This window comes from Maribacter stanieri (assembly GCF_900112245.1).
In the GTDB taxonomy this organism is placed as follows: domain Bacteria; phylum Bacteroidota; class Bacteroidia; order Flavobacteriales; family Flavobacteriaceae; genus Maribacter; species Maribacter stanieri.
Map to the genome: position 1 here is coordinate 648213 of NZ_FOYX01000001.1, position 115343 is coordinate 763555.

The 115343-nt window shown below is 35.0% G+C and carries 120 protein-coding genes and 1 tRNA gene (2 of these 121 cut by a window edge); 42 read left to right on the forward strand and 79 right to left on the reverse strand.

Annotated features, from left to right (window positions below; translation table 11 throughout):
• Together BM296_RS02830 and BM296_RS02835 are read left to right on the forward strand one after the other, a co-directional pair.
• Positions 1–439, forward strand: partial view of an OmpA family protein gene (locus BM296_RS02830; protein WP_091901298.1) — the 3' portion only. The gene continues 905 nt to the left of window position 1, outside the view; only the last 439 of its 1344 coding nucleotides appear in the window; its start codon lies off the left edge, out of view; the stop codon is at positions 437–439.
• Between the two features lie 73 nt (positions 440–512).
• The gene (locus BM296_RS02835) at positions 513–3254 is read left to right on the forward strand and encodes a PD-(D/E)XK nuclease family protein (protein ID WP_091901300.1); all 2742 of its coding nucleotides are present in this window, start codon (positions 513–515) and stop codon (positions 3252–3254) included.
• A gap of 2 nt (positions 3255–3256) precedes the next feature.
• Here the strand turns inward: BM296_RS02835 and BM296_RS02840 are convergent, their stop codons facing one another.
• Positions 3257–3967 carry an SDR family oxidoreductase gene (locus BM296_RS02840; protein WP_091901302.1) on the reverse strand — a complete coding sequence of 237 codons (711 nt, stop codon included), beginning with the start codon at positions 3965–3967 and terminating at the stop codon, positions 3257–3259.
• Positions 3968–4082: 115 nt separating this feature from the next.
• Between BM296_RS02840 and BM296_RS02845 the strand changes: the two genes are divergently transcribed.
• Positions 4083–5423, forward strand: a complete 1341-nt coding sequence (locus tag BM296_RS02845) for a sugar porter family MFS transporter (protein WP_091901304.1) — start codon at positions 4083–4085, stop codon at positions 5421–5423.
• A 97-nt stretch (positions 5424–5520) separates the two neighbouring features.
• Here BM296_RS02845 and BM296_RS02850 read toward each other — a convergent pair whose 3' ends face one another.
• From BM296_RS02850 to BM296_RS02935, 17 genes are all read right to left on the reverse strand, one after another.
• Positions 5521–5820, reverse strand: a complete 300-nt coding sequence (locus tag BM296_RS02850) for an antibiotic biosynthesis monooxygenase family protein (RefSeq protein WP_091901306.1) — start codon at positions 5818–5820, stop codon at positions 5521–5523.
• Positions 5817–6152, reverse strand: coding sequence for an avidin-fold protein (locus tag BM296_RS02855; RefSeq protein ID WP_091901308.1), 336 nt, complete (start codon positions 6150–6152; stop codon positions 5817–5819). The genes BM296_RS02850 and BM296_RS02855 overlap by 4 nt, the downstream gene beginning before the upstream one ends.
• A gap of 34 nt (positions 6153–6186) precedes the next feature.
• Positions 6187–7098: a helix-turn-helix domain-containing protein gene (locus BM296_RS02860; protein WP_091901310.1), complete on the reverse strand. Its 912-nt coding sequence runs from the start codon at positions 7096–7098 to the stop codon at positions 6187–6189.
• A 1-nt stretch (position 7099) separates the two neighbouring features.
• Positions 7100–7612: a hypothetical protein gene (locus tag BM296_RS02865; protein ID WP_091901312.1), complete on the reverse strand. Its 513-nt coding sequence runs from the start codon at positions 7610–7612 to the stop codon at positions 7100–7102.
• Positions 7613–7638: 26 nt separating this feature from the next.
• Positions 7639–8589 (reverse strand): SDR family oxidoreductase, encoded by a 951-nt coding sequence (locus BM296_RS02870; RefSeq protein ID WP_073241152.1) that lies wholly within the window; start codon positions 8587–8589, stop codon positions 7639–7641.
• Between the two features lie 158 nt (positions 8590–8747).
• Positions 8748–9149 carry a biotin/lipoyl-containing protein gene (locus tag BM296_RS02875; protein WP_091901314.1) on the reverse strand — a complete coding sequence of 134 codons (402 nt, stop codon included), beginning with the start codon at positions 9147–9149 and terminating at the stop codon, positions 8748–8750.
• Positions 9150–9182: 33 nt separating this feature from the next.
• Positions 9183–10904 (reverse strand): leucine-rich repeat domain-containing protein, encoded by a 1722-nt coding sequence (locus BM296_RS02880; protein WP_091901316.1) that lies wholly within the window; start codon positions 10902–10904, stop codon positions 9183–9185.
• Between the two features lie 91 nt (positions 10905–10995).
• On the reverse strand, positions 10996–11613 hold the full coding sequence (locus tag BM296_RS02885) for a hypothetical protein (protein ID WP_091901318.1): 618 nt from the start codon (positions 11611–11613) through the stop codon (positions 10996–10998).
• On the reverse strand, positions 11613–12185 hold the full coding sequence (locus BM296_RS19365) for a hypothetical protein (protein WP_177214910.1): 573 nt from the start codon (positions 12183–12185) through the stop codon (positions 11613–11615). The genes BM296_RS02885 and BM296_RS19365 overlap by 1 nt, the downstream gene beginning before the upstream one ends.
• A 166-nt stretch (positions 12186–12351) precedes the next feature.
• Positions 12352–13200, reverse strand: coding sequence for an RES family NAD+ phosphorylase (locus tag BM296_RS02895; RefSeq protein ID WP_091901320.1), 849 nt, complete (start codon positions 13198–13200; stop codon positions 12352–12354).
• A gap of 25 nt (positions 13201–13225) precedes the next feature.
• Positions 13226–14479, reverse strand: a complete 1254-nt coding sequence (locus BM296_RS02900; protein WP_091901322.1) for an HNH endonuclease — start codon at positions 14477–14479, stop codon at positions 13226–13228.
• 213 nt (positions 14480–14692) lie between these two features.
• Positions 14693–15373 carry a DUF4386 domain-containing protein gene (locus BM296_RS02905; RefSeq protein WP_091902934.1) on the reverse strand — a complete coding sequence of 227 codons (681 nt, stop codon included), beginning with the start codon at positions 15371–15373 and terminating at the stop codon, positions 14693–14695.
• 128 nt (positions 15374–15501) lie between these two features.
• The gene (locus BM296_RS02910; protein ID WP_027065658.1) at positions 15502–15867 is read right to left on the reverse strand and encodes a hypothetical protein; all 366 of its coding nucleotides are present in this window, start codon (positions 15865–15867) and stop codon (positions 15502–15504) included.
• 241 nt (positions 15868–16108) lie between these two features.
• Positions 16109–16639: a nuclear transport factor 2 family protein gene (locus BM296_RS02920; protein ID WP_027065657.1), complete on the reverse strand. Its 531-nt coding sequence runs from the start codon at positions 16637–16639 to the stop codon at positions 16109–16111.
• Positions 16640–16918: 279 nt separating this feature from the next.
• Complete coding sequence (locus BM296_RS02925; protein WP_091901327.1) at positions 16919–17797, reverse strand: PhzF family protein; 879 nt, start codon at positions 17795–17797, stop codon at positions 16919–16921.
• A 56-nt stretch (positions 17798–17853) separates the two neighbouring features.
• Entirely contained in the window at positions 17854–18390 is a 537-nt protein-coding gene (locus BM296_RS02930) for a sigma-70 family RNA polymerase sigma factor (RefSeq protein ID WP_027065655.1), read from the reverse strand.
• 14 nt (positions 18391–18404) lie between these two features.
• The gene (locus BM296_RS02935) at positions 18405–19610 is read right to left on the reverse strand and encodes a serine hydrolase domain-containing protein (protein WP_091901329.1); all 1206 of its coding nucleotides are present in this window, start codon (positions 19608–19610) and stop codon (positions 18405–18407) included.
• Between the two features lie 176 nt (positions 19611–19786).
• Between BM296_RS02935 and BM296_RS02940 the strand changes: the two genes are divergently transcribed.
• Positions 19787–20827 carry a succinylglutamate desuccinylase/aspartoacylase family protein gene (locus tag BM296_RS02940; protein ID WP_091902935.1) on the forward strand — a complete coding sequence of 347 codons (1041 nt, stop codon included), beginning with the start codon at positions 19787–19789 and terminating at the stop codon, positions 20825–20827.
• Between the two features lie 175 nt (positions 20828–21002).
• Here BM296_RS02940 and BM296_RS02945 read toward each other — a convergent pair whose 3' ends face one another.
• From BM296_RS02945 to BM296_RS02960, 4 genes are all read right to left on the reverse strand, one after another.
• The gene (locus BM296_RS02945; RefSeq protein WP_091901332.1) at positions 21003–21263 is read right to left on the reverse strand and encodes a GIY-YIG nuclease family protein; all 261 of its coding nucleotides are present in this window, start codon (positions 21261–21263) and stop codon (positions 21003–21005) included.
• Between the two features lie 286 nt (positions 21264–21549).
• Positions 21550–21623: transfer RNA gene (locus tag BM296_RS02950), tRNA-Ala, on the reverse strand.
• A gap of 243 nt (positions 21624–21866) precedes the next feature.
• A complete protein-coding gene (locus tag BM296_RS02955) occupies positions 21867–22034 on the reverse strand; it encodes a GIY-YIG nuclease family protein (protein WP_091901334.1) in 168 nt (55 codons plus the stop codon).
• Positions 22035–22162: 128 nt separating this feature from the next.
• Positions 22163–22960, reverse strand: a complete 798-nt coding sequence (locus BM296_RS02960) for a universal stress protein (protein WP_027065651.1) — start codon at positions 22958–22960, stop codon at positions 22163–22165.
• A 53-nt stretch (positions 22961–23013) separates the two neighbouring features.
• On the opposite strand from BM296_RS02960, the gene BM296_RS02965 reads away from it, so the two are divergent.
• The 7 genes from BM296_RS02965 to BM296_RS02995 all read left to right on the forward strand — a co-directional run bounded on the left by BM296_RS02965 (position 23014) and on the right by BM296_RS02995 (position 28762).
• On the forward strand, positions 23014–23514 hold the full coding sequence (locus BM296_RS02965; RefSeq protein ID WP_091901336.1) for a GNAT family N-acetyltransferase: 501 nt from the start codon (positions 23014–23016) through the stop codon (positions 23512–23514).
• A gap of 12 nt (positions 23515–23526) precedes the next feature.
• Entirely contained in the window at positions 23527–24861 is a 1335-nt protein-coding gene (locus BM296_RS02970) for an MATE family efflux transporter (RefSeq protein WP_091901338.1), read from the forward strand.
• A 69-nt stretch (positions 24862–24930) separates the two neighbouring features.
• A complete protein-coding gene (locus BM296_RS02975) occupies positions 24931–25698 on the forward strand; it encodes an enoyl-CoA hydratase/isomerase family protein (RefSeq protein ID WP_027065648.1) in 768 nt (255 codons plus the stop codon).
• A gap of 214 nt (positions 25699–25912) precedes the next feature.
• Positions 25913–26338 (forward strand): hypothetical protein, encoded by a 426-nt coding sequence (locus BM296_RS02980; RefSeq protein ID WP_091901340.1) that lies wholly within the window; start codon positions 25913–25915, stop codon positions 26336–26338.
• A 56-nt stretch (positions 26339–26394) separates the two neighbouring features.
• A complete protein-coding gene (locus BM296_RS02985; RefSeq protein ID WP_027065646.1) occupies positions 26395–26844 on the forward strand; it encodes a 6-pyruvoyl trahydropterin synthase family protein in 450 nt (149 codons plus the stop codon).
• 83 nt (positions 26845–26927) lie between these two features.
• The gene (locus BM296_RS02990) at positions 26928–27914 is read left to right on the forward strand and encodes an endonuclease/exonuclease/phosphatase family protein (RefSeq protein WP_091901342.1); all 987 of its coding nucleotides are present in this window, start codon (positions 26928–26930) and stop codon (positions 27912–27914) included.
• Positions 27915–27997: 83 nt separating this feature from the next.
• Complete coding sequence (locus BM296_RS02995) at positions 27998–28762, forward strand: UDP-2,3-diacylglucosamine diphosphatase (RefSeq protein WP_091901344.1); 765 nt, start codon at positions 27998–28000, stop codon at positions 28760–28762.
• 630 nt (positions 28763–29392) lie between these two features.
• Here the strand turns inward: BM296_RS02995 and BM296_RS03000 are convergent.
• From BM296_RS03000 to BM296_RS03020, 5 genes are all read right to left on the reverse strand, one after another.
• On the reverse strand, positions 29393–30655 hold the full coding sequence (locus BM296_RS03000) for an MFS transporter (protein WP_091901346.1): 1263 nt from the start codon (positions 30653–30655) through the stop codon (positions 29393–29395).
• Between the two features lie 104 nt (positions 30656–30759).
• Positions 30760–31122 (reverse strand): hypothetical protein, encoded by a 363-nt coding sequence (locus tag BM296_RS03005; RefSeq protein WP_027065642.1) that lies wholly within the window; start codon positions 31120–31122, stop codon positions 30760–30762.
• Positions 31123–31184: 62 nt separating this feature from the next.
• Positions 31185–31571, reverse strand: a complete 387-nt coding sequence (locus BM296_RS03010) for a VOC family protein (protein ID WP_091901348.1) — start codon at positions 31569–31571, stop codon at positions 31185–31187.
• Positions 31568–33256 carry a single-stranded-DNA-specific exonuclease RecJ gene (recJ, locus tag BM296_RS03015; protein ID WP_091901351.1) on the reverse strand — a complete coding sequence of 563 codons (1689 nt, stop codon included), beginning with the start codon at positions 33254–33256 and terminating at the stop codon, positions 31568–31570. The genes BM296_RS03010 and recJ overlap by 4 nt, the downstream gene beginning before the upstream one ends.
• A gap of 146 nt (positions 33257–33402) precedes the next feature.
• The gene (locus BM296_RS03020; RefSeq protein ID WP_091901353.1) at positions 33403–33831 is read right to left on the reverse strand and encodes an OsmC family protein; all 429 of its coding nucleotides are present in this window, start codon (positions 33829–33831) and stop codon (positions 33403–33405) included.
• Between the two features lie 122 nt (positions 33832–33953).
• On the opposite strand from BM296_RS03020, the gene BM296_RS03025 reads away from it, so the two are divergent.
• Positions 33954–34556, forward strand: a complete 603-nt coding sequence (locus BM296_RS03025) for a carboxymuconolactone decarboxylase family protein (protein ID WP_091901357.1) — start codon at positions 33954–33956, stop codon at positions 34554–34556.
• A gap of 607 nt (positions 34557–35163) precedes the next feature.
• Positions 35164–35361: a helix-turn-helix transcriptional regulator gene (locus BM296_RS03035; RefSeq protein WP_091901361.1), complete on the forward strand. Its 198-nt coding sequence runs from the start codon at positions 35164–35166 to the stop codon at positions 35359–35361.
• A gap of 21 nt (positions 35362–35382) precedes the next feature.
• Here BM296_RS03035 and BM296_RS03040 read toward each other — a convergent pair whose 3' ends face one another.
• The 6 genes from BM296_RS03040 to BM296_RS03065 all read right to left on the reverse strand — a co-directional run bounded on the left by BM296_RS03040 (position 35383) and on the right by BM296_RS03065 (position 39864).
• Complete coding sequence (locus tag BM296_RS03040) at positions 35383–35955, reverse strand: uracil-DNA glycosylase family protein (RefSeq protein WP_091901362.1); 573 nt, start codon at positions 35953–35955, stop codon at positions 35383–35385.
• 83 nt (positions 35956–36038) lie between these two features.
• Complete coding sequence (locus tag BM296_RS03045) at positions 36039–36383, reverse strand: HopJ type III effector protein (RefSeq protein WP_091901364.1); 345 nt, start codon at positions 36381–36383, stop codon at positions 36039–36041.
• A 34-nt stretch (positions 36384–36417) separates the two neighbouring features.
• Positions 36418–37389, reverse strand: coding sequence for a transporter family protein (locus BM296_RS03050; RefSeq protein WP_143099035.1), 972 nt, complete (start codon positions 37387–37389; stop codon positions 36418–36420).
• A gap of 3 nt (positions 37390–37392) precedes the next feature.
• Entirely contained in the window at positions 37393–38430 is a 1038-nt protein-coding gene (locus BM296_RS03055; RefSeq protein WP_091901367.1) for a cytochrome-c peroxidase, read from the reverse strand.
• A 51-nt stretch (positions 38431–38481) separates the two neighbouring features.
• Complete coding sequence (locus BM296_RS03060) at positions 38482–39285, reverse strand: MbnP family protein (protein ID WP_091901369.1); 804 nt, start codon at positions 39283–39285, stop codon at positions 38482–38484.
• A gap of 207 nt (positions 39286–39492) precedes the next feature.
• Positions 39493–39864: a hypothetical protein gene (locus BM296_RS03065; protein WP_074670646.1), complete on the reverse strand. Its 372-nt coding sequence runs from the start codon at positions 39862–39864 to the stop codon at positions 39493–39495.
• Positions 39865–40036: 172 nt separating this feature from the next.
• Between BM296_RS03065 and BM296_RS03070 the strand changes: the two genes are divergently transcribed.
• On the forward strand, positions 40037–41578 hold the full coding sequence (locus BM296_RS03070) for a hypothetical protein (protein ID WP_143099036.1): 1542 nt from the start codon (positions 40037–40039) through the stop codon (positions 41576–41578).
• A gap of 16 nt (positions 41579–41594) precedes the next feature.
• Here the strand turns inward: BM296_RS03070 and rsmI are convergent, their stop codons facing one another.
• Positions 41595–42266: a 16S rRNA (cytidine(1402)-2'-O)-methyltransferase gene (gene rsmI, locus BM296_RS03075; protein ID WP_091901372.1), complete on the reverse strand. Its 672-nt coding sequence runs from the start codon at positions 42264–42266 to the stop codon at positions 41595–41597.
• A 62-nt stretch (positions 42267–42328) separates the two neighbouring features.
• On the reverse strand, positions 42329–43021 hold the full coding sequence (locus BM296_RS03080) for a DUF8457 domain-containing protein (RefSeq protein ID WP_091901373.1): 693 nt from the start codon (positions 43019–43021) through the stop codon (positions 42329–42331).
• 104 nt (positions 43022–43125) lie between these two features.
• Between BM296_RS03080 and BM296_RS03085 the strand changes: the two genes are divergently transcribed.
• The 7 genes from BM296_RS03085 (at position 43126) to arfB (ending at position 50399) form a co-directional block, all read left to right on the forward strand.
• Complete coding sequence (locus BM296_RS03085) at positions 43126–43770, forward strand: thymidine kinase (RefSeq protein WP_027065633.1); 645 nt, start codon at positions 43126–43128, stop codon at positions 43768–43770.
• Entirely contained in the window at positions 43763–44869 is a 1107-nt protein-coding gene (alr, locus tag BM296_RS03090; RefSeq protein WP_091901376.1) for an alanine racemase, read from the forward strand. The genes BM296_RS03085 and alr overlap by 8 nt, the downstream gene beginning before the upstream one ends.
• 85 nt (positions 44870–44954) lie before the next feature.
• Positions 44955–45362 (forward strand): large conductance mechanosensitive channel protein MscL, encoded by a 408-nt coding sequence (mscL, locus tag BM296_RS03095; RefSeq protein ID WP_091901378.1) that lies wholly within the window; start codon positions 44955–44957, stop codon positions 45360–45362.
• A gap of 229 nt (positions 45363–45591) precedes the next feature.
• Complete coding sequence (locus tag BM296_RS03100; RefSeq protein ID WP_091901380.1) at positions 45592–46581, forward strand: aspartate-semialdehyde dehydrogenase; 990 nt, start codon at positions 45592–45594, stop codon at positions 46579–46581.
• A gap of 86 nt (positions 46582–46667) precedes the next feature.
• A complete protein-coding gene (locus tag BM296_RS03105) occupies positions 46668–48824 on the forward strand; it encodes a prolyl oligopeptidase family serine peptidase (RefSeq protein ID WP_091901382.1) in 2157 nt (718 codons plus the stop codon).
• An 85-nt stretch (positions 48825–48909) separates the two neighbouring features.
• Positions 48910–49899, forward strand: a complete 990-nt coding sequence (locus tag BM296_RS03110; RefSeq protein WP_091901383.1) for an ABC transporter ATP-binding protein — start codon at positions 48910–48912, stop codon at positions 49897–49899.
• A gap of 98 nt (positions 49900–49997) precedes the next feature.
• The gene (arfB, locus tag BM296_RS03115) at positions 49998–50399 is read left to right on the forward strand and encodes an alternative ribosome rescue aminoacyl-tRNA hydrolase ArfB (RefSeq protein WP_091901384.1); all 402 of its coding nucleotides are present in this window, start codon (positions 49998–50000) and stop codon (positions 50397–50399) included.
• Positions 50400–50412: 13 nt separating this feature from the next.
• Here the strand turns inward: arfB and BM296_RS03120 are convergent, their stop codons facing one another.
• The 11 genes from BM296_RS03120 to pdxA form a co-directional block, all read right to left on the reverse strand.
• Positions 50413–51741, reverse strand: coding sequence for a GntP family permease (locus BM296_RS03120; protein WP_091901385.1), 1329 nt, complete (start codon positions 51739–51741; stop codon positions 50413–50415).
• Between the two features lie 148 nt (positions 51742–51889).
• On the reverse strand, positions 51890–52360 hold the full coding sequence (locus tag BM296_RS03125) for a 3-oxoacyl-ACP synthase (protein ID WP_245786958.1): 471 nt from the start codon (positions 52358–52360) through the stop codon (positions 51890–51892).
• Positions 52347–52958: a hypothetical protein gene (locus BM296_RS03130; protein WP_091901386.1), complete on the reverse strand. Its 612-nt coding sequence runs from the start codon at positions 52956–52958 to the stop codon at positions 52347–52349. Before BM296_RS03130 ends, BM296_RS03125 begins: the two co-directional genes overlap by 14 nt.
• A 169-nt stretch (positions 52959–53127) precedes the next feature.
• On the reverse strand, positions 53128–54243 hold the full coding sequence (locus BM296_RS03135) for an NAD(P)/FAD-dependent oxidoreductase (RefSeq protein WP_091901387.1): 1116 nt from the start codon (positions 54241–54243) through the stop codon (positions 53128–53130).
• A gap of 21 nt (positions 54244–54264) precedes the next feature.
• Entirely contained in the window at positions 54265–55239 is a 975-nt protein-coding gene (locus BM296_RS03140; protein WP_091901388.1) for a polysaccharide deacetylase family protein, read from the reverse strand.
• A 119-nt stretch (positions 55240–55358) separates the two neighbouring features.
• Positions 55359–56711 carry an acetyl-CoA carboxylase biotin carboxylase subunit gene (gene accC, locus BM296_RS03145; protein ID WP_027065621.1) on the reverse strand — a complete coding sequence of 451 codons (1353 nt, stop codon included), beginning with the start codon at positions 56709–56711 and terminating at the stop codon, positions 55359–55361.
• A gap of 85 nt (positions 56712–56796) precedes the next feature.
• Positions 56797–57285: an acetyl-CoA carboxylase biotin carboxyl carrier protein gene (accB, locus tag BM296_RS03150; RefSeq protein WP_027065620.1), complete on the reverse strand. Its 489-nt coding sequence runs from the start codon at positions 57283–57285 to the stop codon at positions 56797–56799.
• Between the two features lie 33 nt (positions 57286–57318).
• Positions 57319–58314, reverse strand: coding sequence for a beta-ketoacyl-ACP synthase III (locus BM296_RS03155; protein ID WP_027065619.1), 996 nt, complete (start codon positions 58312–58314; stop codon positions 57319–57321).
• 233 nt (positions 58315–58547) lie between these two features.
• Entirely contained in the window at positions 58548–58745 is a 198-nt protein-coding gene (gene rpmF, locus BM296_RS03160) for a 50S ribosomal protein L32 (RefSeq protein WP_027065618.1), read from the reverse strand.
• Between the two features lie 7 nt (positions 58746–58752).
• Positions 58753–59283, reverse strand: coding sequence for a YceD family protein (locus BM296_RS03165; protein WP_027065617.1), 531 nt, complete (start codon positions 59281–59283; stop codon positions 58753–58755).
• 122 nt (positions 59284–59405) lie between these two features.
• A complete protein-coding gene (pdxA, locus tag BM296_RS03170) occupies positions 59406–60458 on the reverse strand; it encodes a 4-hydroxythreonine-4-phosphate dehydrogenase PdxA (RefSeq protein ID WP_091901389.1) in 1053 nt (350 codons plus the stop codon).
• A 60-nt stretch (positions 60459–60518) separates the two neighbouring features.
• On the opposite strand from pdxA, the gene BM296_RS03175 reads away from it, so the two are divergent.
• Complete coding sequence (locus BM296_RS03175) at positions 60519–61103, forward strand: riboflavin synthase (protein ID WP_091901390.1); 585 nt, start codon at positions 60519–60521, stop codon at positions 61101–61103.
• A gap of 4 nt (positions 61104–61107) precedes the next feature.
• Here the strand turns inward: BM296_RS03175 and BM296_RS03180 are convergent, their stop codons facing one another.
• Together BM296_RS03180 and BM296_RS03185 are read right to left on the reverse strand one after the other, a co-directional pair.
• Entirely contained in the window at positions 61108–62196 is a 1089-nt protein-coding gene (locus BM296_RS03180; RefSeq protein WP_091901391.1) for an acyltransferase family protein, read from the reverse strand.
• A gap of 7 nt (positions 62197–62203) precedes the next feature.
• Positions 62204–64015, reverse strand: a complete 1812-nt coding sequence (locus BM296_RS03185) for a sodium:solute symporter family protein (protein WP_091901392.1) — start codon at positions 64013–64015, stop codon at positions 62204–62206.
• A gap of 75 nt (positions 64016–64090) precedes the next feature.
• Between BM296_RS03185 and BM296_RS03190 the strand changes: the two genes are divergently transcribed.
• Entirely contained in the window at positions 64091–64846 is a 756-nt protein-coding gene (locus BM296_RS03190) for a sulfite exporter TauE/SafE family protein (protein WP_091901393.1), read from the forward strand.
• 124 nt (positions 64847–64970) lie between these two features.
• On the forward strand, positions 64971–66500 hold the full coding sequence (locus tag BM296_RS03195; protein ID WP_091901395.1) for a GH3 family acyl-acid amido synthetase: 1530 nt from the start codon (positions 64971–64973) through the stop codon (positions 66498–66500).
• A 5-nt stretch (positions 66501–66505) separates the two neighbouring features.
• Here BM296_RS03195 and BM296_RS03200 read toward each other — a convergent pair whose 3' ends face one another.
• Both BM296_RS03200 and cls read right to left on the reverse strand, forming a co-directional pair.
• Positions 66506–67108: a hypothetical protein gene (locus tag BM296_RS03200; RefSeq protein ID WP_317041472.1), complete on the reverse strand. Its 603-nt coding sequence runs from the start codon at positions 67106–67108 to the stop codon at positions 66506–66508.
• Between the two features lie 14 nt (positions 67109–67122).
• Positions 67123–68550 (reverse strand): cardiolipin synthase, encoded by a 1428-nt coding sequence (cls, locus tag BM296_RS03205; RefSeq protein ID WP_231500516.1) that lies wholly within the window; start codon positions 68548–68550, stop codon positions 67123–67125.
• A gap of 130 nt (positions 68551–68680) precedes the next feature.
• On the opposite strand from cls, the gene BM296_RS03210 reads away from it, so the two are divergent.
• On the forward strand, positions 68681–69091 hold the full coding sequence (locus BM296_RS03210) for an arsenate reductase family protein (protein ID WP_027065608.1): 411 nt from the start codon (positions 68681–68683) through the stop codon (positions 69089–69091).
• Positions 69092–69155: 64 nt separating this feature from the next.
• Complete coding sequence (locus tag BM296_RS03215; RefSeq protein WP_091901396.1) at positions 69156–70712, forward strand: hypothetical protein; 1557 nt, start codon at positions 69156–69158, stop codon at positions 70710–70712.
• A 71-nt stretch (positions 70713–70783) separates the two neighbouring features.
• On the opposite strand, the gene BM296_RS03220 is transcribed toward BM296_RS03215, so the two are convergent.
• Positions 70784–70966 (reverse strand): hypothetical protein, encoded by a 183-nt coding sequence (locus tag BM296_RS03220; RefSeq protein ID WP_027065606.1) that lies wholly within the window; start codon positions 70964–70966, stop codon positions 70784–70786.
• Positions 70967–71237: 271 nt separating this feature from the next.
• Between BM296_RS03220 and BM296_RS03225 the strand changes: the two genes are divergently transcribed.
• Together BM296_RS03225 and BM296_RS03230 are read left to right on the forward strand one after the other, a co-directional pair.
• Complete coding sequence (locus BM296_RS03225) at positions 71238–72284, forward strand: helix-turn-helix domain-containing protein (protein ID WP_091901398.1); 1047 nt, start codon at positions 71238–71240, stop codon at positions 72282–72284.
• 171 nt (positions 72285–72455) lie between these two features.
• On the forward strand, positions 72456–73493 hold the full coding sequence (locus tag BM296_RS03230) for a helix-turn-helix domain-containing protein (protein ID WP_091901399.1): 1038 nt from the start codon (positions 72456–72458) through the stop codon (positions 73491–73493).
• Here BM296_RS03230 and BM296_RS03235 read toward each other — a convergent pair.
• The 3 genes from BM296_RS03235 to BM296_RS03245 all read right to left on the reverse strand — a co-directional run bounded on the left by BM296_RS03235 (position 73490) and on the right by BM296_RS03245 (position 75106).
• Positions 73490–74152, reverse strand: a complete 663-nt coding sequence (locus BM296_RS03235; RefSeq protein ID WP_177214911.1) for an SOS response-associated peptidase family protein — start codon at positions 74150–74152, stop codon at positions 73490–73492. The two genes, BM296_RS03230 and BM296_RS03235, sit on opposite strands and share 4 nt — an antisense overlap.
• Before the next feature lie 212 nt (positions 74153–74364).
• Positions 74365–74814: a ferritin-like domain-containing protein gene (locus BM296_RS03240; protein ID WP_091901403.1), complete on the reverse strand. Its 450-nt coding sequence runs from the start codon at positions 74812–74814 to the stop codon at positions 74365–74367.
• A gap of 49 nt (positions 74815–74863) precedes the next feature.
• Positions 74864–75106 (reverse strand): hypothetical protein, encoded by a 243-nt coding sequence (locus BM296_RS03245; protein ID WP_091901405.1) that lies wholly within the window; start codon positions 75104–75106, stop codon positions 74864–74866.
• 267 nt (positions 75107–75373) lie between these two features.
• Between BM296_RS03245 and BM296_RS03250 the strand changes: the two genes are divergently transcribed.
• Entirely contained in the window at positions 75374–75586 is a 213-nt protein-coding gene (locus tag BM296_RS03250; RefSeq protein WP_091901406.1) for a hypervirulence associated TUDOR domain-containing protein, read from the forward strand.
• 7 nt (positions 75587–75593) lie between these two features.
• On the opposite strand, the gene BM296_RS03255 is transcribed toward BM296_RS03250, so the two are convergent.
• Positions 75594–76670, reverse strand: a complete 1077-nt coding sequence (locus BM296_RS03255; protein WP_091901408.1) for a DNA topoisomerase IB — start codon at positions 76668–76670, stop codon at positions 75594–75596.
• 259 nt (positions 76671–76929) lie between these two features.
• Here BM296_RS03255 and BM296_RS03260 point away from each other — a divergent pair, with 259 nt between their 5' ends.
• Together BM296_RS03260 and BM296_RS03265 are read left to right on the forward strand one after the other, a co-directional pair.
• The gene (locus BM296_RS03260; protein ID WP_027065598.1) at positions 76930–77535 is read left to right on the forward strand and encodes a DUF2652 domain-containing protein; all 606 of its coding nucleotides are present in this window, start codon (positions 76930–76932) and stop codon (positions 77533–77535) included.
• 107 nt (positions 77536–77642) lie between these two features.
• Positions 77643–78110, forward strand: a complete 468-nt coding sequence (locus BM296_RS03265) for a Dps family protein (protein WP_027065597.1) — start codon at positions 77643–77645, stop codon at positions 78108–78110.
• A 94-nt stretch (positions 78111–78204) separates the two neighbouring features.
• On the opposite strand, the gene BM296_RS03270 is transcribed toward BM296_RS03265, so the two are convergent.
• The 3 genes from BM296_RS03270 to BM296_RS03280 are packed head-to-tail and all read right to left on the reverse strand — an operon-like array spanning position 78205 to position 79087.
• Complete coding sequence (locus tag BM296_RS03270) at positions 78205–78399, reverse strand: hypothetical protein (RefSeq protein WP_036145848.1); 195 nt, start codon at positions 78397–78399, stop codon at positions 78205–78207.
• A gap of 7 nt (positions 78400–78406) precedes the next feature.
• Entirely contained in the window at positions 78407–78754 is a 348-nt protein-coding gene (locus BM296_RS03275) for a phage holin family protein (protein ID WP_091901410.1), read from the reverse strand.
• Positions 78755–79087, reverse strand: a complete 333-nt coding sequence (locus BM296_RS03280) for a YtxH domain-containing protein (RefSeq protein WP_027065594.1) — start codon at positions 79085–79087, stop codon at positions 78755–78757.
• 196 nt (positions 79088–79283) lie between these two features.
• Here BM296_RS03280 and BM296_RS03285 point away from each other — a divergent pair, with 196 nt between their 5' ends.
• Genes BM296_RS03285 through BM296_RS03295 form a run of 4 tightly spaced genes read left to right on the forward strand, consistent with a single transcriptional unit; the run spans position 79284 to position 85850 of the window.
• Positions 79284–80645, forward strand: coding sequence for an NAD-dependent succinate-semialdehyde dehydrogenase (locus BM296_RS03285; protein ID WP_091901411.1), 1362 nt, complete (start codon positions 79284–79286; stop codon positions 80643–80645).
• Positions 80646–80650: 5 nt separating this feature from the next.
• Entirely contained in the window at positions 80651–80821 is a 171-nt protein-coding gene (locus BM296_RS19370) for a hypothetical protein (RefSeq protein WP_155941595.1), read from the forward strand.
• Positions 80822–80847: 26 nt separating this feature from the next.
• Complete coding sequence (locus BM296_RS03290; protein WP_091901413.1) at positions 80848–84588, forward strand: BamA/TamA family outer membrane protein; 3741 nt, start codon at positions 80848–80850, stop codon at positions 84586–84588.
• 50 nt (positions 84589–84638) lie between these two features.
• Positions 84639–85850, forward strand: coding sequence for a Pycsar system effector family protein (locus BM296_RS03295; protein WP_091901415.1), 1212 nt, complete (start codon positions 84639–84641; stop codon positions 85848–85850).
• A gap of 8 nt (positions 85851–85858) precedes the next feature.
• Here the strand turns inward: BM296_RS03295 and BM296_RS19680 are convergent, their stop codons facing one another.
• From BM296_RS19680 to cobA, 13 genes are all read right to left on the reverse strand, one after another.
• On the reverse strand, positions 85859–85984 hold the full coding sequence (locus BM296_RS19680; RefSeq protein WP_262493888.1) for a hypothetical protein: 126 nt from the start codon (positions 85982–85984) through the stop codon (positions 85859–85861).
• A 144-nt stretch (positions 85985–86128) separates the two neighbouring features.
• Positions 86129–87565 (reverse strand): rubredoxin, encoded by a 1437-nt coding sequence (locus BM296_RS03300; RefSeq protein WP_091901417.1) that lies wholly within the window; start codon positions 87563–87565, stop codon positions 86129–86131.
• 11 nt (positions 87566–87576) lie between these two features.
• Positions 87577–91107 carry a nitrate reductase gene (locus tag BM296_RS03305; protein ID WP_091901419.1) on the reverse strand — a complete coding sequence of 1177 codons (3531 nt, stop codon included), beginning with the start codon at positions 91105–91107 and terminating at the stop codon, positions 87577–87579.
• A gap of 308 nt (positions 91108–91415) precedes the next feature.
• Entirely contained in the window at positions 91416–92057 is a 642-nt protein-coding gene (locus BM296_RS03310) for a hypothetical protein (protein WP_143099037.1), read from the reverse strand.
• Positions 92058–92168: 111 nt separating this feature from the next.
• Positions 92169–92840, reverse strand: coding sequence for a response regulator transcription factor (locus tag BM296_RS03315; protein ID WP_027065587.1), 672 nt, complete (start codon positions 92838–92840; stop codon positions 92169–92171).
• Positions 92841–92951: 111 nt separating this feature from the next.
• Entirely contained in the window at positions 92952–94235 is a 1284-nt protein-coding gene (locus BM296_RS03320; protein ID WP_091901423.1) for an alginate export family protein, read from the reverse strand.
• A 34-nt stretch (positions 94236–94269) separates the two neighbouring features.
• Complete coding sequence (locus tag BM296_RS03325) at positions 94270–95094, reverse strand: ABC transporter ATP-binding protein (protein WP_091901425.1); 825 nt, start codon at positions 95092–95094, stop codon at positions 94270–94272.
• A gap of 11 nt (positions 95095–95105) precedes the next feature.
• Positions 95106–95945, reverse strand: a complete 840-nt coding sequence (locus BM296_RS03330) for an ABC transporter ATP-binding protein (RefSeq protein ID WP_091901427.1) — start codon at positions 95943–95945, stop codon at positions 95106–95108.
• A gap of 19 nt (positions 95946–95964) precedes the next feature.
• On the reverse strand, positions 95965–97065 hold the full coding sequence (locus tag BM296_RS03335; protein ID WP_091901429.1) for an ABC transporter permease: 1101 nt from the start codon (positions 97063–97065) through the stop codon (positions 95965–95967).
• Between the two features lie 33 nt (positions 97066–97098).
• A complete protein-coding gene (locus tag BM296_RS03340; protein WP_091901431.1) occupies positions 97099–98487 on the reverse strand; it encodes a CmpA/NrtA family ABC transporter substrate-binding protein in 1389 nt (462 codons plus the stop codon).
• 249 nt (positions 98488–98736) lie between these two features.
• A complete protein-coding gene (locus tag BM296_RS03345) occupies positions 98737–99495 on the reverse strand; it encodes a Crp/Fnr family transcriptional regulator (protein WP_091901433.1) in 759 nt (252 codons plus the stop codon).
• 12 nt (positions 99496–99507) lie between these two features.
• Positions 99508–100935 (reverse strand): NarK family nitrate/nitrite MFS transporter, encoded by a 1428-nt coding sequence (locus tag BM296_RS03350; protein WP_091901435.1) that lies wholly within the window; start codon positions 100933–100935, stop codon positions 99508–99510.
• A 247-nt stretch (positions 100936–101182) separates the two neighbouring features.
• Positions 101183–101956, reverse strand: coding sequence for a uroporphyrinogen-III C-methyltransferase (gene cobA, locus BM296_RS03355; RefSeq protein ID WP_245786959.1), 774 nt, complete (start codon positions 101954–101956; stop codon positions 101183–101185).
• A gap of 124 nt (positions 101957–102080) precedes the next feature.
• On the opposite strand from cobA, the gene nirB reads away from it, so the two are divergent.
• Genes nirB through BM296_RS03380 form a run of 5 tightly spaced genes read left to right on the forward strand, consistent with a single transcriptional unit; the run spans position 102081 to position 108070 of the window.
• The gene (gene nirB, locus BM296_RS03360; protein ID WP_091901439.1) at positions 102081–104600 is read left to right on the forward strand and encodes a nitrite reductase large subunit NirB; all 2520 of its coding nucleotides are present in this window, start codon (positions 102081–102083) and stop codon (positions 104598–104600) included.
• Positions 104601–104636: 36 nt separating this feature from the next.
• Entirely contained in the window at positions 104637–105014 is a 378-nt protein-coding gene (gene nirD / locus BM296_RS03365; protein WP_027065578.1) for a nitrite reductase small subunit NirD, read from the forward strand.
• Positions 105015–105035: 21 nt separating this feature from the next.
• Positions 105036–105626: a DUF4202 domain-containing protein gene (locus BM296_RS03370; RefSeq protein ID WP_091901441.1), complete on the forward strand. Its 591-nt coding sequence runs from the start codon at positions 105036–105038 to the stop codon at positions 105624–105626.
• Between the two features lie 22 nt (positions 105627–105648).
• Positions 105649–107499, forward strand: coding sequence for an ATP-binding protein (locus BM296_RS03375; RefSeq protein ID WP_091901443.1), 1851 nt, complete (start codon positions 105649–105651; stop codon positions 107497–107499).
• Positions 107486–108070 (forward strand): precorrin-2 dehydrogenase/sirohydrochlorin ferrochelatase family protein, encoded by a 585-nt coding sequence (locus BM296_RS03380; protein ID WP_091901445.1) that lies wholly within the window; start codon positions 107486–107488, stop codon positions 108068–108070. Before BM296_RS03375 ends, BM296_RS03380 begins: the two co-directional genes overlap by 14 nt.
• A 1-nt stretch (position 108071) precedes the next feature.
• On the opposite strand, the gene BM296_RS03385 is transcribed toward BM296_RS03380, so the two are convergent.
• Positions 108072–108629 carry a hypothetical protein gene (locus tag BM296_RS03385; RefSeq protein WP_027065574.1) on the reverse strand — a complete coding sequence of 186 codons (558 nt, stop codon included), beginning with the start codon at positions 108627–108629 and terminating at the stop codon, positions 108072–108074.
• 198 nt (positions 108630–108827) lie between these two features.
• On the opposite strand from BM296_RS03385, the gene BM296_RS03390 reads away from it, so the two are divergent.
• Positions 108828–109886: a phosphotransferase enzyme family protein gene (locus tag BM296_RS03390; protein WP_091901446.1), complete on the forward strand. Its 1059-nt coding sequence runs from the start codon at positions 108828–108830 to the stop codon at positions 109884–109886.
• A 2-nt stretch (positions 109887–109888) separates the two neighbouring features.
• Here BM296_RS03390 and BM296_RS03395 read toward each other — a convergent pair whose 3' ends face one another.
• The 4 genes from BM296_RS03395 to BM296_RS03410 all read right to left on the reverse strand — a co-directional run bounded on the left by BM296_RS03395 (position 109889) and on the right by BM296_RS03410 (position 113558).
• Positions 109889–110593, reverse strand: coding sequence for a TVP38/TMEM64 family protein (locus tag BM296_RS03395; RefSeq protein WP_091901448.1), 705 nt, complete (start codon positions 110591–110593; stop codon positions 109889–109891).
• A 4-nt stretch (positions 110594–110597) separates the two neighbouring features.
• Positions 110598–111482 carry an SdiA-regulated domain-containing protein gene (locus BM296_RS03400; RefSeq protein WP_091901450.1) on the reverse strand — a complete coding sequence of 295 codons (885 nt, stop codon included), beginning with the start codon at positions 111480–111482 and terminating at the stop codon, positions 110598–110600.
• A 102-nt stretch (positions 111483–111584) separates the two neighbouring features.
• A complete protein-coding gene (locus BM296_RS03405; RefSeq protein WP_091901452.1) occupies positions 111585–112850 on the reverse strand; it encodes a sensor histidine kinase in 1266 nt (421 codons plus the stop codon).
• Between the two features lie 30 nt (positions 112851–112880).
• Positions 112881–113558, reverse strand: a complete 678-nt coding sequence (locus BM296_RS03410; protein WP_091901454.1) for a response regulator transcription factor — start codon at positions 113556–113558, stop codon at positions 112881–112883.
• Positions 113559–113709: 151 nt separating this feature from the next.
• On the opposite strand from BM296_RS03410, the gene BM296_RS03415 reads away from it, so the two are divergent.
• Entirely contained in the window at positions 113710–114156 is a 447-nt protein-coding gene (locus BM296_RS03415) for a PepSY-like domain-containing protein (RefSeq protein WP_091901456.1), read from the forward strand.
• A gap of 83 nt (positions 114157–114239) precedes the next feature.
• Here the strand turns inward: BM296_RS03415 and BM296_RS03420 are convergent, their stop codons facing one another.
• The 3 genes from BM296_RS03420 to BM296_RS03430 all read right to left on the reverse strand — a co-directional run.
• Entirely contained in the window at positions 114240–114818 is a 579-nt protein-coding gene (locus BM296_RS03420; RefSeq protein WP_091901458.1) for a TlpA family protein disulfide reductase, read from the reverse strand.
• Positions 114819–114926: 108 nt separating this feature from the next.
• Positions 114927–115115: a hypothetical protein gene (locus BM296_RS03425; protein WP_027065567.1), complete on the reverse strand. Its 189-nt coding sequence runs from the start codon at positions 115113–115115 to the stop codon at positions 114927–114929.
• A 40-nt stretch (positions 115116–115155) separates the two neighbouring features.
• Positions 115156–115343, reverse strand: the 3' portion of a protein-coding gene (locus BM296_RS03430; RefSeq protein WP_091901460.1) for a hypothetical protein. The gene runs 55 nt beyond the window's last position; 188 of the gene's 243 nt are visible here — the last part of the coding sequence; the start codon falls outside the window, past its right edge; the stop codon is at positions 115156–115158.

Genomic DNA, 115343 nt, shown 5'->3' on the forward strand with positions numbered 1-115343 from the left:
CGGTGACGGAGTATTAGACAAAGATGATCAATGTCCTGATGTTGCTGGTACAGTAGCTAACGCTGGTTGTCCTGAAGTAACTGAAGAAGTTCAAAAGCAATTGAATGATTACGCTAGAACTATCTTGTTTGATACTGGTAAATCTTCTATCAAAGCTGAGTCTACTTCTGTAATGGTTGACATTATCACAATCCTTAAAGAATACCCTAACGCTAAGTTTACTGTTGAAGGTCATACTGACAGCGTAGGTAGCGAAAAATTAAACCAAAGCCTTTCTGAGTCAAGAGCTCTTTCTGTAAAAGAATTCTTAGTTGATAAAGGAATTGAAGAGTTTAGATTATCAGCAGTTGGTTACGGTGAGGCTAAGCCTATCGCAACAAACAACACTAGAACTGGTAGAACTCAAAACAGAAGGGTAGAAATTAACTTAGTAAAATAAGTTTAAAACAAACCTTAAGTGTTTTAATAAATAAAAGCTCCGCATTATTGCGGAGCTTTTTTATTTTTACACTATGCAGAGCTTTATAAAAGATGTAGTACAAGACGTATTAAGAAATAACCAAGACACAGGTAACGTAATTTTTATATTACCCAGTAAACGTGCAGGTGTATTTCTAAAAAAAATACTGTCCAAATCACATACTAAAACAGTACTTGCCCCAGAAATCTATAGTATAGAAGATTTCATTGAGAAGGTATCTAACCTAGTAACGGCAAATACAACCACCCAATTATTTGAACTTTATAATGCCTATCTAAAAGTGGGCGATTATGAAAAGGAGTCTTTTGATTCTTTTTTAAAGTGGGGACAAATACTTCTTCAAGATTTTAACGAAGTAGATCGCTATCTCGTAGACGCATCTACCCTATACCAAAATGTTGCCGCCATACAAGAGGTGAACCACTGGTCTTTGAATCCTGATAATTCTGAGATGATAGAGAATTATCTTCATTTCTGGAGATATTTAGAAGACATTTACAATCAATTCAATAACCGATTATTGGAACAAGGTCTTGGTCACCAAGGACTTATTTATAAAACATCGGTATCTGAATTACCTAACTACCTTAAAACAACCAGTAAAAAACATATTTTCTTAGGCTTTAATGCCTTGAATACTGCAGAAAGTATTCTCATACAAACCATTCTAGAAAAGACAGAGGCTTCTATCTATTGGGATATCGACCCTTACTTCTTAAAAGACAATATACATGATGCCGGTTATTTTATAAGAAATTATCAAAATACCTGGAACATCCTAGAAGGAAAACCCCTTGCCGGATTAACCAATTACTACAATACTGAAAAGAATATTGAAATCATTGGGGTACCTAAAAACATATCTCAAGTAAACTATGTGGGCGAATTACTGTACAACATACAGAATGAATCTCCAGATGCTTTACGTAATGCCGCAATTGTTTTAGGTAATGAAGAGTTATTAAATCCTTTACTAAACTCTATTCCTGATAATATACCGGCTACGAATATTACTATGGGTCAAAAGCTAGAGTCCACTACTCTTGCCAGCTTTTTTACCAATCTCATAGAGTTTCATGAACAAAAAACAGATAAAGGCTGGTTCTATAAGCATTTATTAAACTTATTAACACATTCATATGCAGTATTACTATTTGATGCTAATAAGGTTTCTGCAGATATACTAATATCAAAGATTAAGACCAACAATTGGTCGTATATCACCAATGAACAAATCAGTGCATTATTACCTGAGAATGCAGCCATACAGTTATTGTTTGAAGACGTTAAAAACAATCCAAATAGATTAATAGACAACTTCTTATCGCTTATTCAATCTATTAGGGTTATAGAGGTTGTAAAACAGAATTCTCTGCTCTTAGAACAGCTATACAAGTTTTTCACCCTATTCAATCAACTGAAAGATTTATGCAACAGTTTTACCTATATCAATAATCTAAAAAGTCTGAAACATCTGTTTAAACAACTCCTCAGTTCAGAAACTTTAGATTTTCAGGGGAATCCTATAGAAGGTATTCAGATTATGGGTATGCTAGAAAGTAGGTTGTTAGATTTTGAAACCATCATTATCACTTCGGTGAACGAAGGCGTACTACCTTCTGGGAAATCTAATAATTCATTTATTCCGTTCGATTTAAAAATTAAAAACGGATTACCTACTTACAAAGAGAAAGATGCCGTTTACACCTATCACTTTTATCGTTTATTACAACGTGCTAAAAATGTATACATACTATACAATACAGAACCAGATGCATTAGAAGGCGGAGAAAGAAGCCGATTGATTACGCAATTGCTTACCGACGATAATAGAACTGACATCAAATCCTTTATTGCAACACCAACTATACAGCCTGTTACCAAAGAAATTGAACAGGTAGAAAAAACAAAATCGTTAGTTGATCTTATTCAAGATAAAGCTAGAAAAGGATTTTCACCTAGCTCACTCAGCAATTACATTAGAAACCCTATAGATTTCTACAAACAGAATCTATTGAACATAAACGAAGTACTGCAGGTAGAAGAGACTTTAGCACCAAATACTTTTGGAACTATTGTACACGATAGTTTAGAAGAATTGTACACCCCATTAATCAATAAGGAACTAACGCCCGATTTACTAAACGGAATCCGAAAGCACATATCTAATATCGTTGCCAAAAATTTTGATAAAACATACAAGGAAGGGAATATCAGCTCTGGCAAAAACTATATTTCTTTTCATGTCATTTTAAAATACATACAAACCTTTATTGATGCTGAAGTAACGGCATTGGCAGACCATACAATAAAAATTATAGCCTTAGAGCAATCTTTATCTGTACCACTAACGGTTAACGGATTAGATTTTCCTATCATTCTAAAGGGTAAATTAGACCGTGTAGATGAGTATGATGGTATCACCCGTATTATAGATTACAAAACAGGGAAAGTAGAACGCCGTAATGTAGAAATTATAGATTGGGATATTCTAACGGATGAATATCAGTACAGTAAAGCTTTTCAATTGCTTTGCTACGGATTAATGTATTTTAAAACCAACCCGAAAGAGAACTTATCTATACAAGCAGGTATTATTTCTTTGAAGAATTTTGCGGAAGGTACGTTGTTATTTGCACAAAAAGAATCTGCCCGAGGAGCCAAAAACCACATCATAAATAATGAAGTGATTTCTGATTTCGAGCAGATACTTGGTCAGCTTATTACAGAAATCTGTAATGCTGACATTCCGTTTACAGAAAAAGAAGTGTAAGCTTACTTCTTATCTGGTCTTGTAGGCCTTACCTCTATTTTACTAGGTAAGGTTCTTTCGTTCATTTGTAAAAGATCCAATACCAATTCACCAATATCTTCTGGTTGAATTTTCCATGCATCTTTTTCATCTGGTTCATTATGGTTAAAGTGTGTTGCCACAGAACCTGGCATAATGGTAGAAACCTTGATACCGTACTGTCTTAAATCTAACATTGCCGCTTGTGTAAAACCAACTACACCAAATTTAGAAGCATTGTACCCTGCACCTTGTGCAAAGAAATTAGTACCTGCCAAACTAGCCAATGTAATATAATAGCCTTCCGTTTTCTTTAGACTTTCTACAGATGCCTTTAGGGTATGAAACACTCCACTTAGGTTAATATCTATCATCTGGTGCCACTCTTCTTCTGTCATCTGATCAACTGGCGCAAAATTACCTACACCGGCATTGGCCAAAACAACATCTAACTGACCCCATTTGTCCATGATTTTAGAAACGGCATTTTTCTCATCTACCATTTTCGAGACATCAGAAACAATTCCTAAAACTGCATCAGTATTAAAATCTTTAAGTGCCTTGTCTACACTTTCTTGAGATCGACCACTAATTGCAACTCTCATACCTTGGTTTAGCAATGTTTGTGCAACTGCAAAACCAATACCTTTAGTGCCTCCCGTAATGTAGGCTACTTTATTTTTCAAATCTTTCATCGTTCAATTTTATAATTATCACAAGTTACCAATTCTTTGATTTTTTTGTTAACCCAAAAGGTTACGATTTTGTGGTTTTCATTCATTATATTTAACAACAACTTAACACTCAACAATGAACAGAATTATCGTATGGTCCATTACCGTGGCCCTCGCAGGATTTTTATTCGGATTTGATACCGTAGTTATCAGCGGGGCAAACGAACCTATAAAACAATTATGGAACACTTCTCCGCTTTTTCATGGAACTTTTATCATGAGTATGGCCCTTTGGGGTACCGTTGCGGGATCACTTTTTGGTGGTATCCCAACAAAAAATCTTGGTCGTAAAAAGACCTTATTATGGGTGGGAATATTATTTTTCGTTTCTGCTTTAGGTTCCGCATTGGCACAAGATCCTTACTCTTTTTCAGTATTTCGTTTTATTGGCGGTGTCGGTGTAGGTATTTCTTCTGTTGCAGCACCTATCTACATTTCTGAAATTACATCTAAAGAGAATCGTGGAAAATTAGGCGGACTTTATCAGTTTTGGTTGGTGTTCGGTATTTTACTTGCCTTTGTATCTAACTGGTTGCTAAAAGGTTTTGATGGTGCAAATGATTGGCGTTGGATGCTAGGTGTTGAAGCCATACCTGCATTCATATATACCATAATGGTATTTACAGTTCCAGAAAGCCCAAGATGGTTGGCATTACACAAAAAAGACGATGCAGGTGCCTTAAAGATATTAGAGATCATACACTCTAAAGAAAAAGCCGCTCTGCAATTGACCGAGATAAAGACCGATTTACAACACTCCACCAAAAGTGAAAGCCTTTTTCAAAAGAAATACTCAAAAGTACTTTGGCTCGCTTTCTTTATAGCATTTTTCAATCAGTTGTCGGGTATCAACTTTGTACTGTATTATGCGCCCGAAATTTTGGAGCAAGCAGGTCTTGGTGGTAAAGAATCACTTTTCAATTCTATTGCCATTGGTATCGTAAACCTCGTATTTACATTTATAGGTATTCGTTTACTGGATAAATTGGGTAGGCGCCAACTGATTATCATTGGATCTATTGGCTATATTATTAGTTTAATCATGGTAGGTCTATGTTTTCAAATGAATTTAGGATCTACACTTACCATTATCTTCATTTGTACTTTTGTTGCCTCTCACGCCATTGGGCAAGGTGCGGTAATTTGGGTATTTATCTCAGAGATATTCCCTAACAGCGTACGTGCATACGGGCAATCTTGGGGTGTTAGTGTTCACTGGGTATTTGCTGCGATTATAACTTTGATTACTCCGTTTTTCTTAGATGCTACCCAAGGTGTTCTTAAAGACCATGTTTGGTATATCTACTACTTCTTCTGTGCTATGATGGTATTGCAACTCATTTGGGCAATTACCAAAATGCCTGAAACTAAAGGGGTTTCATTAGAAGAACTGAGTAAGGAGTTGGTGAAAGAATAAAGAATTATAACCCATTATTACATTAAAAAGACAGGCAAACTATTGTTATAGTTTGCCTGTCTTTTTCTTAATACTTTTTCAATAAAAAATATAATAATTATTTGTTTTCAAAAACCGTTTCATAATGGTTTACCGATGGAAAAGAATCATAATAATCATGTAACAGTTCTTTCCACTTCAAATAACCTTTAGATTTTCGAAAGCCTATTTCATGACTTTCAACATCTATCCAATCTACTAATAATATATATTGCCCATCAATCTCAATACATTTACGCAAGGTATGTGAACAATATCCATCAATTGCCTGAATGTATTCACTAGCGAGTGCAAAATCTGCTTCAAACTTACCTTGTAAATTTGGCTTAACATGTAATATGGCGACTTCAAGTATCATATTTCTTCTATTATCGAGTTGCCTTTAGATTGGTCGCCAGAAGTCCATTGCCAGCTTTCATGAAGTCTTATTTTTCCGTTTTCCATAATTTCGGGAACAGAGACACACCTACCTGTCATTAACGCTCCTTTTATATTCACCTGATGATAACGCATGTCAATAGTACCATCTAAAGCCACCAACCCTATTAAGTGCCCTTCGAGTATTTCTCCGCCACAATAACTAGCGGTAAGTATATTTTCTTTTTGTGTATACTTAAAAAGGGTTTCATGGCTAGTTTCACCATTCTTAGTATTGGCTACCGGTCTAAATGTTTTATTATTATAATTCATGCTGTATCGGATTAGCTTTTTATATACCAATACTTTAATTCACACTAAACTTCTCACGATATGCCGTTGGGCTGATACCTTCTTTTTTTTTGAACAACCTTGAGAAATAGTGCGGATATTCAAAACCCAATTCATATGCTACCTCAGCAATACTTTTACTGGGATGCAACAACATATTCTTGGCTTCATCTATTAACAACAATTGCAAATGCTCAGTGGTTGTTTTTCCGGTTTCTTTCTTTAAGGTATCGCTCAAATAACGCTGGGAAATTCCCATTTTATAAGCAATCTGTTCTATACTCGGTATACCGTTCTCCTGTAGCTGACCCGATTCTACATATTGGGATAATTGCTCATTAAACTGTTCTAACAAACTCGTAGAAAGTTCTTTTCTGTTCAAAAATTGTCGCTCATAAAAGCGATTAGCATATTTAAGCAAGGTGCTTAATTGAGAAATAATGATGTCTTTACTGAACTCATCTTGGTTGTTTTGGTATTCTATTTCAATATTTGCTACAATAGATGCTATCTGCTTTTCTTCTTTTGGAGATAGGTGCAACGCTTCATTGACGGAATATGAAAAGAATCCGTATTTTTTGATCTGATGCGCCAACTCGGTTCTTTTTAAAAAATCTTTGTGAAAGTTGATGGAAAAGCCTTTTTGCTCAAATACAGCACTATTATCCCATTGTAAGACCTGCCTAGGTGCTATAAAAAATAGCACACCATTGGTAAAGTCATAGGTTGTTCTACCGTAGTTTAAATCTCCTTTTATGATTTTTTTAAAACTGATGGAATAACAATCATTTGTTATAGGTGGCGAACTTTCTTTATGGCATGGCAAAAAACCTTCTCCTATTGCAGAAAATACACTTAACATAGGGTGTTCCGGACTAGGAAGTTCTAGATATTCCAAATAAGCGGATAATGTTTTAAAGTGCTGCATATTATTTCTTCATTTCTTTAGCTGCCAACTGTAATTCCTTATTATAACTGTCAATTCTTGCTTGGGCCGTACCATCTACCAACAGAATAACAACTAACATAGCTATAGTGGTGATCATGCTTGCCCTCCAAATAGGTGTACTTACAAATAATAAAACCAGAGCACAAACCACTATAATTATCGGTATGGCTTTAAAAACAACAGTATCATATTCCTTTAAGGTAGCTTCTGCACGTTCTAATTCTGATGCCACGAATGCCGGTGCATCTACTTGGTAGGCTTTTTCAAATTGGGGAATTCTTGATTTGTTGGTAAAAAATAATCCCAATCCTATAATTAAAAGTAAGCTACCTGCTACCAAGGTGGGTAAGATGTAAGCTCTAGCCATATCGGTCTTGCCTAATTGCCAAAAACCGAAGCTTGCCACTAAAAATGCCAAACCGAAGAGCATGAAAAACGGTGTTGAAAAAAGTTCGGCCTTTGCCCAGTCTGTTGCTGCTTTCAATATATCCATTACTATAATTTTTGTCGTTTACTAATTTACAAATTCCAAGTTACACCGGTTTCTTTTTCAGAAAGCTCCCAAAGCCTTTTCATTACCGATTTATCTTTCGCGTGCGGTTCTAGTTTACACTCACCTACGGCCCCTGTCCAATAATTTTTTCCTGTTGGCCCGTAAAATCCTTCTTGATCCAAATCTGGTTCGGTGGCACACATCAATTCTGGGTACGCCCCTTTCTCTGCAGATTGTACCATGGGCGTTAATTTCATGATCTGCCAAATAAATCTTGTCAACAAGCTACCGCTGGTCTTGATCAATGATGTTGAAGATGCACCAGGGTGGCATGCGTATGATTTCACACCTGTTTTGCCCGCCGCCTTAAGTCTATCTTGCAATTCATAAACGGTCATGATCTGTGCCAATTTACTTTGACTATACACGCCGTTCGGGCTGTAGTTCTTGTCCCAGTTCATATCATCGAATTGTATGGTCTTAATGCCTAAATTGTAGCCCATACTGCCCACGGTTACTATTCGCCCGTTTGACTCTTCTATACGTGGGTATAGCAATGCTTGCAATAAGAAATTACCGTAATGGTTTACCCCTAACTGACTTTCAAAACCATCTTCGGTAAAGGTTTGTTTGGGTACTTGGGCAATGGCTGCATTGCACATTAAGGCATCTATTTGCGGTACAGTTTTAAGTATTTCATCTGCAGCTTTTTTAACGGATGCTAATGATGCCAAGTCCATCTCTATATTGCTTACCGGTATGGCATTACCTAGCTCTTGCTTTAAGGCTGCTATAGTATCGGCAGATTTTTGTGGGTTACGGTTAAGCATCACCACTTTTGCCCCTTTTTTCAAAAGTATTTTTGCAGCTTCAAAACCAGTGCCACTGGTTGTACCAGTAATAATGAATGTTTTGCCTTCAAGGCTGTTTATTCTATTTGGTGTCCACCCATTGTTACCAAATTGTGTTGTACTCATATCGCCTATTATTTAAGTGTCTAAAAGAATAGGACAAAGGTATATGCGAAGATGCCGAGAGCACTTACACGCATTTTCGAATCTTGTGTACTTTTTGGTGGGAATTAGTTTGATAGTAGAATAGTGGGATAGTGGGATAGTGGGTTTAGGAATTACTGCTATATACCTTCAATTTTATATAGCTCATCTCCTGGGACTAAGTCTTTTTTATGTTCACAAATCCAGATTACTTTACCATTATAGAAACTTTCAAATTCCATGGTAACGGCTTCGTTCCCAATTGCACATAATACATCACCCGATTTTACCCTATCACCAACTTTAACATACCACTTTTCTAAAACCAGAGGCATCTGATTTCCCAAATCTGGAGATATACACACACTTATTTCTCCTTTCTTGAGCTCTGGAGCGACAAAAGCATTAGATTTTAGGTCTTCTTTGTTCATTTCTTCAGTAGACCTAAAATGAGGATTAGCTTTAAGATCTTCACTATACTGGGCGCTTTTCTTATTATATTCAAAAAGCTTAGCTAAATATGCTTCTATTATTTTTATCAAATTATTGATGGTTTACTGTTCATCTTAAATGCACTAATAGTTGCTTACCTTGATCTTTCTTTTTCTTAGTTCTTTCACCAAATCTTTATTGAATAATAGATTATTGGTTCGTTTTAAGCGTGGTAGATATTCAATATCTGCTATGCTTTTCACATCAAAACAGTCATCTTCCCCGTCCCAAAAAGGATACAGCTGACTGTAAATTTCACTGCCTCCGTCCGGATATAATTCTTCAATATCTATTAACAGGCTAGACGGTATTTTGATGTTCTTAAAGTACTCTACCGCTTCTGGAAGTATGTTATAGCCCCTTTCCTCAATATCGATATCATGTGTTTTGGCAAAATCATAAATATTAAACTTTGGCAGCAGCACCTCATCCTCATACATTAATTTCTGAATGACCAATAGCTTAAAATTAAGGTCAGATTCAAATAAGAAGTCTCCTTCTGGGTATTCAGAAAGCTTTTGTTTTGCCTTGGCATCAAACAAAGCCCTGTTTCTTAGTTCCAAATCTAAAACGCGTTTTGGAATCTTGCCCATAATTTTTGGCAATGTTTCAAACGGATTCTTCTTCAGCCCCAATACTTTTAATTGGGTCAATTGACCAATACTTTCTGGTAGTGTTGTTAACTGTGTCTGCTCTAAATGAAGCTCTTCAAGCTGGGTAAGTTCTCCCAACCAACTCGGTATTTCTTGCAAAGGGTTTTTGCTAAGAATTAGTACCTTTAACTGACTCAGTTCTTTTAAGGCTATCGGTAATTCTGTTATAGCATTGTTTGCCAAATTCAACTCTGTTATCTGCTGCAGACCCGCTATACCTTCCAAATTAGTAAACTGGTTATTGTATACACTCAAGGTTTTTAAATGCGACAATCTACTTATCTCTGCAAAATCGGTAAGTTGATTGCCATCTAAATTCAGGTATTTTAGATTTTGTAACGCAACTAAATTCTCAGGTAAAGTTTTGAGCTGATATTGGTGATCTAATGCGTTCGATGAATGTCTGCCCAATGTAAGGCTTACCAAGTTTGGCAACGTATGTAAATTATTTAAAAATGCATCTGGAATGCTATGCATATTATACACGCTTACATTACTCAGCTGCTGTAATTTAGAAATTTGCTCGTTTAAAAAATCGCCAAATTCATTCCAGACCGATAAATCTTGAAGGTTTATGCACTCGTACAATTTCTCTTTTACAGCGCTATCTTCCCTGCCGTAACCCCAATATAACTTTTGAATATAAAAAGGCGGCTTATCACCTATATTGTCTATTTCAGTAAGGTCAGTAAGTGTATCTTCATTAAAAGTACACTCTTGCAATAGCTTTTCGTAAAAAGCGTCACTAGGCAAGGTGTAAAAAGCCTCTATATTATCTAGATTACTTAGGTAGGTATTGGCTATATAAACTTCGTTCGGTTTTTTTGATAGTTTTTTATCTAGAGTTTCAAGCAGCCCCTCACGCAACATTAGCGTCTTGTGTAATTCTTTTTGTTCTGCCGTTCTAAACAAACCCTTACCGCTTAAAAATTGCTTGTATTGTTTTGCGCTATTGCCCAGTAGGTGTTGCCTAAAGTAAAATGCATACTGCCTGTTTGTATTGTTATTGTTTATATAAATCTGCAATAAAGCATAACAATCGCCTTGGGTATTTGTTGTTTTAAAGAGAATATCACCGAAGGAACTCATAGCTAGTATTTCTCTTGATTTCTGGTCTTGAAATACAGCTTGTAGCAGTTTTTGTTGGCTCATACTTTAAAGAATTTGCTTAGGGATATATTATAATTTAAAGCGTTGCTATTGAAGTTTTATTGCTTTAAAAGACATTTAGAATACGTTTTATTTAAGCTAGTTCTTCGGATACTACCTCAACAATCTCACCGTTGGTATTAGTCGCCCAAATTTGTAATGTGTCATAGCCATTTCGTTTTACACTTTCAAAATCCATTTTGGTACCATCAATAAGTTCTAGCAAACCATTGGTATCAACCTCTTCTCTAAACTCATCTTCATAATCAATACCATAATATGTGCTTATGGTTATTTCAAAAACTTCGTTTCCTTTACTATCCTTATATTGGTTTGCTAATGGTCTATTTGTAATTTGTTCAGGTGTAAAAGTATCGCAAAACATAGCATTATACCCGTGTTTACAACCGTCAAACAAGAGAATTTCTTCACCAGTAACTATATCAACTGCATATACTAAAGCAGGTGCAAAATCTGTCTCAACAATAAGATTGCTATAATCCTCATGAAGCGCTCCGTAGAATTTAATTTTGAATTTTCTGTTCGCTGAGGCAGTCCTTAGTTTTCTGCGCCATTCATGTGAATGCAAGTCTTTGGGTTTTTCAATATGTTCAGTAAAGCCTTTAAGAAATGTTGGTCCTGAAATTCCGTTTTCTGTATTTAAGATACCGGACTTATTATCCTCTTTTTTAAACAGGTCGAAAATTCCCATTATTTTATTTTTATTTGTTTTATCACAGATGTAAGAGGTATTGCAAAAACACCGTCATCATTTAATAAGAAAACAATATCCTTTGTCTTGCCAATTAGCTTACCCTTTTTTATTTCGTTATCTACCATAGTAATGGTAATATCTCTTTGATTGGTTATTTTTTTCTTCGTGTATTTACCGTAAAAACCAGCAGATAAAAACAAGTATATAACAAAACTTATCGCTATTACTGTAATTCTGTATTGTTTAAACCACTTCTTTTTATCGCGCCCAAAATTCATTTTTGAATATGATTTAGGCCATCTCTTTAACCAAACATAATCAAGGTAAAACAGCATGGAAATAAACAACGTGGATGCCGCTGCAAAAAGGATGATGTAAAAATCTGAAAAGGGTGCAATTAAAAAATCGAAAACATCTCCGTAATCAAAAATATTTATACCAAACTCAGCATACTTTTTATAATTAAAAATCATACCTATACCAACAGCCAAAAGATAACAAACCGTAATCACGGTTTGTATTTCCTTTATAATTAATTCATAGGTATCTTTTATTAAGCCTTCTTTCATTTTTTAAAAATAAGGATTAAGGTTGATCGAAGTACTTTGTCTTGATACATATAATAAAAAAGCTCAAAGAATCTAATTTTAGAATCTATGAGCCTAGAATAATATTGTCTCAGATTAAAGAAGAATTTGTTTGTTTTTTACCTCAGTTCTTTGTTAGGCAATGTTTTTAATTTATTTCATTTAATTCAAAAGTATCAGAACCATCTTCAACTAAACAATTTCTTATGTTATTTAAAAGAGCTTCGTCTCCAGTTTTAGTTAATTTGCATTGCAAAACCTTAGTCAGCTTAAGTCTATCCATAACTCTTGGATGAAGAGCAAGGCATAGACCATTTCCATCACTTTGAACACTAGGGTATAAAACTCCATCGGCTCCATTATTTACAACAAACTCTGTGAAAATTGAACTAATCATATAATTGTGATTTTCACCATTCACAACTTTTTTAGAAAACTCGGCTGCTAAGAACTTAAGTAATTCATCTCTTTTTTCTGTATCATCTTTAGAGAGTATTTGTTCATTATATTTATCTCGGACATCATTAATATATTGAATGTTGTAATCTTTATTAGGATCAAAAATTGTAATGACGGAAATCAAATCTTGAACTTGCCATTTTCCAAATGTCACCAACCTTTCTCCGTCAGTATTTTCTCTTAATAAATCTATTACTTCTGACGCACCAACAATTCTTGCGTTAGTGATTTCATCTGCACTAATTTGTACTTCGGGAATTACTGAAGCATAAAACATTGTGTTGTCGGGTGTACTAGCTCTTAAATATGTTTTATTATATTCTTGTGGTTTATAAGAAACTCTAGCTTTAGTGTTAAATAAGGGTTCTTCTTCTGTATTATTTACGGCTCTATCTATTTCTTTTGGGTGATTATAATCTGTTGTCATTATTGGCACACCACCTTGAAACATTTCTGCTAAAATTCTTTTAATATCTTCAACTGGTTCTTGTGACAAGTCAAGAGATTTTAACTCTTCGAGTAATTCGGGATTATACATTTATTCTATTTTTTATATACATTTGTTAGGCAATGCTATTTATTCGTTCTTTTATTAGCATTCTTAATATTTTTCTGTCCTTTTCAGAATAGTAGTCAGAACTAATGTTGAATGAATCAAATAAATTTATCATACATTCTAAAGCTGACGTTTCAAGAACCATTAGAAAGCCTAAATTTTCAGGAAATGGCTCATTAATTTCGAAATAAGTTAAGCTATCCGAGTTTTGAGTAAATTCTGCGACATCTTCTTTCTCAACTCCATTTGCATTTAACACTATTAACGATTCTTTTAAAACTGATTTTCTAAAATCTTTACTGTTGAATTTTGGAAATGCTTTTCCAAAATATTCTAATACTTGAATTTTATCTTCACTTTCTCCAACCGTTACATTAGCATACGTTTCCAAAGTTTCTAATTCAAATTCTTTAGGTTTTACAGGTTCAGCATCTTGCTTAGGCTCATTACTCCAATTAATAACGTCATCAGTCCATTTTTCTAATAATTCTCTCCATTGAGTCCAATTTTTAAACTCTTTGGATTTAGGCATTACTTCTTTTTCCAGGTCTTCTGTTATTTTTTCGTCAGACCAACCAGCTCCTTTTAAAGCACTAACGTAGTTATTTAGAATTATTGACCCTTTTCTATTGTCCCAATATGAAAATCGATTCCTACAAATTCCTTTGATGTATGCCATTTTTTGTTTTAATTCTGGCATATTTTTTAAAGCACAAATTCCTCCAACTTTATCAAAAGCCTCCTCAACACTTTCTTTGGTTATTTTACCTTCATCATCAAAAGTTAGATATTTTTTATTAGCAATATCAATTGATTCTAAAATGTCCTCAATTGGGAATTTTTTGATTAATTTTTCCAAAGATTTTAAACCGCTTTCATTTAGTGAATACGGGTTCATCATTGAAGCCCAGTAATCACTAACCATTGTAACTTTCTCGTCTTCAAATTCAGTTAGAGATTTTTTCCAGTCAAGCATTAATTCAAGTTGCTCTCGTCTTTCTTGAATTAATTCCATTTGTTTTCTCTGTTTTTTTACAACAGTATCGTCATTAAGCAATCGAGCTTTTTTTCCTTGATTACAATCAAAACAACTTGTAATAAGATTTATTAACTCGTTTGTACCACCATTCGCAACTGGGTCAATATGGTCAACATTTAAAACAACTTCAGGTGCTGTATTTCCACAATATTGGCATTGAAATTTATCTCTTTTAAACACTTCAAAACGTGTCTTTTTAGTAAGTGATTTTCTTTTTGCCATTTGGTTTTCAGGATGTTTGTTTTAATATTGCCTAACAACGGTATAAAGCAACAAGTTACTTTACACCTAAATATTAAATAATATAGTAACATTCTAAAACGGCAGGGGAAGTAGTGTTTTAGAAACGACTAGAAAGGTAGTATTTTTCTTCAATGCAGCATTACGGGAAAGCGTAATTTGTAAAAACGGTTACACTTTATTCTTTTAAACTTGCTAGGCTAAAGTAGTTTCTAGCCATTTTGTATTCAATCCCTTTACCAATAACCACAGCGGTAAAATCAATTGAATTAAACCCATTGGTAACAACATATTCATGCTAATGCCTTCGCCTAAAATGGAAGCCAGTATTTCAATAAACATTAATAATACGGCTATCATACCAAAGCCAGAAAGTACTCTAGGTATCAATTTTGTTTTGTAGAATGCGAAATATAGAACAAATACAGAAAAGCAAGATGTCAATAAACTCAAATAATGTGTCCACCAATGTTTTTGGGAATATATAGGTGCAATAGCCTCTAGCATGCTAGTATTTACCTCAGCATTAGTCACATATTCTTTGCTTAGTTCTAGCATCGCCAAAACACTGGTATTATCTATACTTATGGCGACAAAATCTAGAATACTAAATGCTAAGTATAGAACAGCTAGTGTAATGCTATATTTTTTAAAAACAGGAAACAGCATTGCCGCAATACAAATAGAGAATAGTCCACTTAAACTTCCAAGTAAGACAGAGGTAATTAATTTTGGTGCATTTGGCGTAGCGTTAATTAAAAAGTCATCTGAAAATAAAATGGGTCCCTGTAGAAATTGATACACAAAAATACCCATGACAAAAATGAGTAGAAATAGTAATCCTATTATCCTACCTACAGTATTGGTCGATTTCATGATTGTGATTTTTGATTGATTGATTGATTGATTGATTGACAATAGGACGTTTACGCCATGCAATTGTTACAAAAACAGAGAGGAAATAGTTATAAGTCTTAAGTACGGAGTATTGAGTATACGCAGTTCTATCTATCTACCGGGAAGCTGCATTGTGAGTTTTCTGGTAACCATAGCATTTGATCATTGGTGAATTGCCCTCTAAAATCTCCGGTAAAGCCTATGACTTTCCCTTGGCAATCATATAAAATAGAGACATAGTTTACCAAAGGATTACAGTTGATATTATAGAAAACATCATCGCCCAAATAACGCGCACTTCGTATATACTCAAATTCTGAAAGTGTGGCAACCCATTCATTTAACCATGCTAATTCTTCTACAGGGTCTTCAACAGAACAAATTAGGTTACTATCATCATCACTGCTACAAGAATATAAAACCATTACCAAAATCATACAACCAATGACCCTAAATAACATACCAGTGTTCATAGTTTTAATATTAGAATATACTAGATAGATGCGTTACAGATAATTGGTTGCTTCTGCTGTTTATATCTCTATGTTCAATTCATTGGCTACAACTTCTTTTCCACCAGCCATGAGTCCGGCAATTTTTTCATTTTCAATTTGTAACTGCACGGTAATGGCGCTAGGTGATGGCGGTAAAAAGATAAAAAATAAAACCCAGAAAAAGCTTCTGGGTTTTACAATAATACTACCGGTTTATTTATTATTCAGTAGGTGGTTGTAGCGTGTATCCCATAGACGTCATTACGTTTAATTGATCGTAATAATGCGCCATCATTTTAATTTTACCATCTTCAACAACACAAGTAACCTGTGCAGGTATAGCAATTTCTTGACCGGTTTTCTTACTTGAAATAGTGTCTGTAGTCCAAACCATAACCCACTCGCCCTCGTTTATGCCACCAGTTACCTTTATGGGTGCATAAGACGTGTTTGGGTCAATTGAATGTTTAGAAGTTGCAAAACTAGCTTTATAATATTCAGACAATTGAGAAGGATTCATTGCGTCTGTAAATACTTCGTTTAGACCATAAATTTTGGCATCACCTGCTAATTGCGCTACCATAGTTTCCACATCTCCGTTTTGCACTGCATTTACGTAATTCGACACAACAGCTACATTGGCTTCTGCATTCTCAAAATCCATGGTAGCCGAAATTTCTTGTGCGTTATTGACAAGTGGCATGAAAAGTACAATTAGCGTTAAAAGCATAGTCATTTTAATAGTTCTCATAATATATAATTTTTGGTTATTATTCTTGTCATTAGGTGTTTTACCACAAAGGGGGAATAATGCTACCGGCAATACATACTAGGGAAACTTATTTGCTTCAATAATGCTTTTACAAAAAACATTGTTTAGACACAATATCTTAATCCTTAGAAAGTTAGTGAAAATTTATATATCTTAAAATATAATTTATATGGTATTTCTTTTGTAAAATCAAATCGCTTGAAAAATTCTCTTGGAGTACAAAGTGTTAGGCACTACGTAAATGGTTGCTTCTGCTGTTTATATCTCTATGTTCAATTCATTAGCTACAACTCCTTTTCCGCCAGCCATGAGTCCGGTTATTGTTTCATTTTCTACACGTAACTGTACTTCAAGCGCACTTGATGATGGCGGACTCATGTATTTGCCTTGCTGAATTTTAAAATTGGTTTGCTTTTGCTGCAAGACATCAAACAAATAACTAGCTAAAGGACCTGCAGCCATTCCCGTTGCTGCTTCTTCTAAAATACCATAGCGTGGCGCGAACATTCTTGTTGTCGCATCTATTTCTGCTACTGCATCAATTGTAAACACATAATATCCTATCAAATTAAATTCCTCGCTAATGTTTTCTATGGCATCAAAATATGGTGTAATATCTTCTAGCGTTTTTACATCTTTCACAGGAATCAATAGAAAAGAATTACCGGTATTGACTACTTGAATTGGTGCGTTTGACAGCAAATCTGCTTTTGTTAATCCTAATGAATTTAAAATGTCATTTTCTCGTTCAACTGGGTCTACATATGTTGGTGCCAATTGCTCCATAAATGCCAAATCGCCCTGTATTTCTATTTTTCTATTTCCATCTATGGTCTCTTTTGAAGAAGTTTTGCCTTTTAACAATCCCAATTGTTTCAAATATGAAAAAGTGGCAATGGTGGCATGGCCGCAATGTGCTATTTGCTTTGTTGGCGTATAGAAATCTAATTTATAATCTGCCGTATTGGAACTGTATACAAATGCGGTTTCCGACAGTCCTACTTTTTGGGCAATGGCTAATTTATTTTCATGCGATAAGGCATCGGCATGTAGAACAACACCTGCAGGATTGCCGCCTTGATCATTCTCGGTAAAGGCATTTAATATTTGTACGGTTACTTTTTTTTGATCATCCATCATAACTTATTTAAGGTTTATAACAGATAGACGTGGTATATTAGAAAAAGACGTAGCTATTCTTCATTATTTTCAAAATCGAGCAATTTTCCTGTTTGGTCAGACGCCACATTTGGGCAACTAAGTAACTGTATTTTTAATATGTCCCTAGCTTTTTGAACTCTAGATTTTGTACCCGAATATGATATGTTCAAATGCTTTGCCAACTCTTTTTGAGAATATTCTTGAAACGTAGTTAATACAATAGCTTCTTTATGCTGTGCAGATAACTGTTCTATTTTCTGGTTGATGCAATTGGTCAATTTTGAATAGTCAAAATCGCCCGACTGTTCTTCTGGCATATCAAAATCGGTAATAGCAACGGTGTTAGAACTTGGCTTACGAAAATGGTCGATTATGGTGTTTCTTGTAATCTGATATACCCAAGAGGTTAACTTAGAAGTATGTTGCAGCTGGTGGATCTTGGTCTGTATTTTCAAGAATACTTCTTGGTGAATATCTTTTGCTACCTGCTCGTCTTTTATCTTCCCTAAAATAAAATGATACAATTCTTCATTGAGGTCTAACCAAATGGTATGTATTTCATTTTTCATAACTCCTTTTTTGGTTAGAACTCATTTTCATGAGCAATTAATGCCCGCCAAATAGCTATGAAATCTTGTACACTTTCTTTATCTAATTCTGTGTTGACCAATAACAGCTTTCCGACCTTGGTTTTTTCATTGAAAAACATATGTGTAACTACGCTTGGATCACCTCCCGTATGCCCAATTTGCCCTTTTGAAGATATGCCCATAAAAACCCCCATATTGTATTCGTCATTATACTCCTTGTCACTTCGGTCTTTATGATTTTCGTCTGTCAATTGTGGTATAAATAGTTCTTTATAGCCTTCTGCGGATAAAATAACACCATTACCTGCATAGCCTTTTATAATTTCAGATAGGTATTTTGCCAAATCGTGGGAGGAAGTAATCAGTCCGCCATCTGGGTAATTCACCAATTTGTAAAATGCCAGTTCGGTATCTTGATCAGCATATAATTTTGAATGCATAGAGAAATCTATGGTATCAAAAGACCATCCAGAACTTGTCATTTCTAAGGGGTCAAAAATATGTTTTTGGGTAAATTCTGGAAATGATTCTCCCGTTGCCTGCTCTAAAACATATGCCGCCAATCCTGCTCCAATATTAGAGTAGTTGAACATGCCACCTGGAGAATATTTTGAAAATGTTTTCTTTTTATACCACTGACCATCTTCACTCAAAATAGCTTTAAGATAATCGCCCAAGGACATCATTTCACTTGGAGGCAAGAAATTGCCATTTACCTTGGCAGTACCATTTTCGACTTCTTTCAATATATAGCCTTTGCTCTCATATTCTGCAGGATCTTTTATACTTGACGTATGACTTGCCAATTGCCGAATAGTAATAGGTGTATTTTTAAATTTAGGATGCACTACTTTAAAAGGCAAGTAGTCGTTTATGTCATCATCTAAATGTAGTTTGCCCAGTTCTTGCGCTTTCAACAATGCTACCCCAATAAAGGTTTTTGATATAGATCCTATATTTTGAAGGGCCTTTTCGGTGTATTTTATGTTTGCTTTTTTATCTGCAAATCCAAATCCGTTTTCATACAAGGTGCCTTCTTCATTAACGATAGCTACCGAAAAACCAACTAAAGAGCCATCTGTAGCAATTTTGTTTAACTCATTGGTGAGTTTGTTAGAAATGGAATCATTGGTTTGTGCGTAGGTTGTAACCACAACTAATGTAAACAGAATTAGTTGACTGATTTTTTTTACTATCATGATTGTAAACGATTTGATTGATTGATGAATGAACTGCAAGTTAGGAATTTATGGGGAAGGAGGTAGGAGTTTTATCTGTTTGCATGCCGTGGTTGTCGTGAGTGGAAAGTTTTACTACCTACTACGTTTTTAATACCTTAGTCTTACCAAACAAATTAGAACCAAAACACCTTACAATGTCAAAGCTTCTTTTTACCCTTTTCTTGTTTTTATCGCTTTCTTCAGGGATAGCTCAAAACAGTTTTCAAGAAGTATTTTCAAGTACTAAAAGACCTCTCAAAGAAAACATACGTATAGAATTTCAAGATTCTAGAAATAATAAAGCCTTTTTACCTATATCTATATTAAAAGGAAAGAGCGAAGGACCTGTTTTTACAATTGTTGCCGGAGTTCATGGATTTGAATATCCGCCTATTGTAGGTGTTCAAGAGCTTTTAAGAGAATTTAATATCGATGACTTAAAAGGTACTTTGATCATTATACCCATTGCAAATACAAGTTCATTCTTTTCAAGAACCTCAATTGTTAATCCGTATGACCAAGTGAATCTTAACGGTGCTTTTCCTGGAAAATCCTCTGGTAGCGTTACCCAGAAAATAGCAGATTTCATTACTACGACAATAATACCCGAGAGCGATGTTTTTTTGGATATTCATGGCGGTGGAGTAAATGAAGACCTGATTCCGTTTGCACTTTTCTACGATAACCCAAATTATCCGGAACAAACAAAAAAAGCTAGGGAACTTACAGAGATCAGCGGATATGAATACATTGTTTCATATCCTTTTACGTTAAAGGATAATGAACCTGCAAAATATGTTTTTAAACAAGCCTCGCAAGATGGAAAAATAGCCTTAAGCTTTGAAAGCGGTAAATTAGGAAATGTACAGAAAGATGCTATAAGCTTCATAAAAAACGGAGTGTATAATATATTGAGCAACATGGATATGTACAATAAAGGAACCGCTCCGCATGCCAACCTTATTCAGCTAAACAATCCTACCTATATCAGTGCCACCGAAACAGGACTTTTTTACAGTGATCTTAAAGCAGGTGATACTGTTACAAAAGGTGATATTGTAGGATATATTACGAACGAATTTGGCGAGAAACTCAAAGAATATATAGCTGATGCTACAGGTATTATTCTGTACAAAATCTCTACTCCACCGGTTAATGTAGATGATACGCTGTTTTGTATTAGCTCTAGTTTGTAAGTTATTTTTTTGTAGTGGTTTGCAAAAACATTCCTATTTGTTTAATTACACATAGCATCTTTGAATGTTAGTATAAAAAGAAGAGCCTTCACTTTTGTTAAGGCTTAACCAAATGTGAAGAATATCGAATTCGAACCTATGAACCGGTGACCTTCCCGAATGCTTTCGGGACGCTCTATTCTTTCTTAACTGTAGAAATTAAATACTCAATATATTTTCGACTTTTCTTCTTTTTAATTAAAAGCTCAAAAGCCATTGCCTCTGGTCGCGTTTCAAAATTGCGCTGCCATTTTAAAACCCAATCATTTGTCTTTTTAGTATACTTAGAGCCATTTCCTTTATTATGTCGTGAAACTCTCTCTTCAATATCTTCACAATGACCAACATAAAAATGATTTATAGAATTACTGTAAAGTATATATGTTGAAAACGGCATCCTTAAAAATAGTCAAATAAAAAAGGCTTCCAAAACCGAGAACCTTCATGTGTGGAGAATACCGGATTCGAACCGGTGACCTTCCCGAATGCTTTCGGGACGCTCTAAACCAAATTATCACTCTCAGATCAAAACCAAAAAAAAAGCTCCCAAAAATGGGAGCTCTAAGTGGAGAATACCGGATTCGAACCGGTGACCTTTCCCGAATGCTTTCGGGACGCTCTAAACCAAATTATCACCCTCAAATCAAAACCAAAAAAAAGCTCCCAAAAATGGGAGCTCTAAGTGGAGAATACCGGATTCGAACCGGTGACCTCTTGCCTGCCAGGCAAGCGCTCTAGCCAACTGAGCTAATCCCCCAAAATATTTAATATAAAATAAGCGAAAAAACGATTTTCCGAATGTTCCGTTTTAAAGCTTGTAAATATAATTCATTTTTACAGAGATCCTACTCATCTCAAAAGTATCTTTTTCAGCTTAATAGTTCAACCAACAGAGTCCATTTTAAAAAAGTCGGGCTGGCTAATACTCCAAAATAATATTTGTCTTTCTCCATCTTCTTCCCGCAGCCGATTTTAAATACTTTTCTCTTACTCTAGCCTCTTATTTATTATTGTACTCTTCCGTATGAACAATTCTCCAAGGTACATAAGGCTTTGTACTTTTTACTTTACTAGAATTATGTATTACTAAACGATTCTCTAAATCGTCAGTCATACCAACATAGAACCTTTTAAAAATATCGCTGTAAAGAACATATATATAACTCATTATCTGAAAAATTGCGCTCCCTGCCCGAACATGCCTTTTTCGGCATGGGCGGGTAGCCAACTGAGCCCGCCTAAAAAGTCGGGCAGGCTAATCCCAAAAAATCTTTTAACAAGCCATCAAAGTACTACTTAATCTTTCTTTACACTTAATACCAATACTGGTACCGGGGCATAAAACTCAGATTTTGCGATGGTACTTTTCTCCCATAATTTCTTGAAAAAACCACGTTTTCTTCTAAAAACACACAATAAATCGGGGTGTTTTGCTTGAAAATGCTCTAATACACCATGGTATGTAGTTGAATTATCAGTAAACGTTAATTGCGAACTGATATCCATTAAAGCAGTATTTATCTTTAGATCGTCATCTGAATATCCTGGTGTTTTCACCATCAATAAATTCACACTTGAATTATGCTTATTCTTAATTTCAATTAACGGATCTAAAATTCTTTTTCTTTTTAGAATACCAGATTTAAAAGCAACTAAAATGCTCTTAAATTCTTTATAAGACGTTCCTTTTGGCACTATCAATGTAGGAATGTTGGTTCTTTTTATAATGGCACCAGAGGTTTGCCCTAAGTAGTTCTCTTCTTTAATATCATTACTTCTAGGAGCCAAAATTATAAGGTCTATACCTATACCCTTATTAATCTCTTTTAGTCCGTCTTTTAGCTCACCGTTAAAGCTTGCTATTTTAATAGAAACATTTTTGGTCTCTACTCTTCCAATAACTTCCTTTAATCGCTCTTTAGAATTTTCGGCAACTTTTTGTGTAACGTTTGTTAGTGTTCCTGTTTTTCCGGTTACGTTGAAAACGTCCATTACATATATTGCTGCCCCAAAGGCTTCTGCAAAATCTACTGCATATTGTAAAGTTTCGTTAGCATTTGTAGAGGTCCCAATAGGAACAAGAATATTCATCATGATAAAAAGTGTTGATTATAACTCTAAATTTACAATTTAATTAAATTGCTTCAATGATAGAACCTGCAAAGATCTCGCAAATACCCGAAATTTTATCCATGACCGATGCTTGTAGAATTGCAATGGAAGAAAATGGTATTTATCAATGGACAACAGCATACCCATCTAAACAAGCATTTGAAAAGGATATAGAACGCAATGAACTTTATGTTCTTTTACAGGATGATGAAATAGTAGGTTGCGTTGTTATTTCATTATTTATGGATGAAGAATACCGTTCAGTAATCTGGTTGACCGAAAATGGTACTAATTATTACATTCATCGTTTGGCGGTACATCCTAAATATCAAGGCAAAGGTTTGGCCCAGCAGTTAATGGCTTTTGCAGAAAACTTTGCTAGAGAACATAATGCCCACTCCGTTAGGTTAGATACCTTTAGCCAAAATAAAAGAAATCAGAAATTTTACGAGCAACGTGGCTATACCAAATTAGGAGATATCTTTTTTCCGAATCAAAGCCAACATCCTTTTCATTGCTACGAACTCGTATTATAGAAACCATATTTTTTGAAAACGTCCGTTAACTTTAAATCTATAAATGCTTTAGCTATTCCCGCTACTATTGCCGGTATTGCCGAACCTTTATTGTCCATTACAGATACAGCCATTGTAGGGAACATTCCTGTTGACGGATTAGAGTCTTTAGCCGCCGCTGGTATTGTTGGGTCTTTTCTTTCTATGCTCATCTGGATTCTTGGGCAAACCCGTAGTGCCATTTCAGCAATTATTTCTCAGTATTTAGGTGCAGGCAGATTAGAAGAAGTTAAAACATTGCCCGCACAGTCCATATACCTCAACATTGCTTTAAGCATACTTGTTTTGCTCTCTACCATATTTGTAATTCAAGAAATATTCGAGCTTTTAAACGCTAAAGGAAAAATACTGCAATACTGTATTAGTTACTATTCTATTCGCGTTTGGGGATTTCCATTAACCTTATTCGTTTTTGCCGTAATGGGTATTTTTAGGGGACTGCAGAACACATACTGGCCTATGGTCATTGCCATAACCGGAGCCGTTTTGAATGTCATTTTTGATTTTGCTTTTGTATACGGTATTGAAGGTTTTATACCCGCCATGTACTTAGATGGTGCTGCTTATGCAAGTTTATTGGCACAAGCAATAATGGCGATTATGGCCTTCTATTTACTTTGGACAAAGACAGATATTAGCTTGAAACTAAAATTACCGATGCACCCAGAATTAGGTAGATTGATTATCATGAGCCTAAATCTATTCGTACGTGCCATTGCCCTTAATACCGCTCTTATACTTGCTGTACGAGAGGCAACCGCTCTTGGCGACAAATACATTGGCGCGCATACCATTGCCATAAACCTATGGCTATTCTCGGCATTTTTTATAGATGGTTACGGTGCGGCAGGTAATATTATGGGCGGCAGGTTATTGGGAGAAAAGAACTATGATGAGCTCTGGTTACTCGTGAAAAAAATAACCAAATATGGACTTTTGGTAAGTGTAGTTATTATGGCACTGGCGACTATTTTCTACAAACCCTTAGGAAGCTTGTTTTCTAATGAAAGTTTAGTGCTATCTGCCTTTTACGGCATTTTTTATATTATTATTCTAGGGCTTCCTGTAAATACAATTGCCTTCGTTCTTGACGGAGTTTTTAAAGGTCTTGGTGAAATGAAATATTTACGAAACACCTTACTCGTAGCTACATTCTTAGGTTTTGTACCCATGCTGTTTTTAGGGAAATATCTTAACTGGGGATTAACAGGAATTTGGTTATCCTTCACCGTTTGGATGTTTATAAGAGGCGCCGCTTTGGTGTGGAAGTTTAGAAACAAGTTTAAACCTTTATTGCAAAATCCGTAGTTTTGTATTAGCTGCTTCTAGATAAATTTCGAAGTATGTAATCTCGATTATCGAGTCAAATATAATGCTATGGTCACTACAAGAAAAAATGGAAGTTTATATACACGAATAGATGGTAAAGTTGCTCACGTAGAGTTTGGACACCCTGCCAGTAATTCATTCGTTTACGAACTACTAGAACGCTTAACAGACACTATTAATGAGCTATCTGATAACGAAGCTATTTCTGTTATCCTATTAAAATCTGAGGGTGAAAAAGCATTTTGTGCCGGCGCATCTTTTGATGAACTTTTAGAGGTATCTAATTTAGAAGAAGGTAAAGCATTCTTTAGTGGTTTTGCTCATGTGATCAATGCCATGAGAAAATGTAAAAAAGTAATTGTAGGTCGTGTACATGGTAAAACCGTTGGTGGTGGTGTTGGTCTTGCTGCTGCCTGTGATTATGTGTACTCAAATGTAAACGCATCCATAAAACTATCAGAACTTAGTATAGGTATCGCACCTTTGGTTATTGCACCCGCAGTAGCGCGTAAAATAGGAACTGCTGCCTTAGGCGAAATGTCATTAGCACCTACCGAATGGAAGAGTGCTTATTGGGCTCAAGAGAAAGGACTGTTTAATAAAGTATACGACTCTGCACAAGAAATGGACAAAGAATTAGACTTCTTTATTCACAAATTGGCAAGCTATAATCCTGATGCTTTAACAGAGTGGAAGAAAGTTTTGTGGGAAGGTACCGACCATTGGGATACCTTATTGACAGACCGCGCATCTATTACAGGAAAATTAGCCCTTTCCGATTTTACCAGAAATGCACTGTCAAAATTTAAAAAATAAACAATAACTGAAACAGCGGTACGTTCTGTTTCTAAATAATAATTATGGAATTCTTTCAATTTTTAAACGGAAACCTTGTTTTTCCAGTGCTTGCACTGTCTGTATTGATCATCTATTTTGTAAATAAAGTACGCGCAAAAAGAAAATACAAAAGGTAATCTAATACCCTACGCAACTATTTTGCACTTGTACATCTCTTAATAAAGCATTCTTTATGTACGCAAAAATCTTTCTAGTATTTATTTCCCTATTTCTGGTTACTTGTAGTAATAAAAATGAACCAGAGCTACAAGATTGTAGCATGGTAGCTTGTACCCTTAATTTTGTAACGATTTCGGTTAGCGTAAAAGATGCATCTGGCACAGCTGTTGCATTAGACAGCTATGAGATTATAGATACTGAAACGGGTGAAAACCTGGCAACAAATTTTAACGGCGAAGAATATCAGTATTCCAAAGAACAAGGTATCTATCCTATTCTTAGTGATGCCAATCGTGTTCAATATCAAAATAAGTCAGCAACTCTTACCTTCAAAGGTTATATTGACAATGAAGAGGTCATCAACGAAGTTTATGAAGTTGGTGCAGACTGCTGTCACGTAAGCTTAATAACAGGAAATACGGAGATTGTTTTAGAATGATTTCTAAACTATAAATCCTATCAAAGTTCCCTACCTTTGCCATATAATTATAGGCTATGAGCAACATTCGTATTACCAAACAATTCAATTTTGAGACCGGTCATGCACTTTACGGTTATGACGGTAAATGTAGAAATGTACACGGTCATAGCTATAAACTATCTGTAACCGTTATTGGTCGTCCTATTACCGATACTAGTCATGTAAAATTAGGAATGGTAATAGACTTTGGCGATTTAAAAAAAATTGTAAAAGAAGATATCGTAGATATTTTTGACCATGCCACTGTTTTCAATAAGAACACACCGCACGTAGAGCTTGCAAAAGAGTTAACAGATAGAGGGCACAATGTAATTCTTGCCGATTACCAACCTACTAGCGAGAATATGGTGATAGATTTTGCGGCAAAAATACAGTCTAGACTTCCTAAGAACATTTCATTATTCTCTCTTAAGCTTCAAGAAACCGACACCTCTTTTGCAGAGTGGTATGCCAGCGATAATTAAGTTGAACTAAACTTAATCGTTAACTTTCTTTACATCGTTTAAAATTGTTTTATTTTAAGGGTAATCTCTTAATATGACACAACATGGTAAAGCATCACATTTATTGGTGGAATCTTGAAAACCTATTTGATATTGAAAATTCCCCTAGAAGAAGTGAGTTTTTAAATAAACACTTAGGCAAAGAACTTGACGGATGGAATGCTACCGTTCTCAATCAAAAAATTACCAACCTTACCTCAATAATATCAAAATTCAACAACAACCAAGGACCTGATATCTTGGGTGTATGCGAGGTTGAAAATGAATTTGTTATTGAATTGCTCATTGCTTCCATGAGCGCTGCGCTTAATAAAAACTACGCATTTGTAATTTCTGAAGGTGACGACAAACGAGGCATTGACACCGCACTAATATATGACAAGGACAAATACGGTCCAGAACAGTCCACCTTTAGTTTACGTATCATAAAAAGAAATACTACTAGAGATTTATTTCAAGTTCATATAAATACTGAAAATGGCAATAAGCTTGTTTGCATACTTAACCATTGGCCTTCAAGATCAGGCGGAGAATTAGAAAGTGAACCATTTAGAATTATGGTAGCCGAGAACTTATCGTATTGGATCGAAAGAATTTATGAAGAGCAGGGTAAAGATGCCAATATTTTACTGATGGGCGATTTTAACGATAATCCGTATAACAAAAGTATTACGTCGTATTTAATGGCCATCAATAATAAGGCTTTGGTAAAAAGTAATAGAGTACGGTTAAAGTATTTCTATAATGTAATGCATAAGTTTCTGGATGCTCAAATTGGTACGTTTGTCTTTGGCAACGAGTATAATTTGTTAGACCAGTTTATGATTTCTAAAAGCATTTTATCTGAAAAATCTGAATTGCCATTTAAATTGAGTACTGCAGAAATTATTGCTTACCCTGAGCTCACTTCTGGTTCCTATCAAAAACCTGTGAAATTTGGCAGACCTAATTCATCCACATTTAATACAAAGGGATACAGTGATCACTTACCAATAAAAATAGTTCTGAACGAAAAAGATACATCCGTATAAATTGTAGGGGTTATTAAAACCATGTCTTATTTTGACCTTGGTATTCCCTTGGTCAGCAAAACAGTTATTATCTTTACATTCTGATGACGAACATTGAACTTCCTGCAGGGAAAAAAGTATATTTTGCTAGCGATAATCACCTAGGCGCACCTACTATGAAAGAAAGTAGGCAGAGAGAACTCAAATTTGTTCGCTGGTTAGATACGATTAAGTCAGATGCAGGAGTCATTTTCTTGATGGGCGACCTGTTCGATTTTTGGTTTGAATACAAAACCGTAATTCCAAAAGGATTTACTAGAACTTTAGGGAAACTTGCAGAACTGTCTGATGCCGGTATAGAAATACACTATTTCGTAGGCAACCATGATCTATGGATGAACGGTTATTTTGAAGAAGAATTAAATATACCTGTATACCACAAACCTCAGCAATACTCCATTAACGGAGCTTCATTTTTTATAGGTCATGGAGACGGATTAGGACCAGATGATAAGGGTTTTAAAAGAATGAAGAAGGTGTTTACGAACCCCCTGGCTAAATGGTTCTTTAAATGGCTACACCCAGATATAGGTGTTCGGTTGGCCAAACATTTATCTGTAAGTAATAAGTTGATCAGCGGTGACGACGATGCTAAATTTTTAGGTAATGATAAAGAATGGCTTGTGCTATATGCACATAGAAAATTAGAACAACAGCATTATGACCATTTCATATTTGGACACAGACATTTACCGTTGGAGATAAAACTGAATGAAAATTCAAAATACACCAATCTTGGTGATTGGATCAATTACTACACCTATGGCGAATTTGACGGCAAGGAACTTTCCTTGAAGAAATTCAACTAAATAGTAGCAAAAATATCGACGAACTACACATTTTTATTTGTAATCCTTTTCTTACAACAAGAATTGAGGTGTTCACAACAATAGTTTTCTAAAACTAGTAATTGATTATATCTTTACAGTGTTATTAAGTTTAAGTGTTGATCCCAAATCTTCACATTACCTACAAGTTCACCCCCTTAATGACCCATGTCTTAAGAATACCTACTTTAAAGAACAGCCCCTATTTTAGGGGCTTTTTCGGTATTTAACTTTTTAAATACAGAATCTAATTTTTTATATTCTCTGAGATATAGATACCTCCACGAAATCTACTTTTAAAAATATATTATAAAATAACCTGCAATTTTTTAATTCTCATCTGCATCCTATTTACACTAATAAATGTCAATAAATAAACATTAAACCACATGTAATCCTTTTCCTACAACTTAAATTTAGCAATTGACAACAAAAGTTAGTACAAACTACACATTGGTGATATCTTTACAGTGTTGTTTAGATTAAGTGTTGATTCCCAAATCTTCAATTTACCTACAAGTTCCCCCACTTAAGACCCAAATCTTAAGTACCACCTACAATAAAAAAAGCCCCTAAACTAGGGGCTTTTTTTATGCTCTATTTTTAAAGCAATTAGCTTTCATGCTCTTCAACATCTTTCTGTAAATCTAACCTACGGAAACCAGGAGAAACAATTGCCGTAAGTCCAACTGTTAATAACGTCATAGTACCACCAAAAACAACTGCTGTTACCGTCCCCATTAGTTTTGCGGTTACGCCACTTTCAAAAGCACCCAGCTCATTAGACGAACCTACAAACATAGAATTTACCGAAGCTACACGACCACGCATATTGTCTGGAGTTTTTAATTGTAATATAGTTTGTCTAATAATCATTGAAACCCCATCTACAGCCCCACTTAAGAACAGAGCTATAACAGAAAGCCAGAAATAGGTAGATAGACCAAATACAATCATACATACTCCAAAACCAAACACTGCAATCAATAATTTCTTACCTGCATTTTTATGTAGCGGAAACCTTGTTGACCCTAGCATAGTTATTGCCGCACCAACTGCCGGTGCAGCTCTTAAAACACCAAAACCTTCTGAGCCTACATGTAAAATATCTTGTGCAAAAATGGGCAATAATGCCACTGCACCACCAAATAAGACCGCAATCATATCTAAAGTTAAGGCACCTAATATCGCTCGAGTCTTAAATACAAAATTCAATCCTTCTTTTAAACTTTGAAAAACCGGTTCTCCGATTTTAGGGTTAAGTATTGGCTTCTTAGAAATATTAAATAGTGCCGTCAACGCAAGTAATGAAAACCCGAAAATGACACACATAGACCAATGTACGCCAATTAAGCTTATGGAAAACCCAGCTAATGCCGGACCAAGTACAGATGCCATTTGCCATGTAGTACTGCTCCAAGTTGCTGCATTTGGATATATTTTTTTGGGAACGATCAAAGCGATAAGAGAAAAAATAGTTGGTCCTAAAAACGCTCTCACTAGTCCACCAAAAAATACAAGGGTATAGATGCCGTATAGAATTGCTTTGGTGTCATAAGTTTCTAAAACCGAAGGTAGGCTCAACATAAATAACCCGAAACTTATAACGGAAAACCCAAAAATACACTTGATTAACAAATTTCGCTTTTCTTTCTGATCCACGATATGACCAGCAAAAAGTGCCATACTTACTGCAGGTATTACTTCCATTAACCCAATTATACCTAATGATAATGGGTCTTTTGTCATGGAGTAGACTTGCCACTCTATTACAATAAATTGCATAGACCAGGCAAAAACCATAGCAAAGCGAACTAAAAGAAAAATATTGAATTCCTTAAATCTTAAGGCAGCATAGGGATCATTTACGCTCATATGGCAATCACTAAATAGGGTCCAAAGATATTTAATATATCATTGGAGATATGAAGATTTATCAATTAATTATAGCACAAATCTGAGCAGTTCTGTAACATTAACTATTCTATACCCAGCTCTCCAAAAAAGGAATCTAACTCTAACTTAAACAACGTACCACTAATTAAATCTCTGATTTCTATAGCCTCTTGATAGCTTACTGCAAAAGTTATTTGGTGGGCAGGACTATTCAATAAAAGAGACCTACACGATTCTTTTGTTTTACAATCACCACACAGATTACCTTTTCCATTCTCTATGGTGTTCGTAATACATTTAGAAAAATAGCGTAATTCACTTTGCGTAAGCAGTAGGCCAATATCCCTGAAAATTACCTGAACTTTGTTTGATTGACTGGGTTTATCTTTTTTCCACTGAAAGGCTATTCCAAAATCATTTTGGTATATAGGTTTGATATCGTTCATAAGAATCTACATATTTAGTATAAATATATGAATCTTATTTAGAATAATTATAAATAGTAATGTTAAATGGTGATTTCTATCTGATTACCTTCTGGATCTAAGACCACGCTTTCGTAATAACCATCTCCTGTAGTTCTGGGTTCGCCGGTAATTGTATACCCATCTGCACGTAATTCATCGGTCAGGGAATTAACTTTCTCTTTTGACCCCACCGACATTGCAAAATGTATAAATCCCGTACGTGTCGTATCAATATTAGACGACTTACCAATACTTGGTTTATACATGATTTCTAATCTTGCACCATCGGTAAATCTTAAAAAGTAAGATGAAAATTCTTTGGTAGGGTTATAATATTTCTCTCCAGATACAGCATTAAAATATCGTTCATAAAATGTTCGCATCATTTCTAAGTCTGTAACCCAAATAGCAATGTGCTCTATTCTCATTTTATATCCTTTAGCTTCAATTGAATACTAATATTGCCTTGCCATTCATTTTCATCCAACGAAAAAACAGCATCAAAAGGTTTTCTGCCGGTAACTAACGATAATTTATCTCCCATATTAAAACCAATACCGTCAATTCTATGGCTGTCTTCTTGTACTACCGCAATTTTTAAATGTGCCTCTTCTTTACCTACACCTTTAGCATAGCCGGTATCGTGTACATTTTCTGCCATAAAAGTTGGAGACATATTACCTGGTCCAAATGGAGCAAACTGTTTTAAAATTCGCATTAATTTCGGATTAATATCCTTCAACTCTATAACCGCATCAATCGTAATTTCAGGAATCAACATCTGTGGATCAATGGTTTCCTTAACCACTTTCTCAAACTGATGTTTAAAGTTGTTGTATTGATCTTCTAACAAGGTTAACCCAGCTGCATATTTATGACCGCCAAATTGTTCTATATAATCTGCACATCCTTCTAGAGCATTGTATACATCAAAACCTTTTACCGATCGTGCCGAAGCAGCCAATTTATCTCCACTTTTAGTAAAAACCAATGTAGGTCTATAATAGGTTTCCGTCAATCTAGAGGCTACTATACCAATAACCCCTTTATGCCAAGAATCTTTATAGACTACAGAAGTGAAACCTTCTTCCTCTTCATTGTCTTGAATTTGTACTAAAGCTTCTTGGGTAATTTCTTGATCCAGCCCTCTTCTATCTGTGTTAAACGTTTCAATTTCAGAAGCGAATTTTATAGCTACATCCATATTCGTTTCCGTCAATAGATTTACGGCATGTTGGCCATGTTTCATTCTACCAGCAGCATTTATTCTGGGGGCAATTATAAACACTACGTCTGTAATGGTGAGAACGCTTTTGTTGATTTGATCAATAATAGCCTTGAAACCAATTCTAGGTTGCTGATTGATAACCTGTAAGCCATAAAAAGCTAATATTCGATTCTCCCCAGTTATTGGTACAATGTCTGCTCCTATTGCAGTTGCCACTAAATCAAGGTAATAAATAACATCATCAATAGTATCTCCTCTTCGAGAACCTAATGCTTGAATTAATTTAAATCCGACACCGCACCCACATAATTCATCGTACGGATAGTTACAATCATCCCTTTTTGGGTCTAGAATTGCAACGGCATCAGGTAAGTCTTTACCTGGTCTGTGGTGATCACAGATTATAAAATCAATGTCTTTTTCTTTTGCATAAGCCACCTTATCAATAGCCTTTACTCCGCAATCTAAAGCAATGATTAATGTAAATCCGTTATCCTCAGCAAAATCAATTCCCTTAAAAGACACGCCATAACCCTCTGCATAGCGATCCGGAATATAGGTTGCTACATTGGGGTAATAGCTTAACAAATAAGATGACATTAAAGCAACGGCAGTTGTACCATCTACATCATAATCTCCGTAAACCAAAATGTTTTCACCATCTGCAATTGCCTTTTCAATTCTGGCAACGGCAATATCCATGTCTTTCATTAAAAAAGGGTCATGAAGGTCACTTAGTTGTGGGCGGAAAAAATTCTTTGCTTCTTCGAAGGTAGAAATACCTCGTTGTAATAACAGTTGCGCCACCAATTTATCTACCTGAAGCGCATTTGCCAAGGCATCAATGTCTTCTTGTTTCGGTTTCGGTTTTATGGTCCAGCGCATTTTAGAAGTTAAAGTGTTCAGTAATCAGTAACAGGTGGCAGTTACAGTTCTCATAATATAATCTACGTCGTCTTTGCGAGGTACGAAGCAATCTCTCACTTAAGAAGACAAAACAAACAGATTGCTTCGTACCTCGCAATGACGTATTATTTCTTATGAAAAATAGTCTTGATATCCAGCTCAGCAAATTGTCTGAACATTTCCATTACACCACAATATTTTTCAATAGATAGATCTACCGCTCTTTGCAGTTTTTTTTCATTCAAGTTTTCACCATGAAAATGATATTCTATAACTACTTTATCATAAAACTTAGGATGCTCATCTGTAAGATTGGCAATTGTTTCAATATGAAACTCATCTACTTCAAGCTTCATCTTTTTAATCAATGCAGCTACATCTAAACCAGAACAACCTGCTAACGAAGAAAGCATTAAAGCCTTTGGTCTAAAACCACTACCATCACCGCCATCTTCCTTGGCAATATCTATTCTTAATGAATGTCCTGAAGGATTGTTACTTTCGAAGGACATGTTGCCCAACCATTTTGTGCTAATATGATTTGTTGTGCTCATAATTTTTTGTTTCTTGTAGAATACAAAAATACAACAATATAGGCTGTTATATGATCCAACAAATAGATCAAAGCAGCCAATACTTGGTTAACTCATCTTAAATAAATACTTAAAAAACACGTATGGCATTAGTAACACCGCTTGACCCAAACCATGACCCAGAAACTAAAGAATTAGCAGCGTTTTTCAATGAAACTCTTGGTTTTTGTCCAAATTCTGTTTTGACAATGCAGCACAGACCTGCCATATCTAAAGCATTTATAAACCTCAATAAAGCCGTGATGGCCAATGAAGGTCGCGTAACTTCTGCCCTTAAAAGAATGATTGCATGGGTAAGCAGTAATGCTACGGGTTGTAGGTATTGCCAAGCTCATGCTATTAGAGCTGCAGAACGTTATGGAGCAGAGCAAGAGCAATTAGATAACATTTGGGAATATAGAACTCATTCAGCATTTTCAGATGCAGAACGTGCCGCTTTAGATTTTTCTCTACAGGCTTCTCAAGTGCCTAACGGAGTTGATGCCGAAATAAAAGAGCGACTTTACCAACACTGGAACGAAGGTGAAATTGTTGAAATGCTAGGCGTGATTTCTCTCTTTGGATATCTTAACCGTTGGAACGATTCTATGGGAACATCTATTGAAACCGGAGCCGTAGACAGTGCAGACCAATACTTAGGAAAACATGGTTGGGAAAAAGGAAAGCATGATGGATCGGTTTATTAGAAAATAGCAGTTAGTTAAATTAAAAGTATGTCGTTGGGTGGTACCAATGAGATACTTTTTTTTTAAAAATCATTTAATGATACAATTAAAATTATTTTCCATTTGAATTTTAGGTTATAGATTTATAACAATAAAACTATTATATTTGTCATAATGTAAAGTATTGTTTACTTTTAGTATAAAATACTGGAGTTATGAATTTTCAAATTTTGCCAAATAGATTTAAGACCATTGGATTATTTCTCTTTATAATTGGTTTTGTAATACCTTTAATATTTGCATTTACCAGCGGTTTCTCTGAACCCTATACCTCTAATGAAACATCACGTCTAACAGAAAAAGTAATTGATTCTTCTTTATCGAAATTGTTAGATATTCTTTCTATCGTGGGAATGTTAATTTACATGTTATCAAAAGAAAAAGTTGAGGATGACTATATCATTAAACTTAGATTAGAGTCTTATCAATTAGCTACAATACTATGCCTAATTATAATATTTATACTTCATATCGTCAACAATGAAATGATATTTAATGTCTCTGATATTATTTATGCATTCATAATATTATATTTAATTACATTTTATCTTAAAAAGAAGATTATTGTATGAAAAATCTAGTCAAAGTAGAAAGAGCAAGACTAGATTGGACACAAGCACAACTAGCAGAAGAATTAGGAGTTTCAAGACAAACTATTCATGCAATTGAGAAAAATAAGTTTAATCCTTCAGTAATTCTAGCAATTAAAATGGCAAAATTGTTCAACGTAACAGTAGAAGAATTATTTAGCATCGAACAAGAATAAAACCTGTTAATTATTAAACAACTAGTCCAAAATCTTAGCAACCAATTCCTGCAACTCACCAACAACATCTTCCTCGAACCAAGGATTTTTACTACGCCAAAAGCGATTTACAGGTGATGGATGTGGTAGAAGAAAATATTTAGGCAAGTATTCTTTGTAATGCAATACATTTTCGGTCAAGTTTTTTTTGGACTGCTTCCCTAAATATTGATCTTGAGAATATTTACCGATTAAAAGAATCAATTTTACATTAGAAAACTGTTCCCAAACACGTGAATGCCATAAGGGAGCACATTCCTTTCTTGGTGGTAAATCGCCCGTTTTTCCTTTACCAGGATAACAGAAACCCATGGGCAATACAGCAAAATTATCGGGATTATAGAATACCTCTTCGCTTACACCAAGCCATTCCCTTAATTTTCTTCCGCTTGGGTCGTCCCAAGCTTTATTTTCTACATGTGCCTTTCTACCTGGTGCCTGACTTACTAATATAATTTTAGAATTAATAGTACCTGCAACAATAGGTCTTGGTTCTAAAGGCAAATGTGCCTTACAAACCTCGCATCCTCTTATTTCAGATAATAAACCTTCCATCTTATTTTATTTATGGTCATAACCTTCCCAATTATTGTAGACGGAAATAATTCGTACTAATTTGACAGACCTAAGTACGCCCCTTAAATCAATTTTAATGCCTCACCATCAAAGCTTAAACCATCAAACCCCGTATTCATAAAACTTCTAATATTTTGATGCGAACTTCCTTTTAAATCAAGAAGCACTTCATCAAAATAATATGCTCCAAAACAAGCCAAGGTTTCCTCTTTTGTAAGTCCTTCTTTTACTGCAAAAGAAAATAATTTACAAGAACCCGAATTTTGACCAGCATCATTACTTACTGTTCCGTTTGTGTATGCCGTAGGTGTAAAAATGTATTTAGAATCTATAGCAACCATTGTTTCTGAAAAGGAAATATCCTTTGGACTAGCAGCTAATTTTTTCTTAAAATCATCTAATGTCATCGTTAATACTTTAAGCCTTAAATAGGGTTAATATTTAAATATTGATATTCAAATATAACGAAACCCTATTTTTAACCTCTACTTTTCCTTCGTTCAAATTCTGAGAGATAGGAATCATACTTGAAATGCCCAGCGCATACCTGTTATAGTTAGTTTCTAAACCAAATCTCGCGAAATATACATCACCTCTGGTATCAGGAACTGTTAGATTGAATTCTCTATTTTCCTCAAAAAATTCAGCCCCTAATCCAAACTGTGGAGTAAGGGAAACTGACGGAGAAACATAAAATGTTTTATAGGTGTTTACTGCAACATTCCATTGGTTACCGAATAAATAATTTTTACTGTTCTCTGTTTTAATAGTGTAATTTAACAATGCAGATAACCCCCAATTTCTGTGGGTAACTCCATAATTGGCCGCTAAAATATAATCCCAACTACCTGTGCCCAACTGAAAACTTGGATTAACACTGCCTTCAATATTAGCAGCATCAAAACTACCGGTAGGTAATTTTACACCAACACCAATTTGAAAAACATGTTCCGGTTTTATGGAAATAATACTATCTGGAGTTTGCCGTAGTACATTGTAATATGCCAAAACAGTAGCATCACCTACGCCCGTTATGGTCTGCTCAGTATTATCTGCAAAGGTTCTGTTATGAAAATGATACGGCAACAGGGCATTGATCAATACCCTTTTCCCAACCGGGAATTTTCCCCAGGCCTGTACCGTATTGAAGTTTTCGTTGATCCAAGGGGAATTATCAAAAATACCATCTCTTGAACGATACTTCTGACCTATATATCTCAACCCTACGAAATTATTGTTCAGCCCTGTTCCAAAACCCATGCTACCACCGTTACCCCCGCAACCACAGGTGTCGCAGAAATATTCAAATTCGGTATTTTTCCAAATACAATAAGATCCTACTTCTGGCAAATCATTTGCTTTGGCACTTAATAGTCCGCCAAGCAACAACATATATATTATAATCTTGTTCATTTTTTAATATTCTGAAAATCGTTCGTCATTTATAAAAGTCTCATCTGTCAGTAGTTCAAAGAAGGCCAATAGTCCTTCTTTTTCCCTATCACTTAATGCTATTCCAAGTCCGTCATCTTTTCTTAAAGAATCATCCAATGTTTCTGAATCTACCACGCCATTGGTATAAAAATTTAGTACGGATTCTAGGCTACCGAACCTACCATCGTGCATGTAAGGAGCCGTTAGCGCTACATTACGTAAACTGGGCACTTTAAACTTATAATTATCATTAACACTACCGCTGACCTCAGCCCTACCAACATCGTTCAATTGAGGATTGGGAGGCAATCCATTGTTTCTAAAACTACCATCGGTAAATAAATCAGTAGCATGGCAAGTGGCACACTTTTGTTGAAAAACCGTTAAACCATATGCTTCAACTTCGGTTAATTCCCCGCCCTCTTCATTTCGTACAAACTTGTCATACTTAGAATTTGAGGAAATCATCATGACCATAAACTGGGATAAGGCTTTTAAAAAATTCTCGGCGTTTACACCACCTTCTTCAAAAGCATTTTCAAACTGTTGCTGATATTCACTGTCCGCTATGAGTTTATTGATGACTCCTGTCATGGTCTCCCCCATTTCTACCTCATTGGTTATAGGTATAATTGGAAAAAGGTCTAAATGAGATGTAGCACCATCCCAAGCAAATTCATTAAAAAATGCCATGTTAGAAATGGTAGGCGTATTTCTTGTGCCTTCCAAATCATCTACACCGTGACTAAATTGATGACCGTGGTGGGTGAATGCAAAATTTTGCTCATGGCAGAACCCACAAGAGATAAACCCGTTGGAAGAGAGTTTACCATCATAGAACAATTTTTTGCCCAACTCAAAACCTAATTGTGTTGGCGGATTGGCTTCTATGTCATACACCAAGTCAGGAAAATTCTCAGGAACTTCTACCGTCAACAAGGTATTCTCCAATGGTAGATATTCCTCATTATTGCAGGACACCAAACACACTAACAGCAATACCCAAAATAGATATTTCATCTGTTTTAAATTTAAAACAGGGCCGCTAAAACTAAGCGACCCCATATGTGATTAATGTGAGTGTTCTGATCCGTTATGTACGTGATCTACCGTAAACATACTTGCCGTATTTAAGGCCACCAATGGTGACTTTTCTTCGCTTACCATAATTACCGACTGTTCAGAAAGTGATAATTTATGCGCTCCGTCTAAAATAGCATTGGCATCTGCCACTAGGTGAACAATGGGAGACATTTCATCACTTACCAAAGCATCTGTACCCAGGCTTAGGGTAACTTCCTTATAATTATCCAAGCTTGAACCATGACTACCCATATGCACTTTAAAATCTGTTGTTTCGGTCACGGTTTCCGAAGTAAACGTTCCTTCGAAATTTAAAAACTTATAGCCTGCCTGCCATGACCACATCATATTGGTCTCTTCGGCTACGGTTAAAAAATCGCCCTGACCTTCAGCACCTTGAAGGTACTTTTCTTGATCTACACCCACACCAAAAGTGATAGACACATAGGTTCCCGCAGGTATATTCTCTAACACTACCTCTGTATTACCGGTTTCTTCACTGGTAACAAAGTAGCTGTCATCTTTTTCATAAGTAAAGGTTTCACCTTGATCATTGGTTAAACGAAAATTACTGACAATATAATTGAGCCTTGTAATTGTCAATGTTTCATTTTGGGAATTGGTATAGCTAGATGTTGCCAGTAAAAGATCATCTGATCCCACACTGTTATCAAACTCAATCGTTACACTGTTCTCGCCAGTTAACTCCGTAGCAGTATCATCATCGCTGCTACAACTAACGAATACGGTTAATACTAAGGTTATTGCTAATATTTTATATATAAATTTCATCTTTTGATATTTTATTATGAATGCAGAAGCCATGTAAAGCTGGCTTGTTACATTCTTGTCATTGTAATGGTTTCACCTTATGCACAGGCATAAGATATTTTTAAATAAAATAATTGATCAGTTACCCCCGACTTCAGGATTTGAGTCGTGGTAATAACACATAGCTGGGCACCACTTTAAATAAGCTTGCCTAATCTATAATGCTATTTAGGAGATGAAATTTGGTGGACGAAAAACAGTAGATATAAACTGTTGTTCGTTCAAGTTAGGATGCATTGAAACCAAAGCTGTTTTGATCAATACACTTTCAAAATCAACATCAAGAATATTTACAAAGCCAATAGGATATTCGCGAAGATCGGCAGAAGGTATATCTTGATGATCTTTTTCTTGTTGCTCTTTGATCATTTGTGCCAAGTAACATTTACCATCACAATTAAGCATGGGCTTGTCTTTATTGATACACAGTACTTCAGCAATATAATCTTGATTTATCACATATTCTAACACAGGCAATACTGGCTTTACCATTGCAGTGAGATAAAGAAGAATAAAGGTATATGTGAGAATTTTTTTCATGCTAAACTGGAGTAAAGGTAATTCTCATTTTGAAAATTTCTTAATTATTTCTCCAAATTAACACTTAGGGCTATTGATTTTGAATGATTTGGGTGAACAGCGTTTTATGAGTATCAGATAATCAGAAAAGAAACGTTATATTTCAATATACAAACCCTTTTGCATTTATAATATGAGCAATAGACTCCTAAGGTTATCTTCGATTAAATTCACATTTTCATTCTTGTTTATCTTTATTATAGCCTGCTCTTCAAATGAGGACATCGTTATTGATAATGATGATGATCAAATAACCGAGGAGGTCGAAGAACCGGAAGAAGAAATTGTAGAACCTTTACCAGAAGGACCATCAGAGCAAGAAATATTGCAATCAAAGAATGATTTACTTCAGCTTTTAATTGAGAATACATTAAACAATGGAGTAAAAAAGACTTGGCACATTTCAAGCGCTTCATTAGTTAATGCTACGGGGACATTAGATATTACCGCTAATAGCAGCATTTTGGATGATGAATTTATTTTTACATCTTCTAATTCTTCCGATGAAGTATCAGGTATTTTAACCTGGAAAAAGAGAAAAGGTATAAACCATATTGCCGATGCAAATTCATCAGTCGCGAATGATAATTATTCGTCACCTGTTGAGCTTGACTTTATAATTAATGATAATATAGAAATAGTACATCCAGATTTTACACTGATCAAGGACACTGAAAATACAATTACCGGTGAAATTATAATTGATGAAGCCACTAATTCCAAGTTAATGGTTTCATTGGTCCAAAAAACTAGTGACGATTATAAAATAGCTCCGACTAACATTAACTTTAAAACATTTGCAAATTTCAACAATATTACCAGCTATAATAAAACTACTGGATTTGTAGGGAGCAATAACACCAACAGTTTATATCTATCTTACCGTGATGATAGCAGTTACCCAAGAGTTAGAAGGGTCTACAAATATGATATTAATTCGCAGGTTTTGGATTCTACCGAAATTACGTATAATGGTTCTGAATTTACTTCAAGCAGATTACATTTAATTGATGATCAATTAGTGGTTGTGGGTTCAGGACGAGTATCAACAATGAAAAATACATTAGATTCTGAAATTAGTACCTACCCATATTCTTCTAATTTATCAAGAGCTGGTTCTACAGCGGTCGATTCTCAAGTGTATTTACTTGGAGGAGATTTAACTGTTCTAGACAATCCAAAAGTTCCTTTCAAAATTCGAAGTTTAAACAACAGCACTTATGATTTACAAGATGTTTTTACAATAGAGGAATCAAGGACTATTGCAGAAGGAGAAATAGTTGATTCTGATTTATATGTTTTTGGCGGATTAGTTGAGAACTCAAATCCATATGAATTAATTAAAACCGGTTATAAATACAACCTGGATAATGGCTCTTTAGATTATTTTGATTTACCTAAAGGAATATTTGAAACTACAGCTTGCAGATATGAGAATCTAATCTTTGTTTCAGGTAAATTACCTTTTGTGGAGAATGAGCCAAACTTCTTTTTTGGTGTCTTAAATGTAGAAACAAATTCTTTTATAGAAACCTCTATCAATTTTGAAAGTATAGATCCGAGTTTAGTGGATATTGAAGGCTTAACTATTGTTAACGATACTTTATATATTGCTGTAGAAAATATTTCAAACTCTAAAATTGTTGTAGAATATGTAGATCTAAATTCACTTTAATTTAAGTGTAAAACTATTATTTATTCCCCCCAACCACAATTACTATTTCTCCTTTTGGTGGTTTCTCAGTAAAGTGTTTCAGAACTTCTTCGGCAGTACCTCTAATTGTTTCTTCATAAAGTTTTGTCAACTCCCTTGATACGGAAACAGGTCTTTCAGCTCCGAAGTATTCTACAAAATGAGCCAAGGTCTTCAATAATTTATGCGGAGATTCATAAAATATAATGGTACGTGGTTCTTCTGCCAATAGCTTTAAACGGGTTTGTCGCCCTTTCTTAACCGGTAAAAACCCTTCAAAGACAAATTTATCGTTAGGCAGTCCACTATTAACCAAAGCAGGAACAAAAGCTGTTGCACCTGGTAAACATTCTACCTCAACACCTGCTTCAACACAGGCACGTGTCAATAAAAAACCAGGGTCAGAAATTGCGGGCGTGCCAGCATCTGATATCAAAGCAATGTTCTCACCTCCCTTTAATTTGCCAACTAAATAGTCTACCATATTATGCTCATTGTGCATATGATGACTTTTCATTTGAGTACCAATCTCAAAATGATGTAATAACTTACCACTTGTACGGGTATCTTCAGCAAGAATAAGATCCACTTCTTTAAGAATTCTAATTGCTCTTAAAGTCATATCCTCCAAATTGCCTATTGGTGTTGGCACTAAATAAAGCTTTCCCATTTATTTTTAAAGTAAAAAACCCAACACAAGTGCTGGGTTTGTGATACACAAAATTATCATTATTAAGAGAATCTTCGAGATACTAACTCAATAAATCGTTCTTCAAACGGTTCTTTTCCAGCCCAGTTATTGTAATCTGGTTTTACCATATTCTTTATAAAAGATATAGAACGTTCTTCTGAATCTATCGTATTCAATTGAGATAATACACGGTTATAATCTTCCATACTATTATTAAACAAATGCTTTACAAATGCCAAACGGTCATTTAAGTCAACCTTTACATTGCTTTTTGCCAAACGATCATTCAATGATTTTGGTGCTGCACTAGTTTGTTTTAAATCTTCTTTTGATGGCATAAAGAGTTCCTTGTCATTTTTCATCAAATCTGGCTTTGACATAAACTCAGCCAAAACATCCTCTAAATCATCATTACTAGGCATTTCAGATATGAAACCTTTTATGGTTTCCATACCAGGGTGCTTAACTATATCCTCATCATGCGGATTATTCTCCGGTACTCCTGTGTTTCCCTTTAATACCGCGGTTGCCATTTCTTCAAATTTTGCCGCAATAGCATTTTTGGAAACATCAACTTCCATATCATTTAGTTCAACCTCAATAAACTTAAGCACAGCAAGTTTCTCATATAGGTTTTTAGAAACCTCATACAAATTTGTTACATCATCTAAATTATCAGCAGTCAAAATTTCTGTAGATAACTTTCTCAATTCCAGTTTCAACTTATTTTTCATCTCACAATTTTTACGGTAAAGACCTAAATAGCGGGTTTTTTAAATACCTTTATCATTCTTAAATAATAAACGAAAAACCCATTATTTTCGTCTAAAATTACAAAATGTTTCTTGAAAACACAGTTAATCCTAAAGAACAATTCGGCTGGATAGAAGTCATTGCCGGGTCAATGTTTTCTGGAAAGACAGAAGAATTGATTCGTAGACTTAAAAGAGCACAGTTTGCCAAATTAAAGGTTGAAATCTTTAAGCCAATGGTAGATACACGCTATGATGATGAAATGGTGGTATCTCATGATGCCAACGAAATTCGTTCTACGCCCGTACCCGCCGCTGCCAACATTAGAATATTGGGAGACACATGCGATGTTATCGGTATTGATGAAGCCCAATTTTTTGATGACGAAATAGTTACTGTTTGCAATGACCTAGCTAATAAAGGTGTTAGAGTTATTGTAGCTGGTTTGGATATGGACTTTAAAGGCAAGCCTTTTGGACCTATGCCCGCTCTTATGGCTACGGCAGAATATGTTACTAAAGTACACGCCATTTGTACCCGTACTGGTAATTTGGCCAATTACAGTTTTAGAAAATCTAATAACGACAAATTGGTAATGCTAGGTGAGGTAAATGAATATGAGCCTTTAAGCCGTGGTGCATATTATAAAGCTATGCTTAAAGAGAAAGTGAAAACGATGGATGTAAAATCTGAGGAGATTGATACAGTCAAAAAGAATGCTAATGGCTAAGGCAGAAGAGACCGTTTTAGAGATTGACCTAAAGGCACTTGGTCATAACTACAGATATTTACGCTCTAAAATAAAGCCTGAAACTAAATTTATGGCAGTCGTTAAGGCATATGCTTATGGCAGCGATTCTGTTTCTATTGCTAAACATTTGCAAGATTTAGGTGTTGATTATTTCGCTGTAGCTTATGTAAATGAAGGCATTACTTTAAGAGAAGGTGGTATTACCGCACCTATTTTAGTACTTCACCCACAAAAAATTCATTTTAAGACTTTAATTGAACATCGTTTAGAGCCAAGCATATACTCTAAAGCTATATTGGCAGATTTTATAGCGACAGCCCAGAAATTGAATACTTTAGATTATCCAATTCATTTAAAATTTAATACGGGACTAAATAGGTTAGGTTTCTCTGCGGATGAACTCCCAGAAATTTCAGTCCTTATACAGCAACAACAAGCGGTAAAAATTATTGCTATATTATCGCATTTAGCTGCCACCGAGGATAGTAAAGAAACGAAATTCACCAACCTTCAATTACACCGTTTCGATGCTATTTGCCAGCAGGCAGATGCTTTATTTAAAACCAAAACTTTAAAGCATGTATTAAATACTTCTGGTATTATCAACTACGCACATGCCCAGTATGATATGGTGAGAAGTGGCATAGGACTTTATGGTTACGGCAATGAACCTCATGTTGATGAAGCATTACAACCTGTAATGACTTTAAAGACTATCATCGCCCAAAAGCATAGTATTCCTTCAGGGGAATCTGTAGGTTATAATCGTAAATACAAATCGAGCTCGGAAACCGTTACCGCTACTTTACCCTTGGGTCATGCAGACGGTATTGGTAGACAATATGGACAAGGTAAAACCTTTGTAAGCATAAATGGTCATATGGCTCCTATAATAGGAAATGTTTGTATGGATATGATAATGGTAGACGTATCAAATATAGAGTGTAGTGAAGGTGATGAAGTTATTATCTTTGGCAAAGAATTACCGGCAAATACATTTTCCCAAACTGCAGAAACAATATCATACGAACTTCTTACTGGACTCTCTCAACGTATTAAGCGGGTTTTAACAAACTGATTTATTAACATTTCATTAAGGTTTGAGCTTTTTTTAGTAAATTGCGGTACTTATTTATATAACCATTAATAATAAACACAAGAACATGTTAAAAGAATTTAAGGATTTCATCATGACAGGTAATGTCATAGATTTAGCCGTAGCCGTATTACTTGCCGGTGCTATGGGATTAGTAGTTAGCGGTTTTGTTGGCGACATTATGATGCCAATAGTAGGACACTTTGCAGGAGGTGTAGATTTCGCTGATTTGAAAGTTGTATTAGACGAAGCTGTTGTTGCCGCTGATGGTGCAGTAACTAAGCCAGAAAATGCAATTCTATATGGTAAATGGATCAATGCTATTATCAATTTAATTATCGTTGGTTTTGTATTGTTCATGATCGTTAAAGCTTATAACAAAACAAAAACTCCACCAGCTCCAGTTGAAGAAGCTCCAAAAGGACCTACTGCTGAAGAATTATTGGTAGAAATTAGAGATGCTTTAAGAAAGTAATTTATAATACTCCCTAATAAATAGGGAACCGTTGCACTGCAACTAACAATAACTAAAACCGTCAACTTTGTTTCGCTAACATTGTTGACGGTTCCTTTTTTGTTCAATATTCTAAATAGTACAATGTTATAAATAAAACATTTTGTTATATTTTGATTATTCTTTTCTTTTTTACTTGTGTAAGTACCAGTATTACCTATTTTTGCCGCTTAATATAATTGTTTAACAAATGAAAGTAGCTGTAATTGGTGCCACAGGCATGGTTGGCGATGTAATGTTGAAAGTATTGGCTGAACGTAATTTTCCATTAACGGAATTATTATTAGTTGCCTCTGAACGTTCTGTAGGTAAGAAAATGACCTTTAAAGGAAAAGAGCATACGGTGATAGGCTTAGCAGATGCTGTAGCCGCTAGACCAAATATTGCTATATTTTCAGCAGGTGGTGACACCTCTCTAGAATGGGCTCCAAAATTTGCGGAAGTTGGTACGACTGTAGTAGATAATTCTTCTGCTTGGAGAATGGATCCTACTAAAAAATTAGTGGTTCCTGAAATTAATGCTCATGAGCTTACCGCTGAAGACAAAATCATTGCAAATCCTAATTGCTCTACAATTCAGCTAGTAATGGCATTATACCCATTACATAAAAAATATAAAATGAAACGCGTTGTAGTTTCTACATACCAATCCGTTTCAGGTACTGGTGTAAAAGCTGTTAAACAACTTGAAAATGAAATTGCAGGTGTACAAGGTGAAATGGCATATCCTTACCCAATTGGTAGAAATGCATTGCCTCATTGCGATGTTTTTATGGAAAACGGTTACACTAAAGAAGAGATGAAACTGGCTCGCGAACCTCAAAAAATATTAGATGATCGCACATTTTCAATAAGCGCTACAGCAGTTAGAATACCTACTGCTGGTGGTCATTCAGAATCTGTAAACGTTGAATTTGAAAATGATTTTGAGTTAAACGAGGTTCGAAGATTGTTAAATGAAATGCCCGGTGTAACAGTTCAAGATAATCCTGATACCAACACCTACCCAATGCCAATTTATGCACACGATAAAGATGAGGTTTTTGTAGGGCGTTTACGTAGAGATGAAACTCAAAGAAACACTTTAAATATGTGGATTGTTGCCGATAACCTTAGAAAAGGTGCTGCAACAAACGCTGTACAAATTTCAGAATATCTAGTTGAAAAAGGCTTAGTATAAATTATACCTTTTTCAACGTTAAAACCTTCAAAACATAGCTGTTTTGAAGGTTTTTTTATGGTATTTTAGTGCAAACTCAACTACTAATGAAAAATATAATCTCTGCGCTACTTATCTTGGCGCTGATTTCTTCCTGTAAAAATGAATCTAAACCTGAACCCATTACCGTGAAATACCCCGTTACCGCAAAAGGTGATACTGTAGATACTTATTTTGGCACCGAAGTTAAAGACCCTTATCGTTGGTTAGAAGATGATCGAAGCCCAGAAACAGAAGCTTGGGTAAAAGAACAGAATAAGACAACTTTCGGGTATTTAGAACATATTCCCTTTAGAAATGATCTAAAAAACCGTCTTGAAAAACTATGGAATTATGAGAAATTAGGATCGCCTTTTAAAAATGGTGATTACACCTATTTCATGAAAAACGACGGACTCCAAAATCAATATGTCGTTTATAGAGCTAAAGGTGATGAGAAACCCGAGGTTTTTTTAGATCCGAATACATTTTCTGAAGATGGCACTACATCTTTGGCGGGTTTGAGTTTTACTAAAGATGGTTCATTAGCAGCCTATCAAATTTCTGAAGGAGGTAGCGATTGGCGAAAAGCAATTATTTTAAATGCCGAAACCAAAGAGATCGTTGAAGACACGTTGATTGATATTAAATTCAGCGGACTCTCTTGGAAAGGTAAAGAAGGTTTTTACTATTCTAGTTATGACAAACCAAAAGGCAGTGAGCTATCGGCTAAAACCGATCAACACAAAGTATACTATCATAAATTAGGCACACCTCAAAAAGACGACGAACTTATTTTTGGAGGAACTTCTCTAGAAAAGCATCGCTACATAGGAGCTAATGTTACCGAAGATAATAAGTACTTATTAATAAGTGCATCTGTTTCTACCTCTGGCAACAAATTATTTATTCAAAATTTAGAAGACCCAAACGGATTACTTATTCCTATGGTCGAAGACACTGATTCTGATAATTACGTTATTGACAACGTCGGTTCTAAGCTCTATATCGTTACCAATAGAAATGCACCTAACAAGAAAATAGTTACTGTTGACGCTGCTAACCCAGAAGCAAAGAACTGGGTAGATTTTATCCCGGAAACGGAGAATGTATTAAGTCCGAATACTGGTGGCGGTTATTTCTTTACCGAATATATGGTAGACGCTATTTCTAAGGTAAATCAATATGATTATGACGGTAAACTGATTCGTGAAGTAAAATTACCAGGTATAGGTTCTGTTGGCGGATTTGGTGGAGAGAAAGATGATAAAGAACTATATTTCTCTTTTACCAATTACAACACTCCCGGTTCTACCTATAAATTTGACCCTACAACCGGCGAATATGAACTGTACTGGAAACCAGAAATAGATTTTAATCCTGCTGATTATACTTCTGAACAGGTTTTCTATGCTTCTAAAGATGGTACCAAAGTACCTATGATTATCACCTATAAAAAGGGAACAGAATTAAACGGTAAAAACCCGACAATTCTATATGCCTATGGCGGATTTAATGTAAGCTTAACTCCGTCTTTCAGCATCGGTAATGCCGTTTGGATGGAACAAGGCGGAATTTATGCTGTTCCTAATCTACGAGGTGGTGGTGAATATGGTAAAAAATGGCACGATGCGGGCATCAAAACTAAAAAGCAAAATGTGTTCGATGACTTTATTGCTGCTGCAGAATATTTAGTGGCTAACAACTATACTTCAAAAGAATATTTAGCAATTCGCGGAGGTTCTAACGGAGGATTACTAGTTGGCGCAACAATGACGCAAAGACCAGATTTAATGCAAGTAGCGTTGCCTGCAGTTGGCGTTATGGACATGTTACGTTATCATACGTTTACGGCTGGCGCCGGATGGGCATACGATTACGGTACCTCAGAAGATGATGAGGAAATGTTCAAATATTTAAAAGGCTATTCGCCTGTACATAATATAAAAGCAGGTACAGCTTACCCAGCTACTTTGGTTACAACAGGTGACCATGATGATAGAGTGGTGCCAGCCCATAGTTTTAAGTTTGCCGCAGAGCTTCAAGAAAAGCAAAAAGGTAACAACCCAACATTAATAAGAATTGAAACAAATGCCGGACATGGTGCTGGAACTCCTGTAAGTAAAACCATAGAGCAATATGCAGATATTTTTGGCTTTACACTCTACAATATGGGCTACACCGAGCTACCTAATAAAAGTGTTTTAAAAGAATTTAAGAAGTAATTCCTTTTTAAAATCAATAATTTATTGAAAAATCCGTTTCATATTGGAACGGATTTTTCAATTTTGCATTCCTAAGTACAAAAGCATGTTACGAGTAGAAAACCTATCATTTTCTTATGATAAACTTCCAGTATTAGAATCCATTAATTTACGTATTCAGCGTGGAGAACATGTGGCTATCATTGGTGAAAGCGGGTGTGGCAAAAGCACCTTGTTGAAACTTATGTACGGACTAATGGATTTAGATCAAGGTGAGATCTTTTGGGAGGACGAACAAATTTTAGGTCCGGCTTATAACTTGGTACCTGGTCCTGCATTTATGAAATATCTATCGCAAGATTTTGATTTAATGCCTTTCACTTCCGTATCCGAAAACATTAGCCAATACCTTTCTGTCTTTTATCCAGAAGAACTTAAAGAAAGAACACAAGAGCTATTAGAAATGATAGAGCTTACCGAATTTGCCAATACAAAAGTAAAAACACTTAGTGGAGGGCAACAACAACGCGTTGCATTAGCTAGAGTATTAGCACAAAAACCAGATATTTTACTACTAGACGAGCCTTTTAGCCACATAGATAATTTTCTTAAAAACAGTTTACGCCGTAATATTTTCAATTATCTGAAAGAGAATAGAATTACAACCATTGTCGCAACACACGATGTAAACGATGTGTTGCCTTTTGCCGATCGTGCAGTTGTTTTACGGGACAGAGGCATTATAGCTAGGGCAAGACCTATGGAGCTTTATAAAAATCCAAAAAATCTGTATGTCGCTTCACTTTTCGGTGAATCAAGTATGATTTCTATAGATGTACTTAAAACATATGCGAATACAAAAAGGAAAATTATCGTTTATGCTCACGAGTTTCGAGTTTCGCCTTCATCAGGATTTCATGTTACTGTAGAAAAAGCTTACCCAATGGGTGCCTATTACTTAACCGAAAGTAAAAGTGATGATGATGAAACCATCTTTTTCAATGCAGATAAATTACTGCCAAAAGGAAAAGAGGTTTTTTTAAATGTCGCCATTGAAACTATAAATCAACGAATACAAGAGGCTGCTACGAGCTAACTTTTCAATTTACAGAAAGTACTCTTGACCAAAAAATGTTCCAATTTTACATAAAAAATAGGGCAATTCTTTTTTTATACATTTGCTAAAAGCATGTTGTGAACCAAGAACAAATACTAAACGAGTTACAGTTTAAAGCTATTAGAAGTAGTGGTCCCGGTGGGCAGCACGCAAATAAAGTATCCTCTAAAGTAGAATTATCATTTCATATTGAGTCCTCAGCGGGACTTACAGAACGTCAGAAAAAAAGAGCACTTCTAAAACTGGGAAATAAAATTAGTAAAGAAGGAAATTTAATTTTACAGTGTGATGAATCTCGTAGCCAGCACAAAAACAAAGAATTGATTACTAAAAGATTCTTGAAACTTCTAGAAAAATCTTTGATAGTACCTAAGGCACGAAAGAAAAGTAGACCCACGAGATCGTCTATTGAAAAAAGATTAAAAGGCAAAAAAATTGCCTCACTCAAAAAGACGAATCGCGGTAAGCCAGACTACTAATAGCTATATCATTTTATGCAAAGATGGAATAGAATACAAACACGGTTATTGCACCTGTAAGACCAAGAACTCCCGTACCTAAGCCGAAAAGTCGATACCCTGTTTTTACGTTCATGCCGCTCATTTGTGTTACCACCCAGAAAAAACTATCGTTTGCATGAGAGATTACTGCAGAACCAGCCCCGATAACAACAACTACCAAAGCTTTCTGTATTTCGGTATCAAAACCAAGTGATGACATCATAGGCATGATTATCGATGCTGTTGTTACCAATGCCACCGTCGAAGAACCTTGCGCGGTTTTCAACGCTGCAGCAAGAACAAAAGGCAAGAAAATACCCATATTATAATCGGTCAATGTTTGCCCTAAAATATCGGCAATACCAGAGTTCTGTAATATTTTACCAAAAATTCCGCCGGCACCTGTTATCAATAATATAGAAGCTGCATCTTTAATTGCCTTACCTACCCAACCAGAAGAAGAAAGCATATCATAATTTAATTTCTTTGGTAATAATAGACATAAGAACACACCAATTAATAAAGAAATTACAGGTTCACCTACAAAATTTATTAAGGCAATTAATTCACCGTCTTGAGCAAAATTGACCGAGTTCAATACTGATTTGAGAACAATAAGAAAAATAGGAACTAAAATAGGAATTGATGCTTTTAGAGCACTAGGTGAATCTTTTATCTCCCGTTCTGCTTCCATCGCATCTTCAACATTAGGCTCAATAAGTGTTTTAGAAGCATATTTCTTGGCGAATATAATTCCCACAATCAAAGCCACTATACTTGTTGGAAATCCAAAAGCGATAACGAGCCCTAAATCTGCGCCTAAAATACCTGCGGCGGCAATTGGTCCTGGTGTTGGCGGAACCATAGTATGTGAGGCCATTAGGCCCAACCCTAAAGCTATTGCTGGTCCTGCAATTGATATCTTGGCTTTTTTAGAGAGACTTTTGTTTAAAGGGTGCAACAGCATAAAACCGCTATCGGCAAAAACAGGTATAGAAACAATGTACCCAATGATACCCATGGCTGTTGGTACTCGTTTTTTGCCGATGATACTTAGTACTTTTTCGGCTATTGCGAAAGCACCACCGGTATGTTCTAGAAATGCCCCTATAATGACACCTAAAACAATGATTAATCCAATTTTACCTAGCGTACCACCAAACCCGTCATTGATTGAAATAATAATTTCGGCATAAGGCATACCTGCAAAAATTCCGTATAAAATGGAAATTATAAATAGCGCTAAAAAAGCATGAATCTTAAGCTTTGTAGTCAATATAATTATGGCAATGACAGCGATAAGCAAATAGAAAATCTCCATAACTAAAAATCAATCTATATTTTATTCAATGCCTAATTTGACCCTTTTAAGGCTGACTTTAGAAATTCTAATTACCAATTTTGATGGTAACCGAGTGAAATTTCAAATACGACAGCTTTAAGATAGCTAAATAAAATTCAACATTTAACTAATGTATACTTACAATAGTTAATGAGTTACCATTGAAACTAAAAACATCGCTAACAGCTTTACCAAAGACGAGTTTACCAATAGGCGTTGCAGCAGATATACAGTATACCGACTTAGGCTTACTTTTGAATTCTCCTGCTGATATAGCTATATAATAAATGAAAGTATCTGTGATGACCAAACTCCCTAAACCTACTGTTTGAGCTTTTCTTTCTTTTGGAACTTTTGAAAGTAATTGTTGCGTTTTTTCTAGTTCTGCTAATTGCTGACCTAGTTTTTCTCGCTCCAACTGTATCATGGCGCGACCGGTTTCGTGCTTATCGCCAGCACTACTTTTTGTTTCTGACGAGAGCGCAGCTTCAAGCTCTTTAATTTGTTTCTGTATTCTAGTCAACCTATCGTTAACAAAACGCTCGCAAAAGTGATAAGCGTCTTTTTTTAAAATATTAAATGATTCAGTTTCCTTCAATGTGATACAGATCTGCCAGTTTATAGATCAAGTAATTTACGATTTGATTATCACTTTCACCATCACTTAGCATTTTTTGAATCTCTATTTTATTTTCTGCTTTAAAATATTCTAAATCACCAGATCGATCTTCACTAAAAATATTCCAAGATTTTAATCCGCTCAACATTGCTTTATGCGCTTCATACCTTTTTGTTATCGTTTGTACCCTTCTTTTATCAACCTTACCCATTGCTTCATCATCATGCAATAATTTGTAGTCTGCCGTAATTTTTGCATCTGCTTTTTCCGCTTCGGTTATAATTTTGAAGTACGCCTTTGAAACTAATGATTCATATGTGGCATTAAAGCCCGTTGCTACAATTTCATCTTCTGCTAAAGGAACATCACTATCTGAACTTGCATATAAATCAACATTAGTATATGAATTTTTGGCTATAAGTGATTCTTTCCAAGCCTGACTTTTAATATGCTCTTTCCAAACTTTAGCGTATTCTCGTTGATAATGGGTTTTAGATAAACCACAACTGTTAAAGCATATTATTACTGCAATAGCTGTAAGGGCAGCCATTGAAATTCTTTTTATCAATGTTCTCATATAGTTTAAATTCTATTACAAACCATCTTAGCAGTCTACTGTTCTAAGTAAACGGATAAGTGCATTTAGGGTAATAGATAAAATGAGGGGACGTACAATTTATAAATAAAAACCAGAGTACAAGGCGCTTTTAGATAAGAATTAAAAAAACGGGTTAAACGGTGGTATATTAATTATAAATATTGGCTAATTTCTTACCTATGGTACTGCCAATTGCAATACCCATACCACCCAAACGTACGCCACATGCGACATTTTTAGACAATTGCTTTATAATTGGTTTTTTCTGTTGACCAACACCCATAATACCACTCCAGCTATAATCAACTTCAATAGTTTTCTCCGGTAATATGACCGTTTTCAAAAGGTCTTTCAACTTATTCCCAACCAACATTGTAGTACCAAATTCAGTCGTTTCTTCAGATTTAAAATCTAAATTTCTGCCGCCACCCAATAAAATTCGATTATCGATATTTCTAAAATAATAATAGCCTTCTTCGAGATGAAACGTTCCCTTAATTTGTAAGTCCTTAATTGGTTTCGTAATGAATACCTGAGCTCTTGCCGGTTTTACGTCCTCAGATAAGAGCTGTGCGGCAAATCCATTTGTAGCTATCAATAATTTCTTGGTCGTAAACTCTAAATCTTTTGTTTTAATACTCACTTGGGTACCAGAATCTTCAAACCCTTTTACATATGTAGCGTTTAAAATTGTTACTCCCTTTTGTAACGCTAATTGAACTAAAGACTTCATCATCTTACCAGTATCAATCTGTCCTTCAAAAACTTGAGTAATATAGTGCTTGTTAATGCCCTTAAAATTAAATCGGTTCGTAGTTCTTCTAAAAGCATCATCCTTAAAAACTGGATGAAGCATTTCATTTACCATCTTAATTTTATGATGACAATGTTCGAATAGTTCTTGGTCACTCTCAAAAAACAACTCATGCCCTCCATTATTTTCATAAGCAATTGCATCATCTCCTAATAGCCCACGTAAATTTTGTATGCCGTCATGTCTATCTTGCACAAGTTTAACAACGTCTTCTTCTGAATGTGTTTTAAGGTCAGATAAAACTTCAGAAATACTGCCAAAACAGGCAAAGCCAGCATTTTTCGTACTTGCGCCTTGAGGAAGCATACCCTTTTCCAAAATTAGTATACGTGCCTGAGGGTGCTTATTTTTTAATTCTAAGGCACAATTTAAGCCCACAATGCCACTACCAACAATTGTATAATCTATGTTCGCAAACCATGATGTACGTTCCCAATAGCTTAAGTTCATTGTATAATTAAGTTTAAAGAATTATAACCCTCTTGAGTCCATTTCATCTTTTTCATACCTACTATCTTCTGCCGGGTATCTAAGACTGTCTTCATATTTTCCCGATTGTTTTGCCAAAGACCAAATAAGACTTTCGCCAGCAAATTCTGAATTAGGTTGATGTTCAAAAACTTCATCATCATATGCTTTATCGGCATCAATAATCGTCCATCCCTTATTTATAAATTCTTGTATCAAGTCCCCTAAAAACAAGGCTGAAGTTAAATTATGATGTAATAATATAGTGTGGTTAATATGTCGGTCGTTCAACTCATACGATAGCTTTTCATAATAATTTGCCCTATCTATTAAATGCTGTAAATAATACTTCTTAAACTTAGCAACTTCTGCATTTTCAAACCCCACTTCTTTTATTTGCTTTAAAAGGCGTTGATTTATATACCAATCAGATGCATCAATAGTGACATACCCATTTTTATATTCATGAGCTTTAAGAACATTTCTTATACTATCAACCTTTAGTTTATTTGCTCCTTCTTTCAAATATGGAAACCTAAAATAGTTGACCGAATTACTAAACTTAGAGATGATGGAATCTGTTTTATTCAATTCATTTTCAAATATTTCAGTATCATTTTTAACTGAATTAAAATTAGGATGTGTAAAAGAATGGTTAGCTATACTATGCCCTTCTTGATTCCAGCTATTCAATAAATATTGCCCTTTTTTATCCAATTTGTTTTTACCGGTTACAAAGAAAACAGCCTTTATCTTATTCGTTTCTAAGTGATTTAACAACATTTGGTTCCAATCTTCAAATGCAAAGCCGGCCAAATCTGATGTTATACCATCATCAAATGTAAAACTGATAGTTTTGTTTGAAGATTGTATTTCTTTTGTTTCTGCTATAGCTCCTTTAGATTTCTCACTAGGAATTTCTTTACATTCAAAAAAAGAAACTAATAATAGTGCAGTTATAGGTATTATTTTGGTCATTAAAATAATTGGAATTTACAATGAGTTTTTCTTCCATAAATATACTTAAACGATGTAAAACCTGATTTCTAAAAAAGTTTTAAAATAAAAAACTCCAACATTGCTGTTGGAGTTCGTTATTAACTTTCGGGTTGAGGATTCATTTTCCAATCGTTCATAAAGGCTGTTGTGTAATTTCCAGCCAAATAATCTGGATGGTCCATTAATTGCCTATGGAATGGAATGGTCGTTTTAATTCCCTCAATTACAAATTCGTCTAATGCACGCTTCATTTTGTTAATTGCTTCTTCCCTTGTTTGGGCCGTTGTAATTAGCTTAGCGATCATTGAATCATAATTTGGAGGAATACTATACCCACTATAAACATGTGTATCCATTCTTACTCCGTGACCACCTGGTGTATGTAAGGTTGTAATCTTACCCGGTGATGGTCTAAAATTGTTATAAGGATCTTCTGCATTAATTCTACACTCTATAGAATGTAATTTTGGAAGATAATTTTTACCTGAAATTGGTACACCTGCAGCTACAAGTATTTGCTCACGTATTAAGTCATAATCAATAACCTGCTCTGTAATTGGGTGCTCTACCTGAATACGGGTATTCATTTCCATAAAATAGAATTTACGGTGCTTATCTACCAAAAATTCTATGGTACCGGCACCTTCATATTTTATGTATTCCGCAGCTTTAACAGCAGCTTCACCCATTTGTTCCCTTAACTTATCTGTCATGAAAGGTGACGGAGTTTCCTCTGTCAACTTTTGGTGACGTCTTTGTATAGAACAATCTCTTTCAGATAGGTGACATGCTTTACCATATTGATCACCAACAATTTGAATTTCAATATGTCTTGGCTCTTCAATTAGCTTTTCCATGTACATACCGCCATTACCAAAAGCAGCGGTTGCTTCGTTTACGGCGCTATCAAAAAGTTCTTCCATTTTGTCTTCAGACATTACGGCGCGCATACCCTTACCACCACCACCGGCAGTAGCTTTAATCATTACAGGGTAGCCCATTTTCTTGGCTATCTTCTTAGCATCTGCAACATCTTTCAAAAGACCCTCTGAACCAGGTACACAAGGTACACCAGCTTCTTTCATGGTTTCTTTGGCCGTAGCCTTATCTCCCATTTTGTCTATTTGATCACCAGAGGCACCAATGAACTTGATTTCATGCTCAGCACATATACGAGAGAACTTAGAGTTTTCTGAAAGAAAACCATAGCCCGGGTGAATGGCATCTGCATTTGTAATTTCTGCAGCAGCAATTATATTTGGTATCTTTAAATAGGACTCGCTACTAGCAGCAGGGCCGATACATACCGCTTCATCTGCAAAGCGTACATGCAAACTCTCTTCATCTGCCTTACTATATACAGCTACCGTTTTAATACCCATTTCTTTACAGGTACGAATAACGCGCAAAGCGATTTCTCCCCTATTGGCAATCAGTATTTTTTTAAACATCTTTTAAATTTTAAGTTCTAGGTTCGACAAGATTCTTACATACCGTGATTATAACAGTATCTAACAACTACTACTCAAAATTTAGTTAAGAAGGATCTACCAAAAATAATGGTTGATCAAACTCTACTGGTGAAGAATCATCTACTAATATCTTAACGATAGTACCAGAAACTTCAGATTCTATGTCGTTGAACAATTTCATTGCTTCAATTACACAAAGTACATCTCCTGTACCAATTGTATCTCCTACCTCAACAAAAACAGGCTTGTCTGGAGATGGCTTTCTGTAGAAAGTACCAATAATAGGAGACTTAATAGTGATGTATTTATCATCCTCGGCTTTTTTCTGCTCAGCCTCTGTAGGTGCAGCAGCTTGTGCTTCTACCGGTGCTGCAGCAACAGCTGGCATAGCTTGTTGGGCCATAGGCATAGTGTGCACATAAGTTGGCTCAGAATTCCCACTTAAGCTTCCGGTACGAATGGTAATCTTAATATCATCCGTTTCCAATTTTACCTCGCTAGCGCCAGATTTGGCTACAAACTTGATAAGGCTTTGAATTTCTTTAATATCCATATTTCTATAAGTTATAATTGGTAGTTGTTGTTGTTAGTTATAAGCCCATTTTAAGTAGATAGAACCCCAGGTAAAACCACCACCAAAGGCGGCAAAAACTAAGTTATCTCCTTTTTTAAGCTGTTTTTCGTAATCAAATAATAAAAGTGGCAATGTTGCAGATGTTGTATTACCATAGCGCTGAATATTCATCATCACTTTAGAGTCATCTACACCCATTCTTTTGGCAGTGGCATCAATAATACGCTTGTTTGCTTGGTGTGGTACTAGCCAGTTGACATCATTATCAGAAAGTTCATTTCTAGTCATGATTTTTGCCGCTACGTCTGCCATATTGGAAACGGCAAATTTGAATACCGTCTTTCCTTCTTGAAAAATAAAATGCTTTTTATTGGTGACGCTTTCTATGGTTGCTGGCATAATAGATCCGCCACCTTCCATTCCTAGAAATTGTCTTCCGCTACCGTCTGCTCTTAAGTACTCATCTTGCAAACCTAAACCTTCATAGTTAGGCTCAAAAAGTGCAGCACCGGCACCATCTCCAAAAATTATGCAAGTGGTACGATCGGTATAATCTATAATAGATGACATTTTATCCGCACCTATTAGTAGTACTTTCTTGTAGCGACCTGTTTCTATATGACCTGCAACTGTTGACATTCCAAAAAGAAAACTAGAACATGCAGCCAATAAATCATAAGCAAAGGCATTTACGGCGCCTATTTCAGAAGCTACAAAAGCTGCTGTTGATGCTACCATACTATCTGGAGTTGCGGTGGCAACGATAACTAAATCTATTTCGGAAGCATCAAGGCCCTTCTTTTCCATAAGGTCCTGAGCGGCTTTAATGGCTAGATAAGACGTGCCCTCACCTTCTTCCTTTTTTAATACCCGTCTTTCTTTAATACCAGTTCTGCTAGTAATCCATTCGTCATTGGTATCAACCAATTCCTCAAGCATTTTATTGGTCATTACAAACTGGGGAACATAGCCTCCTACCGCGGTAATAGCTGCTGTAATTTTGGTCATACTTTATTTGCTTTCTTGTAAAAAACTTAAAAAACGAGTCAAAAGTCATGAAAAATAATGATTTTCAACGACTTTTCGTGTAAAGTTATCGGGTTTTTAAAAAATTGCAATTGATAGCTGTAAAGCTATTACACCTTAAATTATCTGAACAACAAGGTGCTAAAATATAAATTGGACTAAAAAAAACTCCCTACTTCTAATGAAGTGGGAGCTTAGTATAAGTTCAAAAAGTCTTAAGCTTCTGCCTCTTCGGTTTTATCAACCAAAACTTGACCTCTATAATGTAATTTTCCTTCGTGCCAGTGAGCTCTGTGAAATAGGTGAGTCTCGCCAGTTGTAGAATCTGTAGCCAAAGTAGGAGCTACTGCTTTATAATGTGTTCTTCTTTTGTCTCTCCTTGTTTTGGAAATTTTTCTCTTAGGATGTGCCATTTAAACCTTATTTATCCGTTAATAGTTTCTTTAATTCGTCCCATCGGGGATCGCTTTCTTCTTTATCTGATCTTTTCTCTTTTGGTTGAAGCTCGTTTAACCTGTCTAACACTTCAGATTCTAAAGTGCCATCTTCAATACCAGGATGAATTCTTTTTTGTGGAACTGCCAATACAAGCATTTCATACACATACTGCGCAATGTTCAATTGGTGTTCGTTATGAGGAAGAATTAATATTTCATCATTTTCATCATTATACTCTTCACCAAACTTAACCACCAAATGTAAATCTCCGCTTAAAGCTTGATCATACGGTTCGCTAGTTATATCACAATCAACATTTACTGTTCCTGATGCCTCCAAATCAACCTCCATCATTGTACTTGTTTTATTAAGTACTACATCTAAATTGATGTTAGCAGCATTGAACTCATCGTATCCAAAAGAATCAAAGAACGTATTTTCAATCTGGTAATTAAAGTTGTGTTTTCCTTGCTTCAATCCTGAGAAAGGAATATTGAACTCCTTTTGCTTCATCACGTACACACTTAAATTAACACTATTCGCCCTTAAAAGGCGGGTGCAAAGATACTATAATTTTAATAAAAGACAATAGTTATCAACTATTTATCTTTATAACTTTTTAATCTTATAAAAAATTAACGCTCTCTCTTTAAACGCTGCTTTTTTAATACGTCTTTCGTAAGCTCTTCATATTCTGTTCTATTCTTAAAAATCTTTAAGGCCATAAAAACCGCTTCTTTAAAAGAGCTCTCGTCAGCAACACCTTTTCCTGCTATTTCATACGCCGTTCCATGATCTGGTGATGTTCTAACTTTACTTAATCCTGCTGTAAAATTAACGCCTTGACCAAATGAAATTGTTTTAAAAGGAATTAAGCCTTGGTCATGATATGCTGCTAAAATGGCATCGAACTTTTTATATCCGTCCGACCCAAAAAAGCTATCTGCAGAATAAGGTCCATATACTAGATGACCCATATTTGACATTTCTTTAATTACCGGCTTCATTACCTCATCATCTTCTTTGCCAATTACTCCGTTATCTCCGCTATGTGGATTAATGCCTAACAAAGCTATTTTTGGTTTACGAATACCAAAATCCATCATCAATGATTTTTCTATGGTATTGATCTTATCGCGTATAAGTCTAGGGATAATTGCCGCCGAAACATCTTTAACCGCTACGTGATCCGTTAATAACCCAACCTTTAGTGTATCTGTTACCATAAACATTAAACTCTCGCCATCTAGTTCTTGAGCTAAATAATCTGTATGTCCAGGAAACTTAAACTCTTCTGATTGAATATTGTTTTTATTAATAGGTGCGGTTACTAAAACATCTATATCACCTTTATTTAATGCCGCTACTGCCGCTCTTAAAGATTTAATAGCATACTCACCACCTTCTTTTGTTGACTGCCCAAAATCTATTCTAGGCATTTCTTTCCATACATTAACAATATTGATTTTATTGTCTATTGCTTTTGAAGCATCTGGTATACCATTAAATACAATGTTAAGCTTCAATTGCTTCATTTGGAAAGAAACCGTCTTGTTTGAAGCAAAAATAACGGGAGTACAAAAATCTAACATTCTACTGTCTTCGAAGCTTTTTAATGCCACTTCACAACCTATTCCATTTAAGTCCCCTATTGATATGCCTAACCTAATTTTCCTATTTTCCTCCATGATATTCTGTACCTTTGTACTCAATTTTGAATATTCAAAATTACTTAAATTAAACGACACATGTTTACGGGAATTATTGAAACATTAGGTAAAGTAACCTCGCTTGAAACTAAAGGCGGTAACTTAGACATCACTATAGAATCTAGCTTAACACCTGAATTGAAAATAGATCAAAGTGTTGCTCATAACGGGGTTTGTTTAACCGTTGTTAGTCTAACAGACACCACCTATACCGTAACGGCAATAGCCGAAACACTAAGTAAAACCAATCTTGACAGTTTAAAAATCAACGATTCTGTAAACTTAGAACGTGCAATGATTTTAGGGTCTAGATTAGACGGACATATTGTTCAAGGCCATGTAGATCAAACAGGAGAATGTACCAACGTAAGGGAAGATAATGGTAGTTGGATTTTTTCTTTTACCTATGACGCAAAAACTGGAAACCCAACCATTGAAAAAGGTTCTATTACCATTGACGGTACAAGTTTAACTGTAGTGAATTCTGGCAAGAATACTTTTGAAGTTGCTATAATACCTTATACATACGAGCATACTCGTTTTAACACCTACAAAGCTGGTACTATTGTAAATCTGGAGTTTGATGTTATTGGGAAGTATGTTGCAAAATTAATGGCTAAATAACTACCTATACTTTTATAAATATCTTTTTCTGATAAAGAAAGTAGCCCACAAAGCTATAAAACAGCACTACAGTTAATCCATATAACAAGGAAGACGTTTCTAGTGCAAGAAAATCATGCACATATACCTTTTGAAACAACCACCCATGTAATGACGTTTCGCCAACTTGTATCTGACCCATTACTTTGCTAATAAAACTCGATAAGAAATAAATTACAATAGCATTTGCCCCTGCATATCTAAATATGGAACCAAATTCTATTTTCTTAACATCGGTCAAGTAATAAATAAGTGCCAGAATTAAATTAGCCCAGCCTGCGGTTACCAAAACAAAACTACTTGTCCAAAGTGCTTTATTGATTGGGAATACAAGATTCCAAATATGACCAATAATTAAAAAACTACCACCAATACCCATTAATATAGTTGCCTTCTTTTTTTGAGTACTCGTTAATATAAGACCCGTAAATACACCTAACAAAGAGCTGGCAATAGAAGGTATTGTACTTAACAAGCCTTCTGGGTCATAATCTGCCTTGTAGTTGTGCGAACCAAATACTTTTACATCGATCCAATTTGCTAAATTATTAGGTGCTCTTTCTAGAGTTGAAGCTACACCATCAACGGGAACAAAGGTCATTAATAACCAGTATCCTATTAAAAGTACCGCGGTTACCCAAATTAAATTTTTCCAACTTAGGTTAATGAACAGTAATGCAGCAAAAAAGAATACCACACCTATTCTTTGAAGTACCCCAGGAAAACGGATATCACCAAAATCTTTAAAGAATGGAAAGTGAATAACGAATGCTCCTAAAAAAAGTCCGAGTCCAATCAGCTTCAATGCCCGAATTCCTATTTTACGATATGCCTTAACATCTAAAGTTCTGTTTTTATATGAGAAAGCAATAGATGTACCTACAATAAATAAAAAGAACGGAAAAACTAAATCGGTTGGTGTATACCCATGCCAATCGGCATGTAGAAATGGACCATAAACATTAGACCATGTTCCTGGTGTATTTACCAAGACCATTAATAATATGGTAGCTCCCCTAAAAATATCAACCGATAAAATCCTATCCTTTATCATCTTGATATTATAATATGTTATCCTTTAAACGATTCCAAGCTTTTACCAATAACACTGCCGCTATAGTAGAAACAACCGTTAATACAATTGCTTGTGTAGTTCTGCCATAAATCCAATATCCTGTAGCAAACATAATTGAGTAAATTAATACCACACCTAACAACATAGCTGTTAAACCAGCCGGAACGCTCCATTTTTCTTTATCCTTAACAATCTCTACCGCATCTGTTTTTGCATCACCTACCACTTTTGCCCAACCCGGACCTCCTGGTTGAATTTTTCTATAGAAGCTACGTAATGTATCATTAGATTCTGGTTGAGTCATATACGTTGCCATCAACCAAATTGCAGTGGTTACCACCACAATAAATATGTATTCTGACCAATCTGGTAATAGACCAGTATCAGTAGCAAAAAGATATGCCCCTACCGGAGTCAATTTTAAAATAATAGAAATAATACCCGATGCGAACATTGCAGTAATTTCACTCCAAGCATTAATCCTCCACCAAAACCATCTTAAGATAAATATAAGTCCGGTACCTGCACCAAAAGCCAATAGTACATCAAACAATTGAAGTGCATTTTGAAGTAACAATGCTAAACCAGCACTAAAAATCATTAGTACTACAGTAGAAATTCTACCTACGGCTACCAATCTTTTCTCAGATGCATTCGGATTAATCTGTTGCTTATAAAAATCATACACAATGTAAGACGACCCCCAATTTAACTGTGTACTAATAGTACTCATATATGCTGCAACCAATGAAGCTAGTACAACTCCTAAAAGTCCGCTAGGTAATTTTGTCAACATTGCTGAATATGCTAAATCATGACCTAATTTATCTGGAGTTACATTTGGGAAAGCCTCTTGTATACTTGCTAAATCTGGGTATACAACTATAGATGCCAATGCAACCAAAATCCATGGCCAAGGTCTTAATGCGTAGTGCATAATATTAAAAAAGAATGTTGCACCAATTGCGTGATTCTCATCTTTTGCCGCCAACATACGTTGTGCAATATAACCACCACCACCTGGTTCTGCACCTGGGTACCAAGAACTCCACCATTGTACCGCTAATGGAATTATAAATAAGGTTATCAATGCTTTCTTATTACTGAAATCTGGAAGTATATTTAGTTTAGAAGCTACATCCTCATTTGCCATTAAAGCCTTAATACCACCAACTTCAGGTATATTCACTAAATAATAAGCAGCACCTATTGCTCCTGCCATAGCTACGAAGAACAATAGAAAATCTGTATATACCACACCTTTAAACCCACCTAAGGCACTAAAAGTAACCGTAATTAGACCAGCACTTACTACAGTTTGCCAAGGCTCTAACCCAAGCATAATGCTTCCTATTTTTATTGCTGCCAGTGTAACTGCAGACATGGTTATTACATTAAAAATTACCCCTAAATAAATAGCTCTGAATTTTCTTAAAAAACTTGCGGGCTTACCGCCATAGCGCATTTCATAAAACTCAAGATCCGTATTTACGTTAGACTTACGCCAAAGTTTAGCATAGACAAATACCGTTAACATACCGGTGATTAAAAAACACCACCAAACCCAGTTACCCGAAACCCCGTTGGTACGTACTATATCTGTCACTAAATTGGGTGTATCTGTGGAAAAAGTGGTCGCAACCATTGAAAGCCCTAAAAGCCACCAAGGCATTGTACGTCCTGAAAGAAAAAATTCTGAAGAACTTTTACCTGATTTTTTTGATACATAAATCCCTATTCCTAAGACAAGAGAAAAGAAAACTATAATAAAAGTATAGTCTAGCGTACTGAGTTCCATAAGTTGGTTTTAGGTTGATTGTTAAAGATATATTATTTTAGGACATTTTTACATCTAATACGCTAAACGTACCACGTGCTTCTATCAATAACTACTGAAATTACCCCAACCGCTTGGATACTTGCTTCTATAGCTACGTTTATAATCGGTTTGTCAAAAGCAGGTATTAAAGGTATCGCTGTTTTAAATGTCACTATAATGGCGTTGGCATTTGGCGCTAAACAATCTACCGGTATGGTAGTTCCTTTACTGATTCTCGCTGACATTTTTGCCGTAATCTATTACAATAGATATACCCAATGGAAGTATGTTTTTAAGGTACTGCCATGGATGATTTTTGGTCTAGTGATCGGTGTTTTCGTCGGGAATGAAATGCCAGAGAAATTTTTTAAAATAGGTATGGCAACCATAATTATCATAACTGTAGGTATGATGTTTTATTGGGACCGTAAAAAAGATAAAAATGTACCATCGCACTGGACTTTCGCTGGATCCATTGGTACTATCGCAGGCATCACTACTATGGTTGGCAATTTAGCCGGCGCTTTTTCTAATATTTATTTTTTAGCCATGCGCCTACCTAAAAACCACTTTATTGGTACTGCAGCTTGGTTATTTTTAATAATTAATATTATAAAACTACCCTTTCATTTCTTTGTTTGGAAGACCATTACATTAGAGTCATTGACCTTAAACCTAATGCTCTTACCTGGTATTCTATTAGGCTTTTTTGTCGGTATTCGTTTTATTAAGCACATTAAAGAAGCATTTTTTAGAAAGATGATATTGGTTTTAACTGCCGTAGGTGCCGTGCTTATAATGCTTAGTTAGCACCTCAATTTCATCTATATTTCACAGGTGGTTGAATAAAGTCCACATATTTAAGATTAGGGTTAATCTTAACTTCAGCTTACATGTACTTTTATGAGCACTAATCAAGAAATATTTTCAGCTCATGAATATCATAGGAAATTTCATAAAGGGTGTTATAAATGTAACCGATAAAATTACCGGTGACGACAACCCAATAGAAGAACAAAAAGAAGTTCTTAAAAACCTTTTAGAAAAAGCAAAAGATACTTCTTTTGGTAAAGCTTATGAGTTTGAAAATATTCTAGAAAGTGATAATCCTCAACAATCATTTCGTAATGCGGTGCCCTATTTTGACTACAATCAAATAAATAAAAAATGGTGGCATAAATTACATGAAGATCAAACGGATGTTACTTGGCCTGGCAGCCCAGATTATTTTGCATTAAGCTCTGGTACAACAGGGAAAACAAGTAAGCGTATACCTGTTACAGATGAAATGATAGACGCTATACGACAAGCAGGTATTAAACAGGTTCTAGCTCTATCTAATTTCGATTTACCGGCAGATTTCTTTGAAACAGGAATTCTTATGCTGGGTAGTTCTACTGATCTAATTGAAAATGACGACCATTTAGAAGGAGAGATTAGCGGTATTAGCGCTAGTAATATACCATCTTGGTTTAGCGGTTATTATAAACCAGGAAGAGAAATTGCAAAAATTGAAGATTGGGACGAACGCGTTGCAAAAATTGCCGAAAAAGCAGCAGATTGGGATATTGGGGCTCTAAGTGGCATACCTTCTTGGATAGAATTAATGCTGAAAGAGGTTATTAAAAAACACAACCTCAACAACATACATGAAATATGGCCTAATCTACAAGTTTATACTTCTGGCGGAGTGGCATTTGGTCCTTACGAAAAGAGTTTTAACGCATTAATGGGAAAACCCGTAACGGTCATAGACACCTATTTAGCATCCGAAGGTTTCATAGCTTTTCAAGCAAGACCAGAAACCGATGCCATGAAATTGGTAACCGATAACGGAATCTACTTTGAATTTGTGCCTTTTAATCCAGATTATATTTTAGAAGATGGATCTCTTTCTCAAGATGCTCCTTCACTAACATTATCTGAGGTTAAAACCGGTCAGAATTATGTACTTATTATTAGCACCGTCAGTGGTGCATGGCGCTATCTTATTGGAGATACTATTGAGTTTACAGATGTTGAGCGTGCCGAAATTAAAATTACAGGGCGTACTAAATTCTTCTTGAACACCGTTGGTTCTCAATTATCAGTAAATAAATTAGATGATGCCCTAAAAGAGATCATGGAAACATTTGATATTGAAGTACCGGAATACACGCTATGTGCAAAGAAATATGAAGACGGATTTTACCATACTTGGTATTTAGGTACTAAAGCAACACAAGACCCTAAAGACATTGCAGATAAGCTAGATGCGTCTTTAAAAGCAGCTAATAAAAATTATAAGGTTGCCCGTTCAAAAGCTTTGAAAGGTGTAAAGGTATTTACAGTAGATCCTGATGTTTTTTATAGCTGGAACGATAGCAATAAAAAGAAAGGCGGACAGGTTAAAATGGAACGTGTTATGAAGGAGGAAAAATTTGCCGAGTGGGAAGGTTTTGTTGAAAAACAGAACAATAAATAATATTGCTAATCTATACTGGCAGCATCCCGTTCTTCAACCAAAATCATGATTTCTTCTGGCGATAGATAGAAATTTTTAATTCGGTCTACGTATTCTTGGGTTAATCCTGCTTCCTTTAAGATAAATTCTTTAGTTGCAAGAATATAAGTTTCCATACCATGGTTAACGGCATATGAATCTGCACGGCGTTCTGCCTCACGAATATAGTTTTTAGAGGTTACATATTTAAATCCGAAGCCAATTAGATTAAATCCACTTCGCTGCTCAAAATCCATTACGTGACCTAATTCATGACCTAACCACCCTATCATTATTTCAGAAGGTATGTCTTTAGTATAGTACACAGAATCTGCAATCTTTATTCTTTCACTTATTAATATATTATAAGACCTCTTCTTCTTTGACTTAAAAACACTCCAAAAAGAAGGCTGTGCCTGCATTGTAGATTTTTTAATATTCTTTTTAAACTTAAATTCAATTTTAGTATTAGTTAATTCTGGATAGTGCGAAAGGGCTATTTTTGCCTCTTCGGTTATTTCATGCGGAATTGTATGTTGTGCAGATGCAACCATAGAGTAACTTAAAATTATTAAGATTAAATAGTTCAATTTATTCTGTTTTATTAAAGTAGCGGGCTAAAAAATTTAGCTAGTCCTTCTAAAAATTTACTAAAAGGTGATCTATTTTTAAATTCCTCCAAATCAACTTTTACATCTTCGGTACAGTGCTTCGTAAATAGCTTTTCAATCTCCGATGCTTTTTCATCATCATAGACTATAGCATTGGTTTCAAAATTGTGCTCAAAACTTCTGTAATCAAAATTACCCGACCCTACAGATACTATTTCGCCATCAATAATAATTACTTTACTATGAGAAAAATCTGGTCTAAGATAAATGTTAGCCCCTACTTCTAACAAAGCTTCGAATGTGGAGAACATACTGTATTGCGCAAGTAAGGAGTCGGATATTTTCGGAGTTAACAACGTAACTTTTACGCCGCTCAAAGCTGCTATCCTAATAGCTTCCAATACTGGTTCTCCTGGAATAAAATAAGGGTTGGCAATACAAATGCTTTTTTCTGCAATATTGATCATTGCCAAATATTGTTGCATAATTGCAGGGTATCTAGAATCTGGACCGCTTGATATTATTTGTGTAACGGTTTTACCCGTAGGTTCTACTTTTGGAAAGTACTTGTCTTGTAACAACAATTCTTCCTTTCCCGCAAAATGGTAATCTTTTACAAATACCCGCTGTAAACTATTAACGGCCGGACCTTGAATACGTAAATGCAAATCTTGCCAGATTCCAAGTTCTGAAACTGGTTTCATGTATTTATCTGACACATTGAATCCGCCAGTAAATCCTATTTTACCGTCAATAATTAAAATTTTTCTATGATTTCTATAATTAAGGGTAAACAAGAGATTTCCAAATCGAATGGGCATGGTTGAAAATGCCTTTACCCCAATATCCTTAAATCTTTTTACTCTTTTGCCACGCATAGAATTACTGCCAAAAGAATCATATAACATTCTAATCTCTACCCCTTCTTTAACCTTCTTTTTAAACAGCTCATAAAATCTATCTAACAACATACCATCTTCTAAAATGTAATATTGTAGATGAATAAATTCTTTAGCTTCCTCTATCGCTTTAAAAATAGCTCCAAATGCTTCCTCTCCACTATTTAACAGCTTTATATCATTGCCTTCGTATGGGGCAAAATAACTATTCTTTCTAATGAGCGATGCTAACTTTTCTCGTTTATAATCATCAAAATGGTGAACACTTTGTTCTCCACCTTCCAGTTCTTTATAAGTTTCTGAATAGAGCCTTCTCTTTTCGGTTTGTTTTAATTTAAAGAGCTTGAATTTTCTTCTATTTATTCCAAATAAATAATATAGTAGAGGTCCTAAAAAAGGAAATATGATAACAGATAAAGACCAACTAATCATCTTAGTCGCCTTAGATCCATTAAAAATTATATTGACAATACTCCATAGAGTAACTGCAATGTAAGCTAGCCAAAGAATTGTATTTATCACTCTATTTGTTGTTTCTTAACAAGATACTATAAAATGACCCACCCCAGCGTAGCAAAAATCTTTCAAGATACTTTTAGTTTGAAACGAGTTAATTACTGGATGTGGTTGTGAGTACTTTTAAAAAAAAGTGATGGGAGTAATTGCTATGGATAAAAAACAAATAACCCTTTATTACAGTTCAGAAAATTCAATTGGAAAACAATTGAATGCATATGTAGAGTCTTCGGGTAAAGACAACTTAACAATAGATATTTCTAAAACCAACGTTACCGGAACCCAATGGGCAGAACTTGCCGATGGATTAGGTAAAAAAATATCTGAATTGGTGAATACCGAACATCCAGATTTTAAGGATGTATATGGCGAGGATACCATAGATTTAGATGATGATGGATGGTTGAAAATACTGAACAAATATCCAAGTTTTCTAAAGAATGCAATCGTTATAAAAGGTGAGGAATATATTGAACTTACAAGTGCATCAGATTTTAAACAATACATGGATCCCGATAGTGCTGGTATAGAAAAACCATATAAGTAATTGCTTTTACTTCTAAACATAGGGTTCCCAGAACTTCTAATTAGATTCTATTAAAACAACCCTTATGTCTAAGATTTTAAAATGGCTTATTGTAGGTTTTATTGTCTGTATTGGTGGTTATATGCTTGCCCAATGGAAAATGAAAAGCGAAGTCATTAGCTTTTTAGAACGTAAAGTTCCTAATCATATAGATTTCGCATATGATAATATCACTATCGATCTTCTTAAAGGAAATATAGCCTTTGAAGAGGTTGTGGTAGTTAGTTTAGGTAAGCAAACCTCTTCATGCGAAATTAAAGTAAATGCAGACAGATTATCTATTACTGGATTTAGTTATTGGAAGCTGCTTTTTAAAAAGTCTATTTTTCTAAAGACACTTACACTTACCAAACCTCATCTTAATTTTAAGACATGTCCAAATGATTCTGACAATGAAGAAGCAAATAAGAGCAATCCTATAAAATTGCTTAAAGAGATTTTTGTTGAGGAATTAATTTTTGATTCTGGTATTGTTGAAATTTGGGATGCTAATGAAGAAGTAGAATTAATTTCAATTGAATCTATTGATCTTTCTTTAAAGCAGGTTACAACAAATCCGGAAATTATAACTAAATATGTTCCTTTCACTTTTACTGAATATAAACTTGATTTTCAAAAATTCAACGCTCCACTGGGAGAATTTGAAGCGTTGAAAATGGAATCTATGGTCATTGATAATTCTAACATTGAAATCAACAACATATCACTTGCAACTATTTATTCTAAATCTGAACTAAGTAAAAAAATTACTTATCAAAGAGATCACATAAATCTATTTATTCCTTCCATTAACGTTAAAGATCATAATTATGTAGTTTCAAATGACTCGCTACAAGTTAATTTTAAAGAGCTATTTCTAACGAAGCCAATGTTAGAAATGTACCGAGACAAGTCTAGGTTAGAAGATTATAGAAATAAGCCACTTTATGCTGAATTACTCCGAAAACTACCCTTTAAAGTGGCAATTGACTCTGTTTTTATAGAAAAAGGATCTATTATCTACGAAGAAGATATTCCTAATAACGTAAAAGCTGGCGCATTAAGCTTTGAAAAATTAGATGCCACTATAAGTAATCTGTCCAATTTAGTAAATGTTGAAGACCCCCTTAAAATTCAATTGAGAGCCAATTTAATGGGGGTGGGTAAATTTCATCTTGATTGGCAATTTGACGTACAGGATTTACGAAATACATTTCTTATCTCTGGCGGACTCTCAAATTTTAATACAGCTAATCTAAATGATTTTCTTGTTCCCAATTTAAGAACACAAACAACAGGAACAATAGATCAATTATATTTTACAATTTCAGGTGATGATAATGTAGCTACTGGAGATATTAAAATGAGCTATGAAGATTTTAAGTTTCAAGTACTCAACAAGGAAAGAAACGGTATAAAAAAAGTTCTTTCTTTTATTGGAAACCTATTCGTTAACGACGGATCAAAAGCAGATGAAAATGGGTACAGGTATGGTGATATAAACGTGGAACGTGTTAAGAATAAATCGTTCTTTAATTACTTATGGATCAATTTACAAGACGGATTATTAGATGTATTAACCGGTAATGGCAAAAAGGATTAATACACTATTTATAAAATTAAAAAGCCAAGTAGTAAAACTACCTGGCTTTCTTTTCATAGCAATATTTTATACTAGTTGTCATCAGTAGCATCTTCTACCGCATCTTCAACCTCATCAGCTCCGTCTTCGATTCCGTCGCCAATATCATCAATTCCTTCTTCCATTTTTTCTCCTGCAGTTTTTTCTTCTCTACAGCTTGTTGCAACGCTAATTGTCATAAATGCGAATACAATCATTAATAGTGACTTTTTCATAATATAGATTTTAATAATTAGGTTAACATTTTAAATAATAGGCACGGCGGTTAACTTGTTAACGATTTAGTTCCTCATACCTGTCAATACAAAAATGCCACTATTATGTTGGAGTGCTTGGTTGTAAAAAGTGAAATATTAACTCATCCACCAAAAACGTATTTAGACTAAAACCCTTTACTTTACTTTAGGTACTGCAGATACAAGCTTATTCTTTAGAATTAATTTGGTTTAGAAATTTGACCTATATTGTTGGGTATATTATACATTAATGGGCACAAAAAAAGAACTTAAGGAGTTAAATGTGGTAGATGTTGTAAAAGATATTGCCAATAGATTACAGGTAGCATACAAAGAAGAGAACAATGAAATTTGTATGGATATTCCTGAAGAAGCTGGTTCTGGCCATATTAAAGCAATAAACTTTTCTCATGGTGTAGGTGTAATGGATGTTGACATTACTTTAAAAAAAGAAGTGCGTTTTGTGCTTAATCAATCTTTAGTACAGCCCCTACAAATAGTTTTCAATAGAAAAACCAGTTTGTTACACGAGTTTGACGGTCAAGAAAAGCAAACGGAGATTAAACATTTAGAAAGTGCTATTTTTTCTTGTAATAGTAAATATGGTAATGTTCTTAACCTTAAAGCAAACGAACCAATTTCCTTTTTTAATCTTGAGATAAATAGAAAACTGTTCGAAGAAAAAATTGAATCTTTTCTTCCTGAAATGAATGAAGATTTAGAGGGTCTTTTTAGAGATGTAAATGGTGTTAACCTGTTCTTTCATAAAGGTCATTATAGTTTGGATATTGCTAAATGTATTGAGGAAATAAACCAAAGTGAAGATACCGGTTTTACCAAAAGTGTATTTATAGAGGGTAAGTGTTTTGAAATACTGGCTCATCATCTGCGCCAATATGTCGATGATGCATCGCCAAGTGAAAAAAGAACCATATTAAGACAATCTACAGTCGTAAAAATTGAAGAGGCTGCGCACATTATTGATGATACCTTAGAGGAGACTCCAGATATAATTTCGTTATCAAAAAAAGTAGGGTTAAATCAAAATACACTACAAAACGGATTTCAAAGTTTATTCGGCTTATCAGTAAAAGAATATATTCAAAACAACCGGATGGAAAAAGCCAGACATTTAATGGAAACCACCACTTTGAACATCACTGAAATAACATATAGAATTGGTATCAACTCTAGAAGCTATTTTGCCAAGCAATTTAAAGAACGGTATGCGATGACTCCAAAACAGTATATGCAAAAACTTGCTTCTAATAACAAAGGAGAAACCAATACAATCTAAAATTATCCTTCAGAAACACTTCTTTTAAAACTATCAAAAATCCATTTTAACATTTTCAGTGAAATCAAAAGTGCTCATTTATGTCAATTAACATTTCAAAAGTGTTAATGTAAGTCTCTTAATTCTAGTTTTTTTGTAAAGTACAATTTGCATTGTGCTTTAATAAAAGAAATGAGAGAGTTAGTATTAAACGGTTGTAGTTCTGATGATGTGTTTGCCCATGTACAAGATTGTATTAAGGGTAAGCTTACACAACATTGGGGTGAAAGTGTTTTAACTTTTGATAACAATATTGGTAAAGGCTCTATAAGAACTATTAGTTTTAACTGGGGCGTCTCCCTTATAGATTGTGACCTTACACTTTCAAAAGAAACAAAGTTGGTTTTTGACACAAAAGAGCTATCACCAATTGAGTTCATCTTTATCACTAAAGGGTTTTTAAAATACAGTGAAAACAATACAGATTCTTACACAACCATAGCGCAATTTCAAAACACCGTAATTTCAAATAAAAAAGGTGCTCATAAAACTTTTCTATTTCCAGAAGACGAACGTTTAAAAATCAACTTCATCCGTATTGATCGTCAAGAATATTTACAAAAGAAAAATAATAATGTCTGTCAACTAGACAGATTATTGGTTTCCATATTTAATGATAATAACGGAGATGTGGCCTATACACATGGTGGCAGTTATAGCTTAAAAATTGCAGACGAAATTAAAATGCTAAATAATGTTGACTCCACTAGCGGAATGCTAAGATCTCTATCTCTAGAAGGCAGACTTTATCTTATTCTATCGCTACAGCTATTGGAACATAAAAATTTTGAAGAAAATATGAATTTACCTGAAGCCCTTTCTAAAGAAGATATCCTTAAAATACATAAACTAACTACGTTTATTTTAGAAAACATATCTGAACCAACAACCTTAGCTCAGCTCAGCTCAGTGTCTGGTTTAAGCCCAAAAAAACTACAAATAGGGTTTAAGATTCTTTATTCTAAAACCGTTAACGAATATGTAAGACAATTGAAATTGGAAATTTCTAAGGATTACCTCAAAAATTCCGATTTATCCGTATCAGAAATCGTTTATGCCATTGGTATAAAAAGTAGAAGCTACTTTTCTAAAATATTCTTTGAGGCGTACGATATTCTACCAACAGATTATAGAAAGCATCTCAAAAACAAAAACTCTTCTATCCGTTAGTTTTCTGGATACTCATATGGCATTAACATACTATCATATGATATATCTTGATTAAAAAGGTTTTTGGCAATGGGTCTTATTTCTAATGTTGTTTTATGAGGTGGTTGTGCTATTTCTATTGCACGCTCTGTTGTGGTATCGCTTGAAAGCCATTCACCCTTATCGTTATGGTCTATAATTATGGGCATATAATCTACCAGATTTTGATAATCCACAATTTCCTCTTCAAGGGGTCCTGTTAATAGGGAACATGTTATAAATCCATCTTCTAGAACAGTATAAATTCCTGCCAGGTATAACATTCCTCCACTCTTTTTACTTACATGGTAAGGATAGATTTCGCCATTCTTTAAAACTGAGGTAAAGAACCCTGTAACCGGAATGATACACCTTCTATTCATAAAAGAATCATGATACCAAATATCAATTTCCGAATTGCGAACCGGTATGGTAAGCGTATTCGTCAATCTTTGAAATAACTCCCAATCATCTTTAAAACTAGTTGGTAACAAACCCCATATTGCCAAAGAAATTGCTTTGGGCTCATCCATAGTAACAACGGGTATCGTTGATTCTGACAAACCGCTAACAACTACTTGTGGTGTATATAAATTTGGAAATTTGAACATAGCATTTACATCTCGTTCTATCTCCTTCATCTGCGCTGTATTCGAAATTTTAAAATACATATCAATCATTAGATTTAAACATAAAGTTCGTGATATTAACGAGGTTCTCTTATTGCAGAAAAACAAAAATATAACCCATTAGAATAAGTTTCTTTTTTGTGTAAATAGAATGATTCTATGTAGAAATTGGGCACAAAAAAAGAGGCTATTAATAGCCCCTTTTATTATATATACATTTTAATTTATTTAATATCCTCTAACATTTTAATATTTGCCAATCCGTTTTGTATCGCCTCTTTTTGGCTTCTTAAAATGGTTGCCGTAGTTGAAGGTAAAGAAGTATCTCCTAAAACTTCATCATACTCTTCAATAGCACTCTTTTCTCCTCTAATTGCTTCTTCTAACATAGCTTCTTCATTATCTAGAGAGAACAATGCTTTTACATCCATCCAAGCTCTGTGCGCCTTTCCTGCAACACTATCACCTTTATCAATTTCTTGACCAAAAGACTTAATTTCTGTCTTTAGTTCATGTCCAAAATCATAACGTTGTTTAGACTTGCTTTCAAAAAATGCTTTTAACTGAGGATGCTCTGTATTGTCTGCTGCTTTTTTAAAGCCTTTTTCAGCATCATATGTTTTTTCTAAAAGCTCATTTAATTTGTTTCCTACTTCTTCTGTATATGTTCCCATTGTTTATAGTTTTAATTATGTGATTATTATTTAAAGATGCCAATCACAATTACATCTTATAAAACTTATTTCTGTTCTTAAATTCTTGGAGCTTTCTTTTTAGCTCTCCTATATCTTTTCTCTTAGATGAATCTGAATACATTAATACATGTTCCATATCAATTTCACAAAAGGCATCTTCTTCATCAATATCGAAATCATCTACACCTATATTAAGGATATAATCTCTTATTAATAAACCGATGAAAGCTGAACCTATTAGTATAAAAATACCTGCAATTAAATTTATCATCTGTGTTGTTTTGATGACAAATATATATTTGATTCTGGGTACTTTTTATCTTAATACATATTAGCTTTAACTCCTTTGAATAGGGTTAATTTTCAATATTTTAGGATTAAAAATATAACGTGTTTCCTATACAATAATCAACAGATTCATAGAACTTGCAGTATCAAATTAGTTCTCAAGTTTGTGCATCTATAAACGGTATTTTCCATCACCGGTTCTCCAAAAAACTAGCTGTGATGGAAAGCACAAACTTTTAATACATTTATTATGATACGAAAAGGTACAGTTGTAAAATGGTCTTGGGGAAATGGTACTGCAGAAGGTACCGTTAAGGAAACATATACTTCAAAAACGACTAAGACAATAAAAGGAAATGAAGTAACCAGAAATGGAGATAAAGACGACAAGGCACTTTACATTAAACAAGATGATGGAGACTATGTTTTAAAGAGTGAAAGTGAAGTTGAACGCGCAGATTAAATTCTCCCTATTTCTTTTCTGTTAAATCTGATAACGGATTAAAACCTGATATTAAATCTAACAATGTAGCTTCTGCTGACGTCTGGTATTCTGTAGATGATTTTTCCTCTAAGCTTTCAATAACTTCGTTCAACTCATTTCTTTCATACTTGCTTACCACATAAGGGTGAACATAATACTTCTTGCATACATTTCTTGTATTACCCAATGCTTTTGCAGTGTCATCAAAGGCTTCAATTACATTCTTTTTAATTTCATTTTCTGTAGTGGTAGCTTCTTTTTCTAGAAGAGACTCAAAGAAAATAATAGTTCCAGACCACGTTCTAAAATCTTTGGCCGTAAAAAGATCTCCACTAATTTCTTGTAGGTATTCATTTACCATTCCGCTATCAACACTGGTTTTTATACCATCTTCGTCAAAAAATTGAAACAAATTCCAACCTGGTATTTCTTCGCACTGCAAAACCAGTTTTCGCAGCCTTCTATTATTTAAGGTTATACTATGCTTTTTTCCTTTCTTGCCAGTAAATTCGAACTTCAACTTATTCTTGCTCGTTTTTAAATGTCTTGTTCTTAATGTTGACAAACCATATGTTTTATTTCTTTTGGCATATTGCTGATTGCCAATTCGTATATGGGTTTCTTCCATTAACCGAACAATAAGGGCAAGTACCTTATTTTTAGGCCAACCTTTTAGTTGTAAATCTTCATCTACCTTTTTTCTAATTAATGGTAAACATTTACCAAAATGATGCATTCTTAAAAACTTGGTTCGGTTTCTAACCCTCATCCACAAATCATGATACCGATATTGAAGCCTATGTTTCAAATCATAACCAACGGCCTGTAAATGGGCATTTGCTAACGATGCAATTTTAACTTCTTGCCATGCCGGTGGTATGACAAGCTTTTCTATTCTAGATATTTCTGACTTCTTATTTAACGGTTTATTCTTTAGTAAATACAGAAACTTATCTTTCTCTTTTATCCGTAAAATAGATAACGCTTCTCTATTTACATATTTTAAATGCATATGAGCTGCAACATCATGTGGTTCACTCGCTAATAGTTCTGAATAGGTCATCTTTACGTCGTTTAAATAGCATGGCAAATAATTGTAAAATAAACAATTCTGTTTACTTTTTTTAGCATACTGTGAAACAAAATTAAATAATCAGATTGCTAGTTTGGTGTTCAATCCAACTCTTTTGTAACCTTAAACCACCTAGCATTAAGATTACTAAAAATAGCACTCAATTGGATTGCGGTACTATTTTTACTTTACGGATTCATTTTAAGTTTGAAAGTTGTATACCTTTCCCCCTCACTTATTACTACAGCTTATGAAAGGATCACCAATGTTAATATGTATACCAGACATAAGCGGTTTTACTGAATTTATGAGTGAAACTGATTTTGAATTGAGTTCAAAAATAATTCCTGCTCTACTTAACCAAATTATATACACCAATAAAATAGGGCTAAAAGTATCTGAGATTGAAGGTGATGCCGTGCTCTTTTTCAAGACAGGTGAAATGCCCAATTTAGAAACTCTTATAGAGCAATGTAGGGTGTTTTATACCGAGTTCTATAAAGAACTTGACGCGTTAAGAGAAAAGTACAAGACTAATAAAGATGCTGCTGTTATACCAGAAATTCTAGGACTAAAAATCATTCTTCATTACGGAAAAGAAATTGCGTTGACCAAAGTTGGCAATCGTATAAAATTATTTGGCGAAGATTTAATTATTGCGCACAAGCTTCTGAAGAATAAAATAAGATTGAGCGAATATCTACTCTTAACAGAAGGTCTAACCAACTATTACAAAGAAAATAATCTAAATGATAAATTTGACTGGGGTTCTTTAAAACAGAACTCTACAGAATACGATCATGTTGGTGAAATTAACTACTCGTACATCAATTTAAAACCACTTGTTAATGAGTAATTTTTCTAACGTTAAATAACGTTAAAGTGTTCATGATTAAGTCTTCAGAGTTAATCGATCTAAGTAGAATTAGTTAATTTTATGGTACAATAATTAAACAAATTATCATGAGTTATTTAGACATTAAATCAAAAGATATAGCGCCAATTGTTGAGGAATTAAACACTCTATTGGCGGATTATAATATATACTATCAAAACCTAAGAGGATATCACTGGAACGTTTCTGGTAAAAACTTTTTTGACCTTCACATTAAGTTTGAAGAGTTGTATACAGATGCAAGAATCAAAATTGATGAAATAGCAGAGCGTATCTTAACTTTAAGACAAAATCCAACTAGCGAATTTTCTAAGTATTTTGAAATGTCATCGATTAAAGAAACTTCATCACTTATTTCTGATACTGAAATGGTGAAGAATATTTTAGATCAACATGAAACTTTGCTAAAGCAAATGAGTAAAGTGGTTAAAAAAGCTGAAGCTGGTGGCGATGAAGGAACCATTGATATGATTGGTGGTTATATTGGTAGTATTGAAAAAGTAAGTTGGATGTTAGACGCCTGGACAAAGGAATAATTCTTTCAGTAAAGTATTATATAAAAAAGCACCTTTATAAAAGAGGTGCTTTTTTATGTAAACTAGTATTTACAAATATAATTCGTCTATAGTATTACTTAACTACTTTACGCATTATATAGAGCATACCAAATTTTTTGGCTGCAGAGAATGCAGTTGAAACCCAATTGTACGGACTCAAATCTTCCTGCACATCTTGCTTTAATCCTTTTAATTCTTCTAAAGCAATTTGTCGCTCTAATTTTAGACGTTTTAAATTGAATTCTATCTCATCAAAGTTTTTGTACATATCTCTATTAGTTAAAGAATTTATCAGATAACTTTCTTACTAACATGTTATCTATTTTGCGTCTAAAAATATAGGCTAAAACCAATAATACTATAAATAAGGCACCAGCAATTAAACAGGCACCTACCATACTATTAAGAATATTTGCAAGAAATACAACCCCCGCAACAGTAATAAATATAAGTGCCAAAAAAGCAAGACCACCAATGACTGCCATTTTCAGCAGCATACCGGTGGTCATTGTTAATTGTTGAAACACTTTTAGTCTATAATATTCTTGGGTTTTCTTATAGTAAACCTCTCCTACATCAATAGCCTTATTAGACGTTTCGTTAAGTGAATCAATGACTCCCATTTATACTGTTTTCTGCAGTTTCTTATTCTTCATTTTCAACTCTGCTAATTTCTTCTCTAGGGTTGAAATTACATCGTCTGTCTTGTAGCTTAAATCTGATACCAAAGACTCAACTCTTGTATCTAGAGTCTCTTTTTCTTCAGACATTTTTGATGCAACTCTGTTCTTCAAATCAACAGCGCTTTCAGTGAAATTGTCTCTTGTTGCAGCTGCTTGATCAGCAATAAGTCTTCTAGTATTTTCTCCTTTATCCGGAGCGTAAAGAATTCCTAAGGCTGCACCAATTGCAGAACCTGCTATAATTGCTAATAATGTATTTCCACTATTGTTCATGTTATAAATTTTTAGATTAAACTGTTCTTTTTTAAGAGATGATATCTTAATAATCATCCTCTACAAATGTCTATATTATAGATAGAATTACTTAACTCAAAACCTTTTAATATTAACGTTAACAATAGCTCGAAAGGGTTAAGAATTAAATGAAACGAATTAATTCATAATCTTGTTTACCTCTAAATTTGTACCCATGAAAGAATATCAAACAAAGAATCCATATAACGGTAGTGTTATAGCTACGTATTCTCAAGATACCGCAGCTACTATTAACTCTAAATTAGATAAAGCCATAGCAATTGAAGCTACTTGGGCAGACATGGAAATTGCAGATAGGTGTCAATTATTGACCAATGTTGCAGAATTGTTGATAGACCGTAAAGAGGATTATGCAAAACTGATGACACAAGAAATGGGCAAACCTTTTTCTCAAGGTATATCTGAAATTGAAAAGTGTGCTTGGGTCTGTGATTTTTATGCTCATAATGCAGAAGATTTACTGGCCGATGAAATTATAGAGACAGATGCTGATGAAAGTTTTATCAGCAATGATTCACTTGGATGCGTTCTTGCCGTAATGCCTTGGAACTATCCTTTCTGGCAAGTTATTCGCTTTGCCGCTCCAACATTGACCGCTGGTAATACAGCTTTATTAAAACATGCACAAAACGTAACAGGTTGTTCTATTGCTATTGAACAATTGTTTTTGGATGCAGGTTATCCTGTAGGATGTTTTCAAAGTTTAAAAGCAGGACACGAAGAAATTGAAAAATTAATAGCCAACGACGGAATCAAAGCTGTAACCTTAACCGGAAGCGAAAAAGCTGGTAAATCAATAGCACGTACCGCAGGTGAAAATCTGAAGAAAACGGTTTTGGAACTTGGCGGAAACAATGCCTGTATTGTATGGGAAGATGCTGATTTGGACCAATATATAGACACAATGGTTACTGCACGTATGCAAAATACTGGGCAGAGCTGTATTGCCGCCAAACGTTTTATAGTTTGTGAGGACATTTATGATGCTTTCCTAGAAAAATTCACCAAAAAAGTGAAATCACTTAAAAGCGGTGACCCCATGGACGAAGATACATTTATTGGTGTTATGGCTCGTGAAGATTTAGCGGAAGAACTACAAGAACAGGTTAATAAATCTATTAAACAAGGTGCTAAAGTTGTTCTGGGCAACATGCGAAACGAAGCCTACTTTTCACCCACTATACTTACAGATGTTACTGAAGATATGCCTGTTTTCAAAGAGGAAACCTTTGGTCCCTTAGCTGCTATTATCAAAGTTAAGGATAGGGATGAGGCAATTGCTACTGCAGCAAATTCTAGATTAGGATTGGGTAGTATGTTATTTACTGAAGACATAGATGCTGCAATGGCTATTATTTCCAAAATACCAGATGGTGCATTTTTTATAAACGATATGGTAAAATCTGATCCAAGATTACCATTTGGTGGAACAAAAGCTTCTGGATATGGTAGAGAATTATCTAGAGAAGGAATATTAGAATTCGTAAACAAAAAGACAGTTTACATTAAAAAATAAAAGACATGAAAGAAAATACAGAAGAAACAAAGTTTGTAAAAGAACCTGAAGAAGACACACGAGAATACATCCTTCAGAAAAATAAGAAAACAAAGCTAGGAGTTACTATTCTTACGGCATTTCTAGTGCTTTTAATTATTGGAATAATAATTTCTAATGTGTTTTTCAATAATTAGAAAAGCTAATTAACATAAAAATTTTTATGACCAACCAATCCGGCCAACTTAATTGGACAAAATTTAAGATTGCCAAGTCTTTTAGTTTTACAATTGTACTACTACTACTTTCTTCATGCGCAACTTTTAAGGAACAAGGTATTTCCAATATTGTAAATGAGACGCCTAGCAATACAATTACGTACTCGTTTTATATTGCTGGTGGTTTAGGAAATGCTTCTGGAATTCTAAATCATGATCTGTTAAAGCGTTTTAAACAAGAGCTTAATAATGCATCAGAGAATAGTACATTAGTTCTCACCGGTGATAATATTTCTCCCGAAATTGGTAATTGGAAAGTAGACAGCCTACTGGTAAAACAACAACTAGAATTGTCGGCTGGTTTTAAAGGTGAAACTGTTTTTCTTCCTGGTAATAATGAGTGGAAAAGTTATGAGCTTGATAAAATTGAAAAAGTTGAGAATTACTTAAAAGAGGTTGAACGAAAAAATACAGCAGTTGTTCCTAATAATGGTTGCCCTATAGATTATAGGGTCATTAACGATGACTTAGATTTAATATTAGTAGACTCTAAATGGTTTGTATCTAACTGGTCTAGAATTGAAGGTATTAACAGTAAATGCACAGATATTGTTACCCGTAGAAGATTCATGGAAGAATTGGAAGGATACATTGGTGACGGGCAAGGAAAGAACATTGTTATTGCCATGCATCATCCGGTATTCACTAATGGAACTTATGCGGGCAAAACTACAGTAACCGACCACGCAACACCACTTCCTGTATTGGGTACCATTAAAAACGCCGTAATGGACATGGGTGCTTTTAATCCAGAACATGTAAACTCTAGAAGATATAACTATTTACGAATAGCGGTTAGTGCACTAGCGCAGGCTAACGATAGAATAACATTAATTTCTGGGCATGAAGAGAGTCTACAATTACTTGAAGGTGGGGGTATTCATCAAATAGTAAGTGGATCTCTTGGTGAAAAAAGCGCAACTAAATTAGGACCTGGTAGAATAACTGCTATTGGTGGTTCTATTGATTATCAAGGAGAATATGCTTTCGGAGAAAGAGGATTTGCGCGCTTAGATTATTTCGCTGACGGTAGCTCTAAAGTGACATTTATTACAGAAAACGACCTTAACAATAGTAAAACATTCGCAGTTCTTCCCGCAAAAGAACCCGTAAAAGAATATAACCAATTTACAAGTAATAATAATAAAATAGAGGAGACAACAATCCTCAACGACCCAAAAGACTATGACAAAAGTGGCTTTTACAAATTTTTATGGGGTAATCGTTATCGTGAATATTATGGTAAATCAGTTGAAGCTCCAATTGTCAAATTAGACACACTTTATGGCGGTCTGTCCGTCGTGAAAGAAGGTGGTGGGCATCAATCTTTCTCGCTGCGTTTAGAAGATGGCAACGGTAAACAATATGCAATGCGTTCCTTGCAGAAAAGTGCATTAAAGTTTTTAAAATTCAAGCTGCCAGGTATTTCATATAATACACAAGACTACCAAGACACTTGGGCAGAAAAAGCTATTTCAGACTTTTTTACAACAGCTCACCCTTACATGCAATTAATAATAGACCCACTTGCTGCATCTGTAGATATTAACCATTCAGATACAGATTTATTTTATGTTCCAAAGCAGGATAGTCTAAAGCAATTCAATGAAAATTATGGTGATGAGCTTTATTATATAGAAAGAAGACCTTCTGAAGAACAAGCGCATTACAAAGGCTATAGAAGAACTATTAATGAAACTTCTGGTAAGGTTACCGACTATGAAAGCACTACCGATATGCTTGAAAAAATTAAAAGCGACGAGTCTTACTACGTAGATGAAAGAAGTTTTATAAGAGCTAGAATTTTTGATATGTTGCTTGGCGATTGGGACCGCCACCAAGATCAATGGAGGTGGATAGAATATGAAAGCCCAGACGGTGAAAAAGAATTTATGCCCGTACCTCGTGATCGGGATAATGCCTTCCCAAAATTTGATGGCAAAGTTATACCTTTCATTCAATGGTTTATGCCCAACGCAAGAAATTGGGAAACTTATGATGATGACATTGACAATGTAAAATGGCTCAATCTTTCCGGTAATAGGTTAGACCGAACTTTATTGACTTCATATGGTCCAGAGGTTTGGGTAGAAGAAGCCAAGGCTATACAAGAAGGAATGACGGCAGACGTAATAGAAAAAGCTTTTACACGCCTACCCATATCTGTACAAGACGAAACTTCTGAATACATAAAAACAAAATTAAAACAGCGTCTAGCAACATTAACAGAAACTGCAAAGGATTATGCGGAATACCTCAACAAAATAGTTGCTGTTACTGGAACTGAAAAAGATGACATTTTTACCATAACGCGAATGGAAAATGGCGACACTAAAGTTGTAGTAAAACGTATTCTATCTGATGAGAAAAATAAAGAAATGTATTCTAGGATTTTTAACGATAGCCTCACTAAAGAAATATGGATTTATGGACTTGGAGATGATGATGTTTTTGTTGTTGAAGGAAAGGAAAACCCTAAGACCAAATTAAGAATTGTTGGAGGATATGGCGAAGACAGTTATGACATTGCGAACAAGAGAAAGATTAAATTATATGACTGGGAACATGAAAAAATAAGTTTTGAAAATTTAACACCGCCGACATTATTAACGGATAACTACAAAACCAATACATTTCATTTTAGATATTTTAAACCGAATACAAACGTGTTAGTCCCTACACTAGGTTTTAGAACCGATGATGGTATGTTCTTGGGAGCATCTAACACCTATACACAGAACGGTATTGATGGTAATACTTTTAGGCAACAACACACTGTAAGTGCTAACTACTATTTTAAATTTAAGGCGGCAGAATTGTCTTATTCAGGAATCTATGGCAGTGTTTTCCCAGGATGGAATTTTGAAATGGATGCCTATTATGCCAATGACCGCTATGTAAGTAACTTCTTTGGTTTTGGTAACGAAACGGTAAATAATGAAGAGGTATTGGATAGAGACTACTACAGAGGAAGAATTAGAACTTTTAAGGCAAGTGCCGGTTTAGCTTACTACAGTCTTAGAATTAAAGGATTGTTTGAGTCTTTTAAGGTGGCCGACAACCCTGACCGACTTTTCACTATCGGTAACTTAAATGATAATGTTTTCGAAAATCAGAATTATGGTGGAGCCGAATTAACTGGAGAATATGATCGTGACGATGCTGGTGATTTTCCTTCCAAAGCTATTTATTTCGGCTTTTCTGGAGGCTATAAAATGAATCTTAACAATAACACAAACAAATTTGGATACGCTTCTTTAAAAGTTGGTTTTGATCACAAATTAGAATCAAAAGGTAATTTAGTGTATAGCACCATGGCTGAATATAAAGGTCTTTTCGATTATAACGATGTTTACTTTTATCATACCCCTTCTCTTGGTGGCGGAAATGGACTACGCGGTTTTAGAGATGAGCGTTTTACCGGTAAATCATACTTTTATCAATCCTCTGATATTAAGCTGAAACTTAAAAGATATGTTACAGCAGTGTCACCAGTTACCATTGGTATGTATGGCGGTTTTGATTATGGTAGGGTGTGGATGCCAGATGAAAGTTCAAATGTGTGGCACACTTCACAAGGTGGTGGTTTTTGGATCAGCAGCCTGAAAGCGCTAACATTTAATATCGGCTATTTCAATTCTAAAGAAAGTAACCTAATTCAAGTTGGTTTTGGACTTTCCATATAACACAAAATTTATTTTGTACTTTTCTAAAGTATTCCAACCATATAGATATCATGTCTTCAATAGTTTCTAAAGCCGAAGTATTTGCCACCGATAAATTAACTGGACATATAAACCCAAATTATCTTTATCATAATCTCAGGCATACACAACGGGTGGTTGATAGTACCAAAGAATTAATTGAGGGGGAAAATATTAAGGACAATGAAAGTGAATTGCTTTTAGTAGCAGCTTGGTTTCATGACCTTGGTTATACTATTACATACCATAATCACGAAGAGCATAGTTGTAAATTGGCTAAAGAGTTTTTAACTGAAAACAATTATCCAACACCATTTATAGAGCAGGTATGTAGCCTAATAATGGCAACTAAGAAAAATTACTCGCCCGCTAACGAATTAGAAAAAATTATGCGCGATGCAGATTCTTCTCATTTTCATATAAAGAATTATATGGCGACTACCGAACTACTGAGAGAAGAACTTTCGTTGTTAGGTATTCAAAGCAATACCCCTGTAGATTGGCGAGAAGAAAACATCAAACTTTTACGCACCAAACATAGGTTTTATACTGACTATGCAATTCGTACCTGGCAAAAGGGAAAGGATAAGAATATTAAAAGGCTTATTAAGGCTAAAAAGAAAAATAATGAACTAGTCAAAAAAGAGAATTTAAAAGCTCATTTTAAAGGGGAATTGCCCGACAGAGGAATACAAACATTGTACAGGGTTACGTTACAGAGCCATTTAAAGCTTAGTGATATTGCCGATACAAAAGCGAACATTCTACTCTCTGTAAATGCAATTATAGTTTCTATGGCATTGGCAAATTTAGTTCCAAAATTGGATAACCCTTCAAACGATTATCTATTTTACCCAACATTTCTTTTTATAGTTTTCAGCGTAGTTTCTATGGTGATGTCAATTATTGCCACTAGACCCAATGTAACATCTGGACAGTTTACAGAAGAAGAAGTAACCAGCAAAAAGGTTAACCTGCTATTCTTCGGAAATTTTCATAAGATGAAATTAGAGCAGTATAACTGGGCAATGACAGAGCTAATTAAAGATAAGGACTATATCTACAGCTCATTAACAAAAGATCTTTATTTTCTTGGGATTGTTCTGGAAAGGAAGTACCGAATTTTACGGTGGACATATACCGTTTTTATGACCGGTATGATTATTTCAGTAATTGTATTTGGTATTGCACTTAAGTTTTATGGTCCGGAAAGAATTTTAGAACTCCCCGTTATGCAGCCTTAAAAAGGCAATTATATTCCAAAAGCCATTAACAGCACACATAAAAGTATGCCAATGGCTGCAATTACAATAGTAAATTTTAATGCTTTCGCTAAAACTGATTCTTTGCTTTGATTATCGACATTTACTCTGGTCATGTGTGGTGGTTTATTTAGTATTATACCACAAAGTTAAAAATTGACATGTTGAAGTTTTAACCTCATACACTAATTTCTTATCTCCATCACACATAAACTAATTAGCTGTTTTTGTGACAACTACCACTTTTTAAGTTTATTCGCTTAACTCATTTGAATCATTGTTTCCTTAAACTTTGCCTTTGGTGCAGAACAAACAGGACATTCATAATCTTCGCCTATATCTTCAAATTTTGTGCCCGCTGCAATATTCAAGGCTGCATCCCCAAAAGATTCATCATAAACGGTTAGGCAATCTTGACACTGAAACAATGTCTGTTTTGCTTCAACCACCTCCACATTTGTAGTCTCTTCTGCATCATCTAAACGACCTAATTGTTCAAAATACATCTTACTCAATTCCATCAACAAACCAGGTAATTCTATCTTATCTATATCTTGAGCGTAAGTAATATATTTTTGGCTGTTAGGGTCAAAATGTTCAAAATGTAGAACATTGTATGTTGGGCGAACCTCAAAGTCTTTAACAATAGTGGGCAAACTATTCTTTTCAATAATCACCGAGGCAAAATGAGAACGTTTACCCACCTCATTGCTAATACCAAATGTTAGACCGTAAGTACTAATATCATTTTGATCAAAACTTCGAACCAAATACTTCTTTAGCTCCAGCGCCTCGCCATCATCAATAGGCACATGCCAATTCATCTCTAATTGAGAATGCCTTACATTGATTCCTCTTTTACCTAAAAAGCGCTCTAAGGCTGGTCTGCTAGATTTCTTAATACCTTTTACTACAAAAGATTTCCATGGGGTAATGCAGATTTTACCAATACTATTATCTAGGCAAAAGCCGCAGAATTCTTTTAAGAAGGATAGGTCATATTTATTGTTTCTCCAATAAAGACCAAGCCAATACATATCTGATCCCAAACGGTTCATACCCTCATAGTATGGGAAGGTTTGAAAAGGAACTTTTAATTCCTTTTCCATGGTTTTGTTGTTGGTCTCTAAATTCTTGTTCATGACAAAAAACAACTCATCTATGTCCGTAATATCTTCGTAAATTTCTTCAAACTGTTTAGAGATAGAATTAATATCCCAACTATAAATAAGCACCGGATAAAATGCGGACGATTTCCAGTGTGGTAGTTTAATATTCAAATACCAATAATCTTCTTGTTCAGATGCTATAAAGTTGAGGTTACCACTAAAAATAGGAACTAAGCGTTGTCTTGGATCAGTAATATTGATTTTCAACTTGGGTAAAAAATCAAATCCTTCTAAAATATATAAGTAGGTAGAACCTTTTAACCAATGGGTCATATCAAAAATATCTGCAGAGACGTAAGAGCTAACGATATTCTGAAATGAACGATTAGCAATAATATCTGTATTGAATTTAGAGATACTTTCTAGTTGTTCTTCTTTTGCATCCTTCAGGGGAAACAAAATATCTTGTCGAGACCCAAAATTTACACTTGTAAGTCCGGCAGACTCCAGCATGGTAATAATATCTTTCAATTCACCAGGAGATGTAACTCCGCCTTTTATCAATATTCTATGAAGATCATCATTCATGTCTCGCTGTTTTAATTTGCTAATACCAGTTGTTTCTTTAATAAATCTTTTATTTCGGGCTTACAACTTCCACAGCCCAAACCTGCGCCTGTCTCTGAGCATAATTTATTGAAATCCGAACATCCACCTTTGATGGCATCTACAACATTACCTTCACCAACCTGACTGCAAGAGCATACCAGTTTCCCTTTTAAAGCAACAGATGTTGAAGCACCACGCAACAATTCATTCCGTTTTTCAGATAGTTCAATCTCTTCTTCTATCAGTCTTTTAAATTCTGCAAATTCATTTTTATCACCCAATAAAATGGCACCTTTTAACGTATCGTCTTTTACAATACATTTCTTATAAAAACGCTTACTTACATCCATTAAAATGATTTCCTCATAAGTAGCATCGCCAATGGGTGAATTCACCATACCAATACTACAGAGGTCCAGATTTTCGAACTTTAAAATATTCATCAATACCGAACCATTGTAAATACTACTAAAGTCTCCAAGAATAAAGTTAGCCGCAATATTTGCTTGTTGCTCAGCAGCTGAAGTAATACCGAAAAGCGAATTTTTGAACTCTGCTATTTCTCCTAATGCGAATATAGATGGGTCGCTACTTTGCAAATATGAATTTACCACGACACCTCTACGCGTATTGATGCCTGTTTGTTTTGCCAATTCAATATTTGGTCTGGTACCGATAGCATACACTATAGCATTACATTGAATAGTACGACCTGTTTTAAGATTTACAGAAAGACTATGTTTTTGGTTCCTATCCTCAAATACGGTACTTACCTCATTATCGAAATACAGATTTATACCACGCTCCATAACATCTTCTGCCAATAAACGACTTGCAATGCTATCTAGCTGCCGTTCCATTAATCGTGGTGCACGTTGTATAATACTAATATTGATATTGATTTTTTTCAATGCAGCAGCGAGCTCTAGTCCTAATAGGCCTCCACCTACAATAACCACATTTTGGTCTTTTGCCTGTAACCCGGTTTCAGATAAATATTTTCTTAATTTATCGGCATCTCCTCGTTCACGCATCGTAAAACGACCGGGTAATTGTATCTGAACATCACTAGGTATAAAGGCTCTACTACCGGTTGCCATTATTAGTAAATCGTACGTATGTTTTTCTCCTTTAGAATCTACTATAATTTTATTTTCCGAATCTACATTTTCAATTCCTACTCCGGAATGTAATACTACATCTAGCTTTTTCAACTCCCCATCTTTAAGTTTCTCTAAAGCTTCCCAAGAAAGTTCATCACTTACATATTCTGGGAGTAAAACACGATTATAAAAAGGGTCTTTTTCTTTTGAAAATACATGAAGTTCATCAATACTATTTTTCTCTCTATATGATTGTATAAAGCGATATGCCGCAGCACCTGCTCCAATTACAACAACCTTCTGTTTTTCTTTGACAAACTTGGTAACCTCAACGGCACAATACTTAAAATCTGGCTCTTTTGAAACGGGATCCACTAAATCATTAGTCAGGTTATTTGCCCTACCAAAATCATTGTTCAATACTTTACCCCAATGCATAGGCAAGAAAACAACAGACTCTCTTATGTCATAATTGAGCTGCACTTTTACTTGTACTTGCCCTCTTCTACTTTTTACTACCGCAATATCACCTTCTTTTATTTTTCTCAAATAGGCATCTACAGCATTCATCTCTAGATAAGGCTGCGGTATATGGGTCAACAACCTTTTTACCTTACCAGTTTTGGTTCTAGTGTGCCACTGATCACGAACCCTACCTGAATTTAATATTAACGGATAGTCATTATCTGTTTCTTCAGATTTATTGTAGAGTGTAGGTGGCGCATTAAAATGTGCCTTTTTATCGTTGGTAAAGAACTTGCGATCGGTAAATAACCTTGGTGTACCCTTATGTGTTTTATGTGGCACTGGCCACTGAAAACTACCTTCATTGATCAAACGTTCATATGATAGACCAGAAATGTCTATTTCAGTGCCTTTTGTCAATAAACAGTGCTCGTCATAGACTTCACTGCTATTCTTATAATCAAAACCTTTATAACCCATTGCCTGTGCGAAACGCCAAATGATTTCTGCATCTGGTAATGCTTCACCTGGTGCATCTATAACTTTAGGCAAATGACTAATTCGTCTTTCTGAATTGGTCATGGTACCTTCTTTCTCCAACCAACCTGCTGCCGGTAATAATAAATCGGCAAATTTGGTGGTTTCTGAGTTATGGGATATATCTTGAACTACTACGAATTTTGCCTTTTTTAAAGCTCTTTCTACTTTGTTAGAATTAGGCATACTTACGGCAGGGTTGGTACATACGATCCAAACTGCTTTTAACTTTCCTTCATCTAGGGCATCGAACATTTCTGTTGCTGTGTACCCTGGTTCGGCTTGTATTTCGCCACCTCCCCAAAAATCTGATACTTCTTTTCTATGTGCAGCATTCCCTAAATTTTTATGTGCTGCGAGTAAGCTTGCCATACCACCTACTTCTCTACCACCCATGGCATTTGGCTGACCTGTCAATGAAAACGGTCCAGCACCTGGTTTTCCTATTTGCCCAGTTAACAACGATAAGTTTAATAACGAGACATTTTTAGCCACACCAATAACACTCTGGTTCAACCCCATAGTCCACATGCTAATAAATTTTTTAGCATTACCAATATACTCGGCAGCTTTGCGAATATCACCAACGGGAATACCACATTTTTTAGCGGCTTCTTTCAGTGATAAGGTAAACGCCATTTCTTTAACCGCCTCATAATTTACGGTGTGCTTTTTTATAAAGGCGGAATCTATTTTTCTTTTCTCAATTAATCGGCGGGCTATGGCATTGAAAAGAATAACATCGGTACCCGGTAATATCTGTAAATGTAAATCTGCCCCTGCGCACGTCTGTGTTTTACGTGGATCTACTACAATTATTTTTACCTGCGGATTCTCCTCTTTATGCTTTTCTAATCTTCTATATAAAATAGGATGGCACCATGCCGGGTTTGCACCTGCTATCAAGAAGCAATCTGCCAACTCAATATCTTCATATGAAATAGGCACAGAATCTTCGCCCAAGGTTTTTTTATACCCTACCACGGCAGAACTCATACACAGCCTAGAATTGGTATCTATATTATTGGTGCCAATGAACCCTTTTGTAAGTTTATTGATGAGGTAATACTCTTCTGTTAAACACTGACCAGATACATAAAAACCAACACTATCTGGACCATGTTTGGCAATAATACTTTTAAAAACTGCAGCGGCACGTTCAAAAGCAGCGTCCCAAGAGACACGTTGCAAAGGGTGATTTCTGCTCCATTTCATTTCTGGATACAGAATACGATCTGTAGTATCTTGAGCTACGTAATTTAGATTACGTCCTTTGCTACACAGCATTCCTTTATTAGATGGATAATCGGGATTACCATCTACTGAAATAGTTCCTTTTGCGTCAACATCTACAAGTATACCGCAGCCTACACCGCAATAGGAACATATTGTTTTATGAGTTTTATTGCTATTCATTTTATCAATGATAAAGAATGGTTCAGAAGTATACTGCAAATTATAAAAAGTACGTATAAATACGTATTTTTTTATCGTAAATGTTCTGCGTAATATCGAGTGATCCGCAATTATCACCCTTTAAGACTGAGAATAGATCAATAAATAGGAAAGTGAGGTATTGAAATGTTAAAGTGGAATGTTGATAGACGAAACTGTACTGAGAATACTTTTAAGCGGAATTGACTGTTTTAACTATGAACATTAGGGAAGTAAATCTGTGTTTGCTTTCCGACACCCACATAGCGAAGTTTTTTGGTTAACTCATTTTACTTGTCTTCACAATAAAATTCCAATAGTTCATAAGTCAATCTCGGAATGTTTTTTCTAGTTTCTCTATCAATTCCTTTTACACTCTGTAATTCCGATTTTAATTTTAAATAAGGATTAGATGTTAAAAGTCCTGCTGAATTAATATCTTTTCCCAATTCCTCGTTTAATATCGACTTGTCAATTTCAAGATTTTCAATGAAATCAAATCCAGTTTTTAAAAGGTCATTATTTTCAAATTGTTTCGCCTGTTTTTGAAGAAACGATTTTCCAAATTCTTTAAAGTCATTGACTATTAGTTCAATGATTTCAGTAGTGGTTTTCACTCGTCCATTATGAAAGTAGTAAGCTTCCTCCGCAGGGATAATTCCAGTTCCTTTCTTTAAAACAAGCAAGTCTATATGTGGATTAATTAGTCCTGAATTATAGCTGTTAGAATTTAAATAATTTTTATTTATTCGTGAGGCTACAGAACAGCTAAAGTTTCTGTCTTTTAGTGCAAAAATTACATGCAGGTATTCATTTATATTTCGACCATTAATTATTCGGGTATTCTGGAATGTGCAACAACCATTTCTATATTCTAAAAAATCAAATTCTGGCAATCCTCGTTCAAATTCTGAAATCAAAATCTGTTTCATTTGCCCCCTTTTTAATTCAGGTGAGTCATCTTTCTTTTCAATTTTCGATTTGATTTTTAAATACCAGCTCATTTTTTTCAGCTTGTGCACAACAATAAGGTAGGGGAAACTTTAGATAAGATTATGCTTCTGTGCCTTTTTAGAAAGGTCGATAAGGTTTTTTACATCCATCTTACGCATTAAATTAAAACGATGCGTTTCAATTGTACGTTTACTGTTTTGTAGTTTTTCTGATATCTGTTGATTTGTTAAACCAGACAATACCAACTCTAATACCTTAAGCTCTTTGTTGGTTAAATCAAAAACATTGTCAGCGCTTTTACGTGGCTCTTCTTCTTTAACCACTTGTTTTTTAGCTCCCAATAAGTTATTTACCAAAACATTACTTATATCTCCACTAAAGTATTTACCGCCTTCTCTAACGGTATGTATTGCCTTAATAAATTCTGACTTGTCGGTGTCTTTTAATAGATACCCATTTGCGCCTGAACTAATAGATTTTAAGATATATTCTTCAGAATCATGCATGGAAAGTATAATGGTCTTCACCTCTGATTTACTTTTGGTAAGTTCAGCTACGGCATCAATACCGTTCATGACGGGCATCCTAATATCAATGATTAAAAGATCAGGATTTACCTTGCCTACCAATTCAATAGCCTCTTTACCGTTCGATGCTTCACCGATCACTTCCAAATCAGATTCGGACTCCAATAAAGAACGGATTCCGTCCCTAACCAAGGCGTGATCATCTGCCAATACTATTCTTGTTATTTCACTCAAAATATAGGTAATTATACGTACCGTGCTAAATTACATATTTTAAAAACAACAATACGGTCTACACAACCAATGCTGCATAGACCGTATAACTAACTAAATTCTTGTAAAACTCTATTCTTTTTTGGTATTCAAAAACTGAGGCTTAATGGTCAACTGTACCCAAGCCCAGTTTTGGCTACTTGCCGCTAAATCTTCTGTAACCCCTTTTAGCTCATACATACCGTCAGCAGCGAACATTTGAGAATACCCAACTGCTAACCCATAACCATTGAAAGCCTTTGAAAAGACCAAGTCAATTTCTGTACCCAATGATTTTTCTCCGCTTGGCAATTCTTGTTCTCCACTAAAATTTAAGACTTTAACCAGTAAGCTAGATTTCTTTCCTAAATCGAATTTTGCACTGGCGTGAATGTCAAACAGACCTACAGAATTTGCATGGTTACCTACGTAGAAATAATCCATGAATCCGTTAAACTTATGATTGGTTCCGTATAACGGAAAAAATGCCTCTGTTTTGTCTGTAGTATCGGCTTTGTTTCCACTGATAACTTCTGTACCTAAACCTAAAGCTACCTTATCACTAGCCTTATACCCAAGCTCTAAACCTAGTAAATATGCACCACCAACTTTTACTTCGTTCTGTCTTTCTCCCGTTTGTAAAAATAAGTTGGCATTTGCACTGAAGCTTCCTGCTTTATATGCTAAATGTGTACCAATAGTTTGCAAGCTACTTACCCCATCTGCAGCACCTTCAGTATCAAAATTTTGGAAACCATTATTCAATGCCAATATGCTACCGGAGAATTTATCCCATTGTTGCTTGGCATAAAGGTATTGCATGGTTTTATATGTAAAAAAACCTGATGTATTATATGCTGTACCTACAGATTGAAACCCTGTTGGGTTATCAAAATCTTGACTAAAAGCAAGACCTACATCTAACATGAATTTATCTTTCTTATACTTTAAAAGTCCCGCATCATGGTTTCTACCTTGTTGCGCCCAATCTAATCCGCCAAAAATACGTTGGTCATCATAAGAGATTACTTGTCTTCCTAATTTAGTAGACCATCCTTTGCCTAAATTAATATTTGCCCATGCTTCAAATACTGCAAAAGAATCGTTCTGATCATCTGGTAGAATTTGTCTGTTCTCGCCCCAAACCATTACATCTTGTATGCTTAAGTAAAACTGATACGCTTCTGATTCATATTTGGCATTTAACCGTGCACGGGTAGAGATTGCGAAACCGGCATCTGCAGCATCAGGAATTATGCTTCCGAAACCATTTCTGTATTCTGTTCTTGGTCTAAACTGCCCGTCTAACGTAAATTGGGCATAAATTGAGTTTGCCGCAAGAAACAATAAGGTGATGATTAAGTATTGTTTTTTCATAATCGTAATTTTTAATAATTGATTGAGTTATTTGTTAGTGTTCTAAAAAGTCTATTAGGTGTTTTCTATAGGTGTAATAATCATCGTTCTCTAAAACGGATTTACGAGTTCGCGGTCTTTCAAAATCAATAGAAAGAATATCTCCAATTTTTGCCTTTGGTCCACTGGTCATCATAATGACGCGATCTGCTAGAAAAATAGCTTCATCAACATCATGTGTAATCATAACCGCAGTAATTTTCTCCTTGTTCCAAATCTCTATAAGAATATCTTGTAATTCTCCCCTAGTCAGCGAGTCTAACATTCCAAAAGGTTCATCTAACAACAATACTTTTGGCTTAATAGCAAATGCTCTTGCAATACCCACACGTTGTTGCATACCTTGAGATAATTCTGATGCTTTTTTATGGAAGGCATTCTCTAGACCTACTTTGTGCAAATAGTATTTTGCAATGTCTTGGCGCTGCCCTTTTGTTGCATGAGGAAAAACTTGATTAACCCCAAGCAATACATTCTGCAAGGCCGTCATCCAAGGCATTAAACTTGGCGACTGAAAAATAACTCCCCTATCTGGTCCAGGACCTTTTACAGGATTTCCTAATACCGAAATATTACCTCCGGAAATTGGATTTAAACCTGCTATCATAGAAAGCATGGTTGTTTTACCACAACCTGAATGCCCTATAATCGTCACAAATTCTTCTTTCAAAATTTGAAGATTCAAGTCTTCGAGCACTACGTAATCTCCCTTTGGTGTTGGATATACCTTTTTTAATTTAGAAAGGTCAAGCATTACTTTTGATGGATAGACAATGCCATTTTCTGAATATACTTCGTTAGCTTGTTGTGTTGTGTTCATATACTATTTCTTTAGGCTACAAAGCTCTTAGGCGTTAGCTCTGGTAATTTATATTCTACGTCAGAAACTGTTTTTCTCTCATCACCTATATCCATTAAGTATTCGATGATGGAGTTTCTTGTTTTCTTGTACTCAGGATTATCGTTCATTGCCGTTTTATCTCGAGGTCTTTCAATATCAATCTTAAACTCTGGACCTAAAGTGGCATTCGGACCTGGTTTTAATGGAATTATTCTATCTGCCATATAAATACCCTCATCAACATCGTTGGTAATCAGCAATGCGGTTCGCTTGTCTTGGCTCCAAATATTTAAGATTTCATCTTGTAAATTTCCTCTTGTCAAAGCATCTAATGCTCCTAAAGGTTCATCCATAATGATCATTTCAGGATTCATGGCCAAAGCACGTGCTACCGCAACCCTTTGTCGCATTCCCCCTGATAATTCTTTAGGTCTCTTATTAATTGCCGGAGTAAGGTTTACCATGCCTACGTAATTTTTCACTATTTCCATCAAGGCTTTTTTATTCTCCTTCGGAAAAGCTTCTTTTACCGCCATGTAAATATTTTGACCCACTGTCAACCAAGGCAACAGCGAATAGTTTTGAAAAATAACGCCACGCTCATGACTAGTATCGGTTACCGGAACTCCTTTAAAAAGAACCTCTCCGCTAGTTGGTTGTAATAGCCCGTTTATAAGATTTACTAAAGTGGTTTTTCCACTTCCGGTAAATCCTACAATAGCTACAAACTCACCTTCATCCATAGTCAGGTTGATGTTAGAAAGTACTTCTGTACTACCATCTCCCTCACCATAGGTTTTATAAATATTATTTAGTTCTAAATATGCCATGTTCTATCTTTTGAAAGCGTTATGCCATTTCATTTTTATTGAAAGAAACCATATTCTGTACAGCAAGCATTAGTCTATCTAACAAGAAACCAATGATACCAATGACGAACATTGCCACAATAATTTTTGAGTTAGAATCGTTAGCACCGTTCTGAAATTCTTCCCATACGAAAAGACCTAATCCCTGACTTTGTGCTAAAAGTTCAATGGCAATCAATACCATCCACGCCACAGATAGCGTAATACGAAGTCCCGTAAAAATTAACGGTAAAGAAGAAGGTAATATCACCTTGAATACTTTTTGAAAAGTGCCCAACTTTAATACTTTGGCAACATTGATATAATCCTTATCTACAGATGCAACACCCATCGCCGTGTTTACCAACGTTGCCCACATGGCACAAAGACCTACACTAATAAATGATATTACAAATGCATTATCAGAACTGTCGCCGATATACAATGTCTTTACGATCATAAAAACCAATAGGTACCATACAACTGGCGATACTGGTTTAAAAATTTGAATGAACCAGTTGAAGGCGCTTCGTAATGAAGGACTAAGACCTATAACTATCCCTATAGGTACTGCGATAAACATTGCTAAAAGAAAACCGGCAAATACTGTTTTTATACTTGTTAATACTATATCTACAAATGAGGCTCTACCTGTATATACAATAGGATCTTTACCTTGAGAAATCATTTTCTCATTAGTGACCGCCATTTTCTCGGCAAATGCCGCTTTATCTGCACGTATAACTTGATGATCCGCTATCAATGATTGTAAGGATGCCCATACTTGAGATGGTGATGGCAAAGTATTGGGCTGGCAACTACTGTCGCCAGATTCAATACATGCACGTTCAGCAACTGCAGCCGCTTCTCCCTGTTCTTGCAGTGCTTTTTCCACTCTGTAATTTGCCTCTTTGTTATACAAGGCTTTAGACCCCATCTGCCATAAACCAATAAACAATAAGATGGATAGAAGAGTTATACCAGTATTTTTTAAGGATTTTATAATGCCATCTTTTTTAATACTTGGCGTAAGTTTCAAAAGCATTTGCTTCAAACTAGAAGACAAACTATTTTCGTTTTTTAAGACCATTTCTTGTTCCATACTATTTAATTTAAGGTCAATGAATTACTTTAATTATTTCTTGTCTTTATTTCCGATCGAGAAACTGTTGATATACCCAATTGGATCCTTGGCATCATAGCTAGTACCATCTATAAAGTCTGAAGTCACTGCTTTGTAACCATCTGTATCTGGCACGTCTGCTGCTGGTATTTGACCTTCTGCAACCAAAAGATCTGCGGCTTTTTTCCATATATCCGGTCTGTAGATATCTTTAATCGTACTTGCGTACCAATCAGAAGATTTTGATTCAGGAATTTGACCCCATCTACGCATTTGTGTTAAGAACCATATTCCGTCAGAATAGAAAGGATATGTTGCATTGTACTTATAGAATACATTGAAATCTGGCATTTCACGCTTGTCTCCTTTTTCGAATTCAAATGTTCCAGTCATAGAGTTTGCCAATACCTCTTTTGGTGCACCCACATATTGAGACATGGAAAGTATATCTACAGCCTCTGCTCTATTAGAAGGTTCATCTAGCCATTTACCAGCTCTAATTAATGCTTTTGTTACCGCTATAGCAGTATTGGGATTTTGCTCTACAAACTGCTTTGTCATTACAAATACTTTCTCAGGGTTGTTCTTCCAAATATCATAGTTGGTTGTTACCGGTACACCAATACCTTTAAATACCGCTTGTTGGTTCCAAGGCTCACCTACACAGTACCCATAAATAGTACCTGACTCTAATGTAGCTGGCATTTGTGGCGGTGGCGTAACTGACAATAATACTTCAGCGTCTATCTGCCCTTGCACATTATCTGCTGTATACATACCTGGATGAATACCAGCGGCAGCTAACCAATAACGCAATTCATAGTTGTGGGTAGAAACCGGAAAAACCATTCCCATTTTAAATGGTTTCCCCTCATTTTTATACGAAGTAATTACCGGCTTTAAAGCATCTGCTTTAATTGGGTGAATAGGCTTACCATCTGAATCTGCAGGTACATTTGGCTTCATTTTAGACCAAACATCATTAGAAACCGTAATTCCGTTACCATTTAAATCCATTGAAAATGGAGTAACCAATTCTGCTTGTCTACCAAAACCTGCTCCTGCAGCAATTGGCTGACCTGCCAACATATGTGATCCGTCTAATTGACCATCTATTACACGGTCTAAAACATTTTTCCAGTTAGATTGTGCTTCTACCGAAACAAAAAGTCCTTCTTCTTCAAAAAAGCCTTTTTCTTTTGCAATGGCCAAAGGCGCCATATCGGTAAGTTTTATAAATCCAAAAGTTAATTGTGGCTTTTCAATGTCTAACATTTTAGTTTTTGAGGCTACAGCTTCTTCTGAAACCGTTTCGGCTTTCTTGCTTTTTGTATCTCCACAGGCCGTAAATACCAAGGCGAGGGAAAGGGTTAAAACAGACGAGGTAAAAATGTTTTTCATAATCTTATTATTTAGTGTTCTACGTATTAATACTTATTTCTACAAATATATACGTAACAGCATTTTCCATAAGTGATATAAGCGATGTTTAAACCTCTTTTTACCACATATTAAAACCCAGTAATTAGCCATATTAGAAACTGCTAAAAAACATGTTTTACAAACAAACCATTGTTTTACAATAGTTTACATACATTAAAGTGAATCGTGTTAACTACGTAAATTAAAGAATGATAGAAATACGTACTATTAGCTGTCTAGGTAGAAATTGTGCTCTGATATTTCTTTTTTAAGCAATTCAATATTAGAAATACCAACTCTTTTACCTTTGGTAAGTAACAAGCCTTCTTTTTTAAGAATAGAGAACATTCTTATGACCTGTTCTTCTGTGGTACCTGCATAATCTGCATACTCACGTCTACTTAATAAAAGAGAAGAAAATTCGTTAGTTTGTCCAAACTTACGATTGATATATAATAAGGTGTCTATGACACGTTCTCTAACCGTCATTTGAGATAACGATTTTACTCGGATTTCACTACGATTAAGTTCATTCGCGTAAAACAACATAAAATCATATGTTAGACTAGGTGTTTCCCTTAATGTTTCTTGAAGTAATTCTTTTGAGAAATAACATAAGGTACAATCTACCAAAGCAATGGCACTTATGGGGTACGTCTCTTCTGTACCAAAACCTCTATGCCCAATAATTTCTCCCGGAGTTGCAAAGCGTACAATTTGTTCTTTGCCATGAAGACCGGTTCTCAATACTTTGACCTTGCCACTTAGCAGAAAAAATAGCCCGGTAACAGAGGCACCTTCCATAATAAACTGCTGCCCCTTTTTACATTTAATTTCTTTTCTAGCCTGAACTAATTTTTCAATATTAGAAGAATGAATATTCTTTTGAATTAGGCATTTCTTATTGGTACAAATACTACAGGCACTATCAAGTAGTTCAGAATTATTGGAAGAAAACTTTGATATGTTTGTTGTGCCTGTACGCATAGATAATCTTATTTATATAGTACTTGGAGATAAATCAATTACAGGCTTGCTAACTGTATTCAATTCTTCTTTCACTTGTTTTTCATCTTCTGTAGAGAATTTAATAGCAAGTGTTGTTAAGGCCGTAACGACTACAAAACCACCAATTATAAAGTAACCACTTGACACTGCACCCGAGGCAGCAGCAGCTTGCGCCGCTTTCATAGCCTCTTCTCCTAAATTTGCGTTCGAAGCCAATGCATTGGTTTCTGCCAAGGATGATTTTGATTTTAGCAATAGTGCAGCTAAAAACGCACCTACATTACCACCAGCACCAACAATACCTGAGATAGAACCAATTGCTTTTTTATTTATGAAGGGAACTACTGAGAAAGTTGCTCCTTCTGCCATTTGGACCGTTATACTAAAAGCTATTAAGAATATAATGCCCATTGCAAAACTTGTGGTCAATGAAAAGACCGAAAGCATCGCACCTTCAAGTGCCAGAATTACGGTTAAGAAAAGTACTCTACCACGTAAACCCTTTAATCTACCAAAACGGTCACCGAAAAACCCGCCTAACGTTCGGGCAAATATATTCATGAGCGCAAATGAAAGTACCAAGTTACCGGCAGTGGATCTTGTTAGTCCGAATGTGTTTTGCAAGTAATCATCCATAGTACCATAAACGGTAAGCTCCATTCCAAAAGATGCTGCATATACAATGAAAAGTATCCATACTCTATAATCTTTCAGTACACTTACAAATGATTCCTCATCTTTTTTAAGCTTCGGCATTTTACCCGCTTCCTTTAACTCCTTAAAATTACCCTCTGGAGTGTCTTGAGTAAAAAAGTAATATACAACACCCATTATCATTGCAATAACACCAGCTATAATCATGGAGTAACGCCAAGCAATTTCATCTGCAACTCCAAAACTGACCACTGCAGCAGCTATTAAAGGCATACCAAGACGGTTGGCACCACCACCTAAATTACCCCATCCTGCTGAGGTAGCATTGGCAGTACCAACAATATTGGGGGCAAACATAATAGAAGTATGAAACTGAGTAATTACAAATGATGCACCTATAAAACCTATAAACAACCTACATATTAAGAATTGCGTTGGTGTTTGAACAAAGCCAATAAGTATTACAGGTATAGCTCCTAAAATCAACAAATAAGTATAACATAATCTTGGGCCATATTTATCACATAATTTTCCAATTAACAATCTAGCGAAAACAGTACCGGTTACTGCCAGTATAATCGAATTCCACTTTTGATCGGGAGTCAACCCCAAATCCTTAACCACATCTGGCATAAAAGGAACTATACCAAACCATGCAAAGAAGCATATAAAAAACGCTATTGATGTAATCCAAAAAGTACGTATTGGCATACTTTTCAAATCAGTTAACTTTAAAGTGGTCGATTTTTTGGATTGATTTTCCATAATAATATAGATTTCATTTATAACTCAGTACAAACCTACTATAATAAATACGTAATTATACGTAGTTTTAAATATTTTGCTCATTTACTACGTATAATTACATAATACATATAATTTGGAGCTGATAATTATTACATTAGGAATTTCAGGAAGACGAAAATCAATTATTAGGAATTTTCAATTTGAAACAGAGGTTGGTTCCAAAGAATACTAAGTAAGCATAAGTATTTGATGTTAAAAAAAATTGCTAAATAGCATTATGCAACACACGTTGTACTTCCTCTTCAAAAAAGGAAGGATGATCTGCTACAACATCACCTATTACTATAATTCCATGCATCGTTGTATCTATATTAGGTGTATGATGATGAATACTATCTAAGGTAGCTACAACACATCTTTCATTCTCTGTAGTTCCATTTTGTATTACGGCTATAGGCGTAATTCTACCCCTATATTTACTAACCTCATCTACAATTTCACTAAGTTTTCTTATTCCCATTAATATTACCATTGTGGTAGATGATTTAGCGGCATATTGCAAATCTTGTGAGAATGTACCATCTTTTTTAGTGGCAGTCATTACCCAAAAACTACTGCTTACCCCTCTTTTGGTCATAGGTATTCCTTGACTAGATGGTACGGCAATTGAACTTGAAATACCTGGTATTATACTTACAGGAATACCAAAGGCTTCTACATACTCTATCTCTTCATTTGCCCTACCAAAAACAAATGGATCACCGCCTTTTAATCTCACCACATGTCCGTATTCGAAGGCATATTCGACTATCAATTCATTAATCTCATCTTGAGTATGAGAATGTTTTCCGCATCTTTTACCCGTATATATCTTAGGAATATCAGTACGTAGTTCAGATAACAGTTCATCACTAATTAATGCATCGTATAATATAACATCTGCCTCGTTCAAAACTCTCAAACCCCTTACTGTTATTAGGTCTTTTGCTCCAGGTCCTGCTCCAACCAAACTTACTTTTGCCGTTTTCTCTAATTCCATCTTCATAGTATTTAGCATTATAAATTATCGATTCTTCAACAAGAATACGTAATTATTTTCATAAAATTATCAACTATATACGTATTTATACGTAATATTGCTAAGTAGCTAAATAAGTAAGCGTATGAAAACTATACTAGTTGTCGGTAATGGAATGGTAGGATACAAATTTTGTGAGAAGTTTGTCGCTAAAGAAGAAAGCAAGCAGTTTAAATTGGTTGTTTTTGGAGAAGAGCCCAGACCTGCATATGATAGAGTTCACCTAAGTGAATTTTTCGAAAACCAAGATGCTAAAGCCCTAGAAATGGCTCCTGCAGAATGGTACACAGAAAATGGTATAGAATTAATTGTAGATGAACGCGTTGCGGACATCCACAGAACCAATAAAACCATCACTACCGCAAAAAATAGGGAGTTCTCATATGACTATTTGGTTTTAGCCACAGGGTCATCTGCTTTCGTGCCGCCTATTAAAGGTGTTGAAAAAGAAGGTATTTTTGTATATAGAACTATTGAAGATTTAGAAGGCATGCTGGCGTACGCTGCTAAAATAAAGGCAAAGAACCCAAATGCTAAAGCTGCTGTTTTAGGTGGCGGACTGCTAGGACTAGAAGCTGGTAAAGCGGTAATGGATATGGGCTTGGAACCACATATTGTGGAGTTCGCACCTAAGTTAATGCCAAGACAGTTAGATTCTAGAAGTAGTCAGGTACTACAATTAAAACTGGAATCTATTGGTTTAAACATTCACTTGAGCAAAGCTACCAATCAAATTCTTGGGGATGACGGATACATTACAGGAATGGAGTTTGGAGAGGATGATGTTTTAGATGTTGAAATGTTAGTGGTTTCTGCAGGTATACGCCCAAGAGACGAGCTAGGTAGAAGTTGCGGATTAGAAGTTGGTGTTCGTGGCGGTATTGTTGTAGATAACAAAATGCAAACATCTGATAGCAATATATATGCTATAGGCGAGATTGCTCTTTATAATCAAATGATTTACGGATTAGTTGCACCTGGCTACGATATGGCCGGTGTGGCAGTAGACCAAATTATAGGTCTTACAGAAACTCTAATGCCTGCTGAAATAGACATGTCTACCAAATTAAAATTGATCGGTGTTGATGTAGCAAGTTTTGGTGAACCTTTTATGCCTGCAGCTAAGGGTCACTCTATCATATTCGAAAATAAAACACAGCATTTATATAAAAGAATCAATGTAAGTCTTGACGGCAAAAAACTGTTGGGAGGAATTTTAGTTGGTGATGCTTCAGATTATAGCATGTTACACCAAATTTATTTGAACGGAATGCCTATTCCTGAAGATGCTTCTCAATTAATTTTACCTGCTAGTGAAGGTGGTGGTTCTTTTGGTGATGTTATGGATTTACCAGATGGAGCACAAATATGTTCTTGTGAAAATGTTACAAAAGGACAAATTTGCGGTACTATTGAGAGTGGTGAATCTAAAGACCTTGCCGATGTGGTTAGTTGTACTAAAGCAGGTACTGGTTGTGGAGGATGTAAGCCCATGGTAAAAGACCTTACCGAGGCTACTCTAAAATCTTTAGGCATAGAAGTTAAAGATTCAATTTGCGAACACTTTGATTTAAACAGACAAGATTTATATAAAATCATTCAAGTAAAAGGCTATAATACTTTTAATGAAGTTCTTGATAATCACGGAAACGGTGGTCATGGTTGCGAATTGTGTAAACCGGTTGTTGCTTCTTTGATGGCTAGTATTAATGCAGATACTGCTAATAAAGAGTATGCCATACAGGATTCTAATGATAGATTCTTAGCAAACATTCAGCGTAATGGAACGTATTCTGTTGTTCCTCGTGTTCCTGGTGGAGAAATTACACCAGATAAGCTAATTGCTCTTGGAGAAATTGCTAAAAAATATGATTTATATACCAAAGTAACTGGTGGTGTTCGTATCGATTTATTTGGTGCTACCTTAAACCAATTGCCATTAATCTGGAAAGATTTAATTGATCATGGTTTTGAAAGTGGACATGCCTACGGGAAATCTCTACGTACAGTAAAAACTTGTGTAGGTTCTACATGGTGTCGATACGGCATGGATGAAAGTGTAAGTTTTGGTATCGAATTAGAAAATAGATATAGAGGAATACGTGCTCCACACAAAATTAAAGGTGGTGTTTCTGGCTGTATTCGTGAATGTGCCGAAGCTCGTGGAAAAGATTTTGGTTTAATTGCTGTAGAAGGTGGTTGGAACTTATACCTTGGCGGTAATGGTGGCGCTACACCCAGACATGCTGAATTATTTGCAGAACAAATAGATAATGCAACCGTAATTAAATATATAGATCGTTACCTAATGTTATACATGCGTACTGCAAAGCCTTTACAAAGAACAGCAGCATGGCAAGAACGTTTAGAAGGTGGACTTAATTATTTAAAAGAAGTAATTATAGATGATAAACTAGGGATTGCAGAAGATTTAGAAAATGAAATGCAAACATTAGTTAATAAGTTTGAGTGTGAATGGACACAAGCTATTAACGACCCAGAAATGATGAAGCGTTTTAATCACTTTGTAAATAGTGAAGAAGAAGATGACAACTTAGTTTTCGTTCCATTAAGAGAACAAAAAATGCCAGAAAAATGGGTCTAACTACGCTTTAAGCAACCAATTTCTAAAATTTAAACAATGACTATAATTTCAGATAAATATAAGACCGTAAAACCAGAGGAAGTAACAGTTTGGTTTAAAGCAGCACCAGTTACTGCGTTTCCAAAAGATGGAGGCGCTTGTGTAAAATATAAAGATCTACAAATTGCTGTATTTAATTTTGAACGACTAAATACATGGTACGCTTGCCAAAACCTTTCTCCCGAAAAACAAGAAATGGTTTTAAGCAGAGGTATGATTGGTGACCATAAGGGTATACCAATGGTAGCCTGTCCGTTACACAAAAAGACATTTTCATTAGAAAATGGCGAAAATTTAAATAGTGATTTGGACCCAATAGCGGTATATCCTATTAAAATAGAGGATGACTTTGTGTATGTTGGCTTTTCTGAATAGCTTTGAGTAAATTAATGACTTATGGCGACGACAGATAAATTACGGGTAGCATTTCAACATTTTGACGAAGCCAATACCCAAGACCCAAATACTGAAGTTTTTGAAGGTACTACCTACCCTAAAGAAGTACTCTACGGTATTCGAATGACCGAGCGCCTTAACGAGTTTGACCCAACTGCATCTGAAGCATTACGTTTAACCGCCAGATGTCAGCATATTTGTAGATGGGAAATACCAAGGGAGTCATATGAAATGAATCGCGAAGGGTACCTTAGATGGAGACAAGATCTAAAAAAATTCCACGCCAATAAAGCTGCGGCTATTTTAGAGGAAATTGGTTATGATCAAGATACAATTGATAAAGTGCGTTTTCTATTAGAGAAAAAACAGCTGAAAAAAAACGAAGAAACACAAAGCTTAGAAGATGTTATCTGCTTGGTTTTTCTAGAGTTTTATTTTGAGCCTTTTGCCCATAAACATGCAGAGGACAAGACTATAGACATTCTTCAAAAAACATGGAGAAAGATGTCTGAAAAGGGGCAAAGTGCCGCATTAAAATTACCATTATCTAAATATTCTTTAGATTTAATTACCAAGGCGCTACACGCCTAAAATAATTTACTTCTTATTATTTATGGCCAATAACGACCACAATATACCATTGGACACGGCTACCTTTATACGTATACGTAAGTGGTATCTATTGGCATTGGCGGCTATTGCTATTACCGTCATTATTGCCCAAGTACTTATCCAATTACACCTAAAAGCGCAATCTGGAGATTCTCAACTTATAAATATAGCCGGTAGACAACGTGCTTTTAGTCAAAAATTGACCAAAGAGACCTTACTTTTAAAAGATTTAAGTGATCCAGAAGATAAGAAGATGGTACTCTCTGAAATAGAAAAGACTCTTGAAATTTGGAAAGTATCTCACGTAGGGCTTCATATGGGCGATGCCTCCTTTAACCTGCCTTACGAAGATGACCCTAAGGTCAAGGCATTATTTAAAAAGCTTGATCCGCACCATTCGGCAATGGTTGGTGCTTTAGAGCACGTACTTGTAAAACATCAACAAGATATTAATGCATCTGTACAACAAAATGATCTAGATGCCTTGCTGAACAATGAGCGTCAGTTTTTAAAACTCATGGATCAAATTGTAAACGAATATGACGCACGTAGTAATGAACAGCTTCAGAAACTAAAACAAAAGGAATACTGGTTATTGGCTTTTTCGTTATTAATTCTCTTGTTAGAAATCTTCGTGATCTTTAGACCGCTATCCATCCAAATTAAAAATACTATTGGTCATCTTATGGGTAAGGATGAGGAATCTAAAGGTCAACTAGAAAAGATTCAAAACCTGTATGAGGAAAAGGAACAATCCTTAAAAGAGTTACAAGAACTGAATTTCGTTATAGACAACGCTGCCCTATTTGCGAGTATTCGTAAAGATGGTTCCATAGTTTTTATCAGTAAAAAATTTTTAAATCTATTAGACCATGAAACTATACCGGTTAATAAACCTTTTTCAGAAATACTAACCACAGAGGAAGGTCAGCAATCATACCTAAAAGAGGTATTGAAAATAAACAGAAAGAATATTATTCGAAAAGAAGAATTGCAAGTGGTCACTTCTAAAGGAACTACAATTTGGCTAGACATGTCAATTGTACCCATGCATCAATCTACCTTAGAACAAGATATTTTAATTCTATGTTCAGATATCACCGAACGAAAAGAAAATCAGCTTAAAGTACAAGAACTGACCAAGCAGAATTTTGAGGAACGCATGCAGCAAAAAAAGGCGCAAGCGAGTCAAATAGTAGAAGGGCAAGAAGAAGAACGCAAGCGTATTGCCAAAGATATTCATGACGGAATAGGGCAAATGCTAACTGCTCTCAAATTCAATATCGAATCTATAGATATTGAGGATAAAGCTAAAACCGGTGAGAAAATTACCTATTTAAAAAGCTTAACGTCAGACCTAATAAAAGGGGTAAGAACGGCCACTTTTAACCTTACTCCCCCAGAATTAAGTGACCACGGCATATTTCCTGCTATTCATAAAATGACCACAGAGCTTTCTAAATTAACCGGTAAGACGGTTCTGTTTAAAAATAAGACCGATGCTAATATTAGGTTCGACTCGCTAGCTGAAACCAATATTTATCGTGTTACCCAAGAAGCGGTTAACAATGCCATAAAATATGCAGAAGCAAATTATATTTTGGTTACCTTAAATTACTCCTATCCTATTTTAAGTGTAGTCATAGATGATGATGGCAAAGGTTTTGATGATTCCATTTTAGGAAAATTACCAAAAAATAATAGTGAAGGCGGTATGGGTCTGTTTTTTATGAAAGAACGTATCGACTATATTAACGGTCGCTTATTCATAAACTCTGAACTTGGTAAGGGTACGCGTGTCACCATTAATTATAAAACCGAAGAAAACAAAATTTCACATGGAACGGAATGAGCTTTACCCTGTATTTTTAAAAGTATCTAACCTTCATATTTTAATTGTTGGCGGTGGAAATGTTGCGCTGGAGAAATTGACATTTCTATTAAAATCTAGTCCTAATGCACAAGTAGAAATGGTAGCACCTATGTTTAGGGAAGAAACCGTTGAGCTAGCCAACAAATTCAATATAAAAATGAATGTGGCAGATTATGATGTTTCTTATTTAAAAGGGAAACATATTGCAATTGCCACTACAGATAATGTACCCGTAAACGAGCAGGTATATCATGATTGTAGGGAAAGACAGATTCTAGTCAATGTTGCAGATAACCCACCTTATTGTGATTTCTACATGGGCGGCATCGTTACTAAAGGCAATGTAAAAGTGGCCATTTCTACCAACGGAAAATCACCTACAACAGCCAAAAGACTTCGTCAATTTTTTGAGGATGTTATTCCGGAAAATATAGACGATCTTGTAAAAAACCTCAACGAGTTTCGAAAAACCATAAAAGGCGATTTCGAAGAAAAAGTGGAAACCTTAAATGAGTTTACCAAAGGTTTAGTGAATAAGAAAGAGGAGTAATCTAGTTCTCATTACTAACATGCGCAACGTCATGACTACAGCTGTAATGTGCATTATCGGCAGCATAAACAGAAGCATCTGCAGATTCTTGCGCATCTTGTATTAAGCGCTGTGCTATACGCATATGGTATTGTAAGTTGCCAAGATTGTTCGCTTTTGCAGCATTTTTGACATTCTCAAAAGCTTCCGTAGAAAAATCACGAGAATCTATGGCGTGCCTTTCAGCATCTATGGTATAACTCATAACTTCTGCCAAGCCGCAACTTTCAGAATCGTATTGCGCCTCAGAAGCTAAAATTACCGCTTCATCCGCGGCGTTTACTGCCTGCCCCATTAATAACATTACTGTTTTAGTGTTTTTTCGCGCCTTAGTTATAGACGCATCAAAAGAAGCTATTTCAGCTGAAGTACTCAGTGAGTCTGAAAGCTGACTTACTTGCTGCATATAACTCTGAACATCACTTATTTCACTTTTAAAAACTTCACATTGGGCTTGTAAATATGTTGATGTAAAAAACAATAATACAGCAACTTTTAGGCATGTTTTAATCTTGTTCATTCTTGGGGGAAATTATTTGGTTATGGTATTAACTTCAATAATTTCAAAATCGTATTATAATTAGGCCAACTGCATAAAATAAGGAGAATTCTTGTTAAATGGACTTAATTTAGACTTCTTACTACTATCCCCTAACTAAACTAAGTAGAGTTTGGGAGATTTAAATATCTTTAAAATCTATATCACATTATCATACCTATGACCCACCAATCTATCTTACATATTCTATTAGAATTTAACCTCAACACAAGCAAATTTGAATTCACTACTTTAAACTCAGGTCTAATAAACGATACATATTTGGTCTCAGGTGATACAGGTCAACAATATATTCTACAGAAAATAAATCATAAGGTATTTAAAAACCCTGAGGTGTTGATGAATAACATTAATTATACCCTGCCCTCTTTGTCTGCAAATGATTATGCTCAAATAACTTTTCTTTCTACCACGGACGGACAAAACTGTCTTAAGAAAGATGATGAATTTTGGCGTATAATGACATTTATACCTAATAGTACAACGTATGACACCACTACGGATACAGACATTGCTTTTGAAGCAGGACGAATTATTGGTAGGTTTCATGATTTATTAAAAACGGTAGATGTTGAGATAATTGAAGACACCTTACCTAAGTTTCATAATCTTGCATATAGAACTCAAGAGTTCAAAGAAGCACTAAAAAAAACTACTCCAGAAAAAAAGGAAATTGCTCATAACGCTATCGAACAGGCGCATCATTTTCTTAAAGAATTGGAACAATTAAATAATGAGAACCTACCTTTTAGAGTTTGCCATAATGATACCAAACTGAACAATATTTTGTTCACTAAGGCAACCCAAAAAGCACTTTGCCTTATTGACCTTGATACGATTATGAAAGGCTATTTTTTCTATGATTTTGGTGATGCCATTAGAACGGTCGTAAATAATGCTCCTGAAGATGAGCAAAATCACGATTTAATTCATTTCGATGAACATCTTTTCAAAGCCTTTGTTGACGGACTAGCTTCTAACAATACATTTTTATCTTCTGCCGATATTTCAAGTCTGCCCTTAGGAGCCGTATTTATGCCATTTATTCATGGGTTACGTGCATTGACCGACTACCTGAACAACAATAAATACTACAAGGTAACTTACGAAAACCAAAATCTAGACCGCTGCCTTAGCCTTTTCAATTTTGCAGAAAAAGCATTGGCCAAAAAAGACTTTATGGCAAGTTATACGCAACAAAAACTTGGACGCTTATAGCCTTATTTTTTATGTTTTTTATCCCACCAAATATAAGCCCCAAAAGCAAGTAAACTAATTACCGAACCCCACAGCAAACCCATTTTTAACTCATCTATACTTTTGCCGAAAATTGCAATAAACGCAGTTAAGGGGGCTATACCTACCAAGGTTGCACCCATAAATTTCCAATACCCCATTCGTAGTAATCCGCCAACGAAACTAATGGCATCGTTAGATAAAAAAGGATTTAATCTTGTTACAATTACTGCCCAAAATCCGTAGTCATCTAAAAAAGATGCTACCTTTTTCTCAGATTTCTTTCCAATAATGCGCTTTACAATGGTGTCTCCAAAGTAACTACCTATAAAATACCCAACAGTAGAAGCCGCGTATACCGATGCAATGATTATAACACTACCCCAAATAGGTCCGTACGCCAAGACGGATACCACCATTAAAAGAATACTAGGCACTACCAACAAAAACATTTGGGCAATCATAGCTAAAACCAATACTATAGGACCTAACCACCCAAAACCAGATACCCATTTTTGTACGCGCTCTTCATCATCACTAGTTAATACAGACCATGCCTCATCTAAAAATTCCTTTACTTCTGGTATTAAAAAGTAAGAAGTCACAATACCAAATACCAAAGCAATTGATATATATAATGGCAGTTTGCTTTTCGTTGTCGAAGATGTATCGGAATAGTTTTTCGTCATTGGCCTATAGCTGTAATTTTAACTTGGTGATAGTTCCTATACCATCTTTTTTGCCTTCACTAGAAATGTACAATGACCCGTCTTTCCCAAAGGTGATTCCCTCTGGTTGTGGAAATATATTTTTATCTAAACGATACCCTTTTTTAGCTGTTCCGTTTTCATCTAAAATCAATAATTTAGGTTTTGCCCCTTCTAACATATACATTTCCTTTGTTTGTGGATGAATGGCAATATCCGAAGGGCGAAAGTTTTTATACACTTTTTTTTCTCTAAAGTGCTTCAATACCTCATCATCCATTTCTAATTGCAGGACAGGATTATCTACTAATTTATAATCCTCTAAGGAAAAAGCATATACTCCTTTTCGATCATCCGAATCTATGTCACGATCTTTAGGTATTATCAATAATTGATGATTTGCTAAGTCTAGCTCAAGACTTTCCATATTGTTCTTTTCGTTGAATTTGGTTTTGTACGATGTTGTTTTTTTATCGGAATCTTGATACTTCTCAATAATGGTTATAGTACCATCACTCTCCAATACATAGGCGTCTTCACCTTCAATAGCCAAACCTTCATAATCGCCAGCGCCTCCAAATTCAATTTCTTTAACTACTTTTTTCTTATCAAGGTCATAGATAAATATGATTCCGTCTTCGTCTTGCACTGCAGCTATTTTATTTTCGCCTATCCAGGAAATACCAGATACTTCTCGTAGTTCTGATGGTAGCTCCCAACGACCAGAAATCTCATAAGCTACCTTATCTGCACCATCATAGGGCATCCAATCCCTAAAGTTCATGAAGAGGAACCCCATGCCTAAAACAATGGCAGCGATTGTCCAGAGTTTTATGGTTACCATATTCAATGTACTATTTGTAGTTTTCATAATTCCTTTATTTAAAACTATTTATATAAAAATAGCCTTCAAATCTGTAAAGAAATAGGAACAAGTGTTTTCTAAAAGACTTTTACAAAAACCTTAACTTTTTTATGGAAATATTAAGGTGAACATGTGTTGTCCTTCAAATGAATACTGCAGTTGAAGATGGTACTTATCTGCAATAGCCTTACTAATGGCAAGCCCTAATCCGGTTGAGCGACTATCTGCAGATGATTTTTTGAATCGCTTAAATAGATTGTCGGAATTTAATGCGCTATTGGTTCCATGATTTTTAATGGTTACCGAGTGCTCTTCTATACAAATGTCTACGGTCTTACCTGTTTCACCATGTAAAATGGCGTTTTTGACAAAATTAGAAATCATGATAATTGCCAGATCTTTATTCATCATGCACGATACCGCTGCACTTGAATTTACATTTATACGCATATCTCTATGTTCGGCAAAATCAGCAAAATCATTTGTAATAGAATCGACAAGGGTATTAACATTTAAACGTTCCTCCTCTAAGTATTGTTTATTATCAATTTTAGAAAGCAATAATAACGATTTATTCAGCCTAGTTAAACGAGTAAGGTTATCTAAAACCGCACCTATTTCTTGCGTTTGTAAGCCTGATAATTCATTCTTCTCCAGCAATAATTCTAACTTATTAATTGCAATGGCAAGTGGTGTCTGTAATTCGTGAGCGGCATTTTCTATAAATTCCTTTTGGGCAATGTAACTATCACGAGATTTCTCTGTTAATCTTTCTACGCTTTCATTAAGTAGTTTAAACTCAACAATATCAGTAGGCTCTTGTTTTATTGGATCATCTTTTTCGATACGGAAACCCTTTAGTCGATCAATAAGTGTATAGAACGGTTTCCAAACTTTTTTCATGACCAAATTATTAAGAACCACAATACTCAGTATTAATAACAGATAAAGACCCACCAAATATTTAAACAGGTTCTCTATTTGGTCATCCTCTTCTACCATAGAGGTAATGAGCTTTATCTTATAGTGATTACCATCTTGCTCAAAGATACTTTCAAGTATACGTATAGGCTCATATTCATCTTCATTCTGCATGTACATTAAAGTATCCCTATAACTATCTTTTAGCTTAGTATGACTATCAATTTCTGTCCTTTTTATGGTGTAATTATTAACACCAAACTCATTATCATGTAATAAATCTGGGTCAACTTTTACTGCCCTTATAATAAGCTCTTTTTGGTTTTCCAATCCGTCATCTAAACTATCGTACACCTCATCTAACATTGCAAAATAAAAAATAACCGCCCATATAGATATGAGTACGATCAGCAGTAATGCAAAGTATTTTGTAGAGTGGTTTAGAAGCTTCATAATATTCGAAAAATTGTTCTGTCAAGTATGTTACACTACTTGTAATTTATAACCTACACCATATACTGCCTCTATTTCTATGGTGGCAGTAGCATCTGTAAGTTTTTTGCGCAGGTTTTTAATTTGCGAATAGATAAAATCGAAACTATCGGCTTGATCAATGTGGTCTCCCCACACATGTTCAGCTAAAGCTGTTTTGGTAACTAAACGGGTTTTATTAGAAATCATATACAAGAGTACGTCATACTCTTTGCGATTAAGTGTCACTTCTTTATCATTTATATGAACACTTCTATTTTCTGGGTTTATGCTAACGTTGCCTATTTCAATGAGCTTGTTACCATCAAAACTTCTACGACGAACAATAGCTTTTACACGCGCATGTAGTTCTGCCATATGAAAAGGTTTGGGCAGGTAATCATCTGCACCTAAATTAAGCCCTTTTATACGGTCATCTAAAGAATCTTTGGCTGATACAATGATTACTCCATCATCCTTACCTAGTTGCTTCAATTGCTTTAAAAGCTCCAGTCCATTTCCATCAGGCAACGTAATATCCAACAAAACACAATCGTAATCATATACACCTATTTTAGTACTGGCTTTCTTATAATCAGAAGCGGTCTCTACCGTATAATACTCGCGCTCTAAAGTCTGCCGCATATTCTCTAACATCTCTGGCTCGTCTTCTATAATTAGAATTTTCATGACACTATAGTTTGCAACAACAATATAGTAGAATTCTAGAAAGAAATGGGAATCGTAAGCCTATGTTACTGACTCTAAAAAAATAACGGTATTCCCAATTCCTTCTAGATTTGGTCTGTTTCTTTGAAGCGAATTTAAAAATTAACTGATAATGAAAAATAAGAATTTAATAGCGGTAGTATTAACCGTACTTGGAACATTTACCGTTTTTGCACAGGACATTGATCCAAATACCGTACCTACAAATTTAAGACAGAGTTTTGAACAGCATTATCCTCAGGCAAGTGATGTGGAGTGGGAGTTAGACGGACAGTCATACAAGGTTGAATTTGACCATAATAGACTGGAGCATGAAATATGGTATGCTACGGATGGAAAAGCTACTAGAGCGGAACATGAAATTACCGAAGCAGATTTACCACAGGCCATTACATCTGTAATAGCCAGAAACTATGTCGGATACAAAGTAGATTCTGTCGAAAAAACTACCGTAAACGGGTCTACTACTTATGATGTAGAGCTTGAAAAAGGATGGAATGATGAAAAGGATGTTGTCTTTAATGAAAGCGGAAAAGTACTTAGCGAAATGATTGATTAATGTTTCTTTGATTGGGAGATGTGGGAAAGGCCGGAACTTAGTTTTCGGCTTTTTTTTGTTTCAATTTCTAGAAATATTTACTGCTAATCACCTTGTTTTTTTATTAGTAAATCATCTAACAATGTTCTTACTTTTTTACTGTTCCAATCTGCTGCACCGGTTTCTTTAATGATAATATTTCCTTTACCGTCAATAACATAATTTGTGGGTATGCTATTTTCTTGCAACACCTCTGGAGCTTGCATTTGCGGAAAATAGATTGGAAGGTCATAACCTTTTTTCGTAATAAAGCGCTGTACCTTTTCTGGTGCTTCTTGGGTCAACAACATAAAATTAACCTTGTCTCCATAATTAGTATACAAATCTTGAATTCCTGGTAGTTCTGCAATACAAGGCGGACACCAAGTTGCCCAATAACTAATAAATGTAACTTCTCCTTTTCCTACCGATATGCTTTTAGCTTCACCCTCCATATCTACAACAGTATATTGAAACGGAGTTACTTGATTTTGGTCTTCTACATCTTCTACGGTTGGCGACCAAATTGCAACTTTCAATTTGTTTACTGCAACCTGAATGGGTGTTCTCGTCTGCGGTATGAATAGCAGAACTATGAACACTACAAAAATGATATCGCTGATTTTAAACTTTCGTTTTTTCATGTGAAGTCTGAGTCGAGAAATAAGGCTATTCTTTACAATTGTATTTTATTGTCTCTTTTACATTACAAAAAGGTTTGAAATGTTCAATTTGTTCAAATTATACGACACTTAAGCCTTTCTCTTTTCTTTCAAATATCCGTTTAACATTATTCCGAATAAAGCAACCCATAGTAAGCGAAAGAACCAAATATTCATTTCAAAACCGAAAAATTCACCTGTATCACTCGTTGTGAAAAAGCTATACACAATCTCAATTAATGCTATTACCATTCCAATAATGGAAAATACTTTTCTCATCTTTTTGATTTTAAATTAATATCCGACTAAAACTTAACACCTACTTTCTAGAATCTAATTCCTTTTTCAAGGCTTTCATGTTCTTTATATTCAACGGGATTATAGCTGATAATGCCAAAGGAACGGCTAATAACGGAGTAATACCATCTTGAAAGGAAACATAGATAAAGAAAAGTAATATTCCGCCCAAAACGATAGACAAAAGCCAAACCATAGTCTTAGCTGCGG

Excerpts from the sequence above, each read along its gene's own strand:
- BM296_RS03385 (WP_027065574.1), bottom strand. The coding sequence starts at position 108,629 with ATGAACAAGATTAAAACATGCCTAAAAGTTGCTGTATTATTGTTTTTT.
- BM296_RS03415 (WP_091901456.1), top strand. The coding sequence starts at position 113,710 with ATGAAAAATAAGAATTTAATAGCGGTAGTATTAACCGTACTTGGAACA.
- BM296_RS03295 (WP_091901415.1), top strand. The coding sequence starts at position 84,639 with ATGTCTTCAATAGTTTCTAAAGCCGAAGTATTTGCCACCGATAAATTA.
- BM296_RS03350 (WP_091901435.1), bottom strand. The coding sequence starts at position 100,935 with ATGGAAAATCAATCCAAAAAATCGACCACTTTAAAGTTAACTGATTTG.
- BM296_RS03375 (WP_091901443.1), top strand. The coding sequence starts at position 105,649 with ATGGCCAATAACGACCACAATATACCATTGGACACGGCTACCTTTATA.
- BM296_RS19370 (WP_155941595.1), top strand. The coding sequence starts at position 80,651 with ATGAAAGAAAATACAGAAGAAACAAAGTTTGTAAAAGAACCTGAAGAA.
- BM296_RS02980 (WP_091901340.1), top strand. The coding sequence starts at position 25,913 with ATGTACGCAAAAATCTTTCTAGTATTTATTTCCCTATTTCTGGTTACT.
- BM296_RS03285 (WP_091901411.1), top strand. The coding sequence starts at position 79,284 with ATGAAAGAATATCAAACAAAGAATCCATATAACGGTAGTGTTATAGCT.
- BM296_RS03155 (WP_027065619.1), bottom strand. The coding sequence starts at position 58,314 with ATGACCAAAATTACAGCAGCTATTACCGCGGTAGGAGGCTATGTTCCC.
- BM296_RS02995 (WP_091901344.1), top strand. The coding sequence starts at position 27,998 with ATGACGAACATTGAACTTCCTGCAGGGAAAAAAGTATATTTTGCTAGC.
- BM296_RS03220 (WP_027065606.1), bottom strand. The coding sequence starts at position 70,966 with ATGAAAAAGTCACTATTAATGATTGTATTCGCATTTATGACAATTAGC.
- BM296_RS03270 (WP_036145848.1), bottom strand. The coding sequence starts at position 78,399 with ATGTACAAAAACTTTGATGAGATAGAATTCAATTTAAAACGTCTAAAA.
- BM296_RS03275 (WP_091901410.1), bottom strand. The coding sequence starts at position 78,754 with ATGGGAGTCATTGATTCACTTAACGAAACGTCTAATAAGGCTATTGAT.
- BM296_RS02910 (WP_027065658.1), bottom strand. The coding sequence starts at position 15,867 with ATGAACACTGGTATGTTATTTAGGGTCATTGGTTGTATGATTTTGGTA.
- BM296_RS03305 (WP_091901419.1), bottom strand. The coding sequence starts at position 91,107 with ATGAATAGCAATAAAACTCATAAAACAATATGTTCCTATTGCGGTGTA.
- recJ (WP_091901351.1), bottom strand. The coding sequence starts at position 33,256 with ATGCGCTGGACCATAAAACCGAAACCGAAACAAGAAGACATTGATGCC.
- BM296_RS02880 (WP_091901316.1), bottom strand. The coding sequence starts at position 10,904 with ATGAGCCAACAAAAACTGCTACAAGCTGTATTTCAAGACCAGAAATCA.
- BM296_RS03335 (WP_091901429.1), bottom strand. The coding sequence starts at position 97,065 with ATGGAACAAGAAATGGTCTTAAAAAACGAAAATAGTTTGTCTTCTAGT.
- rpmF (WP_027065618.1), bottom strand. The coding sequence starts at position 58,745 with ATGGCACATCCTAAGAGAAAAATTTCCAAAACAAGGAGAGACAAAAGA.
- nirB (WP_091901439.1), top strand. The coding sequence starts at position 102,081 with ATGAAAACTATACTAGTTGTCGGTAATGGAATGGTAGGATACAAATTT.
- BM296_RS19680 (WP_262493888.1), bottom strand. The coding sequence starts at position 85,984 with ATGACCAGAGTAAATGTCGATAATCAAAGCAAAGAATCAGTTTTAGCG.
- BM296_RS02855 (WP_091901308.1), bottom strand. The coding sequence starts at position 6,152 with ATGAATTATAATAATAAAACATTTAGACCGGTAGCCAATACTAAGAAT.
- BM296_RS03050 (WP_143099035.1), bottom strand. The coding sequence starts at position 37,389 with ATGAACAAGATTATAATATATATGTTGTTGCTTGGCGGACTATTAAGT.
- BM296_RS02870 (WP_073241152.1), bottom strand. The coding sequence starts at position 8,589 with ATGAGTACAACACAATTTGGTAACAATGGGTGGACACCAAATAGAATA.
- BM296_RS19365 (WP_177214910.1), bottom strand. The coding sequence starts at position 12,185 with ATGAAAGAAGGCTTAATAAAAGATACCTATGAATTAATTATAAAGGAA.
- BM296_RS03405 (WP_091901452.1), bottom strand. The coding sequence starts at position 112,850 with ATGAAGCTTCTAAACCACTCTACAAAATACTTTGCATTACTGCTGATC.
- BM296_RS02945 (WP_091901332.1), bottom strand. The coding sequence starts at position 21,263 with ATGCCGTTTTCAACATATATACTTTACAGTAATTCTATAAATCATTTT.
- BM296_RS02940 (WP_091902935.1), top strand. The coding sequence starts at position 19,787 with ATGTCAAAGCTTCTTTTTACCCTTTTCTTGTTTTTATCGCTTTCTTCA.
- BM296_RS03300 (WP_091901417.1), bottom strand. The coding sequence starts at position 87,565 with ATGAATGATGATCTTCATAGAATATTGATAAAAGGCGGAGTTACATCT.
- BM296_RS03370 (WP_091901441.1), top strand. The coding sequence starts at position 105,036 with ATGGCGACGACAGATAAATTACGGGTAGCATTTCAACATTTTGACGAA.
- BM296_RS03290 (WP_091901413.1), top strand. The coding sequence starts at position 80,848 with ATGACCAACCAATCCGGCCAACTTAATTGGACAAAATTTAAGATTGCC.
- BM296_RS03130 (WP_091901386.1), bottom strand. The coding sequence starts at position 52,958 with ATGAGAACATTGATAAAAAGAATTTCAATGGCTGCCCTTACAGCTATT.
- BM296_RS03080 (WP_091901373.1), bottom strand. The coding sequence starts at position 43,021 with ATGAAAAATAAGTTGAAACTGGAATTGAGAAAGTTATCTACAGAAATT.
- BM296_RS02925 (WP_091901327.1), bottom strand. The coding sequence starts at position 17,797 with ATGGATGATCAAAAAAAAGTAACCGTACAAATATTAAATGCCTTTACC.
- BM296_RS03225 (WP_091901398.1), top strand. The coding sequence starts at position 71,238 with ATGGGCACAAAAAAAGAACTTAAGGAGTTAAATGTGGTAGATGTTGTA.
- BM296_RS03400 (WP_091901450.1), bottom strand. The coding sequence starts at position 111,482 with ATGAAAACTACAAATAGTACATTGAATATGGTAACCATAAAACTCTGG.
- BM296_RS03410 (WP_091901454.1), bottom strand. The coding sequence starts at position 113,558 with ATGAAAATTCTAATTATAGAAGACGAGCCAGAGATGTTAGAGAATATG.
- BM296_RS03255 (WP_091901408.1), bottom strand. The coding sequence starts at position 76,670 with ATGACCTATTCAGAACTATTAGCGAGTGAACCACATGATGTTGCAGCT.
- BM296_RS03345 (WP_091901433.1), bottom strand. The coding sequence starts at position 99,495 with ATGCGTACAGGCACAACAAACATATCAAAGTTTTCTTCCAATAATTCT.
- BM296_RS03420 (WP_091901458.1), bottom strand. The coding sequence starts at position 114,818 with ATGAAAAAACGAAAGTTTAAAATCAGCGATATCATTTTTGTAGTGTTC.
- rsmI (WP_091901372.1), bottom strand. The coding sequence starts at position 42,266 with ATGGGAAAGCTTTATTTAGTGCCAACACCAATAGGCAATTTGGAGGAT.
- BM296_RS02845 (WP_091901304.1), top strand. The coding sequence starts at position 4,083 with ATGAACAGAATTATCGTATGGTCCATTACCGTGGCCCTCGCAGGATTT.
- BM296_RS03195 (WP_091901395.1), top strand. The coding sequence starts at position 64,971 with ATGAATATCATAGGAAATTTCATAAAGGGTGTTATAAATGTAACCGAT.
- BM296_RS03390 (WP_091901446.1), top strand. The coding sequence starts at position 108,828 with ATGACCCACCAATCTATCTTACATATTCTATTAGAATTTAACCTCAAC.
- BM296_RS03260 (WP_027065598.1), top strand. The coding sequence starts at position 76,930 with ATGAAAGGATCACCAATGTTAATATGTATACCAGACATAAGCGGTTTT.
- BM296_RS03110 (WP_091901383.1), top strand. The coding sequence starts at position 48,910 with ATGTTACGAGTAGAAAACCTATCATTTTCTTATGATAAACTTCCAGTA.
- BM296_RS03380 (WP_091901445.1), top strand. The coding sequence starts at position 107,486 with ATGGAACGGAATGAGCTTTACCCTGTATTTTTAAAAGTATCTAACCTT.
- BM296_RS02975 (WP_027065648.1), top strand. The coding sequence starts at position 24,931 with ATGGTCACTACAAGAAAAAATGGAAGTTTATATACACGAATAGATGGT.
- BM296_RS02885 (WP_091901318.1), bottom strand. The coding sequence starts at position 11,613 with ATGGGAATTTTCGACCTGTTTAAAAAAGAGGATAATAAGTCCGGTATC.
- BM296_RS03340 (WP_091901431.1), bottom strand. The coding sequence starts at position 98,487 with ATGAAAAACATTTTTACCTCGTCTGTTTTAACCCTTTCCCTCGCCTTG.
- BM296_RS03180 (WP_091901391.1), bottom strand. The coding sequence starts at position 62,196 with ATGATAAAGGATAGGATTTTATCGGTTGATATTTTTAGGGGAGCTACC.
- BM296_RS02990 (WP_091901342.1), top strand. The coding sequence starts at position 26,928 with ATGGTAAAGCATCACATTTATTGGTGGAATCTTGAAAACCTATTTGAT.
- BM296_RS03100 (WP_091901380.1), top strand. The coding sequence starts at position 45,592 with ATGAAAGTAGCTGTAATTGGTGCCACAGGCATGGTTGGCGATGTAATG.
- BM296_RS03250 (WP_091901406.1), top strand. The coding sequence starts at position 75,374 with ATGATACGAAAAGGTACAGTTGTAAAATGGTCTTGGGGAAATGGTACT.
- BM296_RS03120 (WP_091901385.1), bottom strand. The coding sequence starts at position 51,741 with ATGGAGATTTTCTATTTGCTTATCGCTGTCATTGCCATAATTATATTG.
- BM296_RS02920 (WP_027065657.1), bottom strand. The coding sequence starts at position 16,639 with ATGAGAACTATTAAAATGACTATGCTTTTAACGCTAATTGTACTTTTC.
- BM296_RS02835 (WP_091901300.1), top strand. The coding sequence starts at position 513 with ATGCAGAGCTTTATAAAAGATGTAGTACAAGACGTATTAAGAAATAAC.
- BM296_RS03310 (WP_143099037.1), bottom strand. The coding sequence starts at position 92,057 with ATGAAACAGATTTTGATTTCAGAATTTGAACGAGGATTGCCAGAATTT.
- BM296_RS03320 (WP_091901423.1), bottom strand. The coding sequence starts at position 94,235 with ATGAAAAAACAATACTTAATCATCACCTTATTGTTTCTTGCGGCAAAC.
- pdxA (WP_091901389.1), bottom strand. The coding sequence starts at position 60,458 with ATGGAGGAAAATAGGAAAATTAGGTTAGGCATATCAATAGGGGACTTA.
- alr (WP_091901376.1), top strand. The coding sequence starts at position 43,763 with ATGGCTAAGGCAGAAGAGACCGTTTTAGAGATTGACCTAAAGGCACTT.
- BM296_RS03105 (WP_091901382.1), top strand. The coding sequence starts at position 46,668 with ATGAAAAATATAATCTCTGCGCTACTTATCTTGGCGCTGATTTCTTCC.
- BM296_RS03045 (WP_091901364.1), bottom strand. The coding sequence starts at position 36,383 with ATGACATTAGATGATTTTAAGAAAAAATTAGCTGCTAGTCCAAAGGAT.
- BM296_RS02865 (WP_091901312.1), bottom strand. The coding sequence starts at position 7,612 with ATGGATATATTGAAAGCAGCAACAGACTGGGCAAAGGCCGAACTTTTT.
- BM296_RS02895 (WP_091901320.1), bottom strand. The coding sequence starts at position 13,200 with ATGTATAATCCCGAATTACTCGAAGAGTTAAAATCTCTTGACTTGTCA.
- BM296_RS03085 (WP_027065633.1), top strand. The coding sequence starts at position 43,126 with ATGTTTCTTGAAAACACAGTTAATCCTAAAGAACAATTCGGCTGGATA.
- BM296_RS03240 (WP_091901403.1), bottom strand. The coding sequence starts at position 74,814 with ATGGGAACATATACAGAAGAAGTAGGAAACAAATTAAATGAGCTTTTA.
- BM296_RS02965 (WP_091901336.1), top strand. The coding sequence starts at position 23,014 with ATGATAGAACCTGCAAAGATCTCGCAAATACCCGAAATTTTATCCATG.
- BM296_RS03165 (WP_027065617.1), bottom strand. The coding sequence starts at position 59,283 with ATGAAGCAAAAGGAGTTCAATATTCCTTTCTCAGGATTGAAGCAAGGA.
- BM296_RS02985 (WP_027065646.1), top strand. The coding sequence starts at position 26,395 with ATGAGCAACATTCGTATTACCAAACAATTCAATTTTGAGACCGGTCAT.
- BM296_RS03005 (WP_027065642.1), bottom strand. The coding sequence starts at position 31,122 with ATGAACGATATCAAACCTATATACCAAAATGATTTTGGAATAGCCTTT.
- BM296_RS03425 (WP_027065567.1), bottom strand. The coding sequence starts at position 115,115 with ATGAGAAAAGTATTTTCCATTATTGGAATGGTAATAGCATTAATTGAG.
- BM296_RS03235 (WP_177214911.1), bottom strand. The coding sequence starts at position 74,152 with ATGAAGGAGATAGAACGAGATGTAAATGCTATGTTCAAATTTCCAAAT.
- mscL (WP_091901378.1), top strand. The coding sequence starts at position 44,955 with ATGTTAAAAGAATTTAAGGATTTCATCATGACAGGTAATGTCATAGAT.
- BM296_RS03395 (WP_091901448.1), bottom strand. The coding sequence starts at position 110,593 with ATGACGAAAAACTATTCCGATACATCTTCGACAACGAAAAGCAAACTG.
- BM296_RS03040 (WP_091901362.1), bottom strand. The coding sequence starts at position 35,955 with ATGGAAGGTTTATTATCTGAAATAAGAGGATGCGAGGTTTGTAAGGCA.
- BM296_RS02850 (WP_091901306.1), bottom strand. The coding sequence starts at position 5,820 with ATGATACTTGAAGTCGCCATATTACATGTTAAGCCAAATTTACAAGGT.
- BM296_RS03000 (WP_091901346.1), bottom strand. The coding sequence starts at position 30,655 with ATGAGCGTAAATGATCCCTATGCTGCCTTAAGATTTAAGGAATTCAAT.
- BM296_RS02930 (WP_027065655.1), bottom strand. The coding sequence starts at position 18,390 with ATGAAAAATGAAATACATACCATTTGGTTAGACCTCAATGAAGAATTG.
- accB (WP_027065620.1), bottom strand. The coding sequence starts at position 57,285 with ATGGATATTAAAGAAATTCAAAGCCTTATCAAGTTTGTAGCCAAATCT.
- BM296_RS03060 (WP_091901369.1), bottom strand. The coding sequence starts at position 39,285 with ATGAAATTTATATATAAAATATTAGCAATAACCTTAGTATTAACCGTA.
- BM296_RS02905 (WP_091902934.1), bottom strand. The coding sequence starts at position 15,373 with ATGAAATCGACCAATACTGTAGGTAGGATAATAGGATTACTATTTCTA.
- BM296_RS03175 (WP_091901390.1), top strand. The coding sequence starts at position 60,519 with ATGTTTACGGGAATTATTGAAACATTAGGTAAAGTAACCTCGCTTGAA.
- BM296_RS03135 (WP_091901387.1), bottom strand. The coding sequence starts at position 54,243 with ATGAACTTAAGCTATTGGGAACGTACATCATGGTTTGCGAACATAGAT.
- BM296_RS03215 (WP_091901396.1), top strand. The coding sequence starts at position 69,156 with ATGTCTAAGATTTTAAAATGGCTTATTGTAGGTTTTATTGTCTGTATT.
- BM296_RS03330 (WP_091901427.1), bottom strand. The coding sequence starts at position 95,945 with ATGGCATATTTAGAACTAAATAATATTTATAAAACCTATGGTGAGGGA.
- BM296_RS03265 (WP_027065597.1), top strand. The coding sequence starts at position 77,643 with ATGAGTTATTTAGACATTAAATCAAAAGATATAGCGCCAATTGTTGAG.
- BM296_RS03010 (WP_091901348.1), bottom strand. The coding sequence starts at position 31,571 with ATGAGAATAGAGCACATTGCTATTTGGGTTACAGACTTAGAAATGATG.
- BM296_RS03070 (WP_143099036.1), top strand. The coding sequence starts at position 40,037 with ATGAGCAATAGACTCCTAAGGTTATCTTCGATTAAATTCACATTTTCA.
- BM296_RS02840 (WP_091901302.1), bottom strand. The coding sequence starts at position 3,967 with ATGAAAGATTTGAAAAATAAAGTAGCCTACATTACGGGAGGCACTAAA.
- BM296_RS03245 (WP_091901405.1), bottom strand. The coding sequence starts at position 75,106 with ATGATAAATTTAATTGCAGGTATTTTTATACTAATAGGTTCAGCTTTC.
- BM296_RS03020 (WP_091901353.1), bottom strand. The coding sequence starts at position 33,831 with ATGAGCACAACAAATCATATTAGCACAAAATGGTTGGGCAACATGTCC.
- BM296_RS03210 (WP_027065608.1), top strand. The coding sequence starts at position 68,681 with ATGGGAGTAATTGCTATGGATAAAAAACAAATAACCCTTTATTACAGT.
- BM296_RS03140 (WP_091901388.1), bottom strand. The coding sequence starts at position 55,239 with ATGACCAAAATAATACCTATAACTGCACTATTATTAGTTTCTTTTTTT.
- BM296_RS03065 (WP_074670646.1), bottom strand. The coding sequence starts at position 39,864 with ATGAAAAAAATTCTCACATATACCTTTATTCTTCTTTATCTCACTGCA.
- nirD (WP_027065578.1), top strand. The coding sequence starts at position 104,637 with ATGACTATAATTTCAGATAAATATAAGACCGTAAAACCAGAGGAAGTA.
- BM296_RS02900 (WP_091901322.1), bottom strand. The coding sequence starts at position 14,479 with ATGGCAAAAAGAAAATCACTTACTAAAAAGACACGTTTTGAAGTGTTT.
- BM296_RS03325 (WP_091901425.1), bottom strand. The coding sequence starts at position 95,094 with ATGAACACAACACAACAAGCTAACGAAGTATATTCAGAAAATGGCATT.
- BM296_RS03025 (WP_091901357.1), top strand. The coding sequence starts at position 33,954 with ATGGCATTAGTAACACCGCTTGACCCAAACCATGACCCAGAAACTAAA.
- cobA (WP_245786959.1), bottom strand. The coding sequence starts at position 101,956 with ATGGAATTAGAGAAAACGGCAAAAGTAAGTTTGGTTGGAGCAGGACCT.
- BM296_RS03185 (WP_091901392.1), bottom strand. The coding sequence starts at position 64,015 with ATGGAACTCAGTACGCTAGACTATACTTTTATTATAGTTTTCTTTTCT.
- accC (WP_027065621.1), bottom strand. The coding sequence starts at position 56,711 with ATGTTTAAAAAAATACTGATTGCCAATAGGGGAGAAATCGCTTTGCGC.
- BM296_RS03055 (WP_091901367.1), bottom strand. The coding sequence starts at position 38,430 with ATGAAATATCTATTTTGGGTATTGCTGTTAGTGTGTTTGGTGTCCTGC.
- BM296_RS03035 (WP_091901361.1), top strand. The coding sequence starts at position 35,164 with ATGAAAAATCTAGTCAAAGTAGAAAGAGCAAGACTAGATTGGACACAA.
- BM296_RS02935 (WP_091901329.1), bottom strand. The coding sequence starts at position 19,610 with ATGATAGTAAAAAAAATCAGTCAACTAATTCTGTTTACATTAGTTGTG.
- BM296_RS02860 (WP_091901310.1), bottom strand. The coding sequence starts at position 7,098 with ATGCAGCACTTTAAAACATTATCCGCTTATTTGGAATATCTAGAACTT.
- BM296_RS02955 (WP_091901334.1), bottom strand. The coding sequence starts at position 22,034 with ATGAGTTATATATATGTTCTTTACAGCGATATTTTTAAAAGGTTCTAT.
- BM296_RS03280 (WP_027065594.1), bottom strand. The coding sequence starts at position 79,087 with ATGAACAATAGTGGAAATACATTATTAGCAATTATAGCAGGTTCTGCA.
- BM296_RS03230 (WP_091901399.1), top strand. The coding sequence starts at position 72,456 with ATGAGAGAGTTAGTATTAAACGGTTGTAGTTCTGATGATGTGTTTGCC.
- BM296_RS02960 (WP_027065651.1), bottom strand. The coding sequence starts at position 22,960 with ATGATGAATATTCTTGTTCCTATTGGGACCTCTACAAATGCTAACGAA.